General features: G+C 64.7%; 100 protein-coding genes (1 of these 100 only partly in view). 43 read left to right on the forward strand and 57 right to left on the reverse strand.

Going from position 1 to position 115,343, the window contains the following annotated elements; genetic code table 11:
- From P6U25_RS25755 to P6U25_RS25790, 8 genes are all read right to left on the reverse strand, one after another.
- Window positions 1–155: the beginning of a dihydrodipicolinate synthase family protein gene (locus tag P6U25_RS25755; protein ID WP_407147572.1), read on the reverse strand. Its footprint begins 1,039 nt before the window's first position; 155 of the gene's 1,194 nt are visible here — the first part of the coding sequence; the start codon lies at window positions 153–155; the stop codon falls past the left edge of the window.
- Between the two features lie 15 nt (window positions 156–170).
- Complete coding sequence (locus P6U25_RS25760; protein ID WP_407147573.1) at window positions 171–1,322, reverse strand: Gfo/Idh/MocA family protein; 1,152 nt, start codon at window positions 1,320–1,322, stop codon at window positions 171–173.
- Window positions 1,319–2,722: a hypothetical protein gene (locus P6U25_RS25765; protein ID WP_407147574.1), complete on the reverse strand. Its 1,404-nt coding sequence runs from the start codon at window positions 2,720–2,722 to the stop codon at window positions 1,319–1,321. Before P6U25_RS25765 ends, P6U25_RS25760 begins: the two co-directional genes overlap by 4 nt.
- A gap of 220 nt (window positions 2,723–2,942) precedes the next feature.
- Window positions 2,943–3,791 (reverse strand): ABC transporter ATP-binding protein, encoded by an 849-nt coding sequence (locus P6U25_RS25770; protein WP_407147575.1) that lies wholly within the window; start codon window positions 3,789–3,791, stop codon window positions 2,943–2,945.
- A 151-nt stretch (window positions 3,792–3,942) separates the two neighbouring features.
- Window positions 3,943–4,941: an ABC transporter substrate-binding protein gene (locus tag P6U25_RS25775; RefSeq protein WP_407152610.1), complete on the reverse strand. Its 999-nt coding sequence runs from the start codon at window positions 4,939–4,941 to the stop codon at window positions 3,943–3,945.
- 124 nt (window positions 4,942–5,065) lie between these two features.
- On the reverse strand, window positions 5,066–5,875 hold the full coding sequence (locus tag P6U25_RS25780) for an ABC transporter permease (protein ID WP_407147576.1): 810 nt from the start codon (window positions 5,873–5,875) through the stop codon (window positions 5,066–5,068).
- A gap of 298 nt (window positions 5,876–6,173) precedes the next feature.
- Entirely contained in the window at window positions 6,174–6,878 is a 705-nt protein-coding gene (locus P6U25_RS25785; RefSeq protein ID WP_407147577.1) for a TetR/AcrR family transcriptional regulator, read from the reverse strand.
- A 382-nt stretch (window positions 6,879–7,260) separates the two neighbouring features.
- A complete protein-coding gene (locus P6U25_RS25790; RefSeq protein WP_407147578.1) occupies window positions 7,261–8,103 on the reverse strand; it encodes a VOC family protein in 843 nt (280 codons plus the stop codon).
- 233 nt (window positions 8,104–8,336) lie between these two features.
- Here P6U25_RS25790 and P6U25_RS25795 point away from each other — a divergent pair, with 233 nt between their 5' ends.
- Both P6U25_RS25795 and rbsK read left to right on the forward strand, forming a co-directional pair.
- A complete protein-coding gene (locus P6U25_RS25795) occupies window positions 8,337–9,230 on the forward strand; it encodes a sugar kinase (RefSeq protein ID WP_407147579.1) in 894 nt (297 codons plus the stop codon).
- A gap of 21 nt (window positions 9,231–9,251) precedes the next feature.
- Entirely contained in the window at window positions 9,252–10,166 is a 915-nt protein-coding gene (rbsK, locus tag P6U25_RS25800) for a ribokinase (protein ID WP_407147580.1), read from the forward strand.
- Window positions 10,167–10,255: 89 nt separating this feature from the next.
- On the opposite strand, the gene P6U25_RS25805 is transcribed toward rbsK, so the two are convergent.
- Entirely contained in the window at window positions 10,256–11,476 is a 1,221-nt protein-coding gene (locus P6U25_RS25805; protein WP_407147581.1) for an NAD(P)/FAD-dependent oxidoreductase, read from the reverse strand.
- Window positions 11,477–11,728: 252 nt separating this feature from the next.
- On the opposite strand from P6U25_RS25805, the gene P6U25_RS25810 reads away from it, so the two are divergent.
- Entirely contained in the window at window positions 11,729–12,526 is a 798-nt protein-coding gene (locus tag P6U25_RS25810; protein ID WP_407152611.1) for an enoyl-CoA hydratase/isomerase family protein, read from the forward strand.
- A gap of 8 nt (window positions 12,527–12,534) precedes the next feature.
- On the opposite strand, the gene P6U25_RS25815 is transcribed toward P6U25_RS25810, so the two are convergent.
- Window positions 12,535–14,238: an IlvD/Edd family dehydratase gene (locus P6U25_RS25815; protein WP_407147582.1), complete on the reverse strand. Its 1,704-nt coding sequence runs from the start codon at window positions 14,236–14,238 to the stop codon at window positions 12,535–12,537.
- Between P6U25_RS25815 and P6U25_RS25820 the strand changes: the two genes are divergently transcribed.
- Complete coding sequence (locus tag P6U25_RS25820; RefSeq protein WP_407147583.1) at window positions 14,237–14,947, forward strand: invasion associated locus B family protein; 711 nt, start codon at window positions 14,237–14,239, stop codon at window positions 14,945–14,947. The two genes, P6U25_RS25815 and P6U25_RS25820, sit on opposite strands and share 2 nt — an antisense overlap.
- Here P6U25_RS25820 and P6U25_RS25825 read toward each other — a convergent pair whose 3' ends face one another.
- Window positions 14,948–15,769 carry an NAD-dependent epimerase/dehydratase family protein gene (locus P6U25_RS25825; protein WP_407147584.1) on the reverse strand — a complete coding sequence of 274 codons (822 nt, stop codon included), beginning with the start codon at window positions 15,767–15,769 and terminating at the stop codon, window positions 14,948–14,950. It lies immediately after the preceding gene.
- A 113-nt stretch (window positions 15,770–15,882) separates the two neighbouring features.
- On the opposite strand from P6U25_RS25825, the gene P6U25_RS25830 reads away from it, so the two are divergent.
- On the forward strand, window positions 15,883–16,845 hold the full coding sequence (locus P6U25_RS25830) for an SMP-30/gluconolactonase/LRE family protein (RefSeq protein ID WP_407147585.1): 963 nt from the start codon (window positions 15,883–15,885) through the stop codon (window positions 16,843–16,845).
- 117 nt (window positions 16,846–16,962) lie between these two features.
- On the opposite strand, the gene P6U25_RS25835 is transcribed toward P6U25_RS25830, so the two are convergent.
- Together P6U25_RS25835 and P6U25_RS25840 are read right to left on the reverse strand one after the other, a co-directional pair.
- Window positions 16,963–18,393 carry an aldehyde dehydrogenase family protein gene (locus P6U25_RS25835; RefSeq protein ID WP_407147586.1) on the reverse strand — a complete coding sequence of 477 codons (1,431 nt, stop codon included), beginning with the start codon at window positions 18,391–18,393 and terminating at the stop codon, window positions 16,963–16,965.
- A gap of 179 nt (window positions 18,394–18,572) precedes the next feature.
- On the reverse strand, window positions 18,573–20,939 hold the full coding sequence (locus P6U25_RS25840) for a transketolase (protein WP_407147587.1): 2,367 nt from the start codon (window positions 20,937–20,939) through the stop codon (window positions 18,573–18,575).
- Window positions 20,940–21,070: 131 nt separating this feature from the next.
- Here P6U25_RS25840 and P6U25_RS25845 point away from each other — a divergent pair, with 131 nt between their 5' ends.
- Together P6U25_RS25845 and P6U25_RS25850 are read left to right on the forward strand one after the other, a co-directional pair.
- On the forward strand, window positions 21,071–21,532 hold the full coding sequence (locus P6U25_RS25845) for an Lrp/AsnC family transcriptional regulator (protein WP_016841346.1): 462 nt from the start codon (window positions 21,071–21,073) through the stop codon (window positions 21,530–21,532).
- 1,283 nt (window positions 21,533–22,815) lie between these two features.
- Complete coding sequence (locus tag P6U25_RS25850) at window positions 22,816–24,474, forward strand: Spy/CpxP family protein refolding chaperone (RefSeq protein ID WP_407147588.1); 1,659 nt, start codon at window positions 22,816–22,818, stop codon at window positions 24,472–24,474.
- Between the two features lie 18 nt (window positions 24,475–24,492).
- Here the strand turns inward: P6U25_RS25850 and P6U25_RS25855 are convergent, their stop codons facing one another.
- Window positions 24,493–25,395 carry a LysR family transcriptional regulator gene (locus P6U25_RS25855; RefSeq protein ID WP_407147589.1) on the reverse strand — a complete coding sequence of 301 codons (903 nt, stop codon included), beginning with the start codon at window positions 25,393–25,395 and terminating at the stop codon, window positions 24,493–24,495.
- A gap of 327 nt (window positions 25,396–25,722) precedes the next feature.
- On the opposite strand from P6U25_RS25855, the gene P6U25_RS25860 reads away from it, so the two are divergent.
- Complete coding sequence (locus P6U25_RS25860) at window positions 25,723–26,505, forward strand: carboxymuconolactone decarboxylase family protein (RefSeq protein WP_407147590.1); 783 nt, start codon at window positions 25,723–25,725, stop codon at window positions 26,503–26,505.
- A 119-nt stretch (window positions 26,506–26,624) separates the two neighbouring features.
- On the forward strand, window positions 26,625–27,020 hold the full coding sequence (locus P6U25_RS25865) for a cupin domain-containing protein (RefSeq protein WP_407147591.1): 396 nt from the start codon (window positions 26,625–26,627) through the stop codon (window positions 27,018–27,020).
- A gap of 111 nt (window positions 27,021–27,131) precedes the next feature.
- On the opposite strand, the gene P6U25_RS25870 is transcribed toward P6U25_RS25865, so the two are convergent.
- Complete coding sequence (locus P6U25_RS25870) at window positions 27,132–28,304, reverse strand: fumarylacetoacetate hydrolase family protein (protein ID WP_407147592.1); 1,173 nt, start codon at window positions 28,302–28,304, stop codon at window positions 27,132–27,134.
- Window positions 28,305–28,627: 323 nt separating this feature from the next.
- Between P6U25_RS25870 and P6U25_RS25875 the strand changes: the two genes are divergently transcribed.
- Window positions 28,628–29,506 carry a transporter substrate-binding domain-containing protein gene (locus tag P6U25_RS25875; protein WP_407147593.1) on the forward strand — a complete coding sequence of 293 codons (879 nt, stop codon included), beginning with the start codon at window positions 28,628–28,630 and terminating at the stop codon, window positions 29,504–29,506.
- Between the two features lie 77 nt (window positions 29,507–29,583).
- Here the strand turns inward: P6U25_RS25875 and P6U25_RS25880 are convergent, their stop codons facing one another.
- The 12 genes from P6U25_RS25880 to P6U25_RS25935 all read right to left on the reverse strand — a co-directional run bounded on the left by P6U25_RS25880 (window position 29,584) and on the right by P6U25_RS25935 (window position 41,851).
- Window positions 29,584–30,252: an amino acid ABC transporter permease gene (locus tag P6U25_RS25880; protein ID WP_407147594.1), complete on the reverse strand. Its 669-nt coding sequence runs from the start codon at window positions 30,250–30,252 to the stop codon at window positions 29,584–29,586.
- A 76-nt stretch (window positions 30,253–30,328) separates the two neighbouring features.
- Entirely contained in the window at window positions 30,329–31,588 is a 1,260-nt protein-coding gene (locus tag P6U25_RS25885) for an NAD(P)/FAD-dependent oxidoreductase (protein WP_407147595.1), read from the reverse strand.
- 4 nt (window positions 31,589–31,592) lie between these two features.
- Window positions 31,593–32,351 (reverse strand): SDR family NAD(P)-dependent oxidoreductase, encoded by a 759-nt coding sequence (locus tag P6U25_RS25890; protein WP_407147596.1) that lies wholly within the window; start codon window positions 32,349–32,351, stop codon window positions 31,593–31,595.
- Between the two features lie 80 nt (window positions 32,352–32,431).
- Complete coding sequence (locus P6U25_RS25895) at window positions 32,432–33,514, reverse strand: zinc-binding dehydrogenase (RefSeq protein ID WP_407147597.1); 1,083 nt, start codon at window positions 33,512–33,514, stop codon at window positions 32,432–32,434.
- Between the two features lie 220 nt (window positions 33,515–33,734).
- Window positions 33,735–34,679: a DMT family transporter gene (locus P6U25_RS25900; RefSeq protein WP_407152612.1), complete on the reverse strand. Its 945-nt coding sequence runs from the start codon at window positions 34,677–34,679 to the stop codon at window positions 33,735–33,737.
- A 253-nt stretch (window positions 34,680–34,932) separates the two neighbouring features.
- Window positions 34,933–35,772 carry an aldo/keto reductase gene (locus P6U25_RS25905; RefSeq protein WP_407147598.1) on the reverse strand — a complete coding sequence of 280 codons (840 nt, stop codon included), beginning with the start codon at window positions 35,770–35,772 and terminating at the stop codon, window positions 34,933–34,935.
- Between the two features lie 263 nt (window positions 35,773–36,035).
- A complete protein-coding gene (locus tag P6U25_RS25910) occupies window positions 36,036–36,935 on the reverse strand; it encodes an SMP-30/gluconolactonase/LRE family protein (protein WP_407147599.1) in 900 nt (299 codons plus the stop codon).
- Between the two features lie 116 nt (window positions 36,936–37,051).
- Entirely contained in the window at window positions 37,052–37,477 is a 426-nt protein-coding gene (locus P6U25_RS25915) for a globin family protein (RefSeq protein WP_407147600.1), read from the reverse strand.
- 56 nt (window positions 37,478–37,533) lie between these two features.
- Window positions 37,534–38,328, reverse strand: a complete 795-nt coding sequence (locus tag P6U25_RS25920; RefSeq protein WP_407147601.1) for an ABC transporter ATP-binding protein — start codon at window positions 38,326–38,328, stop codon at window positions 37,534–37,536.
- Between the two features lie 11 nt (window positions 38,329–38,339).
- Window positions 38,340–39,242 (reverse strand): nitrate ABC transporter permease, encoded by a 903-nt coding sequence (gene ntrB, locus P6U25_RS25925; RefSeq protein WP_407147602.1) that lies wholly within the window; start codon window positions 39,240–39,242, stop codon window positions 38,340–38,342.
- 54 nt (window positions 39,243–39,296) lie between these two features.
- A complete protein-coding gene (locus P6U25_RS25930; RefSeq protein WP_407147603.1) occupies window positions 39,297–40,613 on the reverse strand; it encodes a CmpA/NrtA family ABC transporter substrate-binding protein in 1,317 nt (438 codons plus the stop codon).
- A gap of 323 nt (window positions 40,614–40,936) precedes the next feature.
- Window positions 40,937–41,851: an intradiol ring-cleavage dioxygenase gene (locus P6U25_RS25935; RefSeq protein WP_407147604.1), complete on the reverse strand. Its 915-nt coding sequence runs from the start codon at window positions 41,849–41,851 to the stop codon at window positions 40,937–40,939.
- Window positions 41,852–41,995: 144 nt separating this feature from the next.
- On the opposite strand from P6U25_RS25935, the gene P6U25_RS25940 reads away from it, so the two are divergent.
- Complete coding sequence (locus P6U25_RS25940) at window positions 41,996–43,270, forward strand: serine hydrolase domain-containing protein (RefSeq protein ID WP_407147605.1); 1,275 nt, start codon at window positions 41,996–41,998, stop codon at window positions 43,268–43,270.
- Between the two features lie 239 nt (window positions 43,271–43,509).
- Window positions 43,510–44,829 carry a dicarboxylate/amino acid:cation symporter gene (locus P6U25_RS25945; protein WP_407147606.1) on the forward strand — a complete coding sequence of 440 codons (1,320 nt, stop codon included), beginning with the start codon at window positions 43,510–43,512 and terminating at the stop codon, window positions 44,827–44,829.
- Window positions 44,830–44,878: 49 nt separating this feature from the next.
- Here the strand turns inward: P6U25_RS25945 and P6U25_RS25950 are convergent, their stop codons facing one another.
- Window positions 44,879–45,136, reverse strand: a complete 258-nt coding sequence (locus P6U25_RS25950; RefSeq protein ID WP_407147607.1) for a hypothetical protein — start codon at window positions 45,134–45,136, stop codon at window positions 44,879–44,881.
- A 620-nt stretch (window positions 45,137–45,756) separates the two neighbouring features.
- Here P6U25_RS25950 and P6U25_RS25955 point away from each other — a divergent pair.
- The 3 genes from P6U25_RS25955 to P6U25_RS25965 all read left to right on the forward strand — a co-directional run bounded on the left by P6U25_RS25955 (window position 45,757) and on the right by P6U25_RS25965 (window position 46,994).
- Window positions 45,757–46,152 (forward strand): helix-turn-helix domain-containing protein, encoded by a 396-nt coding sequence (locus P6U25_RS25955; RefSeq protein ID WP_094194089.1) that lies wholly within the window; start codon window positions 45,757–45,759, stop codon window positions 46,150–46,152.
- 202 nt (window positions 46,153–46,354) lie between these two features.
- Window positions 46,355–46,636: a hypothetical protein gene (locus P6U25_RS25960; RefSeq protein ID WP_407147608.1), complete on the forward strand. Its 282-nt coding sequence runs from the start codon at window positions 46,355–46,357 to the stop codon at window positions 46,634–46,636.
- 31 nt (window positions 46,637–46,667) lie between these two features.
- Entirely contained in the window at window positions 46,668–46,994 is a 327-nt protein-coding gene (locus tag P6U25_RS25965; protein WP_407147609.1) for a hypothetical protein, read from the forward strand.
- A gap of 95 nt (window positions 46,995–47,089) precedes the next feature.
- Here the strand turns inward: P6U25_RS25965 and P6U25_RS25970 are convergent, their stop codons facing one another.
- The 8 genes from P6U25_RS25970 to P6U25_RS26005 all read right to left on the reverse strand — a co-directional run bounded on the left by P6U25_RS25970 (window position 47,090) and on the right by P6U25_RS26005 (window position 56,105).
- Window positions 47,090–48,172: an isocitrate/isopropylmalate dehydrogenase family protein gene (locus tag P6U25_RS25970; protein ID WP_407147610.1), complete on the reverse strand. Its 1,083-nt coding sequence runs from the start codon at window positions 48,170–48,172 to the stop codon at window positions 47,090–47,092.
- 105 nt (window positions 48,173–48,277) lie between these two features.
- Entirely contained in the window at window positions 48,278–49,348 is a 1,071-nt protein-coding gene (locus P6U25_RS25975; protein ID WP_407147611.1) for an alcohol dehydrogenase, read from the reverse strand.
- Between the two features lie 130 nt (window positions 49,349–49,478).
- The gene (locus tag P6U25_RS25980; protein WP_407147612.1) at window positions 49,479–50,447 is read right to left on the reverse strand and encodes an ABC transporter ATP-binding protein; all 969 of its coding nucleotides are present in this window, start codon (window positions 50,445–50,447) and stop codon (window positions 49,479–49,481) included.
- Window positions 50,444–51,430 carry an ABC transporter ATP-binding protein gene (locus P6U25_RS25985; protein WP_407147613.1) on the reverse strand — a complete coding sequence of 329 codons (987 nt, stop codon included), beginning with the start codon at window positions 51,428–51,430 and terminating at the stop codon, window positions 50,444–50,446. The genes P6U25_RS25980 and P6U25_RS25985 overlap by 4 nt, the downstream gene beginning before the upstream one ends.
- Window positions 51,427–52,299 carry an ABC transporter permease gene (locus tag P6U25_RS25990; protein WP_407147614.1) on the reverse strand — a complete coding sequence of 291 codons (873 nt, stop codon included), beginning with the start codon at window positions 52,297–52,299 and terminating at the stop codon, window positions 51,427–51,429. Before P6U25_RS25990 ends, P6U25_RS25985 begins: the two co-directional genes overlap by 4 nt.
- Window positions 52,286–53,236: an ABC transporter permease gene (locus P6U25_RS25995; protein ID WP_407147615.1), complete on the reverse strand. Its 951-nt coding sequence runs from the start codon at window positions 53,234–53,236 to the stop codon at window positions 52,286–52,288. Before P6U25_RS25995 ends, P6U25_RS25990 begins: the two co-directional genes overlap by 14 nt.
- Before the next feature lie 6 nt (window positions 53,237–53,242).
- Complete coding sequence (locus tag P6U25_RS26000; RefSeq protein ID WP_407147616.1) at window positions 53,243–54,784, reverse strand: ABC transporter substrate-binding protein; 1,542 nt, start codon at window positions 54,782–54,784, stop codon at window positions 53,243–53,245.
- Window positions 54,785–54,899: 115 nt separating this feature from the next.
- Window positions 54,900–56,105 carry a CaiB/BaiF CoA transferase family protein gene (locus P6U25_RS26005; protein ID WP_407147617.1) on the reverse strand — a complete coding sequence of 402 codons (1,206 nt, stop codon included), beginning with the start codon at window positions 56,103–56,105 and terminating at the stop codon, window positions 54,900–54,902.
- 267 nt (window positions 56,106–56,372) lie between these two features.
- On the opposite strand from P6U25_RS26005, the gene glgA reads away from it, so the two are divergent.
- Together glgA and P6U25_RS26015 are read left to right on the forward strand one after the other, a co-directional pair.
- Window positions 56,373–57,773: a glycogen synthase GlgA gene (gene glgA, locus P6U25_RS26010; RefSeq protein ID WP_407152613.1), complete on the forward strand. Its 1,401-nt coding sequence runs from the start codon at window positions 56,373–56,375 to the stop codon at window positions 57,771–57,773.
- Window positions 57,774–58,021: 248 nt separating this feature from the next.
- Window positions 58,022–58,771, forward strand: coding sequence for a hypothetical protein (locus tag P6U25_RS26015; protein WP_407147618.1), 750 nt, complete (start codon window positions 58,022–58,024; stop codon window positions 58,769–58,771).
- 63 nt (window positions 58,772–58,834) lie between these two features.
- On the opposite strand, the gene P6U25_RS26020 is transcribed toward P6U25_RS26015, so the two are convergent.
- The 4 genes from P6U25_RS26020 to P6U25_RS26035 form a co-directional block, all read right to left on the reverse strand.
- Window positions 58,835–60,067 carry an MFS transporter gene (locus P6U25_RS26020; protein WP_407152614.1) on the reverse strand — a complete coding sequence of 411 codons (1,233 nt, stop codon included), beginning with the start codon at window positions 60,065–60,067 and terminating at the stop codon, window positions 58,835–58,837.
- A 94-nt stretch (window positions 60,068–60,161) separates the two neighbouring features.
- Window positions 60,162–60,665: a PRC-barrel domain-containing protein gene (locus P6U25_RS26025; RefSeq protein WP_407147619.1), complete on the reverse strand. Its 504-nt coding sequence runs from the start codon at window positions 60,663–60,665 to the stop codon at window positions 60,162–60,164.
- 53 nt (window positions 60,666–60,718) lie between these two features.
- Window positions 60,719–62,920, reverse strand: a complete 2,202-nt coding sequence (locus P6U25_RS26030) for a glycogen debranching N-terminal domain-containing protein (RefSeq protein WP_407147620.1) — start codon at window positions 62,918–62,920, stop codon at window positions 60,719–60,721.
- A 68-nt stretch (window positions 62,921–62,988) separates the two neighbouring features.
- The gene (locus P6U25_RS26035; RefSeq protein WP_407147621.1) at window positions 62,989–64,752 is read right to left on the reverse strand and encodes an ABC transporter ATP-binding protein; all 1,764 of its coding nucleotides are present in this window, start codon (window positions 64,750–64,752) and stop codon (window positions 62,989–62,991) included.
- Between the two features lie 314 nt (window positions 64,753–65,066).
- Between P6U25_RS26035 and P6U25_RS26040 the strand changes: the two genes are divergently transcribed.
- Window positions 65,067–66,134, forward strand: a complete 1,068-nt coding sequence (locus P6U25_RS26040) for a glycosyltransferase family 4 protein (protein WP_407147622.1) — start codon at window positions 65,067–65,069, stop codon at window positions 66,132–66,134.
- An 87-nt stretch (window positions 66,135–66,221) separates the two neighbouring features.
- Here P6U25_RS26040 and P6U25_RS26045 read toward each other — a convergent pair whose 3' ends face one another.
- Entirely contained in the window at window positions 66,222–68,159 is a 1,938-nt protein-coding gene (locus P6U25_RS26045; RefSeq protein ID WP_407147623.1) for an alkyl/aryl-sulfatase, read from the reverse strand.
- Window positions 68,160–68,208: 49 nt separating this feature from the next.
- On the reverse strand, window positions 68,209–70,029 hold the full coding sequence (locus tag P6U25_RS26050; protein WP_407147624.1) for a flavin-containing monooxygenase: 1,821 nt from the start codon (window positions 70,027–70,029) through the stop codon (window positions 68,209–68,211).
- 122 nt (window positions 70,030–70,151) lie between these two features.
- Between P6U25_RS26050 and P6U25_RS26055 the strand changes: the two genes are divergently transcribed.
- Window positions 70,152–70,940, forward strand: coding sequence for an IclR family transcriptional regulator (locus P6U25_RS26055; RefSeq protein WP_407147625.1), 789 nt, complete (start codon window positions 70,152–70,154; stop codon window positions 70,938–70,940).
- A 65-nt stretch (window positions 70,941–71,005) separates the two neighbouring features.
- The gene (gene oxlT, locus P6U25_RS26060) at window positions 71,006–72,316 is read left to right on the forward strand and encodes an oxalate/formate MFS antiporter (RefSeq protein ID WP_407152615.1); all 1,311 of its coding nucleotides are present in this window, start codon (window positions 71,006–71,008) and stop codon (window positions 72,314–72,316) included.
- 6 nt (window positions 72,317–72,322) lie between these two features.
- Here the strand turns inward: oxlT and P6U25_RS26065 are convergent, their stop codons facing one another.
- Window positions 72,323–73,327, reverse strand: a complete 1,005-nt coding sequence (locus P6U25_RS26065) for an ABC transporter substrate-binding protein (RefSeq protein ID WP_407147626.1) — start codon at window positions 73,325–73,327, stop codon at window positions 72,323–72,325.
- Window positions 73,328–73,427: 100 nt separating this feature from the next.
- Here P6U25_RS26065 and P6U25_RS26070 point away from each other — a divergent pair, with 100 nt between their 5' ends.
- From P6U25_RS26070 to P6U25_RS26095, 6 genes are all read left to right on the forward strand, one after another.
- Window positions 73,428–74,075: a TetR/AcrR family transcriptional regulator gene (locus P6U25_RS26070; protein ID WP_407147627.1), complete on the forward strand. Its 648-nt coding sequence runs from the start codon at window positions 73,428–73,430 to the stop codon at window positions 74,073–74,075.
- Window positions 74,076–74,514: 439 nt separating this feature from the next.
- On the forward strand, window positions 74,515–75,285 hold the full coding sequence (locus tag P6U25_RS26075; protein ID WP_407147628.1) for an ABC transporter permease: 771 nt from the start codon (window positions 74,515–74,517) through the stop codon (window positions 75,283–75,285).
- Between the two features lie 15 nt (window positions 75,286–75,300).
- Entirely contained in the window at window positions 75,301–76,338 is a 1,038-nt protein-coding gene (locus P6U25_RS26080) for an NAD-dependent epimerase/dehydratase family protein (protein WP_407147629.1), read from the forward strand.
- Window positions 76,325–77,152 carry a GNAT family N-acetyltransferase gene (locus P6U25_RS26085; RefSeq protein WP_407147630.1) on the forward strand — a complete coding sequence of 276 codons (828 nt, stop codon included), beginning with the start codon at window positions 76,325–76,327 and terminating at the stop codon, window positions 77,150–77,152. The genes P6U25_RS26080 and P6U25_RS26085 overlap by 14 nt, the downstream gene beginning before the upstream one ends.
- 8 nt (window positions 77,153–77,160) lie before the next feature.
- Complete coding sequence (locus P6U25_RS26090) at window positions 77,161–78,216, forward strand: dihydrodipicolinate synthase family protein (RefSeq protein ID WP_407147631.1); 1,056 nt, start codon at window positions 77,161–77,163, stop codon at window positions 78,214–78,216.
- Complete coding sequence (locus P6U25_RS26095; protein WP_407147632.1) at window positions 78,204–78,989, forward strand: ABC transporter ATP-binding protein; 786 nt, start codon at window positions 78,204–78,206, stop codon at window positions 78,987–78,989. Before P6U25_RS26090 ends, P6U25_RS26095 begins: the two co-directional genes overlap by 13 nt.
- A 33-nt stretch (window positions 78,990–79,022) precedes the next feature.
- On the opposite strand, the gene P6U25_RS26100 is transcribed toward P6U25_RS26095, so the two are convergent.
- The 4 genes from P6U25_RS26100 to P6U25_RS26115 form a co-directional block, all read right to left on the reverse strand.
- A complete protein-coding gene (locus P6U25_RS26100; protein ID WP_407147633.1) occupies window positions 79,023–80,141 on the reverse strand; it encodes an ABC transporter ATP-binding protein in 1,119 nt (372 codons plus the stop codon).
- Window positions 80,142–80,144: 3 nt separating this feature from the next.
- On the reverse strand, window positions 80,145–81,170 hold the full coding sequence (locus P6U25_RS26105; protein ID WP_407147634.1) for an ABC transporter substrate-binding protein: 1,026 nt from the start codon (window positions 81,168–81,170) through the stop codon (window positions 80,145–80,147).
- A gap of 24 nt (window positions 81,171–81,194) precedes the next feature.
- Entirely contained in the window at window positions 81,195–82,883 is a 1,689-nt protein-coding gene (locus tag P6U25_RS26110; RefSeq protein WP_407147635.1) for an ABC transporter permease, read from the reverse strand.
- Window positions 82,884–83,155: 272 nt separating this feature from the next.
- Complete coding sequence (locus P6U25_RS26115; RefSeq protein WP_407147636.1) at window positions 83,156–83,518, reverse strand: darcynin family protein; 363 nt, start codon at window positions 83,516–83,518, stop codon at window positions 83,156–83,158.
- Window positions 83,519–83,595: 77 nt separating this feature from the next.
- Between P6U25_RS26115 and P6U25_RS26120 the strand changes: the two genes are divergently transcribed.
- The 9 genes from P6U25_RS26120 to soxA all read left to right on the forward strand — a co-directional run bounded on the left by P6U25_RS26120 (window position 83,596) and on the right by soxA (window position 91,914).
- Window positions 83,596–84,219 (forward strand): TetR/AcrR family transcriptional regulator, encoded by a 624-nt coding sequence (locus P6U25_RS26120; protein ID WP_407147637.1) that lies wholly within the window; start codon window positions 83,596–83,598, stop codon window positions 84,217–84,219.
- Window positions 84,220–84,316: 97 nt separating this feature from the next.
- On the forward strand, window positions 84,317–85,717 hold the full coding sequence (locus P6U25_RS26125; protein WP_407147638.1) for an MFS transporter: 1,401 nt from the start codon (window positions 84,317–84,319) through the stop codon (window positions 85,715–85,717).
- Window positions 85,718–85,870: 153 nt separating this feature from the next.
- Window positions 85,871–86,320 (forward strand): (2Fe-2S)-binding protein, encoded by a 450-nt coding sequence (locus P6U25_RS26130; RefSeq protein ID WP_407147639.1) that lies wholly within the window; start codon window positions 85,871–85,873, stop codon window positions 86,318–86,320.
- 10 nt (window positions 86,321–86,330) lie between these two features.
- Complete coding sequence (locus P6U25_RS26135; RefSeq protein ID WP_407147640.1) at window positions 86,331–88,532, forward strand: molybdopterin cofactor-binding domain-containing protein; 2,202 nt, start codon at window positions 86,331–86,333, stop codon at window positions 88,530–88,532.
- Window positions 88,533–88,586: 54 nt separating this feature from the next.
- Window positions 88,587–89,858, forward strand: a complete 1,272-nt coding sequence (locus P6U25_RS26140) for an FCSD flavin-binding domain-containing protein (RefSeq protein ID WP_407147641.1) — start codon at window positions 88,587–88,589, stop codon at window positions 89,856–89,858.
- 13 nt (window positions 89,859–89,871) lie between these two features.
- Complete coding sequence (soxX, locus tag P6U25_RS26145) at window positions 89,872–90,300, forward strand: sulfur oxidation c-type cytochrome SoxX (protein WP_407152616.1); 429 nt, start codon at window positions 89,872–89,874, stop codon at window positions 90,298–90,300.
- A 44-nt stretch (window positions 90,301–90,344) separates the two neighbouring features.
- Complete coding sequence (locus P6U25_RS26150; protein WP_407147642.1) at window positions 90,345–90,824, forward strand: SoxY-related AACIE arm protein; 480 nt, start codon at window positions 90,345–90,347, stop codon at window positions 90,822–90,824.
- On the forward strand, window positions 90,824–91,144 hold the full coding sequence (gene soxZ / locus P6U25_RS26155) for a thiosulfate oxidation carrier complex protein SoxZ (protein ID WP_407147643.1): 321 nt from the start codon (window positions 90,824–90,826) through the stop codon (window positions 91,142–91,144). Before P6U25_RS26150 ends, soxZ begins: the two co-directional genes overlap by 1 nt.
- Window positions 91,141–91,914: a sulfur oxidation c-type cytochrome SoxA gene (gene soxA, locus P6U25_RS26160; RefSeq protein WP_407147644.1), complete on the forward strand. Its 774-nt coding sequence runs from the start codon at window positions 91,141–91,143 to the stop codon at window positions 91,912–91,914. The genes soxZ and soxA overlap by 4 nt, the downstream gene beginning before the upstream one ends.
- Window positions 91,915–92,069: 155 nt before the next feature.
- On the opposite strand, the gene P6U25_RS26165 is transcribed toward soxA, so the two are convergent.
- Window positions 92,070–92,843, reverse strand: a complete 774-nt coding sequence (locus P6U25_RS26165; protein WP_407147645.1) for a ferredoxin--NADP reductase — start codon at window positions 92,841–92,843, stop codon at window positions 92,070–92,072.
- Between the two features lie 165 nt (window positions 92,844–93,008).
- Between P6U25_RS26165 and P6U25_RS26170 the strand changes: the two genes are divergently transcribed.
- From P6U25_RS26170 to P6U25_RS26180, 3 genes are all read left to right on the forward strand, one after another.
- Window positions 93,009–94,205: an amidohydrolase family protein gene (locus P6U25_RS26170; RefSeq protein WP_407147646.1), complete on the forward strand. Its 1,197-nt coding sequence runs from the start codon at window positions 93,009–93,011 to the stop codon at window positions 94,203–94,205.
- A gap of 247 nt (window positions 94,206–94,452) precedes the next feature.
- Window positions 94,453–95,853: a selenium-binding protein SBP56-related protein gene (locus P6U25_RS26175; RefSeq protein ID WP_407147647.1), complete on the forward strand. Its 1,401-nt coding sequence runs from the start codon at window positions 94,453–94,455 to the stop codon at window positions 95,851–95,853.
- Window positions 95,854–95,855: 2 nt separating this feature from the next.
- Window positions 95,856–96,524, forward strand: coding sequence for a hypothetical protein (locus tag P6U25_RS26180; RefSeq protein WP_407147648.1), 669 nt, complete (start codon window positions 95,856–95,858; stop codon window positions 96,522–96,524).
- A gap of 20 nt (window positions 96,525–96,544) precedes the next feature.
- Here P6U25_RS26180 and P6U25_RS26185 read toward each other — a convergent pair whose 3' ends face one another.
- From P6U25_RS26185 to P6U25_RS26220, 8 genes are all read right to left on the reverse strand, one after another.
- Window positions 96,545–97,000, reverse strand: a complete 456-nt coding sequence (locus P6U25_RS26185) for a MarR family winged helix-turn-helix transcriptional regulator (RefSeq protein ID WP_407147649.1) — start codon at window positions 96,998–97,000, stop codon at window positions 96,545–96,547.
- Window positions 97,001–97,016: 16 nt separating this feature from the next.
- Window positions 97,017–97,721 carry an ABC transporter ATP-binding protein gene (locus tag P6U25_RS26190; RefSeq protein ID WP_407147650.1) on the reverse strand — a complete coding sequence of 235 codons (705 nt, stop codon included), beginning with the start codon at window positions 97,719–97,721 and terminating at the stop codon, window positions 97,017–97,019.
- Window positions 97,718–98,509: an ABC transporter ATP-binding protein gene (locus P6U25_RS26195; RefSeq protein ID WP_407147651.1), complete on the reverse strand. Its 792-nt coding sequence runs from the start codon at window positions 98,507–98,509 to the stop codon at window positions 97,718–97,720. The genes P6U25_RS26190 and P6U25_RS26195 overlap by 4 nt, the downstream gene beginning before the upstream one ends.
- Window positions 98,506–100,395 carry an ABC transporter permease gene (locus P6U25_RS26200; protein WP_407147652.1) on the reverse strand — a complete coding sequence of 630 codons (1,890 nt, stop codon included), beginning with the start codon at window positions 100,393–100,395 and terminating at the stop codon, window positions 98,506–98,508. Before P6U25_RS26200 ends, P6U25_RS26195 begins: the two co-directional genes overlap by 4 nt.
- A gap of 182 nt (window positions 100,396–100,577) precedes the next feature.
- Complete coding sequence (locus tag P6U25_RS26205) at window positions 100,578–101,792, reverse strand: ABC transporter substrate-binding protein (protein WP_407147653.1); 1,215 nt, start codon at window positions 101,790–101,792, stop codon at window positions 100,578–100,580.
- A gap of 28 nt (window positions 101,793–101,820) precedes the next feature.
- Complete coding sequence (locus tag P6U25_RS26210; RefSeq protein ID WP_407147654.1) at window positions 101,821–102,405, reverse strand: amino acid synthesis family protein; 585 nt, start codon at window positions 102,403–102,405, stop codon at window positions 101,821–101,823.
- A 20-nt stretch (window positions 102,406–102,425) separates the two neighbouring features.
- Window positions 102,426–103,334 (reverse strand): UPF0280 family protein, encoded by a 909-nt coding sequence (locus P6U25_RS26215; protein WP_407147655.1) that lies wholly within the window; start codon window positions 103,332–103,334, stop codon window positions 102,426–102,428.
- Entirely contained in the window at window positions 103,331–104,779 is a 1,449-nt protein-coding gene (locus P6U25_RS26220) for a 6-hydroxynicotinate reductase (RefSeq protein ID WP_407147656.1), read from the reverse strand. The genes P6U25_RS26215 and P6U25_RS26220 overlap by 4 nt, the downstream gene beginning before the upstream one ends.
- Window positions 104,780–105,072: 293 nt before the next feature.
- Between P6U25_RS26220 and P6U25_RS26225 the strand changes: the two genes are divergently transcribed.
- The 5 genes from P6U25_RS26225 (at window position 105,073) to P6U25_RS26245 (ending at window position 112,575) form a co-directional block, all read left to right on the forward strand.
- The gene (locus P6U25_RS26225; RefSeq protein WP_407147657.1) at window positions 105,073–105,540 is read left to right on the forward strand and encodes a (2Fe-2S)-binding protein; all 468 of its coding nucleotides are present in this window, start codon (window positions 105,073–105,075) and stop codon (window positions 105,538–105,540) included.
- A complete protein-coding gene (locus P6U25_RS26230; protein WP_407147658.1) occupies window positions 105,540–109,082 on the forward strand; it encodes a molybdopterin cofactor-binding domain-containing protein in 3,543 nt (1,180 codons plus the stop codon). Before P6U25_RS26225 ends, P6U25_RS26230 begins: the two co-directional genes overlap by 1 nt.
- A 61-nt stretch (window positions 109,083–109,143) precedes the next feature.
- Window positions 109,144–110,448, forward strand: coding sequence for a nicotinate phosphoribosyltransferase (gene pncB / locus P6U25_RS26235; protein WP_407147659.1), 1,305 nt, complete (start codon window positions 109,144–109,146; stop codon window positions 110,446–110,448).
- A gap of 48 nt (window positions 110,449–110,496) precedes the next feature.
- The gene (locus P6U25_RS26240) at window positions 110,497–111,792 is read left to right on the forward strand and encodes an O-acetylhomoserine aminocarboxypropyltransferase (protein WP_407147660.1); all 1,296 of its coding nucleotides are present in this window, start codon (window positions 110,497–110,499) and stop codon (window positions 111,790–111,792) included.
- A 3-nt stretch (window positions 111,793–111,795) separates the two neighbouring features.
- A complete protein-coding gene (locus tag P6U25_RS26245; RefSeq protein ID WP_407147661.1) occupies window positions 111,796–112,575 on the forward strand; it encodes an alpha/beta fold hydrolase in 780 nt (259 codons plus the stop codon).
- 679 nt (window positions 112,576–113,254) lie between these two features.
- On the opposite strand, the gene P6U25_RS26250 is transcribed toward P6U25_RS26245, so the two are convergent.
- Entirely contained in the window at window positions 113,255–115,237 is a 1,983-nt protein-coding gene (locus P6U25_RS26250) for a tetratricopeptide repeat protein (protein WP_407147662.1), read from the reverse strand.
- Window positions 115,238–115,343: the final 106 nt, after the last annotated feature.

Genomic DNA, 115,343 nt, shown 5'->3' on the forward strand with positions numbered 1-115,343 from the left:
ACCACATGCGCAGCCGAGAACGCCACGCGGTTGAGCGTGCCCTCGAGCCTTGCCGGAAAGTTCCGGGATGTTGCGAGGCGATAGGTCTCGAGGCCGCCATCGGCGGTCGGCAGCTTCAGCGACAGGGATGATTTCGGCAGGACCTGCTTACTCATGACGAAGTCCTCATCTCAGACCACGATCGGCGCGACGTCGATCCAGCGCCGCTCCTTCCAGCTCTTCAGCGCGCACTCGGCGAGCTGCACGCCCTTGGCGCCTTCGAGCAGCGTATACTTGTAGGGCGCATCCTCGCAGACATGGCGGATGAACATCTCCCACTGCTCCTTGAAGCCGTTGTCGTAGACGACGTTCTCAGGCAGCTTCTGCCAGTCGGCGTAGAAGTCGTGCAGCCGCTTCTCGTCCGGGTTCCACACCGGCCGCGGCGTCGCCTGGCGCGCCTGGATCATGCAGTCGGTCAGGCCCGCAACTGCCGAGCCGTGGGTGCCGTCGACCTGGAAGGTGACGAGGTCGTCGCGATAGACGCGCGTTACCCAGCTCATGTTGATATGCGCGATCACGCCGCCCTTCAGCCTGAAGGTGGCGTAGGCGGAATCATCCGCGGTCGCCTGGTACTTCCTGCCCTTCTCATCGTAGCGCTCGGGGATGTCCGTGGTCCCGATGCAGACCACGCTCTCGACCTCGCCGAACAGATTGTCGAGCACGTAGCGCCAGTGGCAGACCATGTCCAAAATGATGCCGCCGCCGTCCTCGGCACGATAGTTCCACGACGGCCGCTGCGCGTCCTGCCAGCCGCCCTCGAACACCCAGTAGCCGAACTCGCCGCGCACCGAGAGCATACGGCCGAAGAAGCCGGAGTCGCGCAGGAAGGCGAGCTTCTTCAGGCCGGGCAGGAACAGCTTGTCCTGCACGGTGCCGTGCTTGAGGCCCTTGGCGTTGGCAAGCTTCACGACCTCGACCGCCTCTTCCAGCGTGGTCGCGATCGGCTTTTCGCAATAGACGTGCTTGCCGGCGTTGATCGCCTTGGTCAGCAGCGACGGCCGCGCCTGCGTGGTCGCGGCGTCGAAGAACACGGTGTCACCCTTGTCGGCCAGCGCGCGGTCGAGATCGGTGGTGGAGCGCTCGATGTTGAAGCGCTTCGCCAATGCGGCCACTTTCTCCGCGTCGCGGCCGACCAGGATCGGATCGGGCATGATGCGGTCGCCGTTCGCGAGCAGCACGCCGCCCTGGTCGCGGATCGCGACGATCGAGCGGATCAGGTGCTGGTTGAGCCCCATTCGGCCGGTGACGCCATTCATGATCAGGCCGAGGCGTTTGGTCGTCATAGTGCTTGCTCCTGCGAAACGCGTGGGGTTGGCCGCTTGAGCGGCTGCATGGTGGACCAGTCCGGATGAACGGAGCTGGCAAAGCCCTGGGTGGTCAGCGATCCCGTCAGGAGATCACCGTCGTGGATCGCGAGGCGCGCCTTGCCGCCGTCGCGGGTGTAGAGATCGGGATGTGCCGCGAGGAAGGCCTCCGCCTCCGCGGCTGGCGTCTCGGCAAAGCCGTCGACATAATGGTGCCCGTTGCGCTCGGCATGGCTGACGCCGATCAGCGCGCCGAGCGCGAGATCCTGCTGCACGGCGAGCCCGGCCTGGCAGGTGAGGTCCTCGCCGCTGATGAAATGTGGAGCGCCATCCGCGCTCCAGGCCGCCGCGCGCGTCGCGTTGATGATCGCCTTGTAGATCCCCTTGCAGGATTTCGAAGAGATGCCGCGATAGCCGAGCGCGCGCGCCGCCGGGAACGCGTCATAGGAGTCGTCGGCCTCGTCGATGATGAAGCTGCGCGCGGCGAGAGCGCCGAGCGGCGAGGCTTTGGTGATGTCGCGCGGCATCGGCTGCTCGATATAGAGCAGGTTCGCGGTGATCGGTGCCAGCGCTGCATCGCGCTCGAGCCGGTCGACCAGCGCGTTCAGCGCGGCGAGATCGGCATATTGCTCATTGGCGTCGAGCGTGACCTTGGTGGCGTAAGGCAGCCGGGCGAGCTCCCTGCCGATCCGCGCCAGGCGCGCCGCGTCATGCGCGGGATCGCCGTTCAGCTTGAGCTTGAAGTAGCGCGCGCCGGCGTTTTCCTTGGGGTCAGCGACACCGCCCTCGCCTTCGATTGGGTCATCCATCCCGACCGTATGCCTGACCGCGACGTGATCGAGCCGTCGGCGACTCGCAAGGAAGCGCGCAATCGCGGCATCATCGAGATCGGACGTCAGCCGGGCATCGATGCCGGCGATGTTGGCGGCTATGCCGTCGAAGACGCTGAGCCCGGCGGCGCGCAACAGCGCATCCAGGATCGCCTTGTCGATCTCGGCCGGCCCATAGGCTGCGGCAAGCGGCGGGATATCCTCCTTCGTGCACGCCGCCATCTGCGCGCCAATGCATCTGGCATGCAGGCCGAAGGCGGTGTCGAAGTCCTCCCGCGAAAGATACAGCTCGCGCGCGATCAGCAGCGAGCGGCGGAGCGCGTCCACCGTCTCGTTGGGCGTCAAATGTGGCCGCTTGTCGAACCATTTCGGCGCCATCATCTCGGCGCTGGCGCCGGTCGCGCGCCCCTTGCCCTCCACCTCGATCTCGACCCGCACGAACATCTGCGGCGCCGCATTGATCGTGACCGCGCCAAAGCGGAACGGCCGGGCGAAGGCGACCGGACGTTCGAAGAAGGCGATATCGCGCACAGCGAGGCGAAGCGGCATCACAATGTATCGTGGAGCGTTGCAAACAGGGGTCGCGGCACGCTGGTCGCCTCTCCCTCGCCCCGCTCTTGCGGGGAGAGGGTTGGGGTGAGAGGCGTCTCCACAGAGGCGGACTCGCGGATAGCCCCCCTCACCCGGAATTTGCGCGTCGCGCAAATTCCGACCTCTCCCCGCAAGCGGGGCGAGGTGATCGGAAAGCTCCTCGCGATACGTATGCCCATCAATCCAGCGAACCCTGCGTGAAGAAATGCTTCCGGATCTGCTGCACCAGCTCGGTGAAGACCGGATCGGACATCGAATCCAGCGAGCGCGGGCGCGGCAGCGGCACGTCGTAGATCGCGGCGATCGCGCCGGGTCGCTCGGTCATCACGAGCACGCGGTCGGCGAGGAACACCGCTTCCGGAATCGAGTGCGTGATCAACAACACCGTCTTGCCGGTCTCGCGCTGGATCCGCATCAATTCGACATTCATGCGCTCGCGCGTCATGGCGTCGAGCGCGCCGAACGGCTCGTCCATCAGCATGATCTTGGGATCGTGCACCAGCGCCCGGCAGATCGAGGCGCGCTGCTGCATGCCGCCAGAGAGCTGCCAGGGCAGCTTCTTCTCGAAACCCTCGAGCCCGACTAGCTTCAGCAGCTCCTTGGCGCGGTCGAGATATTTCCCGCGTGGTAGCTGCTTCATGTCGATCGGCAGCATCACGTTGGAGAGGATGTTGCGCCAAGGCAGGAGCAACGCGTTCTGGAACACGATGCCGACATTGCCGTGCGGCTTGGTGACGAGCTCGCCGTCGACCAGCACCTCGCCGGTCGTGGGCGGCAAGAGCCCCGAGATCATCTTGAGCAGCGTGGACTTGCCGCAGCCGGACGGCCCGACCACGACGAAGAACTCGCCGTCATTGATGGTGAAGTCGAGCGGCCGCAGCGACGGCACGTCGCCGTCGCGCGACCGGTAGGTCTTCGAGACGCCGGAGAGCGTGATCCCCGGCTTGGCGCCGGCCGCGCGGTCCGACACCAGGCGCAGATGCGCGGCGGGTTGGCTGAGATCGATACGTTTGGTCGCAGGATTCATCGCGTCTCTCTCCACCCGTCGTCCCTGCGAAAGCAGGGACCCATACGCCGCGCCCTCTCGTTCGGACACGGGGACAGAGACCTTCCGCAACAATCAGGGCCGGTGGTTATGGGTCCCTGCTTTCGCAGGGACGACAGCCGATATCGATCGCTCACGAGTCACCCTTCGGCAGATAATCATTGGTGTAGAACGCCTTCGGATTGGCCTTGGCCTTGGCGTCGAGACCGCCATACTCGACCATCAGATTGACCGACTCCGTCATGTTCTGGTCGGTGACCTGGAACGGCCGCTTGGTCTTGGTCTCCGGCGTGCGGTAGAGCGGGATCGTCAGCTCGAAGCCCTGCGTCAGCGTGTCGATCTTGCCGCCCTTTGGATTGGCGTCGAGGATCGATTGCGCGGCGGCCTTCGGGTCTTTCTCGGCGGCTTCCACCGCCTTCGTGGTCGCCGACATGAAGCGACGGACGAGATCGGGATTGGCCTTCACATAGGAGGTGTTGGCGATGATACCCGATGACACCATGTTGATGCCGTAGTCGGCGAACTTGATCGGATAGACGTCCTTGCCGGTGGCATCCTTGATCTTCATCGACTGGTCCATGACGTAACCGAGCAGCAGGTCGGCCTGGCCGTTGATCACGGCGTTGAGCTTGGTCTGGCCGTCGCCGGCCACGGTGTGGAAATCGCTTTCCTTCAGGCCGGTCTTCTTCAGGAACAGCGGCCAGATCTGCGTCATCGAATCCGCCGGCGTGATCGCGACCGTCTTGCCCTTGATGTTCTCGGGCTTGCGGATGTTCTTGTCGGCGAGGCTCATCGCGGACATCGGGCTGGTTTGCAGCAGCACGCCGGTGGCGATGACGGGCGCACCCTTCACCGCCGCACGCATCATGGTGGGAATGTCGACATAACCGAAATCCGCCGTCTTGGCGGCCACCGCCTGCGTGGTCGCGGCCGAGCCGCGGCCTTCCTGGATCTCCAGATCGATGCCCTCGGCGGCATAGATGCCCTTGGCCTTGCCGTAATAGAACGGCGCGTGCTCGCCATAGACGTACCAGTTCAGCATCAGCACGACCTTGTCGGCGGCGGATGCCGGCGTGATTGCAAGCGCGGTCCACGCCAGCACGGCAATCACAGCAGTAATCGATCGCATCAGATACTCCTCCCGTTGTTCTTGCCGTCATTGCGAGCGAAGCGATCCATGGCTCACCGAATGGAGATATGGATTGCTTCGTCGCTACCGCTCCTCGCAATGGCGCCGTTGTTCTTCTACGAAAATCCTACGAAGCGAAGATGATGTCGTCGCGCTGGCTGACGTGCCAGGGGATCACCAGGCGCTCGATGCGGTCGACGATCCAGAACAGGATCACGCCGAGCAGCGCCAGGATCACCAGCGCCGCGAACATCGTCGGCAGGTCGAACGTGCCGATCGAGCGCTGCATCACATAACCGATGCCGGAATTGGAGCCGACGAATTCGCCGACGACGGCGCCGACCACGGCAAGCGTCACCGATACTTTCAAGCCGGAGAAGATCGCGGGCATCGCATGCGGCAGGTTGACGGTGCGGAACACCTGGAAGCGGCTGCCCTGCATCGCGCGCGCCAGATCGACCATGTCGGGATCGACCGACTTGAAGCCCTGCACCGCCGAGACCACCACCGGGAAGAAACCGAGCAGGAATGCCGAGATCACCTTGGGAATGATGCCGAAGCCGAACCACACCACGAACAGCGGCGCGATCGCAATCTTCGGCACCGACTGCGAGAACACTAGCAGCGGATAGACGTAGCTCTCCACCGTCTTCGAGCCTGCGATCAGCATCGCGACGGGAATGCCGAACAGCGCCGAAAGCAGGAAGCCGCAGATGGTCGCATAGGTGGTCGGCCAGGACTGCTGCAAAAGCTCCGGCCAGTCGCTCCAGAGCACCGCGACGACGTCGCCGGGTGACGGGATCTGATAGGCCGGGATTTGGAAGAGGCGGATCGAGAGATCCCACGCCGCCACGATGACGACCAGGAATAGCAACGGGCGCACCCACGCCGCATTCAGCACCTTCGACACGCCTGAAGGGCTCTTCGCCTCCGCCACGCCACGCTCCCTCGCATCGCCTATTGTTCGGCCGGAAATTAACCCGTTGGATAAATACTGTCCAGCCCCCGGCGCGCACCGAAATCCCGCTACTTTCGTCAGGTGCAAATTTTACCGTCGACAATCCGTAGCCGTGATGAAGCGCAGTGAAGCCCGGGCTACGCCGTCATTGCGAGCGAACCGAAGCAATCCATCTCACCGCAAGTCGAGAGATGGATCGCTTCGTCGCTTCAGCGCAAAATTGCTTTGCAATTTTGTTGCGAACTCCCCGCAATGACGGCTGCGGTGGAGCCCGGCCTCACATCGCCTGATGTACCGGCTGCAGCGCAGGCATGTTCGCCTTGCCGAACGCGGCCGTGGACTTGCCGGTCAGCGCCGCCAGCACCAGCGCGATCATGTGCTCGAGACGCTCGTCACGCGCCTCCTTCCTCAGCAAGTCGCGGCCGAAGATCACGCTGAGCGTCGCGCTGTTGGAGAGATAGAAAAACGCCAGTCCGGCGATCGAGATATAGAGCTGCACCGGATCGACCGCGACGCGAAAGTCGCCGCTCTCCACCCCGCGCGTCACCACGGTGCGGATCATCTCGACGAACGGCGAATGCATCGACTTGACCTTGGTCGAGCGCTTCAGATGCCTGGCCTTCGACAGGTTTTCCGTGTTCAGCAGCGCCAGGAACTCCGGATTCCGCAGAAAATAGTTCCAGGTGAAATCGATCAGCCGCGCGATCGCCTCGGGCGGATCGAGGTGCTCGAGATCAAGCGTGCGTTCCTCGGCGCGGATCTTCTCATAGGCGCCTTCCAGCACCTCGAGATAAAGATCCTCCTTGTTGCCGACGTGGTAGTACAGCATGCGCTTGTTGGCGCCGGCCATCTCCGCGATGCGGTCGACGCGTGCGCCGGCGAGGCCATGCGCGGCAAATTCCTGCTTCGCGGCCTCGAGAATGCGCAACCGCATTCCTTCGGGGTCGCGCTGCCATTTCAATATTCGCTTTGCCTTGGCCAAAATCGATCGCTCAGTGATGCTGAATGTATGAATGTAGCACGGCGCGCAAGGTTTGAGAATGAATGTTGTGATGATCGTGGGTGAAAGTCCAAGCAGGCCTGACGCCTAGCGCCCGCACATGCGGAGCAATGGATTGCTTCGTCGCTTCGCTGCTCGCGATGACGGCCGGAGACATCGAGCGAGGCTTATTCCCAGCGTCGTCCTGGCGAAAGCCAGGACCCATAACCACAAATGCTCATCGTTGTGCGATGCTGGAGCGACGAGTGCCATTCACAACAAAAGCCGCAGCGTATGGGTCCCGGCCTTCGCCGGGACGACGGCACGTGAACTGCGCGGGCTAGACCTGGACGATCGTGACGCGGCTCGACAAGGCCGCCCTTCCTCACTCCGCCTTCGACGGCTGCACCAGCAGCGTCGGCACGCCGCAGGTGCCACTGCGCACCGTCATCACCTTGGTGCCCGGCTTGCGGCCGGTGCGCACCTCGGAGACATCGACGCCGGCGGCAACCAGCCGCGCATGCGTGGCGTCGATGTCGGCGACGCGCCAGCAGATGCCGCGCAGCCGGTCGGGCGCATCGGCCTCGGCTTTGCCGGGTTTGTGCGTGACCTCGACGATCAGATCGCCGCAGCGGAAGAACATCAGCCGGCCCCAGTCCGGATGCGAGCGGTCGAGCGCCATGTCGAGCCCGAGCCGGGCACCATACAGCGCGGCGGCGCGTTCCGGATCAGCGGTCGAGACCACCACATGGTCCATCGCAGTGATCGAGGCGGGCGTCGTGCGCACCGACAGCGGCCGCTCCTTCGCCCGCTCCAGGAAGAACATGCGCACGCCCCGCGTCGCATCGGTCGCCGCACGCGTGCGTCGCCACGACAGCACGGCGCCGCTGGTCTCGTCACGGCTTTCCACCTCGGCGATCGGCTCCGGCTTCAGCGCCATGCGGTCGAGCCGGCGCTGCATCTTGGCAATATCAACGGTGCGGAAACAGAGGCTCGCCAGCCCTTCGCCCTGTGTGGCGAGTGCGCTGCGGACATGCTGGGCCGCGGCGTCATCGCCGCGCGGTGCCATCAGTTCCAGCGTCGTGTTGTCGAGCGTGAATAGCACGCGATCCGCGCCGTCGCCGCTGTTGCGCCAGGCGGGCGCGCGGGCAAACAGCGTCTCATAGGCGGCGCTGGCAGCGGCGATGTCGCCGGTCAGGACGACGACGTGATCGAGACTGCTGATCATGGCCGCCGCCTCCCCGATTCTGCCGTCATTGTGTTCTCCTTACGCCGCAACCCGGAACCGTGGAGCGCGGCCGGCCGTTATGCCGAATGCCAAAACGGCCCTCAATCCGCGCACCCGCGTCATCTCTACCCGCAAACCAGGTAGGTTTGCGAATATTTTCAGCGATATCGGCCGACCAGCAATGCTAATCTGGAACACCGGCCGGGATCACAGCAAGCCACGACGGAAAGCGAATGCAGGCCCTCTTCATCGGACAGACCTATATCGACGTCACCTTCATCACCGACCACATGCCGACAGGCGACGAGAAGCACGTCGCCGACCGATATGCGGTGTCGTTCGGCGGCAATGCCGTGACCGCGGCATTCTGCTGCGCCAAGCTCGGCATTCAGCCGGACCTGATTGCCACCATGGCCAATGATTGGCTGGGGCGGATGTTCTGGGACATGGCCGACCGGTATGGCATCTCGTTCCACCCCCGCAAGGTCAACTCCTCGTCGCTCTCCTTCATCATGCCCAAGGACGGCAAGCGCGCGATCGTGCGCTGCCGCGACGACCAGCACATCCACCCGTTTCCGCTGCTCAACCTGAAGGGCTGCCGCGCGCTGCACATCGACGGCCATCAGCCAGACGCCGCGATCCACTATGCCAAGCTCTGCCGCGAGGACGGCATTTTGACCTCGCTCGACGGCGGCGGGTTGCGGACCAACACCCATGAGCTGCTGCAATTCATCGATATCGCGATCGTCGCCGAACGTCTGTGCGAGCAGATGGACAAGACGCCGGAGCAGATGCTCGACTATCTCAAGGGCCGCGGCTGCCGCGTCGGCGGCATCACCATGGGCGAGCGCGGCCTGCTCTGGTATGACGAGGCGGGCGTGACGCGCACCCTGCCGGCGCTGCCGATTTCGCGCACGCGCGTGATCGACACCAACGGCGCCGGCGACGTCTTCCACGGCGCCTACATCTATTCCTATCTCCTCGACCCGACCAAAGCCTGGCGCGAGCATTTTGAGTTCGCCCGCGCGGCGTCGACCTACAAGATCCAGAAGCTTGGCAACGAGGCGGGTTTGCCGACGCTCGCCGACATCGAGGCGGTCAGGCGGGAGTTTCGTGCCGCAGTCTGACGCGGCTGAATGGAGCGAGGCATGGGGCGCGTCTTTGTCGCCGGCAGCATCAATATGGACGTGGTGGCCACCACGGAGCGCCATCCGCGGATCGGTGAGACCGTAGCCGGTGACGCCGTGCTCTACTTCCCCGGCGGCAAGGGCGCCAACCAGGCCGTGGCGTCGGCCAAGCTTGGCGCACCGACCACGCTGGTCGGCCGGCTCGGAGCAGATGCATTCGGGCAGGAGCTGAGAGCCTTCCTCACTGCGCAAGGCGTCGACCTCGCCTTCGTCAAGGACACACCCGGCACCCATTCCGGCACCGCGATCATCACCGTCGCCAACGCCGACAACACCATCGTAGTGGTGCCCGGCGCCAATGCCAAAGTCGATGCTGACGACGTCGCAGCGCCTGCCCTCACCAAGGGTGACATCGCGGTCAGCCAGTTCGAGATCCCGCTGCCGGCGATCGCATCTTTCTTCGCACGCGCCCGCGCCGCCGGCGCCACCACGGTTCTCAATCCGGCGCCGGCAAAGAAGGCCGACGCCACCCTGCTCGACCTCGTCGATATCCTGATCCTCAACGAGACCGAGCTCGGCTTCCTCAGCGGCATGGAGCTGCGCGACAGCGACGCGCCCGGGCGCTTCGCCGAGGCGGCAAGAGCCCTGGCACCTGACAAGATCGTCTGCGTCACGCTCGGCAAACGCGGCGTGCTGGCGCTGGTTGAGCGCGAGCCGCTGCTGATTCCCGGCCGCGAGGTGAAGGCCGTCGACACCACAGGCGCCGGCGATTGCTTCGTCGGCGCGCTCGCCTCGCAGCTCGCCATCGGCAAGCCGCTGCGCGATGCGCTCGCCTATGCCAACATCGCCGCCTCGATCTGCGTGCAGCGGATGGGCGCCGCGCCGTCGATGCCGACGGCGAAAGAGGTGGAGAATGCGCTCTCTGCGAGCCGGTAGGGTGGGCGAAGGCGCGACAGCGCCGTGCCCACCATCAAGCACTGTACTCGTGAAGGTGGGCACGCAGTCGCTTTGTCCACCCTACCGGATCACGCCAAGGCGCTCTTCAGATCGAAGCTCATATCCCTCGCCTGCTCCGGCGTGATCGAGCGTCCTGCGCCGAGCAGCCGGCGGCCGAACATGTGATCGCCGGCGCGGTTGACCGATTCGATGCCGAGCAGCGTATCCCCGCGGTAGCAGAACGCGGAGAACTGCCCCTGCGCGCGGTCGCCGCGCACCACGACGCGGTCGTAGCCCGTGGTGAGACCGGCCATCTGCAGCTTGTCGGGGCCCTGGTCGCTCCAGAACCACGGCAGGCCGTCGTAGACCTCCTTCTTGCCGGTCAGCCGCGACGCCACGCAGCGCGCATGGTCGGTCGCGTTCTGCACCGACTCCAGCCGCAGCGATCCGCCGAAGCGCTTGCTGGTGTAGAGCGCGCAATCGCCGATCGCCGAGACGTTGGGGTCCGCGGTCGCCAGATATTCGTCGACGATGATGCCGGAGGCCACCGGCAGCCCGGCCTCCGCGGCGAGCTCGACATTCGGCAGCACACCGACGCCGACCACCACCAGATCGGCCGGAACGTGCGTGCCATTGCTCAGGCTGACGCCGGTGACCTTGGCACCATCGGCCTCGATGCCGGTCACCTGCACGCCGAGATGAATGCGAATTCCGGCAGCGGTGTGCCGGGACTGCGAGAACTCGGAGATCTCAGCAGTCACGGCCCGCGCCATCACCCGCGAGGCCAATTCGACCACGTCGACCTCGAGGCCCTTGCCGCGCGCGGTGGCGGCGAATTCAAGCCCGATGAAGCCGGCGCCGATGACAACGACTCGCATGCCGGGCGCGAGCAGATGGCGCAGCGCCTCGCTCTCGTCGAGCGTGCGCAGATATCGCACCCCATCGAGCTTGGCGTTCGGAATATCGAGCAGCCGGTTCCGCGCACCGGTGGCGAACACCAGATGGCCGTAGTCGAGCGAGTTGCCCGAGGTGAGCGTCACTTTGCGCGCATGACGGTCGATTGCATGGGCGCGATCGGTGATCAGCTCGATCCGGTTGTCCTGGTAGAACTTGTCGGGCCGGAACATCAGGCTGTCGGGCCCGCCGGTTCCCTTCAGATAAGCCTTCGACAGCGGCGGCCGCTGATACGGCAGGTGCCCCTCGTCGTTGAGCAGCACAATGCGCTCGGCGAAGCCGCCCTGGCGCAGCGACGCGGCGAGCTGGAAGCCGGCGTGCCCCGCGCCGACGACGATGACCGCACCCGTTGTCATCGGAACAACCCAGATACGCGCGAGCAGGAGTGACCCATGCCGTTTTCCTCTCCGTCGATGTTTAGCTTGCTTGCCCCGTCCCCACAGCGCTCGTGTCTGCGTACCGAAGGCGGCGCCATTTGGCCTCATGGCTCGCGCCGGCGCAAGGGGGGTCTCTGCCAAATCGGGGTGCCGAAACGCTCCCGGGCCGGATTGCCACCGGTCGCGCCAGGGCCTTAAATGGCTGGAAACGACGAGCCCAAGGTCCTTGATATGCCCGCCTCCGCCGCCACCCCCACCCCCGAACCCGCCCTGCTCCGAATTGACGGCGCCATCGCCACCATCACGCTGAACCGGCCGGCCGCGTTCAACGCGATCGACATGTCGATTGCGAAGAAGCTCGAGCAGCTCGGCGCGCAAGTCGAGGCCAACAAGGACGTCCGCGTGCTTGTGATCGAAGGCGAAGGCCGCGCCTTCTGCGCCGGCGGCGACTTGCAGACCATCGGCGCGGCGGCCGAGGCCAACACGATCGCGCCCGTCGTCGGCGAGATGCTTCAGCACTATCACGCTTTCATCACCATGCTGCGGCGGATGCCCAAGCTGGTGCTCGCGAGCGTGCATGGCTCGGCGGCCGGCGCCGGCCTGTCGCTCGCCTTCGTCGCCGACCTCTGCATCGCTGCCGAGGATGCCCGTTTCACGCCGGCCTACGCCAAGATCGGCGTCTCGCCGGATGGCGGCGGCACCGCGGGCCTTGCCGCCAGCGTCGGCCCGCGGCGTGCGTTGCAGATATTCCTCGCCGAGGACAGCTTTACCGCGCAGCAGGCCCAGCAGTGGGGGCTGGTCGCCAAGGTCGTGCCGGCCGTCGAACTCAAGGCGGCCACGCGGGAATTCGCACTACGGCTGGCGCAGAACGCGCCCGCCGGCCTCGCCGCTACCAAGGCGCTGATCCATCATGCGCCGACCACGTCGATCGAGGCACAGCTCGACGCCGAGCGCGACGCGATCATCGGCTGCATGAACACCGAGGAGTTCCGCGTCGCGGTGAAGAAGTTCACCAGCAAGTCGAAGTAAGGGGCCGGCTACCTGCCCTTGGCGCGCATGAAGTCGAAATCGCAGCCCTCGTCCGCTTGCAGGATCGTCTCGTTGAAGAGATGCGCATAGCCGCGCTTGGCCCAGCCCGGGGTCGTCGCAGGTGCCAGCGCGGCGCGACGCTTCTGCAATTCGGCTTCATCGACCAGAAGGTCGATGCTGCGCTTGGCGACATCGAGCCTGATCATATCGCCGCTCTTCACCAGTGCCAGCGGTCCGCCGACCGCCGACTCCGGCGTGATGTGCAGCACGATGGTGCCGAATGCAGTCCCGCTCATCCGCGCGTCGGAGATGCGGACCATGTCCTTGACGCCGGCCCGCGCGAGCTTCTTCGGAATCGGCAGGTAGCCCGCCTCCGGCATGCCCGGCGCGCCCTTGGGGCCGGCGTTGCGCAGCACCAGCACGTCGTCGGCCGTCACCTCCAGCGCAGGATCGTCGACCCGCAGCGTCATGTCCTCGACGGATTCGAACACCACGGCGCGTCCCGTATGCTGCAACAGCTTCGGGCTCGCCGCCGACTGCTTGATCACGGCGCCGCGCGGCGCAAGGTTGCCGTGCAGGATCGCCATCGCGCCCTCGGACTTGATCGGATTGGCCTTGGGACGGATCGCATCTTGGCCCGGCACCTCCTCCGCGCCGGCAACGACCTCGCGCAAGGTCTGGCCGGTGATGGTCCTGGCGTCGAGATCGATGAGATCGCCGAGCTGCCCCATCAGCTTCGGCACGCCGCCGGCGTGATGGAAATGCTCCATGTAGTGCTCGCCAGACGGCTTCAGGTCGACCAGCACCGGCACCTCGCGGCCGAGCTTGTCGAACGCCTCGAGATCGATCTTGTGGGGCGTCCGGTTGGCGATCGCGGTCAGATGAATGAGCCCGTTGGTCGAGCCGCCGATCGCTTGCATGACGATCTGGGCGTTGCGGAACGAGGCGGGGGTGAGTATCTCGCTCGGCTTCGGTCCCTTGGATTTCGCCATCGCCGCCGCGACGCGGCCGCTGGCTTCCGCGGACCGGAAGCGTTCGGCGTGCGGCGCCGGGATCGTCGCGCTCATCGGCAGCGACAGCCCGAGCGCCTCCGTGATGCAGGCCATGGTCGAGGCCGTGCCCATCACCATGCAGGTGCCGACCGACGGCGCGAGGCGGCCATTCACCGCCTCGATCTCGTGGTCGTCGATCTCGCCGGCGCGATACTTGGCCCACAGCCTGCGGCAATCGGTGCAGGCGCCGAGCACCTCGCCCTTGTGATGGCCGACCACCATCGGCCCGACCGGAATGACGACGGTCGGCAGATCGGCGCTGACCGCCGCCATAATCTGCGCCGGCAGCGTCTTGTCACAGCCGCCGATCACGACCACGGCATCCATCGGCTGCGCGCGGATCATCTCCTCAGTGTCCATCGCCATCAGGTTGCGCAGATACATCGAGGTCGGATGCGCGAAGCTTTCGGCGATCGAAATCGTCGGGAACACGAACGGCATCGCGCCCGACAGCATCACGCCGCGCTTCACCGCCTCGATGATCTGCGGAACATTGCCGTGGCACGGATTGTAGTCGCTGTACGTGTTGGTGATGCCGACGATCGGGCGATTGAGCGCGTCGTCCGAATAGCCCATCGCCTTGATGAAAGCCTTGCGCAGGAACAGCGAGAAACCGGCATCGCCATAGCTCGTCAGTCCCTTGCGAAGTCCGTCGGCCATGTTGCAGTTCCCGTGGTTGTTTGCCGCACTAAAGGAGTCGAGGGAATTGTTGTCAATACGCGATGAGCTAGTCCCGAGTTACGCCTCACGCGCCGTGATGGTCTCGCACGCATCGCCAACGAGAAAAAGCCGCATTGGCGGAATACGTGCCCCGCTGATGGCAGAGGAGACGGCAATGCGCCAATGGCTTTTCTTGCTTGGGTCGCTCGTCGCGTCTCTCGCATGTCCGGGACTTGGCAGAGCGGCCGATGCGCGCGCGACGCAGCTCGCCTATGAACCCTGGACCAAGGTTTGCCTGACTCAGGCGAGCTGCTTCGTCAGCGCCAGCGCCCGCGGCCAATGCTCGCCGTCGGGCGGCACCATCAGCGTCTCGCCGCAAAACAGCAAACGCGTGCTTCTGACCGCGAATGTCGCAACGCGGACCATGCTGGAAGGCGCGATCAGCCTCCGGATCGACCAGGATGATCCGATCCGGATCGCGAAGCCGCATTGCTACACCCTGGGCTGCGGCGGCACGTACGAAGCCGACGGCGAGCTGGTCACGCGGCTGAAGCATGCGCAAGCGGTGACGATGGAAGCAAAGAGCCTGACCGGCCAGACGATCAACCTCTCCTTTCCGCTCACCCACTTCGCCCAGGCCTTTGACGGGCCTGGAAACCCGCAAAGCGCAAAGCAGGCTCCCCCGCAGCTCCCGTCATGCGAGGACTGATTATTTCTTCCAGTCGATCACCCTTCCCTTGTCGCCGTCGAACTCCATGCTGCAGAACGAGCCGCCCTGGTAGAAGTCGCCGACCGGATCCGGCGGCAGCTTGGCCTGCTCGGCCATCGCGTGCTCGCGGAAATCCTCGGCGCGGCCGGTCGGACGATAGCCGAGATCGTAGGCACGGTGATTGTCCCACCACGCGCGCTCATTGTAGGAGGCGCCGTAGAAGATCTCGAAATGGATGTCGGGATGCTCGAGCCCGATGCGACAGAGCTGCACGAGATCGTCAGGCTTGAGCCAGATCGAGAGCCGACGGTGATCGAGCGGCTGCTCGCCGAAATTGCCGATCCGCAGGCAAGTGACCTTGAGCCCGTGCTTGTCGGCGTAGAGCGCACCGACCGCCTCGCCGAACACCTTGCTGACGCCGTAGCGGCTGTCCGGCCGCGCGGTGACGTCGGTACCGATGCGGTGGTGGCGCGGGTAGAAGCCGACGGCATGATTGGACGAGGCAAAGATCACGCGCTTGACGCCCCTCTTCCGCGCCGCCTCGAACAGATTGTAGCAGCCGATGATGTTGGATTGCAGGATCGAATCCCAGGGGCCCTCGACCGAATAGCCGCCGAAATGCAGGATGCCCTCGACGCCCTCGCAGATCGCCTCGACCTGCGCGAGATCGGCAAGGTCTGCGGCCTTAAACTGCTCGTTCTTGCCGAGATCGGCTGGCGGCTTGATGTCGCTCAACAGCAGGTCCGGATAGATCGGCGGCAGCAGCTTGCGCAGGCTGGTGCCGATTCCACCCGACGCGCCGGTCATCAATATGCGTGACATTCCGTCCCTCGTTCTTCGCGTTTGCCGCGACTGAATTGCGGTCGCAGGCCGACAATGATAGCAAACCAATCGCCCAAGGAAACACCGACAAAACACAACAACGAGAACAGCAAATGTCCGATGCTCATTCCGCCGGCTGGCGTCCGGCGACCTGCTATCCCGACCCGGCGATCCACGCGCTCGATCCGCGCTTCGAGAAGTACTGGCTGAAACTGTCCGCGGTGGAACGGCTCGCCACCGGGCTGCGCTGGGCCGAAGGTCCGGTATGGTTCGGCGACGGGCGCTATCTGCTGTGCAGCGACATTCCGAACCAGCGCATCATCAGGTGGGAGGAAGAGACCGGCGCGGTCAGCATCTTCCGAAAACCCTCGAACTTCGCCAACGGCAACACTCGCGACCGCCAGGGCCGGCTGATCACCTGCGAGCACGGCGGCCGCCGCGTGGTGCGCACCGAATATGACGGCTCGATCACGGTGCTGGTCGACTCCTATGGCGGCAAGCGGCTGAACTCGCCGAACGACGTCGTGGTGAAATCCGACGGCTCGATCTGGTTCACCGATCCGACCTTCGGCCTGCTCGGCAACTACGAAGGCTACAAGGCCGAGCCCGAGATCGACCCCAATGTCTACCGGCTCGATCCCGAGACCGGCAAAGCCACCATCGTCGCCGAGGGCGTGCTGGGACCGAACGGGCTGTGCTTCTCGCCGGATGAGAAGATTCTCTACGTCGTGGAATCCCGCGGTGTGCCGAACCGCAAGATCCTCGCCTATGACGTGTCGCCGGATGGCGCGACGATTTCCAACAAGCGCGTGTTCATCGATGCCGGCCCGGGCACGCCCGACGGCATGCGCTGCGACATCGACGGCAATCTCTGGTGCGGCTGGGGCATGGGCGATCCCGAGCTCGACGGCGTCGTCGTGTTCGCACCCGACGGCGTCATGATCGGTCGCATCGCGCTGCCGGAGCGCTGCGCCAATCTCTGCTTCGGTGGATTGAAGCGCAACCGCCTGTTCATGGCGGCGAGCCAGTCGATCTATGCACTCTATGTGAATACCCAAGGTGCGCTCGGCGGTTGATCGTTGTCGTCGTCTCGGCCTTCGCCGGGACGACGATGAAAACTCCTACCTTCAAAATGCCTGACGCCGGAGCGGTGATCCGCCCCGGCGCCGAAATCGCCTCTCTCGTGGGTCGGCTTACGCCGCGTTGTAGCCCGCGACGGCCTTGGCCTCGAGATACTCTTCCAGACCGTAGCGGCCCCACTCGCGGCCGTTGCCGGACTGCTTGTAACCGCCGAACGGCGCGGTGCGCTCGTTCGGCACGCCCTGCAGGTTGACGTTGCCGGCGCGGATCTGACGCCCGACGCGGCGCGCGCTCTCCACGGTATCGGCCGAGACGTAACCGGCGAGGCCATACGGTGTGTCGTTGGCGATCCTCACGGCGTCGGCTTCGTCCTTGGCGCCGATGATGGTCAGCACCGGCCCGAAGATCTCTTCGCGGGCGATCGTCATCTCATTGGTGACGTCGGCGAAGATGGTCGGGCGAACGTAGAAGCCCTTGTTGACGCCCTCGGGCAGGCCCGGACCTCCGGCGACGAGCGTTGCGCCCTCGTCGATGCCCTTCTGGATCAGCGCCTGGATCTTGTCCCACTGACCGCGGTTGACGACCGGACCGATCGTGGTGTCGGCCGCGCGCGGATCGCCGGCCTTGGTTTTGTCAGCAACGCCCTTCGCGATCGCGGCCACTTCCTTCATCTTGGAGAGCGGCACGATCATGCGCGACGGCGCGTTGCAGGATTGGCCCGAGTTGTTGAACATGTGCATCACGCCGCCGGTCACCGCCTTGGTCAGGTCGGCGCCTTCGAGGATGACGTTCGGCGACTTGCCGCCGAGCTCCTGGCTGACACGCTTCACGGTCGGCGCAGCGCGCTTGGCGACGTCGACGCCGGCGCGGGTTGAGCCGGTGAACGAGATCATGTCGATATCCGGGTGCTCGCTCATCGCGGCGCCAACCTCCGGGCCGAGGCCGTTGACGAGGTTGAACACGCCCTTCGGCACGCCGGCTTCATGGAGAATTTCGGCGAAGATCAGCGCCGAGGTCGGAGTGAATTCGGACGGCTTCAGGATCATGGTGCAGCCGGCGGCGAGCGCGGGCGCAACCTTGCAGGCGATCTGGTTGAGCGGCCAGTTCCAGGGCGTGATCATACCGACGACGCCGACCGGCTCGCGCACGATCACGGCCGTGCCCATGGTCTCCTCGAAATCGTACTTCTTGAGCACTTCGAGAGTGTTCATGAGATGGCCGAGGCCGGCACCGGCCTGCAGCTTTTCCGCCATCGGCAGCGGCGCGCCCATCTCGTCGGAGACGGCGGCACCGATCTCCTTCATGCGGCCCTTGTAGACCTCGACGATCTTGGTGAGCAGCGCGATGCGTTCCTCGCGGCTGGTCTTGGAATAGGTTTCGAACGCGCGCTTGGCGGCGGCGACCGCTTTGTCCAGATCGGCCTTCGAGCCGAGCGCAACCTCATACATCGCCTCTTCGGTCGCCGGATTGACGACCGGGGTGGACTTCTTGACGACCGGATCGACCCAGGCGCCATCGATGTAGAATTGCATGCGATTGACCATCGGAAACCTCTTGTACGGGGCGTATGGAAAGGGAACGGAAGCGTTCGGCAGGCATCCTTGCACGAAAGCCGGGCGAATTGAACCCGCCATATGCGGGACGCGGCTCGTGCGCGCACCGCGGATATAAGATCGTCGCCGCGCGCGTGGCAAGCCTCGCCGCCCGTCCCTCGCCTTCGCCGTCACACCGCCATCTTGCGATGCCGCACCGGGGCGCCGACGGAGAGGCTTTCGGCGGCGTCGATGATCGCGTTGGCGTCGATGCCGTAGTGGCGATAGAGGTCGCCGATCGTCCCGGTCTGGCCGAAATGCTCGACGCCGAGCGCTTCAACCCGATGACCGCGTACACTTCCGAGCCAGCCGAGCGAGGCCGGATGGCCGTCGATCACGGTCACGATGCCGCAGTCGCGGCCAAGCGGCGCGAGCAACCGCTCGATATGACTCAAATGCTGTACGCCGCGCCGGTCGCGGCGCAAATTCCGCGCCGCGGACCAACCGGCATAGAGGCGATCGGCGGAGGTGACCGCCAGGAGGCCAACATCGCGATGGCTTTCGCCGATCAGGCCCACCGCCTCGATCGCCTCGGGCGCGACGGTCCCGGTATAGACCACCACCAGATCGCAATTCGGGCCCGGCTTGCGCAGCCAGTAGGCGCCGTCGGTGATGTCGCGCCGCAGGTCCGGCGTCATGATCCGCTGTGGCTGCTCGATCGTGCGCGTCGAGAGCCGCAAGTAAACCGATCCGCCATCCGCGCCCTCGCGCTGCATGTGCTGGAAGCCGAAAGCCATGATCACGGCAAGTTCATCGACGAAGGCCGGGTCGAACGAGGCGAGCCCGTCCTGCGCGATCCCAATCAGCGGCGTCTTGATCGACTGGTGCGCGCCGCCCTCCGGCGCCAGCGACACGCCCGACGGCGTCGCGGCCACCATGAAGCGGGCATCCTGATAGCAGGCATAGTTCAGCGCATCGAGGCCGCGCTCGATGAAGGGATCGTAGAGCGTGCCGACCGGCAGCAGCCGCACGCCATTGATCTGGTGCGACAGCCCGAGCGCGGAGAGCATAATGAACAGGTTCATCTCGGCGATGCCGAGCTCGATGTGCTGTCCCTTCGGCGAGTATTCCCAGGTGTAGGCGGACGGGATCTTCTCCTGCCGGAACAGGTCGTGGTTCTCCAGCTTCGCGAACAGGCCGCGGCGGTTGACCCAGGCGCCGAGATTGGTCGACACCGTGACGTCGGGCGATGCCGTGACGATGCGCGAGGCCAGCGCGCTGTCGCCGCGCGCGAGCTCATGCAGCACAAGGCCGAAGCCCTGCTGCGTCGACATCTGCGCCGAGGCTTTGAAGGCGAGTTGCTCGGGCACGTCGATCTCAGGCGCCGACAGGCGACGACGTCCCTCGCGGTTGAACGGCGCCTCCGCCAGGAAGGCTTCGAGCTTGGCGGGATCTTGCGACAGGCCCTCGAACTTGTCCCATTCATGGCCGACACGGATGTTCTGCGCGGTGCGCCACTTCTCCATCTGCGCCACCGTCATCAGGCCGGCGTGGTTGTCCTTGTGGCCCTGCATCGGCAGGCCGACGCCCTTGATGGTGTAGGCGATGAAGCAGACCGGGCGATCATGATCGACAGCTTCGAACGCCTCGATCATGCTCGCCATGTCGTGGCCGCCGAGATTCGACATCAGTGCAAGCAACTCATCGTCGCTGCGGCGGTCGATCAGCGCCGTGACCTGCCCCTGGTCGCCGATATCGTCCTGCAAGTGTTTGCGGAAGGCGGCGCCGCCCTGGAAGCACAGCGCCGCGTACATCTGGTTCGGACAATTGTCGATCCAGCGCCGCAAAGCCTCGCCGCCCGGTTCGGCAAACGCTTCCAGCATCAGCTTGCCGTACTTCACGATCACCACGTCCCAGCCGAAGTTGCGGAACATGGTCTCGAACTTGGCCCATAGCCCTTCGCGCACCACGGCGTCGAGCGATTGCCTGTTGTAGTCGACCACCCACCAGGTGTTGCGCAGGCCGTGCTTCCAGCCCTCGAGCAGCGCCTCGAAGATGTTGCCTTCGTCCATCTCGGCGTCGCCGACCAGCGCGATCATGCGGCCCTCGGGGCGATCCTCCATCCAGCCATGCGCCTTAACGTAGTCCTGCACCAGCGAGGCGAACAAGGTCTGCGCGACGCCGAGGCCCACAGAGCCGGTGGAGAAGTCGACGTCGTCCGCATCCTTGGTGCGCGACGGATAGGATTGCGCACCCTTGTAGCCGCGGAAATTCTCCAGCTTGTCACGGGTCTGATGCCCGAACAGATACTGGATCGCGTGGAAGACTGGACTCGCATGCGGCTTCACCGCGACGCGGTCCCGCGGGCGCAGCACCGAGAAATAAAGCGCCGACATGATGTTGGCGAGCGAGGCGGACGATGCCTGATGGCCGCCGACCTTCAAGCCATCGGAGTTCGGCCTGACATGGTTGGCGTGGTGGATCGTCCACGACGACAGCCACAGCACCTTGCGGGCCAAAGCGGACAGCATGTCGAGGCGTTCAGGCGCTATTCCCATGGCAAAGCTCCCAGGCGATATCGCCGATGTTACTGCCGGCCTGTGGCCCAAAAATCTCAATTCCGCGCGACAACACAGGAAGAATTGGGATAAATTCCCACGATCTGGCCTCAACCTGCGAGTTTGTCCTAATGCCTGCCCTCGATGCCATCGACCGTAAGATCCTGAGTCTGCTGCAAACCGACAGCCGCATGACCATGCAGGAGCTCGCCGACAAGGTCGGGCTGTCGGTGTCGCCCTGCCATCGCCGGGTCAAGCTGCTCGAGGAGCGCGGCGTGATCTCTCGCTACATCGCAACCGTCGACCAGAAATCGATCGGGCTGCATGTCTCTGTCTTCATCTCGATCAAGCTCGCCCGGCAGAAGGAGGAGGACCTCAACCGCTTCGCGCGCGCGATCTCCAAATGGGACGAGGTGCTCGAGTGCTATCTGATGACGGGCAACCGCGACTATCTGCTGCGCGTCGTCGCCGCCGACCTCTCCTCCTACGAGGCGTTCCTCAAGAACAAGCTGACCCGGCTCGACGGCATCGCCTCGATCGAGTCGAGTTTTGCCTTGAGCCAGGTGAAGTATTCGACCGCGCTGCCGGTGTAGGCGGACAGTGTTCGTTGCCTCGCATCGCCCCGCCAGACGGCGCGGTGTCATCACCCGCGCATGCGGGTGATCCAGTATTCCAGAGGCGCTGGTTGTTGAGCCGAGAGACCGCGGCGTACTGGGTCGCCCGGTTGAACCGGGCGATGACAGCCAGGATGAGGGCACGACTTCGTCCTCTCGCGACACAACTTGTCCGAGCTTTGCATCTCATCTCGCCCTCCGATCAGGTAGAGGGCGCAGGGAAAGCCGGGTGCCGATCGCACCCATGGGCCCGGTGCAATAAAAGTAGCACCGGGGGTAGGACCACAGGTGTAACCGGAGCAATCCCGGCTTTCCCTGCGCGATGGGTTACGGCTTATACGTGCTCGCCCCGGCGAGACTGGGCTTGGTTGTCACCGCTGTTGCAAGACGCAATTGCGTCTTGCAACAGGACACCTGCCACTAGGGCGTCAGGCCTGCACGACTTCGCCGTCCGCCGTATGCGCACTCGTCAGTTGCGCAAGCGGCGTCCACCGCATCCCGACCCAGCACTCGTGACGATCGCGAAGCGCCCCTCAGGCGGGTGAGACGGACGATTCATACACCGATTTTTGTTTCTTTAAAACAGAAATATTTTTGTTGCGAGGGCTTGCGCAGTCGGGCAACTCAGTGATTGGCCTCGATCGAGGCCTCGCCTGCCGCAGCCATTGTCACGGTGATGGAGCAGCCTCGACGCATCGCCTCAATCGGCGGAGATCGAGCGCCGATCGGCCTTGCCCCGCCAGCTCGCAGGCGCATAGAGAGGCTCGGGCTGCTGCGACGTTTGCGCTCGTGTCGACGGCTCCTCTCGCGCCACCGGCCGAGGCATCTCGAGCGATCCTTGAGCCGACAATGCCGACGCCGACCGTTCCACTGCGGTTGTCTGTTTCAGGCCGAACTGCCTTGGCATGGGACCCTCCGAATCAAGATCATTTCCTGCTTCGTCGATCGATTACAGCGCGAGCGGTTTGCAGCGCGAGGGGAAATGCTCTGTCCATTTCCCAAGCTCTTTATGAAGGAACCAGTCCAGATATTCCCGAAGCTGCTCTCGGGAATCTGCTCCTGGCCTCTCGCCGACGCGCCTGCGCTGAGATGCAGGCGGTCTCATCGCAAACTTCCCGATCATTAGCAGGACCGAATTCGGCATGAGCGGGGCATGCCCGCAAAGAGTTGCTGCGGTGCGTGGTCGCGGCGGGAACCGGGCGGCACCGTACAGTGTTGATGTCGGGTGCTATTGAGTGCCTAGACGCGAGGTAACGAACACCATGGCTGGAGCTGCTCGCAGACACGTGTGGTTGGCGCTCGTCGCAATTCTCGTAGCAGCGTCGGCGGCGCTGCTTGCGGATTCTGCCGAGGCAGCCCGTGGCGGCGGAGGTGGCGGAGGTCATGGTGGTGGCGGGGGCGGCGGATTTCACGGCGGGGGCGGCGGTGGCTTTCACGGTGGCGGTGGAGGTTTCCACGCTGGCGGAGGCGGCGGCTTCCGCGGCGGTGGTGGCTTCCACGCCGGTGGGCCCGGTGCCGGCGGTTTCCATGGCGGAGGCGTTCGCGGCGGCGGCTTTCACACCATTCATGCGGCGCCTCGTGCCGCTCCAGCGGCCGGCCGCGGCGGCGGCGCGCGGCAATTTCACGCCACCCGCAATCCCGCCATCACCCACAATCCTGCCGTCTCACACGGCGTAGCCGCGAGCCGCCACGCGCCATCGGCCGCCGTGATGCGGCGCAACGCCAGCGCTGTCGGCCGCACATTGTCCTCGCGTCGGATCACGGCCGCCATGCACACGCCGGGCGGCTTGCGCAACCCGATGGCGCGCGCCGCGATTACGACGGCCGCTGCGGGGGCCGCGTTTGGATATCGCGGCGGAGACTGGTGGTGGCGCCATCCACATGGCGGCTACGGCTGGGTCGGCCCGGTGTTCTGGCCCTACGCCTATTACGATCTCTACGACTACACCTGGTGGGGCTGGGGCTATGACCCGTATTTCTGGGACTACGGTTACGGCGATATCTATGCCGGCCTGTTCGGTCCCTATGATTACGATGCCTTGAGCGGCTATGCCGACTACCTGCCGAGCCGCGGCGGTTCACGGCAGCCGACCACGTCCAACCGTTCCGGCACGGCTACTCTTGCCGACATGTGCGGCAGCGACAGTCGTAACATCGCAGGCTTCCCGATCGACCAGTTCCGCAGCGCGATCGATCCCAACGCCGAGCAGAGCGCTGCGCTCGACGACCTCGCTGCCGCCTCGCAGCAGGCCTCCGAGATCATCCTCAATTCGTGCCCGAAGGACGTGCCGCTGACCGCGCCGAGTCGACTGGCTGCGATGCAACAGCGCCTTGAGGCCATGCGCAGCGCGGTGGAGACGCTGCGGCCGCCGCTCGACAAGTTCTATGGCCTGTTGAGCGACGACCAGAAGGCAAAGGTGACCGCGCTGGTGGCCGACCAACAGCGCGCCCGCCGTGGACGAGCACCGCGCGAAAGCACCGCTGATACCGCGACCTGCAACCCAGCGCAGCCCGCCGCCATCGAATGGCCTGGTGATCTCATCGAACGCAATGTGAAGCCGACCGACGCCCAGCGCGCCAGCCTCGACGCGCTGCGCGATGCCACGACGAAGGCCGAGGATATGCTGAAATCGTCCTGCCCGCCCACCGACGCGCGCACGCCGCCGGCGCGGCTTGCGGCCGTGGACGCAAGGCTCGATACGATGCTTCAAGCGATCGGGACGGTGCGTCCGGCGCTCGACAGCTTCTACAACTCGCTCAGCGACGAGCAGAAGGCCGCGTTCGACGCTGTTGGCCCCGAGCACAATGGCGGCGCAACGGCGATGGCCGCTGATACCGAGGAGCCACGGCGCAGCCATCATCGCCGCCACCGTCACGGGCCCAATATCGGCGGCATGATCTTCCGGATGATGGGCTTGTGAGGCTCGCGCTCGCTTGTCTCACACCTTCCCGCGGTATCGCAGCGCCTCGACCAGCAGCGAGAACGCGGGTGAGGCCTGCCGGCGGCTTGGATAATAGAGGTGATAGCCGGAGAACGGCGGGCACCAGTCGGCCAGCACGCGCACCAGCCGGCCGGCCGCAAGATGCGGCTTCGCCTGTCCTTCGGTCAGATAGGCAAGGCCAAGCCCGTTCAGCGCGGCGCTCAGCAGCGTGCCGGAGCCGTTGAACACGAGCTGGCCCTCGACGCGCACATTGAGCTCACGTCCGTTCTTCTCGAACTCCCACGCATAGAGCCGGCCGCCATGGGTCGGCAGGCGCAGGTTGAGGCAATTGTGCTCGGTCAGTTGCTGCGGCGTGCGCGGCTTCTTGCGCGCCGCGAAATAATCGGGCGAGCCGACCACCGCCATACGCAGGTCCGGACTGACCCGGACCGCGATCATGTCCTTGGCGACCAGCTCGCCCGGGCGGATCCCGGCGTCATATTGCTCGGCGACGATGTTGCTCAGCCCGTAATCGATCACGACCTCCACGTTGATGTCAGGATATTTCGGCAGGATCGCGCGCAACGCCGGCATCAGGATGGCCTCGGCCGCATACTCGGTCGAGGTTACGCGGATGGTGCCGGCCGGCTTCTCGCGCAGCGCGCTGAGCGCGGTGAGCTCGCCATCGATCTCATCGAACTTCGGCCCGATGGTGCGCAACAGCCGCTCGCCGGCCAACGTCGGCGCGACGCTGCGGGTGGTGCGGCTCAACAGCCTGACCCCGAGCCGCTCCTCCAGCGCCCGCACGATCTGGCTCAGCGCCGACTGCGACAGCCCGAGCTTCGCCGCGGCGCGCGTAAAGCTCCGCTCCCGCGCCACAGCAAGGAAGACAAGCAGGTCGCTCGCATTGTCCCGATCCATTGATTAGCAGGCCTCATGAATGCATGCAGTTTTCATCATCTAATCCGCAACGGGCGGACGCGCTAGCTTCAGCGCAACAGAGATTTCAGCCACACCCGCCATGTCCGTTACGACGTCAGATAGGCGAAACGCCGCACCGGCGCCTACACCGCATGCCTCGATCTTGCGCTCGGCGTCACCGCGCCGCTGCTCGGGTTGATCGCCGGAGCGGCCAGGCTCAACGCCGTGTTCCTTGCCAGCGCGCTGATCGTGCTGAGCGGGGCTTGCATCGCGCTCCGCCTGATGCGGCCGGCGGCATCGAACGCGCGAACCTGACGGGAGATGACCGTGAAACGGATAGCCGCCGCAATTGTTGCCACGTGCCTGATCGCCTCGCCCCCAGCGTTGGGGCAACAGCCACCACAAGGATCAAGAGCCATGCCCAATATCGACGACATCAGGGCCGTCGCGCCCGTGCTGGAGACATACCGCCAGAAAATCCTGCTCGGTGATCTCTGGAAGCGTCCCGGCCTGTCACCGCGCGACCGCAGCCTGGTCACGCTCGCGGCGCTGATCGCGCGCAACCAGACGATCGAGCTCGCCTTCTACCTCAATGGCGCGCTCGACAATGGCGTGACGCCGGCCGAGATCTCCGAGACCATCACCCATCTTGCCTTCTACACGGGATGGGCCAACGCGATGTCGGCGGTTGCCATCGCCAAGGACGTGTTTGGGGCGCGCAAGATCGGAGCCGATCAGCTTCCGCAGGCCTCGGGCCCGCGGCTTCCGCTCGACGAGGCAGCCGAGGCACAGCGTGCGACACGCGTTGCGCAGCAATCCGGCGACGTGGCGCCGGGCCTTGTGCAATACACCGCCGACGTCCTGTTCCGCGATCTCTGGCTGCGGCCTGGGCTCGCGCCGCGCGACCGCAGCCTCGTCACGGTCAGCGCGCTGGTCGCGACCGGACAGGTGGCGCAGATCACCTATCATCTCAACCGCGCCATGGATAACGGGCTGACCAAGGCCGAGGCCGGCGAGATGCTCGCCCAGCTCGCTTTCTACGCCGGGTGGCCGAATGCGTTCTCGGCGCTGCCGGTCGTCAAGGATGTCATCGCGCAGCGGCCGCGATGACCTCGCTGTCGAGACGCGGCCTGCTCGTAGGCACCGGCGGGACGCTTGCCGCGTTGATGTCGCTGCGGCCGGCCGGCGGCGCAGTGTCAATCCAGACAACGGACCACAGGAGCAACAGCATGCAGATCACCCGAATTGGATCGCAGCCGTCCCGCAAGGGACCGGATGATTATTTCAGCGGCACGGTCCGGGTCGACCCGCTGTTCCAGGCCCCGGAGCCGGCGCGCGTCGGCGGCGCCAGCGTGACGTTCGAACCCAGCGCGCGCACCGCCTGGCACACCCATCCGCTCGGCCAGACCCTGATCGTCACCGCCGGCTGCGGCTGGGTGCAGCGTGACGGCGGGCCGGTCGAGGAGGTCCGGCCCGGCGACATCGTCTGGTTTCCGCCGGGTGTCAAGCATTGGCACGGCGCGACGCCGACCACGGCGATGACACACATCGCGATCCAGGAGACGCTCGACGGCAAGAATGTCGACTGGCTGGAAAAGGTCAGCGACGCGCAGTATCGCAAGTGATCGGAAAGCGACGATTGTAGGGCGGCAAAGCGCAAGCGTGCCCACCATCGCGAGCCGAGCACTTGAAAGGTGGGCACGCTTGCGCTTTGCCCACCCTTGCGGATTGTGCGCTCAGATCACCTTGCGCTGCGCCAGGTTTTTCATCAGCGCGCCGACGCCGAACGTCCAGTGCTCGCATTCATCGCTGCCGCGCATGCGGTTGACGAGCTTGCCGAGCTGCGGCGCGGCGATGGTGACGATGTCGTCGCGCTTGTGGGTGAAGCCTTGACCCTTCGCATCGCGGTCCTTGACCGGCGCGAACATCGTGCCGAGGAATAGCGCAAAGCCGTCGGGATATTGATGCACGGCACCGATGGTCTGCGCGACGAGGTCGGTCGGGTCGCGGCTGATCTTGCTGATCGAGGAATGGCCCTCGAGCACGAAGCCGTCGGTCCCCTTCACGGTCAGGCCGACGTCCATCCTGCGCACGTCGTCCAGCGTGAAGGTCTGGTCAAACAGCCGCAGCAGCGGGCCGATCGCGCAGGAGGCGTTGTTGTCCTTGGCCTTCGACAACAGCAGCGCCGAGCGGCCTTCGAAATCGCGCAGATTGACGTCGTTGCCGAGCGCCGCGCCGGCGATCCGGCCGGTGCTGGAGACCACGAGCACGACCTCAGGCTCCGGATTGTTCCAGGTCGACTTTGGATGCAACCCGGCATCCATGCCGGTGCCGACCGACGACAGCGTCGGCGCCTTGGTGAACACCTCGGCGTCGGGACCGATGCCGACCTCGAGATACTGGCTCCAGGCGTTCTGCTCGATCAGCACCTGCTTGAGCTTCATCGCCTCCGCCGAGCCCGGCTTCAGCTTGGAGAGATCGTCGCCGACGAGGCGCACCACCTCCTTGCGGATCGCCTCCGCCGACGACGGATTGCCGCGCGCCCGCTCCTCGATCACGCGCTCCAGCATCGAGATCGCGAAGGTGACGCCGGCCGCCTTCAGCACCTGCAGGTCGACCGGCGCCAGCAGCCACGGCTTTTGCCGGTCGCGGCCGTCGGGCGGCGTGTTGGCGAGGATCGCCGCAAGGTCGCCGATCCGTTTGCCCCTGGTGACGCGCAAGGCGGTGGCGGGATCCTGTTCCTCGCACAGCGCGCTGACCGTCGGAAAGCGCGCGGTGACGTCGAACACGCCGTCTTCGCGGACCGCCACCACGGCCGGGCCGCCGGCCTGCGGCAGCCAAACCCGCCCGACCAGCGTGCCACGGGTGGCGTCCTCCGGCAGGACATCTGTTGGCGTGAGCGAAATCATCGGAATCTCCCTTTTGGTCTTGTTGCGGCTTCCTAGCACAGCCATGGCCGCGATGTGAGGGGCCGTCATCGCGACGCACCTGGCGGAGACTCCTCCTCACCGGATCGCATCTGCGCTGCGATGTAGCCGGAGCTTCGCTTCGGCGTTCGAAAGCGACGGCCGCTATAGGCGGCCTAGGCCTCTCCCTGCAAGCGGGGCGAGGCAAGAGGCCAAGACATAGGCAATCACGCCCTCACCTCGCCTACTAATGGCGCAGGGCGGCACTATTGCTGCAACCATGGGCCGACGCTAGGCTCCCCCCGATTTGGTGCAGGGAGGCCCACGTGACTCAATCCGACGACATGAAGATTTCGGAAGACCGCCGCGATGCGCTGCGCTATGCGCTCGGGATCGGCAGCGGCGCGGCGCTCGCGGCCGCGATGGCAACCCCGGCTTCGGCTGAGGCGCAAGCCGACAACACGCTCGACCGGATCAGGGCCAACAAGGTGCTGCGCATTGCCGTGCTGCCGGGCGAATTGCCCTACTTCAACAAGGATCTCGCCACCGGCACCTGGTCCGGCTTCTCGATCGAGATGGCGAACGATCTGGCCAAGCTGCTCGACGTCAAACTGGAATATGTCGAATCGACCTACGGCAACTCGATCCTCGATCTGCAAGCCAACAAGATCGACCTCGGCTTCGCGCTCAATCCGACCCCGCAGCGCGCGCTGGTGGTCGATTTCACCCATCTGGTGTTTCCGCATCCGTTCGGCGCGATGCTGAAGAAGGGCATGGAGGCCAAGACCTGGGCCGACATCAACAAGCCCGAAGTCAAGATCGCCGTCGACGTCGGCTCGGCCAACGAGGCGGTGGCGCGGCGCTTTGCCCCCAACGCCACCATCAAGTCGCTGAAGTCGCGCGACGAGGTGATGCTGGAAATGTCGTCCGGCCGCGTCGATTGCGTCGTCAACGCGCTTGTGCTCGGCCTGACCGCGATCGCCAAGAACCCGAACCTCGGCACCTACAAGATCCTGCAATCGCCCTCGGTGACGATCGCGAGCGGCACCGCGGTGCGCCGCGAGGCCGACAAGCGCTGGCGCGATTTCCTGTCGGTGTGGATCGATTACAACCGCGGCATCGGCCAGATGCGCGAATGGTTCGTCAAGGGTCTCGGCCTCGCCGGCGTCAAGCCGGAAGACGTGCCGGTGGAGTTGAATATTTGAGGGCGGCCGAATTTCGCACGCATTAAGCCGCGTTCTCCGCGACACCTCTCCCCCGCTTGCGCGAGGGAGAGCAGCGCTCACACCTTGTCGTAGGTCAGCCCGCGCTCGAGATGCCGCGCGACCAGCGTCGAGGGAAACAGGATCGCGAAATAGATCAGCGCCACGATCGTGTAGACCTCGAGCGGCCGATAGGTGTCGGCATTGATCAGGGTCGCGTTGTAGACGAGATCTGGCACCGCGATGATCGAGACCAGCGACGTGTTCTTCAGTTGCGTCACCGACTGGTTGACATAGGGCGCCATCATCGGCTTCAGCGCCTGCGGCAGGATGACGAGCCGCATCAGCGGCCAGCCGCGGAAGCCGAGCGCCTTGGCGGCATCCCACTGCCCGACTGGAACGCTTTCGATGCTGCCGCGCACAATCTCGGCGTAGAACGCGCCGCCATAGAGCGAGAGCACGCTCATCGCCGCGACATGCGCCGGGATGTTGACGCCGATCACGACCGGAAAGGCGTAGTAGAACCAGATGATCTGCACCAGCAGCGGCGTGCAGCGGAACGTTTCGATATAGGCGATCAGGAACCAGTCGATCACCGGAATCCGCCGCAGGCGCAGCATGCCGACGATCAGCCCGATCAGCGTACCCAGGATGATGGTGCCGATCGTGTAGGCCATGGTCCAGCCAAGCCCGAGCCAGAACAGATGGCTGTACTTGGCAAGGACGCCGAAATCCCAAACGTAGTTCATCCTGCCCCTCGATTGCCGGGAGTCCCGCGCCCGTCGATCATCCGATGCTCCAGCATTGCAGGCGAACCGGCGGGAGTCACGCGATATAGCGGCTCGGCGCGAAGGCCTGTGTATCGAACGGCGGCGCGCTGCCTGCGATCATCGCCGCGATCGCTGCGCCGGTGCCGGGACCCGTGGTGAAGCCGATGTGCTGGTTGCCGAAGGCGAGCCAGAGGCCGCGATGCCGCGGCGCCGGCCCGATCATCGGCAGGCTGTCCGGCAGCGTTGGCCGCGCGCCGCGCCAGCGCTCGCCGACGGCGTCGCCGAACTCGATCACGCTGCGCGCCAGCGGCACCACTGTGTCGAGCTGGGAGAAGTTCGATGGCGCGTCACGCGCCGTCAGCTCGACGCCGCAGGTGACTCGAATGCCCTGCTCCATCGGCGTCATCACGAAGCCGCCGTCCGCATCATGGATCGGGCGTAGCAATTTGCGTGCCGGGTTCAGCGCGAAATGCTGGTGATAGCCGCGCTCGAACGCCAGCGGCACGCGATAGCCGAGCGGCCGCAACAGCTCCGCCGACCAAGGCCCGAGCGCAACCACGACATGGCGCGCCGCGATCTCGCCGTCGGCGAGCAGCACGCGCCAGCCGTCGTCCTGCGGCACGATCTGCCGGATCTCGGATTGCCGGATCGCGCCGCCGCCGCCGGCCAGCATGCTCGCGTAGTCCTTGACCACCGCGCCCGGCGAATCGACCGACGCCGTCTGCGTGTGCAGCAGGCCGACGCTGTAGGCAGGGATAATGTTGGGCTCGAGCGCGGAGATCGCCTGGCGATCCAGCACCTCGCTCTTGATGCCGTATTCGGCGAGCGCCGTCTGCTCCGCTTTGGCGTTGGCGAGCCCATCGCCGCGCCAGGCCTTGAGCCAGCCGGTCTCGCGAATGCGATGCCCCGCGCCCGCCCGCGCGATCCAGTCGCGATGCAGCTTGAGCGACGTCGAGATCAGTCCATGTAGCGCGACCGCGCGCGGCTTGGTCTGCGACGGTGCGGCGCTGGCGAGAAAGCGCATCACCCAGCCGGCATTGGCGACGGCCCAGGGAAGATTCCAGCGCAGCGCCGGATGTTGGTTGCTCAGATATTTCGGCAGGCTCTTCCAGAGCGCGGGCGTGTTGAGCGGGAAGATCGAGCCAGATGAAAGAATGCCGGCGTTGCCGTAGGAGGTTTCGCTGCCGGGCTCACGGCGGTCGACGACGATGACCGACAGCCCGCGCTGTCGCGCCGCGAGGCCCGCGGAGACGCCGACCATGCCGGCGCCGAGCACGACGACATCAACCTGTTGTCCTGGGGCGCCCTCCGTCATGTCATCACGTCAGAGTCAGGCCGCCATCGACCGGCAGCAACGTGCCGGTGACGTGTCCTGCCTCCGGCGACAGCAGGAAGGCGACCACGGCAGCGACCTCGTCGGGTTGTCCCAGCCGCTGCATCGGATTGGCCTTCGCCACGCGCTCCCAGGCTGTGGGATCCAGCGCACCGACCAGGCCGCGATCCTTCTGCGTATAGCCAGGCACCACGGCGTTGGCGGTGGCGCCCGAGGCGGCGAGCTCGATCGCCAACGATTTCACCAGCACTTCGAGCGCGGCCTTGGCCGCGGCCGATCCGGGAAAGGTGCCGCCGGGCACGAAGCGATGCGCCCCGAAGCTCGAGACCGCGACGACGCGCCCCTGTGCGCTGCGTGCCAGATCCGGCAGTGCGGCGGCCGCTATTTCGTGGAAGGCCGCAGCCATCACCGCAAAGGCCCGCTCCAGCGATTCGCGCGGCAGGCTGGCAAAATCGCGACGGTCGGCAAAGCCGGCCGCGTGCACGATGGCATCGACCGGCCCGAATTCCGCGCGCACCGCATTGACGAGCTCGGCACCACTACCGGGCTTGGCGAGATCGCCGCTGCGGATGGCGACCTTTGCACCGGCGCGCCGGCACGCCTCCGCGACCGCATTCAGCCGTTCGCGCCCAGCCGCCTCTGAGCCCTGCCCATGCAGCATCAGGCATTGATCGAGCCCGGCTAGCCGCCGCGCGATCGCCGCACCAATGCCGGAGCCGCCGCCCGTGATGATTGAAACCCGCATGAACCGCTGCACTTTCGAAGACAGCGAACTATAGGTTCGGTGTCACGAAATGCAAACCAGCACGCGCATGGCCGGAAGGTCTAGCGCCAGGGCTCGACCAAAATCTTGGTGTGCGCTTCCGGGTTGGCGAGATCGGCGAAAGCCTGCGCCACGCCGTCGATACCGACGCGGCCGGTCACCAGCGATGCGGCATCGACCCGCCCTTCCGCGATCAGGCGCAGCGAATAGGCAAACTCCTCGGGCGTGTAGCCGAGCACGTACTGAACGTTGAGCTCCTTCAGGATGCCGAGCATCGGCTCGGAGCGATCGGTCTCCATGCAGACGCCGACCACCACGATGCGGGCATCGCGCGGCGCGCCCTCGAACACCTGCTGCAACACACCGGGCACGCCGACGCATTCGAAGATCAACGCCGGCTTAAGCGCTGGCAGCATAGCCTGCATGGGCGGCCGCGCGGCTTTCTCCTCCGGCGTCATCTGGGCGTGCTCGGCCCAGCTCGCATAGGGCTGGGTCTTGGCGGGGTCGATGACGACATCGGCGCCCATTTTTTCCGCAAGCCGGCGCCGCGCCGGCGAGTAGTCGGCGGCGACGATCGGACCGAGACCCCTGATCTTCAGCGCCGCGATCACCGCAAGCCCCACCGGCCCGCAGCCGATCACCAGCGGCACCTCGCCGCCGCGAATGTCGGCCTTCGCCACCGCATGCACGCCGACCGCAAGCGGTTCGGTGAGCGCGGCGTGTTCGGCCGCGAGTCCGTTCGGCACCTCAAGCAGCAGCGCCTCGCTGAGCAGCATCTGCTCGGCATAGCCGCCGATATTCTCGTTGGAATAGCCGACACCCCGCGGTCCCTCCGGCGTGAGCAGTGCCGGCACGGAGCACACTCTCGTCCCTGGCTTCAGCTTGCGCGTGCTGTTGGGTCCGTAATCCAGGATTTCGCAGCAGAACTCGTGGCCGAACACGACGTCGCGGGACAGGTCCATCGGCTGGCGGCCGGGAAAGAATTTCGTCAACTCCACCATTCGGTGGGCATGCTTGCGCGCGTGCAGATCGGAACCGCAGATGCCGCAGGCGAGCGTCTTGACCAGCACCTGGCCTGTGCCGGGCTTCGGCTCGGGCAAGGTGTCGACGACGATCTCGCCGTTCCTGAAGATGGCTGCGCGCATGGTTCCTCCCAACTGGATTCGCCTCACTTATAGAGCCGATCGATTCTGATTGAATCAGAACCGAAACTCCCGATTCTTGCGTTGAGGCGTTTCTTCAGTGTCGACCAGTCGCCGTTCCGGATCAAGTCAGCGACAGGCGTTTCGCTCCAGAACGCGACCGAGGATGACTGCGCACAGCGCCGTTGCCGGGATTGGCGCCCGGCAACACCATGGCCGCCAATCAGGCGTTCGGCGCCGGCTCACCGGCCACGGCGAGCAATTGCGAGCGACGAATTCGCTCGCGATGCGCGGTGTAGAGCCCTGAGGCGACGATGAAGGCGGCCCCGAGGATGGTCCAGCGGTCGGGCACTTCGCCAAAGATCAGGAAGCCGAGGATGCTGACCCACAGCAACTGCGTATAGGAGAACGGCGCGAGCACCGAGGCGTCGCCATAGCGGAACGCCAGCACCACGATCCATTGTCCCGCGGTAGACGCAATACCGATCAGGAGGCCGAACAGGACGTCGTGCCAGGTCGGCGTGACCCAGACGAACGGCACCAACGCGGAGACGATGGCAGCGCCCGTGATTGCCGAATAGGCCATGACGGTGACCGAGCGTTCGCTGCCGCTCATCATGCGCGTCATGATCAGCGTGACGGCCCAAGCCAGCGCAGAGACGATCGGGAAGAATGCCGCGGGATGGAACGCGCTGGTGCCGGGCCGCAGGATGACGAACACGCCGGCGAGCCCGACCGCGGTCGCGATCCAGCGGCGCAGGCCGACCTTCTCGCCGAGGAAAGCGATCGACAGCGCGGTGACGAACAGCGGCGAGACGAAGCTGGTGGCGGAGGCCTCTGCGATCGGCAGGAAGCCGAGCCCGGTGATAAAGATCAGCGAGGAACCGAGCAGTGCCGCGCCGCGCAGCACGTGCAGCCCGGGGCGCCGGCTCTGCATCGCGAACAGCGGCGTGCCCGGCAGCATCGCGGGCGTCATGATCAGCGCGAACACCAGAAAGCGGATCCAGGCGATCTCGATCGAAGGCAGCGTCGAGGACAGATACTTCGCGGTGACGTCGGAGGTTCCCAGAAACACCGTCGACAGCAGGATCAGCGCGATGCCCTTGAACGGCCGATCCGTGCGCGCAGGCGCTTTCGGTGCGACGGACTTCTTTTCAGGCAACGGCAAAAGGGCGCTGTCCAGCCTGGCGGCTGCGGCGGGGGGCGGCGTCACGGCAATCTCGGAGGCAAAATAAAACGAATCTGCTGACACTCACAAAACGCCAATTCCGCCGCAAGGACAATGGCCGAAAACGGGACTCGGATATGCGTCAGCGCGCGGCGGCCTGCCACAGGCGTTGCGCAGGCGCGATTGAAACAGTTTGTTAGGAATTGTGTGGAGCGCAGCGGCGCGAGTCTTCCTGAAACGCGCGCCGCCACGCTCACAGCATTGGCAGTGAACGCGGCTTCGACCCGCGTGGAAACGCCTTGTCGAGCGCCGCGACCTCGGCGCCGCTGAGCGTGAGGGTTCCCGCCGCGGCATTCTCCGCCGCGTGGTCCGCGCTCGACGCCTTCGGAATCGCGAGCACCGATGGATCGCGGATGAGAAAGCTCAGCGCGACCTGACGTGGAGTTGCCTTGTGCGCCTGCGCGATCGATTGCAGCACGGCGCCGCCCTTGCTCGACGGCGAGGGGAAATCGTCGTGACCGAACGGCGAGTAGGCCACGACGGCGACGCCATGCTGCGCGCACCACGGGATCACGGCATGCTCGATCGCGCGCTCCTGCAGATGGTAGAGCACCTGGTTGCAGGCGATCTTGCCCTCGCCGGCGACGTCGAGCAGCTCATCGAGATCGGCAGTGTCGAAATTGCTGACGCCCCAGGAGCGGATCTTGCCGGCCGCCATCAGATCGTCGAAGGCAGCAACGGTGTCGGCGAGCGGATAGGATCCGCGCCAGTGCAGCAGATAGCAGTCGAGCCGGTCAGTCTTCAGCCGCTTCAACGAGCGCTCGCAGGCGGTGATGGTGCCGCGCCGCGAGGCGTTGCTCGGCAGCACCTTGGACACCAGAAACAGCTCGTCGCGACGACCAGTGATGGCGTCCGCGATCACCAGCTCGGCATCGCCATACATTTCCGCGGTGTCGATATGCGTCATGCCGTCGTCAATGCCGCGCTTCAGCGCGGCGACGGCCGCCTTGCGGTTGCCGTGATCGAGGTACCAGGTGCCCTGCCCGATCACCGAAACCTGCGGGCCGCCTTCGCCGAATGCTTTTGTCTGCACGATCGCCTCGTTATGCGTAGTTCGTTGATGGCCCCGCGCACAACGATAGTGCAAGCGAGCGACAATGTCTCCACATCGCCGTCCCGGCCTAGTGCGCAATTGCGCACGGGGGGCCGGGATCCATACTCCGCAGCAGTCGTTTTGGCGGGACTCGTCATTCCCACCGTGCGCAACGACATTCGTGGTTATGGGTTCCGGCTTTCGCCGGGACGACGGCCGAGTGTGTTGCGCGGCCCGTGCGCTCCAGCGCCGGTGTGTGACGATCAGCCGAGCCCGCTGATGTCGGCCACAAGCACCGAGCCCGTCACTGATTCCGTGATGTAGAGCCGGTCGCGGTTGGCGCCGCCGATCGCGACATTGGTGCAGCTCTGCCCGGCGCAGGACTTGATGCGCGCGATGCACTCGCCGTTCGGTGCAAAGACAAAGACATGGCCGAGCGAGGCGTGCGCGACGAACAGCCGACCGGCTTTGTCCATCGTCATGCCGTCGGGCCCGCTCGGGCCGAACAGCGAGCAGAAGCGTCCGACCTTGGAGACGCTGCCATCCTTCATGAATGGTGCGCGCCACACCGCGTTGTCACGTGTCATGGCGACGAACAGCACCGCCTCGTGCGGATCGAGCACGAGGCCATTCGGGCTGATGCCGGTGTCGATCAGGCAGTCGAGCTGGCCGTTGCTCCGCAAGCGATAGACGCGGCCGGTCGGATCGTGCAGGCCGGTCTGGCCCTGATCGGTGAAATAGATGTCGCCGTTCGAGGCGATGTGCAGGTCGTTGCAGCCGCGGAACGATTCCGAGTTGCGCGACCGCAGCACCGGCGTGACCTTGCCCGCCTTGGCGTCGAGCTCCATCAAGCCGTGCCGGTAGTCGGCGATCAGGATGCTGCCGTTGGCGTCGATCTTCAGCCCGTTCGGCCAGCCATCATATTCCGCGACCTGCGACCAGGTCTTGTCCGGCGCAATGCGGAAGATGCGCCCGAACGGAATGTCGACGATATAAAGATTGCCCGACGCATCGAATGACGGCCCCTCGATGAAACAGTCGGTCATCGCACCCGGCCGATTGGCATCGGCCCATTCGGTCGCCACCTTGCGGCGGAATTCGGCTGGCACGGCGGTGAAGATCTCGGTCGGGATCAGCTTTGGCGGCGTTTCCAGGTACATCATTGTCGGGTTCACCCATTGGCGGAACGGGGTGGACCATAGAGGAGAAGGCGTGCGGCGTCGAATGCACCGGGGACATTCCGTCATTGACGACGGGACGTTGTCGTATACGCATTCCCCTATTCGGCCGCTTGCGCGCTGCCGTAGGCCTCCGAGATCATGTAGCCCGACAGCGTGCCGTAGGCGGCAGTCCAGGCGGCGGCCACGTCGGGTGTCCAGGCGTCGCCGAGACCCTTCTCCAGCGTCCACAGCAGCGCGGCGCCGACCACCGGATAATGTTCGGGCCTCGCGCCATAGCCGACATGGCGCTTGGCGAGCGCGCTTGCGGCGGGAAGCACCGAAGGCAGATTGCCCAGCCCGTTGACCACGACCGCGAGCGTCGCCATCAGCTTCCTGCGCTGCTCGGTCATGTCCGCGGGAAACATCGCCTTCACACCGGGCGCGACCTCGAACAGCCGGTCATAGAAGATCGCCGCCGCCTGCTCCGAGATCGGCGCCACCTTGGCAAAGGAGTCCTGCACGAGCTTGATCTGGTCGGGTGTCATGTGTGCCTCCATGCACGCTGCCTCCCTCGCCGCGCCATTGCGGCGAGGTGAAGGGGTTATGCCGCCTCGACGAAGCGATGGCGTTCGTAGAGAAATTCGAGCACGCGCTGCCGGCACTTCAGATAGCCGGGGTTGGCCGCGAGCTCGAGCCGCTTGCGCGGGCGCGCCAACGGCACGTCGAGCACCTCGCCGATCCCTGCACTCGGGCCGTTGGTCATCATGACGATACGATCCGAGAGCAGCACGGCTTCGTCGACGTCGTGGGTGATCATCAGGATGGTGTTACCGAGCTTCTGGTGCAGCGCCATCACCGTATCCTGCAGATGGGCGCGGGTCAGCGCGTCGAGCGCGCCGAATGGCTCGTCGAGCAGCAGCACCTTCGGCTCCATCGCGAGCGCACGCGCGATGCCGACGCGCTGCTTCATGCCGCCAGAGATCTCGCTCGGCCGCTTGTCTCTGGCATGCGCCATCTGCACCAGGTTGAGATTGTGCATCACCCAGGCGTCGCGCTCGGCCCTGCTCTTTGTTTTGGCGAACACCTTGTCGACGCCGAGCCTGACGTTCTCATAGACGGTCAGCCACGGCAGCAGGCTGTGGTTCTGGAACACCACGGCGCGGTCCGGCCCCGGCGAATTGACCTCGCGGTTCTCCAGCAGCACGCAGCCTTTTGTTGTGCCGGTGAGGCCGGCGACGATGTTGAGCAGGGTCGACTTGCCGCAGCCGGAGTGCCCGATGATCGAGACATATTCGCCCTTGTCGATGGTCAGATTTATGTCCTTCAGCACCTCCGTCGTGGCGCTGCCGCGGGCAAAGGTCTTGTCGATGTGATCGAGCTTCAGATAGGCCTGCATGACTTGCTCCCTCAGTTCGCAGCCGTGCCGCGGGTCACGATCTTGCCGAGCCCGGCGATCAGGCGATCGAGCACGAAGCCGATGATGCCGACGTAGAACAGCGCCAGGATGATTTCGCTGATGTGCGAGGAATTCCAGGCATCCCAGATGAAGAAGCCGATGCCGACGCCGCCGATCAGCATCTCAGCCGCGACGATCGCGAGCCACGACAGACCGATGCCGATGCGCAAACCGGTGAACATGTAGGGGGCGGCGGCCGGGATCATGACCTTGGTGAAGAACTCCAGCGGATTGAGCTGCACCACGGCGGCGACGTTGCGGTAATCCTGCGGAATGTTGCGGATGCCGACCGCGGTGTTGATGATGATCGGCCACACCGAGGTGATGAAGATCACGAAGATCGCCGAGGGCTGGCCGTCGCGGAACGCGGCAAGCGACAGCGGCAGCCAGGCGAGCGGCGGGATCGTGCGCAAGACCTGGAATAGAGGATCGAGCCCGCGCATCGCCCAGACCGACTGGCCGACCAGCGTGCCGAGCGCGATGCCCGCGACCGCGGCAAGCGAATAGCCGTAGGCGACGCGCTGCAGGCTGGCAGAGAGATGCCAGAACAATCCCTTGTCGATGCCGCCATTGTCGAAGAATGGATCAAGGATCAGCTCGCGAGTGTCCTTGAACACCTTCGAGGGCGGCGGCAGGCTCGACCCGGCGCGCCGGCAGATCAATTCCCAGATCACGAGCAGGAGCGCGATGACGATCGCCGGCGGCACCACGCGCACCGCGATCTCTTTTGCGATCCGGGCATGGGCCTCGGCACGCGGCGTTGCCTTGGGCGTCATCGTCACGACCGGCGCCGGCGCAGCAGCCGACGGGATCGCCACCGCTGACACATCGGTCTTCATGGCAGGCATAGACATCAAAGAAAAATCTCCGTGGTGACAGGCCGCGCAATCTGCAACCCGATGATCGGATCAGACGTCCAGACGCTTGATGGACAGCGACTTCAGGTAGGCGGCGGGATCGGCGGGATCGAACACCTTGCCGTCGAAGAAGGTCTCCTTGCCACGCGAGGTCGAGGCTGGAATCTCGGACGCGGGCACGCCGAGCTCCTTGGCGGCCTCCTTCCAGAGGTCCTCGCGGTTGACCTTGGCGATCAGCGCCTTGGTGTCGAAGCCGGGTTCATACTTGCCCCAGCGGATGTCTTCGGTGAGGAACCAGAGGTCGTGGCTCTGATAGGGATAGGACGCGTTGTCTTTCCAGAACCGCATCTGCTGCGGCGAGTTCTCGACCACGCGGCCGGTGCCGTAATCGAACTTGCCCTTCATGCGGTCGGTGATGTCCTCCACCGGACAATTGATCCACTGCCGCTTGGCACAGATGGCCGCGGTCTCGTCGCGGTTCTCCGCCTTCTCGCACCACTGCTGGGCCTCCATCACCGCCATCAGCAGTGCCTTCGCGGCCCTCGGGTTCTTGTCGACCCAGGCAGCGCGCAGGCCGAACGACTTCTCCGGATGCTTGTCCCAGAGCTCACCGGTGGTGAGCGCGGTGTAGCCGATCTCCTGATGGATGAGCTGCAGATTCCACGGCTCGCAGACGCAGAAGCAATCCATGGTGCCGACCTTCATGTTCGCTACCATCTGCGGCGGCGGCACCACAATGGTCTCGATGTCCTTGTCGGGATCGATGCCGCCGGCGGCAAGCCAGTAGCGGATCCAGAGATCGTGCGTGCCGCCCGGGAACGTCATCGCGGCCTTCACTGCCTTGCCGGACGCCTTCTTCCTCTCGAGCGCGGCCTTGAAGGGCGCGGCGTCGATGCCGACCTTGAGGTCGGCATATTCCTTCGCAACCGAGATGCACTGGCCGTTCAAATTGAGCCGCGCCAGGATGTACATCGGCGTCGGCTGGTTGTTCTGCGTCACCCTGCCGGCCGAGATCAGATACGGCATCGGGGTCAGGATATGCGCGCCGTCGATGCCGTTGCCTTCGGAGCCGAGCACGAGATTGTCGCGCGTCGTGCCCCACGAGGCCTGCTTCTGCACCTCGACATCGGGCATGCCGTATTTGGCGAAGATGCCCTTCTCCTTGGCGACGAACAGCGGCGAAGCATCGGTCAGCGCGATGAAGCCAAGTTTGGCGCCCTTCACTTCCGGACCTGCTCCTTGCGCGAACGCCCCGGCGGGGAAGTTGAGCTTCACTGCTGCGAGCAGCGCCGCGGTGCCGCTGGTCGCCTTGAGGAGCTGGCGACGGCTCAATCCGCGGCCTGAACGACGGTCGTTGCGCTTGGTCATGGGCAGTCTGGTCCTTCTGCGTCTGTGCTGAGGATGGCCGTCCGTCTGGTGTCGCCGCTGTCAGCGCATGAGGGCGCGTTCGGGGGTGGCCCCGGTGCGGCAGCACAATTCGGATCATTGGTCTCAAGGGACGGCGTCGATGGCGTCGGCAGCTCACTATTCAAGCCGCGTGCCAAATCGCTGCAGCGCAAAAACGCGATGGAACCGAAAGAGTTGCGAACCATGTCGCAGCGCGCGGTGGCGCGCGCTCAGCATTCAGAATTTGCGATTCGCTCAATTCTTGTGCGACGCGCAAGAATTGAGCAGGCAATGCGAGCGAGCGATCAGGCGTCCTCGGCAACCTTCGTCCCGAGCGGCGCGGGCGCCATTCCGCTGCCCGGCTTCACGCGGAATTCGTAAGTCATCAGGTGCCACGGACCGTCCGCTTTTTTGCCGTCAGGCATCACGGAATCGCTGCGCTGCTCGACCTTGGCGATCAGTTCGTCCTTCACGCCGAACACGACGTCGGAATCGATATACTTGTCGCCATCGATGAAGACGTGGGTAATCAGTGGCTCGTAGCCCTTCGCATTGACCAGGAAATGCACATGCGCCGGCCGCATCGGGTGGCGGTTGGTCTGCGTGATCATCTGCCCGACCGGGCCGTCGGTCGGGATCGGGTAGCTGCACGGCAGGATGGTGCGGAAATAGAAGCGGCCGTCGGCATCGGTGATGAAGCGCGCGCGTGACGACGGACCTTCAGTGGCATAGCTCGCCTTTTGTGAATCATAGAAGCCGTCGTCGTCAGCATGCCAGACGTCGACCGGCACCTTGGCCAGCGGCTTGCCGTTGAGGTCGGTGACGCGGCTCTGCACGAACATGCGCTCGCCGGGCAGGCTTGCGGAAATGTCGGTGCCATGCGGCGTCACCTTGTGCTCGCCGACATAGAACGGGCCGAGCACCGTGGTCTCGGTGGCGCCATCGCGATCGCGGTGGTTGACCGCGTCGACCAGCATCGACACGCCGAGCACATCAGAGAGCAGGATGAACTCCTGGCGGATATCGGTGCACTTCTGGCCGGTGCGAGTGAGGAAATCGATCGCGTAGTCCCATTCCTCGAAGGTGAGATCGGTCTTGCGCACATAGTCGTGCAGCGACTTCACCAGTTCCTGCAGCAGGAACTTGGCACGCGGACTGGGCGTCTGGTCGAAGCTGCGGATCACGGCGGCGGTGAGCTCGGTGTCGTTGAACTGGGTCATCTGGCGTTTCCCTGGCGGTCCCTTCGGGGCGCGATTGCGGCTGCCAGCGTACACCACCACCCCTGCGCGGGTAAGCGGCAGCCGATTGGTGCAGAGCACACTTTTCGGCTATCAAGACGCACTCGCCAGCCGGAGAAGAGCCCGATGTCAGCCCCTACCCTTGCCTCCCCTGAATCCGCGGGAATGTCGACCGCAGCGCTCAACCGCCTCGAGGCGCATCTGAAGAGCCGCTACATCGAGTCCGGCCGCTTTCCCGGGACACAGCTCCTGGTCCACCGCCGCGGCAAGCTCGTCCATTCCACCGTGCAGGGCTTTGCCGATCTCGAGCGCAAGGTGCCGGTGAAGGACGACACCATCTTCCGCATCTATTCGATGACCAAGCCGATTACGTCGGTCGCCTTCATGATGCTGGTCGAGGAAGGCCGCGTCGCGATCGATGAGCCGGTCGCCAAGTACATTCCCGAATGGAAGAACCTCGGCGTGTTCGCCGCCGGCACCGCGCCGGCCTTCCTCACCCGCCCGCCGTCGCGGCCGATGCTGATCGTTGATCTGTTGCGACACACTTCGGGCCTCACCTACGGTTTCCAGCAGCGCTCCAACGTGGATGCGGCCTACCGCGAAAAGAAGATCGGCGAGGTCGTCAAGGCCGGCACGCTCGACAGCATGATCGAGGACCTGGCCAAGATCCCGCTGGAGTTCTCGCCGGGCGAGGCCTGGAATTACTCTGTCGCCACCGACGTGCTCGGCTATCTCGTCGGCAAGATCTCGGGTCAGCCGTTCGAGCAATTCCTGAAAGAGCGCATCTTCAAGCCGCTCGGCATGAACGACACCGACTTCTTCGTGCCGTCAGACAAGGCGCACCGCCTGGCCGCCTGCTACTCCGCCGATCCGCAGGGCGGCTTCAATCCGCTCGCCGCCGAGCGCAAGGGCACGCTGACGCTGCAGGACGACCCGGCGACGAGCTCCTTCCTCTCGCCGCCTTCGCTGATCTCGGGCGGCGGCGGGTTGTGCTCGACCGCGGCCGACTACCTCACCTTCTGCCGGGCGCTGATCAACGGCGGCGAGCTCGGCGGTGTCCGCCTGCTGGGGCCGAAGACGCTGAAACTGATGACCTCGAACCATCTGCCCGGCGGCGTCGACCTGCCGGCGATGTCGCGCTCGCTGTTCAGCGAGGCAGCCTACAACGGCATCGGCTTCGGCCTCGGCTTCGCGGTGACGATGAACCCGGCCCAGACCTTGATTGCCGGCAGCCCCGGCGAATTCAACTGGGGCGGCGCGGCCACCACGTCGTTCTTCGTCGATCCGGCCGAAGAACTGATCACCATCTTCATGACGCAGGTGCTGCCGTCCAGCGCCTACCCGCTGCGGCGCGAGCTGCGCACGATGGTCTACGCGGCGATCACCGACAGCAATCTCTGAGACGACGCCATGCCGCGGCGCGCCGAGCGCCGCGGCACCCCGCAAGTCGGCTGCCCAGGGCAGATTTTCCCGCTCCGTTCCTGAACGGATGCCGTTCAATGACGGAACGGCTTGCGCGGCCTGCTGCGATGCGGTGGGCCGGTTTCGGGCAGGTCAAAGACGTCGGATCATGCGACATTCTGGCATGCAAGTTGCTAGGCTGAGCGAGGTTCGGGCCAGCCGAAATCGAGAGGAAAGACATGTCGACCATCGCAACCGCAGTCGCCGAGACACGCAAGCCGCTTTACACGTCGCTGTTCGTTCAGGTGCTGGCCGCGCTCGTGCTCGGCATCATCATCGGCATGGCCGCGCCAGATTTCGCGATCGGGCTGAAGATCTTCAGCGACGCCTTTCTGAAGCTGATCTCGATGATCGTGGCGCCGATCGTGTTCTGCGTGGTGGTGCACGGCATCGCGGGCGCCGGCGACCTGAAGAAGGTCGGACGAGTCGGCGTCAAGGCGCTGGTCTATTTCGAGGCGATGACGACGGTCGCGCTCGTGGTCGGACTGCTGCTCGCCTATCTGTTCGGCCCCGGCCACGGCATGAACATCGACACCTCCACGCTGGACGCCAAGGCACTCGGGAACTATGCCGGCAATGCCCAGAAGCTCAAGGGCGAAGGCATCGGCAGTTTCCTGCTCAACATCATCCCGACGACGTCCTTCGATGCGCTGTCGCGCAACGACGTGCTGCAGGTGCTGTTCTTTGCCATCATCTTCGGCGTCAGCCTGGCGCTGGTCGGCGGCGAGAAGGGCGAGAAGATCTCCTCCTTCATCGACGCGGTCTCGACCGTGCTGTTCCGCGCCATGGGCCTGATCGTGCGGTTCGCTCCGATCGGCGTGCTCGGCGCGGTCGCCTACACCGTCGGCAAATATGGCGTCGGCTCGCTGAAGCAGCTCATGTCGCTGGTCGCGCTGTTCTACGTTTCGGTCACGATCTTCGTGCTCGGCGTGCTCGGTGCCGTAATGGCGCTTGCCGGAGTGAGCATCTTCAAGTTCCTTGCCTACCTGCGCGAGGAGCTGATGATCGTGCTCGCAACCGCCTCCTCCGACGCGGTGCTGCCGCAGGCCATGCGCAAGCTGGAACGGCTCGGCATCAAGGATTCGGTGGTCGGCCTCGTGATCCCCACCGGCTACTCCTTCAACCTCGACGCCTTCTCGATCTATCTCACGCTGGCCGTCGTGTTCATCGCACAGGCGACCAACACGCCGCTGTCATTCGGCGACCTGCTGCTGGTGCTCGGCGTGTCACTGATCACCTCGAAGGGCGCACATGGCGTGCCGGGCTCCGCGATCGTCATCCTGGCGGCAACGCTGAACGCGGTGCCGAGCATTCCCGCGATCGGCCTCGTGCTGGTGCTTTCGGTCGACTGGTTCATCGGCATGGCGCGCGCGGTCGGCAACCTGATCGGCAACTGCGTGGCGACCGTGGTGGTGGCCGCCTGGGAGGGCGATCTGGACCGCGACAAGGCCCGGCGCGTGCTCGACGGCAGCGAGACGGTGGATGTCACCGCTGGCTAAAGCGCGGCATGGCGCGCTCGGCGCGGAGCCCGCCCCTGCCCATTGAGCACTACTTGACCAGCCTCAGGTAAGGAGGAAACCGCCGGGCGGTGGCGGGTTCCTGCAACTGTCCCTCCGACGCCACCATGTCACACAAGGCCTTCAGCTCGGCGTCCGTAACCTTGTGCAGTTCCATCCGAAGCTCAAGGATGGCAAGCGACAACAGTCGCGCGGTCTCCGCGTTTGCCCTGCCGACCAGAAATGCCTGACATTCTTCCAAGGTCGCTAGTAGCGCCAGCAACCGTTCTTCCGTGCTTGCGACCGGCATATTGTCCACTCCCGGAGCCCCGAGGTCGACCCAAGGTGCTCCCTCTTTCGCTTCATTGCCTCTCCGCAAGAATTGCCGGCTTGTGGTAGGCGTGCATCCGCTACGAATGATCGAGAACTTTTGGGCAATTGTCCAGCAACATTCCGAAAGCCTGACTTGCACTTACGTCAAACTTTTTGATGGACCGAGCTGTCCCGTGCAACTGCGCCGGCCTTCGTGATCCACCGCCGCACTAGCAGGGGTTGCATCCAATCTCCGGTGCCCGTACAATAGTTTGGCCCGTAGAAATACGGGCAAAGTGTCTGTGCCGCCCGGTAAGCATACGCAAAATCTGTGGCGATCAAACTCGCGCTAGTTGTGGTTCTGTCAATATTTTGCCAAATGTAGAGGGCGGGGTGTCGACAGACACCTTGGCGCAATCGACTTCAGGCGGTCGGGAGCGTCGGTACAAGGGTGCTTCCAACGCGCGAATGCGTTTGGATACCATCCCGCGGTCTTCTTGGATTTTCGTAGTTCTCACGATGAACTGACGATCCACACGAACTTTAACGCGGTACATCATGGACGAATCCCTGACCTATGCGGGCCAGGGTTTCCCGATTGAAGGACGGGTCACCAGAATGAACAGATCAGCAGCAAAGAAGATGAAGCAGCGCAGCGCCGGTAAACCGGACATCGAATTGGGCAAGCGGATCCGCCTGCGGCGTGTGGAGCAGAAGATTTCGCAGGCCGAACTCGGCGACAAGCTCGGCGTCAGCTTCCAGCAGGTCCAGAAGTACGAGAAGGGCGTCAATCGCGTCGGCGCTGCCCGCCTTCAGCAGATCGCATCCGCGCTCGACGTGCCTGTCACCTTCTTCTACGACGGTGACAACAAGGCCCGCGAAGTCGAGAGCCTCCTGTTCCTCGACAGCGCCTTCAGCCTCCGGTTGCTGCGCGCCTACAGCAAGATCAAGGACCAGACCGTCCAGCGCCAGCTTGTGTCGCTGATGGAATCGATCGCCGCCAACGAGGACTGAGCGGCACCCGATGTCAGATCGCGGCGCCGCGGACGCGATCGACCCGGCATGAGCGGATCGGCCGGCCATCGGCCGCCGCGACGTGTGATCCGCCGGCTGGGCTGGGCGACCATCGAAGCGCTGCCATCGTGGATGGCGGCGCTTTTTTCTGGAATGCGCTCGGCGCGGTCAAGATCAGCATGCCCAGTCCTATTCGGTCTGCATGCGCGACACCGACCAGCGCAGCCTGTTCAGCGACGACGATCCCTTCCATTCGCATGGCTGCTCGCGCGTCGACAACGCCGAGCATCTGCTGACCGCGCATCGCGCGCAGTATTCAGAGCCGCAAACACTCGTCTGCATCTCGCCATTCTGTCGCGCGGCCAATTGTCGCCCGCGACGCGAGGTGACCTTAGAACTCCGCATTTCCTGCGTTGAAGCAGCACTCGCAAAACCAAGTGCACTGGCTCGCCTTTTTGTCGCAGCAACCAAGCGGCCCGCATGACAGTTTTCAGGCTTCAACGAAGGAGATCTCAATGAATATCAAGCTTGCTGTTTTTGGATTGGCCGCTTTGGGAAGCGTGGCCCTGACCTCCGGCTCCGCCTCCGCGATGCCGAACGGGCTTCCGCAGGCCAGCCACATCGCAGGCCAAACATCCAATATCGATCAGGTGCGTCAGGTCTGCGATCGCTGGGGCCGTTGTTACTGGCGGCCGGGCGCATACGGCTACTACGGACCGCGCCATCACGGATGGCATCATCGCCCGCATTACCATCACCCCCACCATTACGCACCGCGCCATCATCGCGGACACGGCCACGGCGGGCACCATGGCGGACATCACGGCGGCCACCGCCGCTAGTCGTCAGCGAGGGGGCTTCGGCCCCCTCTTTTTTGTTCCGTCACCCCGAGGCTCGCTCCGCGAGCACCTCAGCATGACGGGTCAGTATCTCGCAGCTATAGCGCCGCCAGCACCGCGTTGGCGATATCGGCGGTGCCGTTGCGGCCGCCGAACTCGAACGGCTTGATGCCGCCGGCATAGACCTTGTCGACCGCACGTTCGATCCGCTCCCCGGCTTCCGCGGCACTTTCGAGACCATGCTTGTCGGCAAGCCAGTCCAGCATCATCGCCGCAGACAGGATCATCGCGGTCGGATTGGCCTTGCCCTGCCCCATGATGTCGGGCGCGGTGCCGTGGCACGGCTGGAAGACGGCGTAGCGATCGCCGATGTCGGCCGACGGCGCCATGCCCATGCCGCCGATCAGGCCGGCGGTGAGGTCGGAGAGGATGTCGCCGAACATGTTCTCGGTGACCATGACGTCGAAATCCCATGGGCGCTTCACCAGCATCGCTGCGGTGGCATCGATATAGAGGTGATCCGCCCTGACGTCGGGATGACGCTTCGCGGTCTCGTCGAAGATCTCGCGGAAGAACGCGAACGCCTTGAACACGTTCGCCTTGTCGACGCAGGTCAGCCCGCCGCCGACGCGACCGCGCGCCTTGCGGCGTTCGGCGAGCCGGAACGAGAACTCGAATAGCCGCTCCGAAGTCCGGCGGGTGATCACCATCGTCTCACGCGCCTCGCTGTCGGTGACGACGCCCTTGCCCATCGAGGCGAACAGACCTTCGGTGGATTCCCTGATCACGACGAGGTCGATCCCCTTTTGGTCGGCGCCGACGATCGAGCTCGCAACGCCCGGGATCAACCGCGCCGGGCGCACGCCGGCATAGAGGTCGAAGATCATGCGCAGTTCGATCTGCGGCGCGATCTCGGTATTGTCGGGATAACGCACCGACGGCAGGCCGCAAGCGCCCAGGAGGATGGCGTCGGCCTCCTCGCACAGCCGGATCGTGCTGTCCGGCATCGACTTGCCGGTTTCCTTGTAGTGGCCCGCGCCGGCCGGCGCTTCGGTGAAGCGGAATCTCAGATCGGTCGTCGCTTCGATCTTGCGCAAAACCTCGAGCGCGGGCGCCATTACCTCCGGGCCGATGCCGTCACCGCCGAGGACGGCGATATGAAATGCGTTGTTGGCGGACATGGGAATCTCCGAAAGGCAACCGTCATTCCGGGGCGATGCGCAGCATCGGAGCCGGAATCTCGAGATTCCGGGTTTGCTTCGCGCCCCGGAATGACCACACCTGAACTACGGCGTCAGCACCGCGCGGCCGACGAGCTGGCCCTTTTGCAGGTTGGTGAGCGCCTCGTTCGCCCTGGCGAGCGGCATCGGCGTGACCGGGATCGCCGGAATCTTCTTCTCGCGCACGAGATCAAGCAGTTCCTGCGTTTCGCGCAAATTGCCGACATAGCTGCCTTGGATGGTGACGGCCTTGATCGGGATCAGCGGCAGCGCCCAGGTCGCACCGCCGCCGAACAGGCCGACGATCACGAGCTTGCCGCCCTTGGTCAGGCAATCGAAGCCGAGCTGCGTGGTCTGGGCGTTGCCGACCAAATCGATCGCGGCGCGGATCGGCTGACCGGCCTTCTTCATCAATTGCTCCAGCGCATCCGGCGCCTTGCCGTCGACGGTGGCGAGCGCGCCGGCCGCCTCGGCCGCCTCGCGCTTCCTGGCATCGATATCGACCACGATCGCGCCCTTGCCGCCCATCGCCTTCAACAGCGACAACGCCATCAGGCCGAGGCCGCCGGCGCCGAAGATCACGATCGGGGTGTCGAGATCCTTCTCGACCTTCTTCAGCGCGCTGTAGGTGGTGACGCCGGAGCAGGCGTAAGGTGCCGCCGTGACCGGATCGAGCCCCTTGAGGTTGAGCAGATATTTCGGGTGCGGCACCGTCATGTGGTCGGCATAGCCGCCGTCGCAATAGACGCCGAGCGCGTTCGGCTTGATCGCGCACATGTTCTCGTCGCCGCCAAGGCAGGTCGGGCATTTGCCGCAGCCGAGCCACGGATAGGCCAGCGCGACATCGCCGATCTTGAGGCCGCCCTTGTCGGCGTCCTTGACGTCGGGCCCGAACGCCACGACCTCGCCTACGGTCTCGTGGCCCATCGTGCGCGGCAGCGACACCCCGCGATCTTTCAGCGACAGCGGCTTGCGACCGTGGCCGAGATCATAGCCGCCTTCCCAGATGTGCAGGTCGCTATGGCAGACGCCGGCTGCCTTGACCTTGATCAGCACCTGCGTGCCTTCCGGCTGCGGCGTCGGACGGTCGACCTCCTTCAAGGGCGCGTTGAAATCGACAACCTGAAAGCTCTTCATCACAGTTCTCCCGAGAGGCTTGTTCGTTGCGGCCGACCTTGCCACGCCGACGCGCCAAGGACAAACGTTCAAGGCCGCAATTTCGGGCGACCGCCATGCGCGTCGCTCGAACAATCGCGGCCGCCACGATCTAGATCAGCGGATGATGGCACGCGGCGAGTTGGCCGGGCGCCACCACGCGCAGTTCCGGCACCTCGCTGGCGCAGCGCGCATCGGCGCGCGGGCAACGGGTGCGGAAGCGGCAGCCCGACGGCGGCGCGATCGGCGATGGCGGCTCGCCGACCGGCACGCTCTGGGTCGGGCGGACATCCGGATCGGGCACCGGGATCGCCTCGATCAACAGTGAGGTATAAGGATGCGCCGGCCTTGCAAAGAGCTGCTCGGACGGACCGACCTCGCAAAGCCGGCCGAGATACATCACGGCGACGCGGTCGCTGATCGCCTTCACCACAGCGAGATCGTGCGCGATGAACAGCAGGGTCAGGCCGTAACGCGTCTTCATCTCCTCCAGCAGATTGAGAATCTGCGCCCGGATCGAGACGTCGAGCGCGGAGACCGGCTCGTCGCAGATGATGAATTCCGGATTGAGCACCAGCGCCCGCGCGATGCAGATGCGCTGGCATTGTCCGCCCGAGAATTCGTGCGGCAGGCGTCCGCTCACCAGCGCGGGATCGAGGCCGACCGCCGACAGCACGTCGGAGACGAGCTGCTTGCGCTTGCCGGGATCCTTGACGCCCGAGATCAGCAACGGCTCGGCGACGATATCGCCGATCCGCCGCCGTGGATTGAGCGAGGCGATCGGATCCTGGAAGATGAGCTGCACGCGCCGGCGCATCTTGCGCAAGCGCTCGCCCTGCATGGTGGAGAGATCCTGGCCGTCGAACAGCACCTTGCCGGAGACGGCCTGACGCAATTGCAAGACGGCGCGGCCGAGCGTGGATTTGCCGCAGCCGGATTCGCCGACCAGGCCCAGCGTCTCGCCGCGGGCGATCTCGAGGCTGACGTCTGATACCGCGTGGATGGTCTTGCCGCCCACGGAATATTCGACGACGAGATTTTCGACCTTCAGCAGCGGATCAGGTGAGGCGTGTTGCATCATGCGCTGGCACCCGCTGTGATCGGATGGAAGCAGGCATAGAGATGCTCCGGCGTCTCCGCCGTGCTGAGCGGCGGCTTCTCCGTGCTGCAGCGGCCGGCGGCATAGCGGCAGCGCGGCGAGAACGCGCATCCCTTCGGCGGCCGGGTCTGATCCGGTGGGCGGCCCGAGATCGCCGGCAGCGGCGTATGCGGCGCGGCGTCGAGCTTTGGCAGCGCGGCGAGCAGCGCCTCGGTGTAGGGCATTCGCATCTGCTTGAACAACGACGGCGTCGGCGCCCGCTCGACCACGCGCCCGGCATACATCACCGCGACCTCGTCGGTGCGGCCGGCGACCACGCCGAGATCGTGGGTGATGATGATCATCGCCATGTGGCGGCGCTGCTGCTCGCGCGCCAGCAAATCGAGGATCTGCGCCTGGATGGTGACGTCGAGCGCGGTGGTCGGCTCATCGGCGATCAGGAGTTGGGGCTCGCAGGACAGCGCCACCGCGATCGCCACGCGCTGGCGCATGCCGCCGGAGAGCTGGTGCGGATATTGCGCCAGGCGCTGCTCGGGCGCGGGAATGCCGACCGCTGCCAATAGCTCGATGCTGCGTTGCCTTGCCTGGGCGAGCCCCAGTTCGAGATGCTCCTGAATGGTCTCGATCAACTGGGTGCCGATGGTCAGCACCGGATTGAGCGAGGTCATCGGGTCCTGGAACACGACCGCGAGCGATCGGCCGCGCAGCTTACGCAATTTTTCCGGCGACAGTTTCAGGAGATCCTGCCCGCCGAACATCACCCGTCCCGACAGCTTCGCCTTCTTCGGCAGGAGCTGCAGGATGGTGCGCGAGAGCATGGTCTTGCCGCAACCGGACTCGCCGACGATGCCGAGCGTCTTGCCGGCGCCGACGGCAAGATCGACGTGATCCACCGCCCGCAGATTGCCGCGCGGCGTCGGCAGGTCGACCACCGCATCCTCGACCGACAGCAGGACGCCGCTCACAGCGCACCCTGCCGTGGGTCGGTCAGCGCACGTATGGTGTCGCCGATCAGGTTGAACGAGAGCACGGTGAGGAACATCGCGATCGCAGGGATGAAGGCGAGCCGTGGCGCCACGTCGAGGCTTTCACGCCCCTCCCCGATCATGCTGCCCCAGCTTGAGATCGGCGGCGGCACCCCGAGGCCGAGGAACGACAGCGATCCCTCGACCACGATGGTGACGGCGACGCCGAGCAGGAAGAAGGCGAGCAACGGCAGCAGCACATTGGGCAGCAATTCGCGCAGCAGGATGCGGGCATGCGTGGCGCCGAGCGCCTGCGCCGCAATGACGAATTCGCGCCGCGCCAGCGACAGCGTCGCGGCCCGCGCCACCCGCATGAAGGCGGGAATGCCGAGCACGCCGAGGATGCAGGTCAGATTGAAGATCGACTGGCCGAGATAGGCGGTCACCGCGAGTGCCAGGATCAGCGGCGGGAACGCCAGCAGCACGTCCATGCTGCCGACCACGACGGATTCGAAACGGCCGCGGAAATAGCCGGCGAGCATCCCGAGCGCGCCGCCGATGGTGACGCCGATCACGGGCGCGCAGAGCCCGACGATCAGCGAGATGCGTGCGCCGTAGATCAGCCGCGACAGCTCGTCGCGGCCGAGGCCGTCGGTGCCGAGCCAATGCTCCGCTGAGATCGGCGCCCGCCGCTCCAGCATGTCCATGTCGGTCGGGCTCGGGAGCGGCAGCAGGTCGGCTAAGATCGCGACCGCAAACACCAGCACCATCCAGCCGATTGCGACCCAGAACAGCAGGCCGAACCGGCTGCGGCGCCGAGCCGGCGTCGCATGGGCCTCGTCCTCGAGGCTCAGCTCAAGCGTGGCCATGGCGGATCCTCGGGTCGAGAACGGCGTACAGCATGTCGACGATGAAGTTCATGATCACGAAGCCCGCGGCAACCAGCAGCACGACGCCCTGCAGGATGATGAGATCGCGGGTATAGATCGCGCCGACCAGAAGGCGGCCGATTCCCGGCAAGGCGAAGATCGTCTCGACGATGACGGCGCCGCCGATCAGCCGGCCGATATTGATGCCGGTGATGGTGACGAGCGTCAGCGACGAGGGCTTCAGGGCGTGCACGAACAGGATGCGCGACGGCTTCAGACCCTTCGCCTTGGCGAGCGCGATGTAATCCTCCTGGAGCGCGGCGATCATGTCGGAGCGCAGCACGCGCATGATGCCCGGCCATTCCGCAAGCCCGAGGGTCAGCGCAGGCAGGATCATGAAGCGCAGATTGGCGACCGGATCCTCTGTCAGCGGCACATAGCCGGTCGCCGGCAGCAGGCGCAGTTCGACCGCGAACAGATAGATCAGGAGGATCGCGGACAGGAAGGTCGGCACCGACAGCATGCCGAAGGCCGAGCCGGTCATGAAACGATCGAACGCGCTGCCGGCCTTGGCCGCGCAGGCAATCGCGAGCGGCACACCGATCACAAGCCCGATCAGCTCGGCCAGGATCATCAGCTCGAACGAGACAGGGACGCGCTCGCTGACGGCCTGCAACACGGTCTGCCCGGTGCGGAAGGATCGCCCGAAATCACCCTGCAGGATGTGCCAGAGCCAGCCGAGATAGCGCAGCCAGATCGGCTGATCGAGCCCCATGTCGTGGCGCAGGGCCGCGACATTTTCGGGTGTCGCCTGGTCGCCGAGGATCACGTAGGCGAGATCGCCCGGCAACAGTGAGGCGATCACGAAGGTCAGCACCGAGACGGCGATCAGCACCGGTAACAGGTACAGGAGCCTGCGCGCGACGAAGAACAGCATGAAACGCTATTCCTTCCAGGCGTCGGATACGTCGAGCACCCCGTTGAACATCTTCGGCACGCCCTTCACCTTCGCGCTGGAGATCGCGTAATAGGTGTTCTGGAAGGTCCAGAACCAGATCGCCTCCTTGTTGATTAGACGGCTGATCGCGCAATAGTCCTCGGTGCGCTTGGCAACGTCGGCGGTGGTTCGCGCATGCTCCAGCAGCCGGTCGAGCTCCGGATTGGAATAGTTCGCCAGTGCCACCGGGCTGCCGGTGTGGAAATTGGCGTACATCTGCGGATCGGGATCGGCGAGATCGACGATGCGCCACGGCGTGAGCTGGAACTGGCGCATGAAGGCACGCGGCGGAATGGTGGCCTGATCGACTTGCTCGATCTCCATATTGGCGCCGATCCGCTTCCAGAATTGCTGCAACACCTGACCGCCGGTGCGGCCGCGCGGCGTCGCCGTGACCAGCATCTTGAACTCGACCGGCTTGCCGTAGTCCTTGATCAACGCCTTGGCCTTTTCGACATCGTAAGGCAGCGCGCCGTCATCCTTGCACTTGACCCAGGATCCATCGCCATAGGGATTGGTGGCCGGTCGCGCCAAGCCGTTGGTGATCGCCTGCGACATCTTCTTGCGGTCGAGCGCCATCACCAGCGCCTGCCGCACGCGCACGTCGTCGAACGGCGGAACCTTGGTGTTGAAGGCGGCGACAGCAGCCCCCGAGCCTTGGTAGGTGTGCACAGTCAGAGTCGGGTCCTTCTGCGCCTTGATGATGTTGTCGGCGTCAGCCTCGTCGTCCCAGATGATGTCGGCCTCGCCGGACTGCAGCGAGGCGAAGCGCGACTGCGCATCCGGCAGCGGCTTCAAGATGATGCGGTCGAGATAGGGCCTGCCCTTGTCCCAATAGTCCGGGTTCTTCTCCAGCACCATGCGGTCGCCCGCGGTCCAGGATTTCAGGATGTAGGGGCCGGTGCCGACCGGATTGCGGTTGTAGTCGTCGCCCTTGGACTTCCATGCGGTCGGCGACTGCATGACGTTGTTGGAGCTTTGAATGGTCTGCGTTGCCGGGAAGTTCACCGCAGGATCAGTGAAATTGTAGCGCACCGTCAGGTCGTCGACTGCATCCACGCTCTTGATGTTGGTGATATAGAACGCGCAGCGGCACTTGTTGGCGGGATCCTTCTGGCGGTCGAAGTTCTCCTTCACCGCCTGCGCATTGAACGGCGTGCCGTCATGGAATTTGACGCCGGGCCGCAGCTTGATGGTCCAGGTCTTGAAGTCCTCCGAGTGCTCCCACGACAGCGCGAGCTTCGGCTTCACCTCGCCCTTGTCGTCGAGCGTGGTCAGCGTGTCGAAGATCGCGGCCGCCGCGGTGTTGGCCGAGGTGTCGTAGACGCCGACCTTGAGCGGATCGAAGCCCGGAATGTCGAGTTCTTGGCCGACGGTGAGCGTGCCGCCCTGCTTCTGCGCGCTAGCGGGCGCGACGAATGCGGCCGAAGCGAATCCCGCCACGAGAAATAAACGCGCAAGCGCGTGCGCGCGGTTGACCGGCCTCATATGCTCCCTCCCAAGGTGCAACGTCCGGTGTTCCGGATCGTCGTGTTATAGGGGGCAACATTGGCCGGAATCGCCGCGCGCGGCAAGACCGTAACAAGGATGAAAAAGCCGCAGGTTAACTCAGCTCGGCTTTCGGCGGTTGTGCAGCAAAGCCGGCGATCTCGTCCTCGCAGAGGCCGATCTCCTTCAGGTACGACAGCGTGTGCTCGCCGAGCGTCGACATGCGCTTTGCCGCCGCGACCGTCGCCCCCGACATGCGGAACGGCAGATTGAGCACCTTGAACGTGCCGCCGCCGTCCTCGACCTCGGCAAGCCCGCCGCGATGCGCGAGTTGCGGATCGGCGAGCGCTTCGCGCACGGTGCGATAGGCCGACGACGGCACGCCATATTCATTGAGCGCGGCAAGACAATCCTGCGTGCTGATGGAGCGTGACCACGCCTCGACGCCCTCCATCAGGCTCGCCCAGTTCGCCCGGCGATCGGAATATTTGGCGAAGCGCGGATCGGACACCCATTCGGGGCGGCCGATCACCTGCATCAGGTTCTGGAACGTCTTTTCGCTGGCGATCGCCACCATGACGTAGCCATCAGTGGTTTCGATCGGTCCGAACATCGGCCGCTGCGTTTGCTTCACCTCGAACTGGGACCATTGCAACTCATTCAAGGTCAGGCTCAGCATCGATTCCAGCATCGAGACGTCGATGTGCTGCCCCTTGCCGCTTGCACTGCGCTGATAGAGCGCGGCAGAGATCGCCCCGAAGGCATAGACGCCGGTCAACACGTCGGCGTGATAGATGCCGCAATAATCCGGCCGGCTGCGGCCCGGCTGATAGGCGAGATGAGCCATCTCATAGCCCGAGGCGGCATGGATCACCGGCGCGTAGGCCGGCAATTCCGCCGACGGACCGGTCTGGCCGTAGCCCGAGATCGAGCAATAGATCAGCTTCGGGTTGATCTCGCGCACCGAGGTGTAGTCGAGCTTCAGCCGCCGCATCACGCCGGGACGAAAATTCTCGAGCAAGATATCGGCGGTCGCGATCAGCCGGCGCACCGCCTCGACGCCTTCAGGTGACTTCAGGTCGAGCACAAGGCTCCTCTTGCCGATATTGAGCTGGCCGAAGGCGGTCGAGCAGTTGTTCCTGACTGGCGGGCGGGTGCGCATCGTCTCGCCTTCGGCAGGCTCGATCTTGATCACCTCGGCGCCCATGTCGGCCAGCATCCGCGTGCAATGAGGTCCGGCGATCGTGGTCGAAAAATCGAGCACGCGAACGCCGTCAAAGCTCCGTGTCAAATTCCCCTCATCGTTGCCGGCTATTATCATTCCCAAGGCTTCCTCTGTCGCACGGTGCATCATTGTTCGGTGCCGCGCGACCCTAAGGCATGAACCGGAAAACTGGAAACCGGTTTTCCGAAAAGATCAGCCGAAACAAGCGAAGTGAGCCGTGCGGACAGGAACGCGTCTCGTCCAGATCGGGACCGTGGGTCGTGTTGCACTTTACTCAACGGCAAACTGGACCCAATCTTGCATAGTCCCTGTCACGGGCTGGAACGAGGGCGCTTGTTGAAGGTCTTGTTCGTCACGACGGAGATGGACGATTTCGTCCGTGTGGGCGGGCTCGCCGCCGTGTCCGCTGCACTTCCCCGGGCGCTTCGCGCGTGGAGCGACGTCAGGATCATGCTTCCCGGCTACCGGGACGTGGTCGAGCAGTTCACTCACATTGAAATCGTTGGCCAATGTGCTGCGCTCGCCGAGATGCCGGCCTGCACGCTGGGGCGCGCGTCGACCAAGGACGGGCTGCCGGTCTATGTGCTGTTGTGCCCGCAACTCTACGACCGGCCGGGCAACCCTTACGGCGACGAATCCGGCCGCGACTGGCCCGACAACGACATCCGCTTCGCTCGCTTCGCCTCCGCCGCGGCCGAACTTGCAGTGGGCATGCTGGACAAGAACTGGGCAGCGGACCTCGTGCACGCCAACGACTGGCAAGCGGCGCTCACGCCGGCCTATCTCGCCTGGCGCGAGGCGCGGATTCCCTCGATCCTGACCATCCACAATCTCGCCTATCAGGGCCTGTTTCCGAAGGACTCGCTGCGGCGGATCGGCGCACCGGAGAGCTCCTTCCACATCGACGGGCTGGAATTCTACGACAAGCTGTCTTTCCTGAAGGGAGGCCTCGTCTACGCCTCGCACCTGACCACCGTCAGCGCGACCTATGCGAAGGAGATCACGACCGCGGAGCTCGGTTGCGGGCTCGAGGGCCTGTTGCGGATCCGCTCCGATACCGATCAGCTTACCGGCATCCTGAACGGCATCGACGAGAGCTGGGACCCGCGCCATTGCGCGCAGCTCGCAAAACCCTTCGGCGCCGGTGACTGGAAGGGCAAGCAGGCCAATGCCGATTATGTCCGCAGGCAGTTCGGGCTTGCGGTCTCGCGCGGACCGATCTTCGGCCTTGTCGCCCGCCTGGTGCATCAGAAGGGCGTCGACCTCGTGCTCTCGGCCGCCGACGAGATCGTCGCCGCGGGCGGGCAGATCCTCGTCACCGGCAGCGGCGAGCCCGCTATCGAGGAGGCGCTGGTGGCCGCACACCGGCGCCGCCCCGACGCGATCGGCGTCGTGATCGGCTTCAGCGACGCGCAGGCGCGGCGGATTTTTGCCGGCAGCGATTTCACCCTAATGCCGTCGCGCTTCGAGCCCTGCGGCCTCAGCCAGATGTATGCGCAGCGCTTCGGCTCGCTGCCGATCGGTCACCAGACCGGCGGGCTCGCCGAGACCATTGCCGACGGCGAGACCGGGTTCCTGTTCCCGCAGCCCTCGACGGAGTCCTTCCTCGGCGGCGTCAAGCGCGCCTTCGACGCCTTCCGCGCCAAGGATCGGCTCAACATCATGCGTCGCAGCGCGATGGCCAAGTCCTATAGCTGGAACCTGTCGGCCGCTTGCTACGGCGCCCTCTACAAGAAGCTGGTGATGCCGCGGGCAGCCGCGTGACGTGCCATCCCGACGATTTCAGCCCGTTTTTCTCCGCGGCACGCGTGACGAAGCGTCAGCACGTTACCAGCCAAAATACTGATGCAAATGCGGCCGACCGCTGCGCCGCAACATAGTGGAACAGAGTGCCTGTCGGCGCAGAGAGAGACACACGGCCAATTGTTGCCGCCGCCTGACAGACATGTGATACCGTCGGGTTATTGGGGATCACCAGTTTTCCTTGTCCTGCGATCCAAAGGGGGCACCCGATGAACGTCCTTGTCAAAACCTCACCGATGAGCCTCGCGGATGAGCTGACCGCGCACGCCGTGGCGAGCATCGAGGCGGCCGATTATTCCGCGGCACCCTTCCCCCACATCGTGTTTCGCAATTTTTTTCCCGCCGATTTCTACCGGGACCTGACCAAGAGCATCCCCACCGAGGGCTATGATCCGATCACCGGCACGGGAACGCGGATGGCGCTGCGCCTTTACGGCGACAATGTCGACAAGATCGATGCAGGACTGCGTCCGCTCTGGGCTGCCGCGTCGACCATGTTGGCCTCGAAGCCGGTCGAGCAGGCGATCCGCGCCAAGCTGCACGACGGGCTCGAAATCCGTGCCCGCGGCGACAAGCTGCCGGGCGTCGAGGACGTCAAGCTGGTGGCAAAGCCGGTGCTCTATGTCGACAGGGACGGCTACCAGATCAAGCCGCATCCGGACACGCGCAAGAAGGTCGTGACGATGCAGCTTTATTGTCCCACGGACGCCAGCATGGAGGCGCTCGGGACGACGCTCTATCAGGCTTCCCTCAAGGGACTGTTTCACGTCAACTCCTACTGCCTCGAGCCGGTGAAGACCATTCCCTTCCTGCCCAACCTCGGATACGCGTTTGTGGTCCTGAAGGCCTATCATTCGCTGTCAAAGATGAGCTGGCATGGCCGCCCACTGATCAAGACCGATCGCCAGCGGATCTCCATTCTCAACACGTTCTACATGAACGAGACCGTCGGGTTCTGAGCCGGGCTATCGGTTCGGCTGCGCAGAAGTCCGTTTTCCGGAAATACAGGCGCGCGCGGGCGGTCACTCGGTTCGGCGCGTCTCTGGCATGACCAGCCAGATCAGGAGAAGCCCAAGCATCGCGACCCCGGCGAGGCCCATGAAGGCGACGCTGCTGCCGAGCTTGTCACTGACGTAGCCGGCCATCACCGTGCTGAGCGATGCGCCGATGCCGACGGCGGTGCCGACAATGCCCTGCGCCAGATTGAAATGGCCGGTGCCGTACGCGACATCGGCGACCACGAGCGGCACCATCACGCTGAAAACGGCGGCGGTGATGCCGTCGAGCACCTGCACCACCACCAATAGGTATGGATCGCGCACGGTCGCGAACAGCAGGCCGCGGATCGCGAGCGCGCTGAACGCGATCAGCAGGAGCGGCCGCCGACCCCATTCCTGTGCCTTGCGTCCGACCGACGGTGAGGACAACGCCACGATCGCCTGAGGCACGATGATGCATGCCGCGATCAGGACGGTCGCCCATTGGCTCGATCGCGCCGTAACCACGCCCGCCATCAGCGGCAGCATCGCCGCGTTGGCGAGCTGGAACAGCATCATGCCGCCGGCAAAGATCAGGAGCGGTCGCTGCCGCACCAGGCGCCAGACGCTGGTCGCCTTCTTGTCCGGGACTTCGCGTTTCACCGCGCCATGGGCCTGGGCGATGTCGATCTCGCGTTCGCGGATCCGTGACAACGACAGCAGCGTCGGAATCGCAAGGAAGAACGTAACCAGGAACACCGAGCGGCTCGACAGCAGATAGCCGCAGGCGCCCATCAGCGCCGCAGCCGAGCCGTTGCCGAGCGAGGCGAAACGCGCATTGCGGCCGAGCCGCTCTCCGATCGCGCGCGGTCCGACCAGGCCGAGGCTGATGGCGGCGATCGCAGGACCAAGCACGCAGCTTGCCAGCGCATGGAACGTCGCGGCGACCGTCACCACGGGCAAGATGGGCCAGAGCGCGTAGGCCAACGCGCTCATGCCGATGGTCGCAACCGCAAACCCCGCGACGATCCGTTCCGAACGCGCCGCATCGACGATCGCTCCACCCGGCATCTGGCCCAGCAGGCCGATGATGCCGCCGATCGAGAGCACGAAGCCGATCTCGACCTGGGTCCACTTTTGCGTCGTGAGATACACCGCAATGAACGGACCGAAGCCGGTCTGCACGTCAGCCAGGAAGAAGATGAACCAGTCTAGGCCGCGCTGGCTCTCGCGCGAAGGCGTACGCGACGGCTCCGGCCTGGGCGGATCCGGAACCAGAGGCACAAAATCGGTGCTGCCGGCTGATCGCTTGCCACGATCGTCGTCAACCGTCTCGAAGGAAGAATTCGGACGTGCGACCAGCTTCGTTCCCCTAATGCTCGTAATCCCACGGTTGGAGGCTTCCGGCCGCACCCAGCACGATCAGTGGCGTATCTTCCTTGTATTCGGGCGCCGCACTGACTTGCTGCTTCGTTAGGTCAAGCGTGATGCTGTCGCTTTTGTTGCTGACGCCGGCAAAACGCAGCGCCTTCCAGTCGACCACGATCTTGCGGCTGCCGACGCCGAGGAACCCGCCGAAGTCGATCACGGCCGCGCGCACATTGCCGTCGCGGTCGACGATGACATCGACAATGCGGCCCATATCCTCATTGGCCGCGCTGCGGACGTCGCGTCCGAGAATGCCGTGCGCATCGCGGGCCCCGATCACGGTCACCGATGGAGGCGGCGACGGTTCCTTGGCCTGCTCCTTCGGGTTCGTCTGGGCGGCCGGTGGCGGCGGCGAAGGTGATGGTGATGGTGAATCGTCGGTGGCGCGGACGCTGGCGCAGGTGACCAGCGTCACCGCGACAAGCGAGATGATGATCCTCGAACGCATGACATTCTCCCACGATCTTCCTAACTGCACGCAAGGCGGCGGTGCGACGACGCTCAATGCGTCAGCACGATCGAAACCTGGATCTGTCCGCGCGTGCGCAGCACCTCGAGCGATACCTCGCCATCATGGCGGCGCAATCTCAAATCGACGCTGGACGCTCCGAGCCGGAGGTCGCGCACCACCACCTCATTGAGGAAATCCGGCAGACGCGGATCGCGCAGGCGAATTTCGCCGCGTGCCGTGTCGAATTCAAGCCCGAGTGCCGCTTCCAGCAGGGTGAACGGTGTCGCGCTCGCCCAGGCCTGAGGTGCGCAGGCGACCGGATAGAGCACCGGGCCGCGCCGGAGCTCGCGGCGGAAGCCGCAGAACAGTTCCGGCAACCGCCGCAGTTCCATGTAGCTCGCGGCGTCGAACAGCCCCTTGAACAGATGCGCCACCGAATGCTTCAGGCCGTAGCGCGCGAAGCCGAGCGCGATCAGCGCGTTGTCGTGCGGCCAGATCGAGCCGTCGTGATAGGACATCGGATTGTAGCGCGCCTCGCCGACTGCGACGGTCCGGATGCCCCAGCCCGAGAAGAACTTCTGGCTCATCAGGTCGGCGGCGACCCGTCGCGCGCGATCCTCGCGCACGATGCCGGAAAACAGGAGCTGGCCGGCATTGGACGTGCGCACCCTGCACTGCTCCTTGGCGCCGTCGAGCGCCACGGCATAGGTGCCGAGCTCCTCGCACCAGAAGGCCTCCTCGAAGCGCTTGCGCAGCCGCTCGGCCTCGGCCTCGAGCCTGGCCGCCTTCTCGGGCATGCCAAGCCGGCGTGCCGCATTCGCGGCGAGCCGCTTGCCGGCAAACACATAGCCCTGCACTTCCGACAGCGCGATGTATCCCTCGGCGAGCTTGCCGTCGGCGTGGAAGATGGCGTCGTAGGAATCCTTCCAACCTTGATTCTGCAGGCCCTGCTCGGTGGCACGTTGATATTCGATGAAGCCGTCATGGTCCGGATCGCCCGGTCCGTCGATCCATCGCAACCCGGCCTCGATCGCCGGCCACAATTCGCGCAGCGTCGCCTCGTCGCCGGTGCGCTCGAGATAGAGCCCCGCGAGCAGCACGAACAGCGGCGTCGAGTCCACGCTGCCGTAATATTGCGCGAACGGCACCTCGCGCAGCGCCGCCATCTCGCCGCCGCGCATCTCGTGCAGGATCTTGCCCGGCGCGGCATCCGCCAGCGGATCAACCGCCTTTGCTTGGAACACGGCGAGCCGCTTCAGCACGCCCTGCGCAATCCGCGGGTCGATCCACAGCATCTGCAGCGCGGTGATCAGGCCGTCGCGGCCAAACGTCGTCGAGTACCAGGGGATGCCGGCATAGGGATAACGGCCCTGCGGCGTCTCCGTCATCAGCATGTTGAGGTCGGCCATCGCCTGGCACAGCACCTCGTTGAAGATGTTGTTGGAGGTCTCGACGCTGGCCGCGCCGCCGGACAAATTTCGCATCTCGCGGCGGTGCGCCAGCAAGCCGCGGAAGAACGGCACCGGCTTCTGCATGACCGGCTTGTTGCAGGACACGGCGACGAACAACGAGGTGACCTGACTGGGCGCAAGATCGAAATGATATGTCGCCGCGTTTACTGACAGCCGCGTCGGCCGCGGATCGAAATGCAGCGCCGTGACCCGCGACTGCTCATCGAGACCACGATATTCGAGCGCGACATCGGTCGGCCCCAATAGCTTGCTCGAGCCCGTGCCGCGCCGCGCCCGGCGCTCGCCGCGCACCTCGAACAGGTCGGCGAAGTCGTTGTCGAACAGCAATGTGAGATCGAAGCTCGCGGGACGGTCGCCGTGGTTCTGCAACCCGATGCGCTGATAGGCGGTGCCGCGCCACAGGAAGATCGAGCGCACGATATGCAGCGTGTCCTTCTGCAGGGTCAGGCGATCGTTGCGATAGACGTCCGAATTGGTGAGGTCGACCGTCAACGCCGAATTGTCATCACGCAGATTGGACCCGAGCAGCAGCGGCTGCACGTCCTCGAGCACCATTTCCAGCCGCGCGAGATAGCGCGTATCGGCGTTGAACAGACCGTCTGGCCCGCCTGCCGAGGCGCCGATATCGCCATGGCTGTCAAGCACGATGAAGGTGTCGTCGTGCTTGAGCGAGCGCCGCGGCCGCGCCGCGGGCCCGGTCATCGGAATGTAGAACGGCGATTCGGCGACCCGCTCGACGATGCGGGCAGTGATCATTTGCGTAACGACGTCGGTTGCCATCTGAACCTCGGGCGACCCTTATTGCTGCAACGACGCACCGGAACGCAACAACGCTCGATGACGCGCGGTCAGGCCGCGCTGGTGGATAGGCGGCCCATCTCACGTGCGACCAGGTCGCGATAAGGACCCCTGCCCTTCACGAGGATGTCGGGCGGGCCGTCCTCGACGATCCGGCCACCCTGCAGCACGACCACGCGGTCGAAGCTGCGCAGCGTCGCGAGTCGGTGCGCAATCGCCACTACCGTACGCCCGCGCATCAGCCGCGACAACGCCTCGCGGATCGCCTCCTCGGATTCCGCGTCGAGCGCGGCGGTCGCCTCGTCGAGCAGCAGGATCGGCGCGTCCTTCAGGAAGGCCCGCGCGATCGCAATCCGCTGGCGCTGACCTCCGGAGACCTTGATGCCGCGGTCGCCGACGATAGTGTCCATGCCTTCCGGCAAGGTTTCGATGAAGTCGCAGCGCGCCGCGATTGCTGCCCGCAGCACCTCATCATCGGTCGCATCAGGACGACCGTAGCGGATATTCTCCATGATCGAACGATGGAACAGCGAGATGTCCTGCGGCACCACGGAGATCGCCGCGCGCAGGCTCTGCTGAGTGACGCGGGAAATGTCCTGGCCGTCGACCGTGATGCTGCCATGATCGACATCGTAGAAGCGCTGTAGCAGCGTGAACAGCGTGGACTTGCCGCCGCCGGACTGGCCGACCAGGCCGACCCTCTGACCAGGCTGGATGCGCAGGCTGAAGCGCTCGAACACCTGCAAGCCGCCGGGATAGCCGAACGAGACATTGTTGAACGCGATTGCCGCGCCGCTCTTCACCAGCGGCTCGGCCTCCGGATGGTCCTTCAGTTCGTGCGGCTGCAACAAGGTCGCGAGGGCCTCCGTCAGGCGTGCCAGATGTTGGGTGGCGTCGACCAGCGCCACTGCAAGATCGCGCGTCGCGCTGAGGATCGAGATGCCGAGCGTGCAGACCAGCACGACGTCCCCGGTGGTCGCCGCGCCTTGTTGCCAGAGATTGATGGCCCAGGCGAGCATCGCGACCGTCAGCACGACGGTCACGGCCGCGTGGGTGAGGCGCAGTTTCTCCAGGTAGCGAAGTGAACGGCCGCGCGCGATGAGTTCCCGGCTCACGGTCGCATCGAACCGATCGTGCTCGTAGCGCAGACCGCAGAATGCCCGCACCAATGGCAGGTTGTTGATGACGTCGACCATCTCGCCGTCGACTGCCGCAGCCTTGTTGGCATAGTCGTCATGCAGCGGCTTGCCGGCGGCCGCCATTCGGAACATCGCCACCACCATGGTTCCCGATATCACGACCAGGACGGCGGACATTGTCGCGCTGACGGTTCCAATCAGCGCGATCGCCGAAAAGGTCGCGATGCAGGGCGGCAACACGTTCCAGACGAACATGTTTTCGACCGTGAACACTGCGTTCGACGTCGCCGTGATCCGGCTGGTCAACATGCCCGGCAGCCGGTCCGAGAAATAGCTCGGGGCGTGGCCGGTGAGATGGCGGAACATGTCGCGGCGCAGATCGCCGGTCACGCTGACAAAGGTGAAACTTGCTGTCCAACTTGCAATTCGCCACAGGAAATTGTCGGCCGCGATCAGCGACATGAGCAGAGCGAATGCCAGCCATACGCCACCTGCGTAGGACGGTCCGGCGGATAGAGCGTCGACCAGACTCTTCACGCCGTATTGCGTGCCCACGGAGCAGGCAACCGCCGCGACCACGGCCGACAAAATTACAACATGCGACGTCAGCCGCTGGCGCAGATAGCGCAACACAAATGGAAAGGGACGGTGCGCATATCCTGAGAGATGGTCCATGACGTCCTGCAAAGCTGTTGAGGTGAACGAGAAATTTTTAATCGAAGCTCTCGTGCACGATGACGTGAAGGGCGGCGTTCGGATTCCTTGATGCAGCCATCACTGCGCAACAATTTTGCAACTCTGGCGTCGGCAAAAACGTGTTGGAGCGAGATGGCATCAGCAAGACCACAGTGTGAAGGAAGAAAGAACCGCCAGAACTTCCACATCTAAGGAACCTCGCACGTGCGAGAACGTTCCCGTCTTCGGCATGCCGGTGCCATCAGAGGGCTGAGGGTCTTGTTCATCCACATTACACACAAGGAGACGGAGAGATGCGCATCGCGCAGGTGGCCCCGCTGACGGAGGCTGTTCCCCCCAAGCTGTACGGCGGGACCGAACGGGTCGTGCACTGGTTGACTGAAGAACTCGTGGCTCTGGGCCATGACGTCACCCTGTTCGCCAGCGGCGATTCCAGGACGTCAGCGAAGCTCGATGCGACCTGGCCCAAGGCGTTGCGTCTCGACGGCTCCGTGCGCGATCCCAATGCGCTGCACATGGTGATGCTGGAGCGCGTCCGGCAGAAATGCGATGAGGACGAGTTCGATTTCCTGCACTTTCACCTCGACTATTACCCGTGGTCGCTGTTCTCGCGGGAGCCGACACCGTTCGTCACCACGTTGCATGGACGGCTCGATCTTCCCGAGCATCAGCCCGTCTTCAACACATTTCCGAAAATTCCAGTCATCTCGATCTCCAACGCGCAACGGCGGCCGGTACCGCAGGCGCATTGGGTGCGGACGATTCATCACGGGCTGCCGGAGGACCTGCTGACCCCCCAACCGACCAGCCCGTCCTATCTGGCGGTGCTCGGACGCATCGCGCCGGAAAAGGGCATCGACCGTGCCATCAAGATCGCGACTCGCTGCGGCATTCCGCTAAAAATCGCGGCAAAGGTCGACCGCGCCGACCAGGAATATTACGACGAGCTGATCAAGCCGCTGATCAAGGAGAATCCGCTGGTCGAGTTCATCGGCGAGATCAGCGACCGGGAGAAACCGGATTTCCTCAGCGGCGCGATCGGGCTTTTGGTTCCGATCGACTGGCCGGAGCCGTTCGGCCTCGTGATGATCGAGGCGATGGCCTGCGGCGCGCCGGTGATCGCCTATAACCGCGGCTCTGTGCCAGAAATCATCGAGGACGGCGTCACCGGCTTCATCGTCGAGGACGAGATCAGTGCCATTTCGTCCGTCGGCCGTCTCGGCACACTCGACCGCACTGCGATCCGCAAGCAATTCGAGACCCGCTTCACCGCGCGCCGCATGGCATTGGACTATCTCGCCGCCTATCGCGGCCTGATGGAAGCCAAGCCACGCTTCCAGTTGGTCGCGAGCGCCGAGTAATGGTTACGGCGGCCGATCGAATGATCCGGCGGGTCAGCACATCCGTGCCGACCTGTCGGATCGTTCGATTGCCGTGTCGCTGCGTGTTCACGTCACCACGATCCGTTTCGGCTCGACGATCTCGAACATCCGCGGAAATTCGTCCATCAGCGCCATCAGCTCGGCGAGCCGCGCCGCGTCGCCCACGACCTTGATCTTGCCGGCGGCGACCGCGTCGGGGAACGTGGTCAGCTTGGCGATGACCTCGTCGAGCGTGCTCCGCGCCAGCGTAAAGCCGGCATGGGCATCGGATGCCTGCGCACCTCTTACATAGGTCAGTGCCGAATTTTCCAGATTGAGGACGAAGGTCTCAGCGGTATCGCTGAAGCTCCAGTTCAGCACGATGCGCTTGCCTTCCGCCTTGGGACCGTTGAGGCGAACACCGAGCACGTCGAACATCTGCTCCGTGCGAAGCGCAGCCAGCGTCTCGCGCGGCGTCGACGAGCGCGGCGGCGTCTTCGGCATGCCCTGCCGCAGCTCCTGGGCGCCGAACAGGTAAGCATTGCGCCAGGTCGAGCTTTCCGCGGCGTAACCGAGTTGCTCGAAAGTGTCGGCGAGCAGCGCGCGGGCGGCCGCATTGTCGGGCTCGGCGAACACGAGATGGCTGACAGCCTGGGCCACGAAGCGGAATTCGCCCTTGGCAAAATCCGCCGCGGCGCGTTTCAGGATCGCGTCCGCGCCGCCCATATACTCGACATATTTCTTGCCCGATGCGACTGGCGGCAGCGGATCGAGGTTGACCGGATTGGCATCGTACCAGCCGAGATACTTCTGATAGATCGCCTTCACATTATGCCTGATGTGGCCGTAATAGCCGCGGCCGTGCCAGGCGCCTTCGAGGCTCTGCGGCAGGCGGATGGTCTCGGCGATCTCGGCGGCGTTGAGCCCGTGATTCATCAGGCGGATGGTCTGGTCGTGGGCATATTTGTAGAGGTCGCGCTGCTCGCGGATCATGGAGTCGATCCGCTCCCGCCCCCACACCGGCCAGTGATGCTGGCCGCACATCGCCTCCGCCTTGCCGCCCCACATCTGCAGCGCCTCACCGAGATATTTCGACCAGGCCAGCGCGTCGCGGACATCGGCGCCGCGGAACGGCAGCAGATTGTGGAAATTATGCGTGCAGTTCTCGGCGAGGTTTAGCAGCTTGTAGCGCGGGATGAAGAAATGCATCTCCGCCGGCGCCTCGCTGTTCGGCGCCATCTGAAACTCGAACTCCACACCGTCGATGACGCGCTTGTCGCCTGTCGCGATGATGAGGTCGGTCGGCCGCAACAGCGCCACCGCGCCCGCTGCCATCGTCTTGCCGAGGCCGCAATCGACGTGCCCGTGCACGCCCTTGGCGAGGAACGGTCCGAACTGGTATTGCGCGCGGCGCAGCATCGCCGGTCCCGCGATGATGTTCTCGGAGACCGCGTGCTCCATAAAGAAGTTCGGCGCGATGATCGGCACGCCGGCCGCCTGCATTGCGTCACCGAGCACGCCGCGCGCGCCGCCCCAATGGTCGGTATGGGTATGGGTGAAGATGACGGCCACAACCGGCCGCTTGCCGCGATGCTTGAAGTAGAGCTCCATCGCAGCGCGAGCGCCCTCGATCGAGGTCAGCGTGTCGACCACGATCACGCCGGTGTCGCCCTCGATCAGCGTCATGTTGGCGATGTCGAGCCCGCGCACCTGGTAGACACCGGGCACCACCTCGAACAGGCCGTGATGCATGTTGAGCCGTGATTGCCGCCACAGGCTGGGATCGACGGTCGGCGGCGCGGCCTCCTCGGAGAGGAAGCCATAGGGCTCAAGACTCCACACCACCCGGCCTTGAGCGTTGACAATCTTCGCGCTCTCGATGGTGCCGAGGAAGCCGCACGCGGCGTCGTCAAAATCGCGCGTGTCCGAGAACGGCAACGCCTTCAGCGTCGCCTGATGCTGCGCGACGACGGATGCGGATGCGGCCTTGGGCCCTTGTTCGGACATTTCGCCGGCGGTTGCCATGGTTGTTCACTCCCTCACACAACGGATATCAAACGCTGATCGCCTCGCTTTAGCGAAACTGCACACCTTCAAACCGGCCACTGCGGCGCCATTCGTCGATATATTTGAAGTAGGCTGAGGCGCCGGCGGGATGGCCGACGTTGAGGCGGGCGGCGGGCCCCGGCTCGCGGCCCTCGTTGTTGTAATAGCCGGGCGTGCAATCGGGTCCGCCGATCATCCGGCCGACGCCGGTCAACAGCAGTTCGACCCAGCGATCCTCGGCCTCCTTGCTGACCTCGATCGCCTCGAAGCCATTGTCCTGCGCATGACGGACCATGAGCGCGATGGTCCGCGCCGTGTCCGTCAGATTGTGCGGCACGTTGGAAATCAGGTTCGCGCCCTGCGTCGGCTGCACGAAGAACACATTGGGGAAGCCGTGCACGTGAATGCCGTGCTTGGTGCGCATGCCCTGCCCCCAATAGTCCGACAGCTTGACGCTGCCGCGGCCGGTCAGATCGAACCCGGCGCGGCGCTTGTACTCGGTGCCGACCTCGAAGCCGGAGGCGTAGATGATGCAGTCGAGCTCATATTCCTTGCCGGCGACGACGATGCCGCGCTCGGTGATCCCTTCGACGCCCTTGCCGTCGGTATCAATCAGATGCGTACCCGTCGTGTTGAACGCCTGAAGATAGGCGTCGTGGAAACAGGGTCGCTTGCAGAGCTGGCCATACCAGGCCTTGAGGTTCTTGGCGGTGTCGCGATCGCGGACGATGGCATCGACCCGGTTGCGGATCTCCTCCATCTTTTCGAAGTCGGACTCTTCGAACGCGGCCCGCATGTTCTCCACGGTCCGTTGCTCGCGCGGCAGCAGCACGATCTTGGCGCGGATCCGCTTGGACAAATCGGTCCAACCGTCCTGCACCAGATCCTCTTCCGCCGAGCCGCCGGCCTGGTTGGCGGTGAAATTCTCCAGCCAGCGCTGCTGCCAGCCCGGCGTCGCGATGCCTGCGAACCACTCGGGGTCGATCGGCGCATTGCCGCGCACGTCGACCGACGACGGCGTGCGCTGGAACACATAGAGCTCCTTGCAGGCGCGGGCGAGATGCGGCACGCACTGCACGGACGTCGCGCCGGTGCCGATGATGCCGACGCGCTTGTCGGCGAGCTTGTGCATCGCAGCGCCGCCAGGATCACCGCCGGTGTAGCCGTAATCCCAGCGGCTGGTGTGGAACGAGTGGCCCTTGAAGGTCTCGATGCCGGGAATCCCGGGCAGCTTCGGCACGTGCAGCGGACCGGTGCCGATGCCGACATATTGCGCGGTAAAGGCGTCGCCGCGGTTGGTGCGGATGGTCCAGCGCGATTGTGCCTCGTCCCAATCGAGGCTCACGACCTCGGTGTGAAACAGCGCGTTCCCGTAGAGGCCGAAATGCCGGCCGATGCGCTGGCAGTGCGCGAGGATCTCGGGCGCATGCGCGTATTTTTCCGACGGCATGTGGCCGGTCTCTTCCAGGAGCGGCATGTAAACCATCGAGGCCGTATCGCACTGCGCGCCGGGATAGCGGTTCCAGTACCAGGTGCCGCCGAAATCGCCGCCCTTCTCGACGATGCGGACGTCCTTGACGCCGGCCTCGGTCAGCCGCGCCGCGGTGGCAAGCCCGGCAAAGCCGCCGCCGATGAAGGCGAAGGTGACATGATCGGTCTTCGCCGCGCGCTCAGTGACCGGCGTATAGGGATCATCGAGATAATGCGCGAGCTGTCCCTTGATCTGCAGGTACTGGTCGTTGCCGTCGGGACGCAGCCGCTTGTTGCGCTCCTCCCGATACTTCTGGCGCAGCCGCTCCTTGTCGACTCCGGAAGGCTTTGCATCCCGGGCTTGCTCGATCGTCGTCATCGGAAGGCGCCTCGCTCCAGTGGTTATTTATCGTTATTCGCCGACATAAGCTGATATTGGAACGATTGGCAAATCTATTTCGATATATTGACAATAATTGCCATTTAAGACCATTATTCTGCATGATAGCACCTTCTCCGGCCCAAGCTCAGACGGATCCCTCTTTTGCGACCACCCTGGCGCACGGGCTCGACGTACTGGCGGCCTTCCGCAATCACCCCGGCTCGCTGTCGAATGCCGAGCTCGCGCTGCATACCGGCCTGTCGCGGCCGACCGTGTCGCGGCTGACCTATACGCTGGAGCAGCTCGGCTATCTCAGGCGCGACGCCAAGGGCCGCTTCGTGCCCGGGCTCGGCGTGCTCGCCGCCGCCTATCCTGTACTGTCATCACTGAAAGTGCGTCAGCTCGCGCGCCCGCTGATGCGCGACTTCGCAGCGTACGCCGGCGGCACCGTGTCGCTCGCGATGCCGTTCGGGCTCGACTTCATCTATGTCGAGACCCTGCGCACCACGGATGCGGCGCCGCACGTTCCCGACGTCGGCTTTGTCTCTTCGCTGGCGCCGACCGCGGTCGGACGCGCGCTGCTGTCGTTGTTCACCGGGGATGAGCTCGACGCCTATGTGGCGCGCGTGAAGGCTGATCGGCCCGACGACCTCGACTATGTCCGCAAGCGGACCCTGCCCGACACCGAATTGTGCCGGGAGCGCGGCTTCGCGGTCTCGCTCGGCGAGTGGCGGCGCGAAATCTTCGGCGTCGCCGCACCGCTCTATCGCACGCCGACCGGCGAATGCCTGTCGGTCAATTGCGGCGTTCCCTCATTCCGCTTCAGCCCGGAGCAGATCGAGCGCGAATGCGGCCCGCGCATCCTCGGGCTCGCGCGCAGCATCCGCGCGCTGGTCACGGAGGGGTAGACCGCGCATCGGCGGAACCTGCACAAACTTCCGCGCGTTAGTTTGCGGGGCGAGGAGTGACCTCGATGACCGCAACCCCACAAACCGATCAGCCCGTCGAGCGGGCGTCCGAAGCGACCCGTTGGGGCCAGCTCATAATCGGCATCATCTGCATGGTGATGATCGCCAACCTCCAATATGGCTGGACACTCTTCACGATTCCCATCAGCCAGAAATTTGGTTGGAGCCTGGCCTCGATCCAGGTGGCGTTCACGCTGTTCGTGCTCTTTGAAACCTGGCTGGTGCCCGCCGAGGGCTACCTCGTCGATCGCTTCGGGCCGCGGATCGTCGTCTTCGCGGGCGGGTGGCTCACCGGGCTCGCCTGGGTTCTCAACTCCTTCGCAAGCTCGCTTTCGATGTTGTACATCGCCCAGATCATCGGCGGGCTCGGGGCGGGAGCCGTTTACGGCACCTGCATCGGAAACGCGCTGAAGTGGTTTCCGGACCGCCGCGGGCTCGCGGCCGGATTGACCGCCGCCGGCTTCGGCATCGGCTCGGCGCTTACGATCATTCCCATTCAACGGATGATTTCAACGCATGGCTACCAGAATACGTTCTTGACCTTCGGCATCGGCCAGGGCGTCATTGTGATAGTGCTGTCGTTATTGCTTTTTGCGCCGCTGCGTGGACAGGCCCCGGAAGCCTCGACGCTTGTGCAGCAAGGCCGCCTCCAATATCAACCGTTGCAGGTGCTCAGAGAGCCGACCTTCTGGGTCATGTATCTGATGTTCATGCTGATGGCGGCGGGCGGATTGATGGCGACGGCGCAACTCAAGCCCATCGCCAAGGACTTTCATCTCGACACCACGCCGGTCACGTTGATCGGCATCACCCTGCCGGCGTTGACGTTTGCATTGACGATCGATCGCGTCCTCAACGGACTGACGCGGCCGTTCTTCGGCTGGGTCTCCGACTTTCTCGGTCGGGAGAACACCATGTTCATTGCCTTCACGTTGGAGGGCATCGGCATATGGGCGCTGTACGTGTATGGGCAAAACCCGCTGGGATTTGTGCTCCTGAGCGGGGTCGTCTTCTTCGCCTGGGGTGAGATCTACAGCCTCTTTCCCGCCGCCTGCACGGATTGCTTTGGCGTCAAGTACGCCACGACCAATGCGGGCCTGCTGTACACAGCGAAGGGAACGGCGTCACTGCTTGTCCCGCTCGCCAACGTGCTGGTGGTGGCGACTGGCGGCTGGAAGAGCGCCTTTATCATCGCCTCGCTCTTCAACATCATTGCCGCGCTGATGGCCATCTTTGTTCTCAAGCCGATGCGGCACAAGCTGGTGACGCGCGCAGGCGAAGAGCAAGCGTGGGTTGCCGGAACGCAGCCGACCTGACAGAGGTCACTTCTTCACCTTGCTCGCATCCATCTTGATGCTGCTGTCGAGCATTCTGGTCGTGAATGCGGTGTCGACATCGAACGGCTTCTCCATGCCGAGATAGGTCTGGACCAGCTCGTAGTCCTTCTTCATCCGCTCGCCGTCGATCCAGCCGAGCGCCCTGGTCGTAGTGAACTCGTCGGTCATCAGATACTTGATGCGCTCCCACTGCCGCTCCTGGTTCTCCTTGTCGAGACCGGAGGCCTGCTCGAGCAGCGCCTTCAGACACGGCGCGACGTCGGCGACGCAGGCGGCATAGGCCTTCTGGGTGATCCGCACGAAGTCTTCGACCAGCTTCGGGTGCTTGGCCATATAGGCGCCGTTGACGACGAGCGAATTGCCGTAAGGGTTGAGGCCGATATCTTTCCAGTTGAGGTAGCCGAGGTCCTTACCGAACTCGATCACCTTCAGGTCGTGCTCGTTGTAGAAGTCGCTGATGATATCGACGGTGTGGCTCTTGAGCGCCGCGATCTTGGCGGTCGGACCGACATTTACAAACGTCACGGAATCGGGAGCGATGCCAGCGGCCTTGGCGAAGGCCGGCCACATCACACGCGAGGCGTCGCCGGGCGGGTTGCCGATCTTGTGGCCGGGAAAATCCTTCGGCCCGTTCACGCCGTAGCTCTTCAGCCAGTAGAAGGTCTGGCCGGTATTGGCGTAGATGCTCATCAGCGCAACGACATCGGCGCCCTTGCCCTTGGCGACCAGCATGGTCGCAAGGTCGGCGATGCCGAATGGCGAGCCGCCCGAACCGACCTTCAGCGCCGAGACGCCGGAGCCCTTGCCGACCTCGATGGTGAGATCGATGCCGGCCTTCTCGTACCAGCCCTGCGCCTTGGCATAGTAGAACGGCGAATGGTCGGCGGTCGGTGTCCAGTTCAGGATCAGGTTGACGGCCTCGCCCGCCACGGACGGCGCCGCCGGCATCGCGAACGCGATCGCCAAAGCTGCCGCTCTCAACCCTCTCATCGCATCCTCCTCTGGCCACAAGGCCGGCCTTGTCGCCGCACGTCCCTGACGCTACCAATGCAACAGAGGACGAGACGAGTTGTCAACTGTTTGGTTGGAAATGCTCAAGAGACGATCGGACGACATCAAGCCGCAGCGCCGCGACCCCGTCGCCACGAAGAAGAAGCTCTTGACCGCCGCGCGGCGGGAATTTGCGGAGAATGGGCTCGCCGGCGCAAGGGTCGACGAGATCGCGGCACGCGCCGGCGTCAACAAGCAGCTCGTCTATCACTATTTCGGCGACAAGGACGCGCTCTACCTCGCCGTGCTGGAATGGGTCTATGAGGAGATCCGCGAGCAGGAGCGCAAGCTCAATCTCGAAGGCCTGCCGCCGGATGCGGCGATCAAGACGCTGATCGAGGCCTCATTCGACCATCTCGCCGCGCATCCCGACTTCATCGTGCTGTTGAACGACGAGAACCGCGGTGGCGCGCGCCATGTCCGCGGCTCCAGCAGGCTCGAGGCAATGCATTCGCCGCTGGTCAGCAGCGTCTCGAAGATCCTGGCTGAGGGCGTCCGTGCCGGCATCTTCCGCAAGGGCGTCAACCCCGTGCATCTCTACATCTCGATCGCGGGCTTGAGCTATTTCTTCTTCTCCAACACGCCGACGCTGTCGGCGATCTTCGGCAAGGACCTCTCCAGCCCGGCCGAGAGGCGCGCCCGGCGGAAGCATGTGGTCGATCTCGTGATGCAGTCGCTGCGGCCGTAGCGGGTCGCAGGGTGCTGTGGGTGCAGCGCGAGGTAAGCGCACTCCTCAGGCTTCCCTCCCCCTTCATGTCCGCCGAAGCCTTGGCGAAGGCGAAGCAATCCATGCTCCCGCACGTGCGGAGCAATGGATTGCTTCGTCGCTATCGCTCCTCGCAATGACGGTTTGAGACATTGAGCGAGAACTCCCGTCAGCGTCGTCCCGGCGAAGGCCGGGACCCATCACCCCGAATACTCATTGTTGCGCGACGCTGGGGCCACCTTCCCGCTTCCAATCGAATCCGGTGGTTATGGGTCCCGGCCTTCGCCGGGACGACGGGGGTGGATGTGGAGCCGTCCCAGCGCTCACCTCTAATCAACCAGATGGTTGAAAGCTGCCGCAGACCGCGATAGGTTGCCCCGGCGCCCCCGGGGATCAGGCGGAACGACAGGGAGTAAATCAGGTGTTCAACGGCAGAGGACGGTCGGCGCGGTCATTTGCGATCATCCTGATCGCGCACCTGGCCGTGATCGTGCTCTGGCAGATCGTGGTCGACGCCTTCCACATCCCGACATTCATCCTGCCCTCGCCGCTGGAAACCATCGCGACGCTTGGCGCCGCCAAATATGCCTGGCTGCAAAATCTGCTGGTGACCGCGGCCGAGATCCTCGGCGGCTTCTGCCTCGGAGCCTTGGTCGGCGTCGCGCTCGCCGTCGTCTTCACCTGGTCGCCGCTGGTCAGCCTGGTGCTGCTGCCGCTGTTCGTGACCATGAACATGATCCCGAAGGTCGCGCTGGGGCCGCTCGTCATCGTCTGGTTCAGCTACGGCATCGTGCCCAACATGCTGATTGCGTTCTCGATCTGCTTCTTCCCGATCCTGCTGACCACCGCGCGCGGACTGAGCGAGGTCGAGCCTGATCTGCTCGATCTGGTGAAATCGCTGCGCGGCTCACGCTGGACGATCTTCCGCAAGATCCAGTTGCCGGGCTCGCTGCCTTATGTGTTCTCCGGCATGAAGGTCGGCGCCATCCTAGCGGTGGCCGGCGCGATCGTCGGCGAGTTCATCGCCTCCGAGCGCGGGCTCGGATACCTGATGATCCAGGTGCAGTCCTCGCTCGACACGCCCGCGATGGTGATGGCCGTGGTGCTGCTCACCCTGCTCGGCGTGGCCCTTTACGGCCTGGTGCTCGGCCTCGAACGGCTGTTCGTGGTCCGCGACGTCAGGCTGCAATAACAACAGGAACGACCCATGCTGCTCACCCGCGACACCCTGCCCGATACAATCCCCGACATCGCCGCGCTCGACGAGCTGTTGTGCCGACCGAGCCAGGCGCTGATCGACGATCTCTGCAAAGTCGACGGCGACATCATGATCCTGGGTGTCGCCGGCAAGATGGGGCCGACGCTGGCGGGCCTCGCCAAGCAGGCTCTGCCCGATCGCCGCGTGATCGGCGTCGCGCGCTTCAGCGATCCCGAGGTGAAGCACTGGCTGCAGGCCCGCGGCATCGAGACCATCAATTGCGATCTGCTGGACGAGGTCGCGATCAAGGCGCTGCCGAAGAGCCCGAACATCATCTTCATGGCCGGCCGCAAGTTCGGCGCGGAGGGCGATCTCTCACTGACTTGGGCGATGAACGCGCATGTTCCGGCGCTGGTCGCGCAGGCCTTCGCCGGCTCGCGGATCGTCGCGTTCTCGACCGGCTGCGTCTATCCCTTCGTTCCGGTCGAGGGCAAGGGCGCGGGCGAGGACGTGGCACCGAACCCGCCCGGCGAGTATGCGCAGTCCTGCGTCGGACGAGAGCGCATGTTCGAGTATTTCTCCCGCAAGTTCTCCACGCCGGGCCGCCTGTTCCGCCTCAACTACGCGATCGACATGCGTTACGGCGTGCTGCACGATATCGCCAGCAAGGTGTATCTGGGCCAGCCGATCGACGTCAGCCTCGGCCACGTCAATTTCATCTGGCAGGGCGATGCGGCGGCACAGGCGCTGCGCTGTCTCGCGCATTGCGACACGCCGACCTCGCCGATCAATGTCAGCGGCCACGAGATCCTCGCGGTGCGCGACCTCGCCGCCAAGTTCGGCCAGCGTTTTGGCCGCGCGCCGGTGATTGTCGGCAAGGAGGAACCGACCGCCTGGCTGACCAACACATCGCGGGCCGTGAAACTGTTCGGCCTGCCAATCGTCGATACTGACCAGCTCGTCGCATGGACCGCCGACTGGGTGGCGCGGTCGATGCCGAGCCTCGGCAAGCCCACCAAATATGAGGTGCGCGATGGCCGGTACTGACGACCTCGCAATCGTCGAGCTCGGCGTCGGTGATGCGCCGGCCGGCCTCGCGCTATCGACGGAAGCGCAGTGGAACCAGAACGAGGCCGACTGGCAATTTTTCCTGAGCCACGGCATCGTGTTCGGCGTGCGCGACAGGGACAATCTGATCGCGACCGCGGCGCTATTGCCCTACACGGATGGCAATGCCTGGATCAGCATGGTGCTGGTCACCGCGAGCTGGCAGCGCCGCGGCATCGCAACGCGGCTGGTGGATGCCTGCCTTGAGGCAGCGCGAAAGCGGAACCTGACGGCATGGCTCGACGCCACGCCGGCAGGTGCTGCGGTCTATGGTCCCCTTGGCTTCACCCCGACGCTTGAGCTGCGCCGGCTTCGCCTGACCAATGCGACGAGAGGACGTGAAGGCGGGCAAGCGTCACTGAGCGGACGGGCCGACGATCTGGTGAGGCGCGACCGGAGCGCGTACGGCTTTGAACGCAAAATGTTGCTGGAGGAGTTTTGCGGGCGCTCCGGCTCGCGCCTCACGTCGAACGGCAACGCGATCGCGCTGGTCCGCGACGGCCGCGTCGCCCGCCATGTCGGGCCGCTGTTTGCCGACGATGCAGCGAGCGCCATTGCGCTGGTCTCAGCCATCGCGGAATCCGAGACGCGGCCGCTGATCATCGACGTCGTGCATACGCAAGCCGATTTCCTGAAGGGGCTCGTCGCCTCGGGCTGGACCGTCGAACGCTCGTTCCAGCGGATGCGCTTCGGCCCCCGGACCGCGCCGGGTACCGAGCAGCCCTTCGCCGTCGCCGGACCGGAATTTGGATAGGACACGCCATGCATCATAGCGACATCAACCCAGAGATCCGCAAGCTGATCGCCGACGGCACGGTGGTGCCCGCGCATCCGCTCGCGCTCGATTCCCAGCGCCGGCTCGACGTCAGGCATCAGCGCGCGCTGACGCGCTATTACATCGACGCCGGCGCGGGCGGGCTCGCCGTCGGCGTTCACACCACGCAGTTCGCAATCCGCGATGTCGGCCTCTACAAGCCGGTGCTGGAGCTTGCCGCCGAGACCGCTGCGGCCTGGAGCAAGCGGCTGCTGGCGATGGTTGCTGGACTCGCCGGCCCCACAAGTCAGGCCGTTGCGGAAGCGCAGGTCGCGCGCAGCGTCGGTTATCACGCCGGCCTGCTCAGCCTCGCCGCGATGAAATCCGCCTCCGAGGACGAGATCATCGCGCATTGCGAGGCGGTCGCGACGGAGATCCCGCTGGTCGGCTTCTACCTGCAACCGGCAGTCGGCGGCGTGATCCTCAGCGCCGATTTCTGGCGGCGCTTTGCCACGATCGACAACGTTATCGCGATCAAGATCGCGCCGTTCAACCGCTACCGCACCCTCGACGTGCTGCGTGGCGTCGCTGCCGCAGGCGCACTCGACCGCGTCGCGCTCTACACCGGCAACGATGACCATATTCTGCTCGACCTGACGCTGCCGTTTGACTTGCGCGACAACGGCGTCACCACGCGCGTCTACTTTAAGGGCGGCCTGCTTGGCCACTGGTCGGTGTGGACCGCGAGCGCCATCAGGCAGTTCGAGGCCTGCAAGGCGGCCCGCCACAAGGAGACCGTGCCGGCGGACCTGCTCGCGCTCGATGCCCGGGTCACCGATTGCAACAGCGCCTTCTTCGACGTCGCCAACAATTTCCATGGCTGCATCGCCGGCTGCCACGAGATCCTGCGGCGCCAAGGGCTGATGCAGGGCATCTGGTGCCTCGATCCGGCCGAAGGCCTGAGCCCGGGCCAGATGGCCGAGATCGACCGGGTCTGCCGCGAGCATGCCGATCTGTCCGACGATGCGTTCGTCGCCGCCAACCTGGAGAAATGGCTGGCATGACGGCGGAGCCCTTCATCAGCCTGCGCAACGTCCGCAAACTCTACCGGTCGAAGGGCAGCGAATTCCTCGCGGTCTCCGACGTCACCATGGACGTGCAGCAGGGCGAGCTGGTGTCGCTGGTCGGCCCCTCCGGTTGCGGCAAGACCACCGTGCTGAAGATCCTGGCCGGCCTGCACGCCGCCGACGGCGGTACCGTCAGAATCGGCAACGCCACGACACCGTTCGACCCGGCGCGCGACATCGGCATGGTGTTCCAGCAGGCGCTGCTGTTGAAGTGGCGCACCATCCTCGACAATGTGCTGCTGCCGGCGGAGATCGTGGGCTTGCCGATCAAGGCGGCGCGCGAGCGGGCGCGCGATCTGCTCAAGATGGTCGGGCTTGCCGGCTACGAGGACAAATATCCCCAGCAGCTCTCCGGCGGCATGCAGCAGCGCACCGCGATCGCGCGCGCCTTCGTCCACGATCCGAAGCTGATCCTGATGGACGAGCCATTCGGCGCGCTCGATGCGCTGACCCGCGAGCAGATGAATCTGGAGATGCTGCGGATCTGGCGCGAGAGCGGCAAGACCGTCATCTTCGTCACGCACAGCATCCAGGAAGCCGTGTTCCTGGCCTCGCATTGCGCCGTGCTGACGGCGGGACCAGCGCGGATGTCCGAGTATTTTCCGATCGACCTGCCCCTGCCGCGCGATTTGCCGATCAAGACCACAGATGCCTTCGGCGCTTATGCGCGGCGGATCTATGCGAGCCTGGGGTTAGGCGCGCATAGCTAGGATGTCGCCGGACCGCCGATCGTCGGGCCACCGCTAGTCGTAAGATGACGTCGCGCCGCTGTCGCGATAGGCCCACAGGCATTCACGCGGCAGCGAGACCGGGGCCTCGACGCCGACCTGATGCCGCGCGGCGGTGCCGAGCTCGACCGCCTCCAGCCGCTTGCCGAACAGCTCGATGCTGTAGGCGGTCTGGGTGCCCTGATAGCGGCGGTCGAGCACCTTGGCTGCGAACGTGTTGGCGCCGTTGGCACGGCCGATCGCGATGTTCTCCGGCCGCAGCGCCACGCGCACCTTGTCGTCCGGTCCGAGCGCATGAAGCAGCGCCACCTCGCCCTGCCGGCCGTCGCCGAAATCAACCACGCCATAATTGCCGTTGCACGTGACGAGCCGGCCCGCGAGCTCGTTGGTGGCACCGGTGAAGTTGGCGACGAACAGGTCGGCCGGGCGGTTGTAGATGGCATCGGGCTTATCCATCTGCAACAGCCTGCCGTCACGCATCACCCCGATGCGGTCGCCGAGCACGACCGCCTCGGCCTGGTCGTGAGTGACGTAGAGCGCGGTCATACCGGTCTGCTTGAGGATGACGCGCAGGTCATCGCGCAGCCGCAGCCGCAGCTTGGCGTCGAGATTCGACAGCGGCTCGTCGAGCAACAGCAATTGCGGCCGGTAGACGATGCTGCGCGCCAGCGCAACGCGCTGCATCTGTCCGCCCGACAGCGCGACCACCGGGCGGTCGGCATATTCGGACAGGCCGACCAGCGTGAGCGTCTCCTCGACCATGCGGTTCGCCTCGGCGCGGCCGATGCGCCGGTGCTTCAGCGGATAGACCACGTTCTGCCGCACCGTCATGTGCGGCCACACCGCATAGGACTGGAACACCATGCCGAGGTCGCGCGATCGCGGCGGCACCAGGACGCCGCGCGCCGGCGACGACACCACGCGCCCGGATATGCTGATCTCGCCACCGGTCGGATGCTCGAGCCCGGCGACGCAGCGCAGGGTCGTGGTCTTGCCGCAGCCGGACGGGCCGAGCAGCACCACGATCTCGCCGGCCGGCACCGTGAAGCTGACGCCGTCGATGGCCGGGCGGCCGACCGCGAACTGCTTCCTGAGTTCGGTGACCTCGAGCGTCGCCGTCATCGCTGCACCCATCGCCTATTGCCGATACCCGAACGTCTTGTCCCAGTCCGCGACCCACGCCGCGTGCAGCTTCACGTACTGGTCGAAGTTCGGATACCAGAGCTTCACCACCTTGGGATCGAACCCTTCGGGGAACGCCGGCGGCTCCTTCAACGAGGTGAGGTTGCCGAGCTCCTTGATCATGAAGGTCTGCCCCTCCTTGGAGAGGCACCAGTTCAGGAACAGCTTCGCCGCATTCGGATGCTCCGCCGTCTTCGGGATGCCGGTGGCGTAGGGATTGACCGGCGCGCCCTCGGGCGGGAAGAAGATCTCGATCGGGGCGCCGTCCTTCTTCTTCTGGTAGATCACGTTGTAGAGCAGCGGCGCTATCGCAATCTCGCCGCGCACCAGTGCATCGGCCGTCGGCGCGCCGGAGGGATAGAGCACCGGATGCGTGGCGGCCTGCTTGGCCCAGTAATCCTCGCCGAGCACCTGGCGCTCGAACATGATCCGCGTCCAGGTCGTGCCGCCGGACTGTGCGAACACCTGCCCGATCAACTTGTCATATTGCGGCTTGGTGAGGTCCATCCACGACTTCGGCGGATCCTTCACCAGCTCGGTGTTGTAGGCGATCGACCAGGCGATGGTCGCGCGTGGCCAGAGCTTTGGCGAGATCAGCGCGTCCTTGCTGTAGTCGGCCGCATTCGGCGGCGCATAGTCCTGGAACAGGTCTTCGAGCGGCTGCATCAGCGCGCGGTCGGAGTGATCGACCACATCGGCGATCAGCTTGCCGGCGGCGGCCTCGGTCTTCACGCGCGTGATGAGCTGGCCGCCCGGCGCGCGCACCATCTCGATCTGGATCTCGGGGAAGCGCTTGTTGAACGCCTTGATCACCTGCTGCTCGATCTCGGCGAAATTCGCGGTGTAGTAGACGAGCTTGCCCTCGGCCTTCGCGGCCTTGATCAGTTCGGGCGAGCCGACCTCCTCGGCTCGCGCCACGGGCGGCAGCGCCAGCGCCGCGACGCTGGCCAAAGCCATTGTGGTGAAGGTTCGTCTATCCATCGCCAATCCTCCCCTCGTTTGTTGTTATCCGGTCCGCGTCACGTTGCGCTGCGCGGCGCCGCGCGACAGCCAGTTGGCGCCGCCGATCAGGACGCCGAGCAGCACCGTCTGCACCAGGCTGAAGGCCGCGGTCTTTCCGATATTGCCGCCCTCGTAATAGTCGAGCAGCAACACCGACATCACCATGGTGTTGCTGGTGTAGAGGAACAGCGACGAGCCGAGCTCACGGATCGCCAGCACGAACAGCAATGTCATCGCGGCCAGCACGCCGGGCCGCGCCAGCGGCAGCACGATCGTGCCGATGGTGCCGAGCATGCCCCGGCCGCAGACCCAGGCGGCCTCCTCGAGCTCGCGATGGATCTGCATGAACGAGGTCGACAGCGCCTTCACGGTATCGGGCATGAAGCGTGCGATGAAGGCGAGCGCGAGAATCCAGATCGTGCCGTAGAGTCCGCCGGGCACGCCGATCCAGGCCCAGAGATAGGCGACACCGACCACGAGGCCAGGGATCGCGACCGGCAGCGTCGAGATCAGGTCGATCGCGCGCCGTCCGGACACCTGCGTGCGATGGATGGTGTAGCCGATCGCAAACGCCAGCGCGCCGCCGGCGACCGCCGTGATGATGCCGACCTCGACGGCATTGTAGATCGATTTCATCGTCAGCGGATTGTCGAAAATGCTCTGGAAATGCATCAGCGAATATTGCCGCATGTCGAACAGGCTCGCGACATCGCGGATGAACATGAACTTGCGGAAGGCAGCCACGATCAGCGCCAGCGACGGCAGCACCACGACGATGAGGAGATAGGCGACGCCGAGCGCAAAGGTGAGCCAGCGCCATGGCCCGAGATCGAGGCTGCGCGGCCGAAACGCCTTGCCCGCGACGGTGGTGTAGCTGCGCCCGCTCAGCACTTTCTGCTGGAGATAGACCAGGAGCCCCGTCACCACCATCAGCAGGATCGCGACCGCGGCGGCGGTATTGTAGAGCGGCGGCGACCAGTTGGTGAGCTTGAAGATGTAGGTCGTGAGCACGTTGAGGTTGCTCGGCGCGCCCAACACCGCGGGGATGCCGTAGATTCCAAGCATCACGATGAAGGACAGCAGCATGCCGGACACGATCGCCGGCATGATCAGCGGGAACGTCACCGTGAACAGGGTCGCGAACGCGCTGGCACCGGAGATTTCCGCGGCCTCCTCCAGGCTCGGATCCATGTTGCGCAGCGCGGACGAGGTGAACATGTAGACATAGGGCGCGTAGTAGATGCCGAACACGAACACCAGGCCCCACATCGAATAGAAATCGACCCGCAGGTCCGATCCCATCCACTTGAACACCGTGTTGATCAGCCCGGTCTTCGGCGAGCCGAGAATGGCCCAGGCGACACCCGCCACCAGCGGCGGCGCGAACAGCGGCAGGATGCTGGCCGCGGCGATGAAGGCCTTGAACGGTGTATTGGTGCGAACGACGATCCAGGAAAACAACAGCCCGATCGCGACGGCAATGGCCGTGCCGCCACCACAGGCGATCAGCGTATTGAGCAACGCCTCCCCGACATTCGGGTTGGCGAGCACGGTGAGGAAGTTGGTGACCGACAGGTGGCTGAGGCTGAGACGGATGCCGTCCACCACCGGATTGGTGTCGGTCAGCGCGCCGAGCAGCAGCATCAGGACGGGATAGAGGACCAGGAAAGTCAGCAGCGCCAGCAGCGCCATGACCCAGACTCCGGAGAACGCGCGGCGACGAGCGCCCTCACTGGCGCCACGCGTGACTTCGCTGCGCCGGTCCGCCTGTCCGTGCAATGCGCTTCCCCTCTGCAGCCGCATTCTGGTCGCGCGGCGAGCTTGTATGCCAAGGGTAGTCGATCGCTCCGATGACGCAAGTTATCCGAAAGTCGCCTGCGCGCGATCCAGTGACGCACCCGCGAACACAGGAGGCGCGGGCGCGACGCGCCGGCCCGGAACCGTCCGGGCCGGCTCGCGCCATCCTAGGTCAGATAGTTGCCTTCGAGCGCCGGGAGGATGTCGAGCACTTCGAAATAATGATCCCAGAACGGCGTCTCACGAAGGTGGTCGCAAAACCACGCCCAGGCCGAGAGATCACGGGTTTCGCAGATCATCACATCGGTCGCCCGGGTCGAGAAGGCCTCCGGCTCGAACCAGCGGATTCTCAGCTCGGGACGTCGCCGGAGCAGCGGGATGATCTCCTTGTCCAGGAACGCGCGGCGCTGCTCGGTTTTGAGGTCGAGCCAATGACGCGTGGTCTTGACCATGACAAAGATGTGAAACGTGTGGGGATCATCCTCGTGTTCGGGAAGCACGGGGGACGTTGTCGATTGCAGTGTCACCATTGATTGGTTCTCCTTTCACCTCCATAATGTGAGTAAATGCTCATATTCCGCAACTCGCGTTTCCGGAGCGCAGTCTCATGCCGGTGAAACGGCACACGAAGGCCCGAAAACAGCCACTTCAGCAGCGCTCGCGGGAAACCGTTGCGGTGATCCTGGAAGCGGCGGCTCGCGTTTTGGAGGAACGCGGGCTCGAGGGTTACAATACCAATGCGGTGGCGGAGCGCGGCGGGATCAGCGTCGGTTCGGTCTACCAGTACTTCCCGAACAAGGACGCGCTGACGCTGGCCTTGATCGCCAAGTTCGAGACCTCGCTGCTGGAAAAGATGCGCGAGGCGATCGCGGCGGCCGAGGGCAAGAGCCTGGTGGCGTCACTGAACCTGCTCGTTCGCGCTCAGCTCGAGGTGCATGCCGAGCGGGCAAACCTCAACCGCATCCTGGAGACCGAGGAGGATCGCCTGCGCCCCAAATCGGCCGATTTGTCGGCAACGAGCGAATTGCGAAAGCTGATCGGCAAGTTGCTGGCCAGACATCGCCGCGAGATCCGCAGTCCCATCGACGACGATGCCGTCGAAGACCTGATCGTGATCTCCCGCGCCCTGGTGGATCATGCGCTCCAGAAGGATTTGTCACGCCCCGCGGCGACCCGCCGGGTCCTGCGCGCCATCGAGGGATATTTGCACGGGCCTTGTCGGAGCGCGTGATGCCTCCAAGGCCGCATCGCATACGCCTCATGCAGCCGTGCGGCTGTGGAATGCGGCGCCGGCGTAGTACACGGCGACCCTCGGAGACATCAAAGGCATGCTCGAAAAGACCCCGACGGCCGGCGCACCCTCGGCGCCCAAGACCGATGGATTGCCCTGGGAGCGCCGCCGCTGGGCGGTGGCCGCGATCTTCACGGCGCTGGCAATGGCCTCGCTCGATACCGCAATTGCCAACATCGCGCTGCCGGCGATCGCCAACGATCTTCATGTCAGCCCCGCCGAGGTCGTCTGGGTGGTCAATGTCTACCAGATCGTCCTGGTCGCGACGCTATTGCCGCTCGGCGCACTCGGCGAAATCGTCGGCCACCAGCGTATCTATCTCGGCGGCCTTCTGCTGTTCACGGCAGCGTCACTCGGTTGCGCGCTGGCCTGGTCGCTGCCCAGCCTTCTGGTCGCGCGAACCCTGCAGGGGCTCGGTGCCAGCGGCCTGATGAGCGTGAATACCGCGCTGGTGCGCTTCGTGTACCCGAGCCGGATGCACGGCCGCGGCTTCGGCCACAATGCGCTCGTCGTCGCCACCGCCTTCACGCTCGGACCGACCATCGCCTCCGGCATCCTCGCGCTCGGGCCCTGGCCCTGGCTGTTCGCGGTCAACATTCCGTTCGGCCTGATCGCGGTCGTGATCGGCCTGAAGACGCTGCCGCCGACACCGCGCGCCACTCACGCCTTCGACTTCCTCGGTGCGGCGCTCGCCAGCGCTTGTCTCGGCCTGTTCATCACGGGAATCGGAAGTGCGGCACACAAGGCGGCGCCGTCACTGGTGATCGCCGAACTCGTGGGCGCCCTGGTGTTCGGCTGGATCCTCACCCGGCGGCATGCCGAGCATCCCGCGCCGATGCTGCCGATCGATTTATTCCGCCGGCCCGTTTTTGCGCTGTCCGCCCTCACCGCGATCTGCTCATTTGCTGTGCAGGGGCTCGGCTTCGTGTCCTTGCCGTTCTATTTCGAGGACGTCTTGCACCGGTCCCAGGTCGAAACCGGCTTCTTCATGACGCCCTGGCCGCTGGTCGTCGCCGTGATGGCACCGATCGGCGGACGGCTCTCCGACCGCTACCCGGCCGGCATTCTCGGCGGCATCGGCCTGCTGCTGCTCGGCGTCGGCATGGCGCTGCTGGCAAGCCTGCCGGCTGAGCCCAGCATCGCCAATATCGTCTGGCGCATGATGATCTGCGGCCTCGGTTTCGGCTTCTTCCAGACGCCCAACATGAAGGCGATCATGTCGAGCGCGCCGCCGCACCGCAGCGGCAGTGCCAGCAGCATCGTCGCGACCGCGCGGCTGATCGGGCAGACCACGGGCGCGGCCCTCGCCGCATTGTGCTTTGCGATAGCCGATCGCGAGGGCGCGACGCTCGCGCTCGCATTGGGCGCGGGCTTTGCGGCGATCGGCAGCGTCATGAGCTTCCTGCGGCTGGCTGTCGCTTCACCGAAAAAAGCATGACTGCCATGTGGCTTCGATGGGTGCGGCTGAACACCGCGCCAGCGACGATCTTCCCGCGTCGCAAACGCATTTTCTTGATTTGAACGGTTCCAGTTTCAAGGCCAACATCGCGGCGAAGTTCAATCGGTGGATTGGACCAATCAGGGGAACGCGATGGCAAACCTCAAAATAAACGGCAAGGCAATCAACGTAGATGTCGAGGACGACACGCCGCTGCTCTGGGCTATCAGAGAAAACGTCGGGCTGACGGGGACCAAATACGGTTGCGGCATCGCGCAATGCGGCGCCTGCACCGTGCATATCGATGGCGTCGCGATGCGCTCCTGCGGCGTCACGGTCAGCGAAGCCGCAGGCAAGGAGATCATCACCATCGAGGGCCTCGGCCCCAACGGCGCGCTGCATAAGGTGCAGCAGGCCTGGATCGCCAATGATGTGCCGCAATGCGGCTATTGCCAGAGCGGCATGATCATGGCGGTGGCGGCACTGTTGAAGGAGAACCCCAAGCCGACCGACCAGGACATCGACGACGCCATCACCAACATCTGTCGCTGTGGCACCTTCCAGCAGGTGCGCGAGGCGATCCATGCTGCCGCAAGCGCGTGAGGAGGCAGCCATGAATCAGCACGTCATGCCAAAACTCAACACGCCAAAGCTCAATCGCCGCGCCTTCGTGATCGGCTCGGCCACAGCCGGCGCCGGCCTCGCCTTTGGCCTCGACCTTCCCTTCGGCGGTCCTTCGGTGGTGCGTGCCGCTGACGGCTCGCCCGAGGTCAATGCCTGGGTCGTGATCCGGCCCGACGACACGGTGGTGATCCGCATTGCCCGCTCCGAGATGGGCCAGGGCACGCTGACCGGCCTCGCCCAGCTCGTCGCCGAAGAGCTCGACTGCGACTGGTCGAAGGTCACGACCGAATATCCGACGCCCGGCCAGAGCGTTGCACGCAAGCGTGCCTGGGGCGACTTCTCCACCGGCGGCAGCCGCGGCATCCGCTCCTCGCAGGACTACGTGCGCAAAGGCGGCGCGACAGCACGCATGATGCTGATCCAGGCGGCGGCCAATGACTGGAAGGTCCCGGCCTCGGAGTGCAAGGCGTCCAACAGCGTCATCACGCATGCGCCCACGGGCAAGACCACGACCTACGGTAAGGTCGCGGAAGCGGCCGCCAAGCTCGAGCCGCCGGCCGACGTCAAGCTGAAGGATCCGAAGGACTGGACCATCGCGGGCAAGCGCCTGAAGCGGCTCGACACCGTCGACAAGACCACCGGCGCGATGGTCTACGGCGTCGATGTCAAGCTGCCGGGCATGTTGAACGCCGCGATCAAGGATTGCCCGGTGTTCGGCGGCAAGGTGAAGAGCTTCGACCAAGCCAAGATCGCCAACATGAAGGGCGTCAAGAAGGTGGTGCAAGTTGGCGACAGCGCGGTCGCCGTCGTTGCCGACACCTGGTGGCACGCCAAGACCGCGCTCGACGCACTTCCGATCGTGTGGGACGAGGGCGACAACGCCAAGGTCTCCAGCGAATCGATCGCGAAGTGGCTTGCCGAAGGGCTGGATGACGCCCAACCCGCCTATGTCGGCAACAAGAACGGCGACGCCAAGGCAGCGATCGCAGGCGCCGCCAAGAAGATCGAGGCGGTCTACAGCTACCCCTATCAGAACCACGCCACGATGGAGCCGATGAACGCCACCGCGCTCTACACATCAGACAAGTGCGAGGTGTGGTGCGGCACCCAGAATGGCGAGGCGGCCTTCGCGGCAGTGCTGGAGGTATCGGGCCTGCCGGCCGAGAAATGCGACGTGCATAAAATGATGCTCGGCGGCGGCTTCGGCCGGCGCGGCATGACCGACTATGTCCGCCAGGCGGTCGCGATCGCCAAGCAGATGCCAGGCACGCCGGTCAAGCTGTTATGGTCGCGCGAAGAGGACATGCAGCACGGCAAGTATCACCCGGTGACGCAATGCAAGCTGACCGGGGCGTTCGATGCCAACAACAATCTAGTCGCGCTGCATTACCGTCTCTCGGGCCAATCGATCCTGTTCTCGGTGCGGCCGGAAGCGTTGCAGAACGGCATGGATCCCGCCGCGTTCCAAGGCGTCGCGCAAGCCGGCGAAGCGGCGATCGGCTATTCGGTGCCCAACCTGCTGATTGAGCACTCGATGCGCAACCCGCATGTCCCGCCCGGCTTCTGGCGCGGGGTCAACGTCAATCACAACGCGATCTACATGGAGTGCTTCATGGACGAGCTGGCCCAGGCCGCAGGCCAGGACCCGCTCGAATTCCGTCGCAAGTTGATGGGCAAGCACCCCAAGCATCTCGCCGTGCTCAACGCCGTGGCCGAGAAGATCGGCTGGGGCACACCGGCGCCGCAGGGCGTGTACCGCGGCATCGCGCAGGTGATGGGCTATGGCAGCTATGTCGCCGGCGCCGCCGAGATCTCGGTGACCGACGGCAGCAAAATCAAGGTGCATCGCATCGTCGCCTCCACCGATCCCGGCTACATCGTCAACCCGGCGCAGGTGGAGCGGCAGATCGCCGGCTCCTTCGTTTACGGCCTGAGCGCGCTGTTCTATGGCGGTTGCACCGTCAAGGATGGCCGCATCGAGCAGACCAATTTCGACACCTACAACTCGATGCGCATCAACGAAATGCCCAAGGTCGAAGCGGTGATGGTGCCGAGCGGCGGGTTCTGGGGTGGCGTCGGCGAGCCGACCATCGGCGTTGCGGCGCCCGCGGTGCTGAACGCCTACTTCGCGGCGACGGGAAAGCGGATCCGCACATTCCCGCTCCGCGACCAGAACATCACCTTCGCCTGAACCGATAACACGCGGCGGCCCGAGCGGCCGCCGCGTCTTCTTCCGGATTGTCACATGGCCGTCACGCGCCGTCCGACGCGCAGGGATGTCGTCCGCGGCGCCGCTGCCGCAGCAGCGGCGGCGCTGGCATGCCCGTCATTCGCGCAAGGAGCGCCGCGCGTTGCCGTGGTCGGCGGCGGCTTTGGCGGCGCGGCCTGCGCGCGGGCGCTGCGGCGGCTTGACGCTCAAATTCAGGTCACGCTGATCGAGCCGAACCGAACGTTCACCGCCTGCCCGCTCAGCAACGAGGTGATCGTTGGATTGCGCGAACTCCCCTTGCAGCAATTCACCTACGACAAGATCGCGGCCGAGGGCATTGCGGTTGCGCCGCAGGCCGCCACAAAGATCGACGCGCAGGCACGCAGCATCGGTCTCGCTGACGGCACCTCACTGTCCTACGACCGGCTTGTGCTCGCCCCCGGCATCGACATGCGCTTCGACGCCCTGCCCGGCTATGACGAGGCGGCATCGGCCAAGATGCCGCACGCCTGGAAGGCCGGCGAACAGACCTTGCTGCTGCGCAGGCAGCTCGAAGCCATGGACGATGGCGGTCTCGTGGTGATCGCCGTTCCGGCTGCGCCGCTGCGCTGCCCGCCCGCGCCTTACGAGCGCGCCAGCCTGATTGCCCATTATCTGAAAGCGCGGAAGCCGCGCGCGAAGATCCTGGTGCTCGATGCCAAGGACAATTATTCGCAGCAGAAGCTGTTCGAGAGTGCCTGGAAAACGCTCTACCCCGACATGATCGAGCGGATCTCGCTGTCGCAGGGCGGGCGCGTGACCTCGGTCAATCCGGCAACCAACGAGATCGTCACCGACTTCGGAAACTACACCGCAGCCGTTGCCAACGTGATCCCGCCGCAGCGGGCCGGACGCATCGCCGCGATCGCCGGCACCGCCGACCGCACCGGCTGGTGCCCGATCGATCCGGTCACCTTCGCCTCGAAACTCGTGCCCAATATCCACGTCATCGGCGACGCCTGCATCGCCGGCGCGATTCCGAAATCGGCATCGGCGGCGGCCGCGCAAGGCAAGGCCTGCGCGGCTGCTATCGTCAATGCGTTCGCCGGCGGGCCTGTTGAGACGCCGCGCCTCGATGGCGCCTGCTACAACATCGTGGCACCTGGCTACGGATTTTCGCTGAAGGGCATCTATCAGCCGAAGGACGACCAATATGCCGAGACTGACGTGACGACGAGCCCGCTCGATGCGCCGCCTGACGTCCGCCAGCGTGAGGCCGAACAGGCCGCAGACTGGTTCAAGACGCTCACGGGGGACACCTTTGGCTAGGTTCGCGTTCACAGTGCTGTGCGCGGCGATCCTGTTCGCGGTCCCGGGCCGGTCCGAGGCGCAGGCGCTGCGTCCGTATACGATCGTCGGCGACGCCATTCCGGGGCCGTTGACGGGAACCAAAGGCGACGCCGCGCGCGGCCGCGCACTGGTCGTTGACCGCTCCAACACTTGCATCCTCTGTCATAGCGGCCCATTTCCCGAGCAGGCGTTTCAAGGCGACCTCGCGCCGAACCTTGCCGGCAGCGGCAGCCGCTGGTCGGAGGGACAGTTGCGGTTGCGATTGGTGGACGCCTCGCGCCTCAATGCGGCGACGATCATGCCGTCCTACTATCGCGTAGACGGTCTTGCGCGCGTCGGCGTCTCATGGCGCGGCAAGCCGATCCTGTCGGCGGAGCAGATCGAGGACATCGTCGCCTTTCTGGTGACGCTGCGGAACTAGCGCATGATCCGATAAGAATCATGCGCAAACAAAGGACAAGCCAGATGCCGGATTCGGACCAGACCACGCGCCGCACATTCCTGGGCCTCGCGGGCAGTGTCGCGATGCTGGGAGCGGTTCCGGTCGTGACCGTACGCCCGGCCGAGGCGACGCCCGCCATGCTGGCGACTGCGATCCGCAACGTCGTCGGCGAAGCCGATGTACGGACCGGCAAGGTCAAGCTCGAGATTCCGCCGCTGGTCGAGAACGGCAATACGGTGCCGATGACGGTCAGCGTTGCAAGCCCGATGGCGCCGAACGACTATGTGAAAAGCATCCACGTGTTCAACGAGAAGAACCCGCAGCCGAACATCGGCAATTTCTATCTCGGGCCGCGCGCCGGGCGCGCCCAGGTATCGACCCGCATCCGCCTCGCCGACAGCCAGAAGGTCACCGCAATCGCGCGCCTCTCTGACGACACCTTCTGGTCGGCGACATCGGATGTCGTGGTGACGCTCGCGGCCTGCACCGAGGAGGCGATCTGATGCCGTCCGCCCTGATCAATGTGCCGAAGAAGGCCAAGCGCGGCGACGTGATCGAGATCAAGACGCTGATGTCGCACATCATGGAAACCGGCTATCGTCATACCGCGTCCGGCGCGGCGGTGCCGCGCGACATCATCACGAGCTTCACCTGCCGCTACAACGGCGCGGAGATTTTCCGCGCCGACTTCTTTCCGGCGATTGCCGCCAATCCGTTCGTCACCTTCTTCACGACCGCGACCGAGAGCGGCAAGCTCGAATTCGAGTGGATCGGCGACAAGGGATTTTCGGAGACCGCATCGGCTTCGATCACGGTCGAATGAGGATTGTCGGCTGCATCGCAGTTCTGCTGGCGATCGCGGGCACCGCGCTCGCCACCGAGATTCCGCAGTCCGAGCGCCGGTCCGGCTATGACTTCATGGGACCGGACAGCAAGGCGATGCAGGACGAGGACACCGACAATCCCGGCATGCTCTGGGTGCTGGATGGCGAAGCGCTGTGGAAGCGCAAGGCCGACACCGCGAACAAGGCCTGCGCCGACTGCCACAATGATGCACGCGTCAGCATGAAGGGTGTTGCAGCCCACTATCCGGCCTACGAGAAGACGCTCGGAAAACCGATCGATCTGGAACAGCGGATCAATCTCTGCCGCAGCAATCACCAGCAGGCGGTGCCACTTGCCTATGAAAGTCACGAGTTGCTCGCGCTCACGGCCTATGTCGCGGAGCAGTCACGTGACATGCCGATCGAAGCCGGCGACGATCCGGAGCTCGCGCCCTTCATCGAACAGGGACACGCGCTGTTCATGCAGCGACAAGGTCAGCTCAATCTCGGCTGCGCCAATTGTCACAACGACAATTGGGACAAGAAGCTCGCCGGTGCGCCGATCACGCAGGGGCAGCCGACCGGCTATCCGCTCTACCGGCTGGAATGGCAATCACTGGGCTCACTGCAGCGACGGCTGCGCGCCTGCATCACCGGCATCCGCGCGCAGGCGTATGACTACGGGTCGCCCGAGCTGGTCGAGCTGGAGCTGTATCTGATGACCCGGGCACGCGGGATGAAGATGGAAACGCCGGCAGTCAGGCCGTGACCGTAACCCTCATGGTGAGGAGCGCAAAGCGCGTCTCGGACCATGAGGCCCCGCTCGGGCCTCGCCCTTCGAGACGCTTGCTACGCAAGCTCCTCAGGGTGAGGAGATGGGTCGTGCGCGCCGCTCCATCCCCGTCATTGCGAGCGAGACTACAATCAGCGCTCGGCGAACGCCTTCTCGACCACGAACTGCGCGGGCTCTCCGTGATTGCCCTCGACGAAGCCGCGGCCGCCCAGCAGCGTGCGGGTGTCGGCGACCAGCGCCGGCGAGCCGCAGATCATGACACGGTCGTGGGCGGGATCGAGCGCCGGCAGGCCGATGTCGGTGAACAGCTTGCCCGACGTGATGAGGTCGGTGATACGGCCGCGATTGCGGAAGGGATCGCGCGTCACGGTCGGATAGTAGATCAACTGCTCGCGCACGAGCTCGCCGATCAGTTCGTCGTTGGGCAGCCTCTCGGTGATCATCTCGCCATAGGCGAGTTCCTTGACACGGCGGCAGCCGTGCAGCAGCACGACCTTCTCGAACCGGTCGTAGGTCTCGGGATCCTTGATCACGCTGAGGAACGGAGCGAGGCCCGTGCCGGTGCCGACCAGATAGAGGTTGCGGCCGTCCTCGAGGTTGTCGATCACCAGCGTGCCGGTGGCCTTGCGGCTGACGATGATCTCGTCGCCTTGCTTCAGGTGCTGGAGGCGCGAGGTCAGCGGACCGTCCGGCACCTTGATCGAGAAGAATTCGAGCGTGTCCTCGTAGTTCGCGCTGGCGACGCTGTAGGCCCGCAGCAGCGGCTTCTCGCCGACCTTGAGCCCGATCATGGTGAACTCGCCGTTGCGGAAGCGGAACGAGGGATTGCGGGTGGTGGTGAAGGAGAACAGCGTGTCGGTCCAGTGGTGAACGCTGAGGACGCTTTCCTGGTTGAAATTGCTCATCGCACCAATCCCTGATGTGTGCTGGCGGGTAAGGACTTGAACCCCGTTGACCGGCCGGATCGTTTGTATACGATCATTCGTATACAAATGAATAATCCGGCTTGATCCGAAAGTCAAGCCGGGCTCAAATTCGCAAGCGATTTCAACAACAGAAGGAAACCACCCATGGCCCATGACGCGCCCCAGGCCACCGGCCCCAGCAAGCTGGTGATCCGCAATATCGGGCTGTTGCTGTCGGGGGCCCTGGAGAAGCCGATCCTCGATGCCGACACCGTCGTCGCCGAGAACGGTAAGATCTCAGCGATCGGCCGTCTCAAGGAGGTCGATACCGAAGGCGCCACCACGATCGTCGATGCCAACGGGACGACGGTGGCGCCCGGCCTGATCGACAGCCATGTGCACCCGGTGGCCGGCGACTGGACGCCGCGGCAGAACCAGATCAATTGGATCGACAGCTATCTGCACGGCGGCGTCACCACCATGATCTCCGCCGGCGAGGTCCACATGCCCGGCCGTCCCCGCGACGTGGTCGGGCTGAAAGCGATGGCGGTGTTCGCGCAGCGCGCGTTCTGGACGCTGCGGCCCGGCGGCGTGAAGGTGCATGCCGGCGCGCCCGTGATCGAATGCGAGATGGTGGAAGACGATTTCAAGGAAATGGCCGCCGCCGGCGTCAAGCTGCTCGGCGAGGTCGGGCTCGGCGGCGTCAAGGACGGCCCGACCGCGCGGAAGATGGTCGGCTGGGCGCGCAAATACGGCATCCAGAGCACGATCCATACCGGCGGCCCCTCGATTCCCGGCTCCGGTCTGATCGACAAGGACGTGGTGCTGGAGGCCGACACCGACGTGGTCGGCCATATCAATGGCGGCCACACCGCCCTGCCCGACGACCAGATCCGCTGCATCTGCGAGGGCTGCAAGCGGGGGCTCGAGCTGGTTCACAACGGCAATGAGCGCTCGGCGCTGTTCACGCTGCGCACCGCGCGCGAGATGGGCGACTTGCATCGCGTCATCCTCGGCACCGACGCCCCGGCCGGCTCCGGCGTGCAACCGCTCGGCATCCTGCGCATGGTCTCGCTGTTGTCCTCGCTCGGCGAGCTGCCCGCCGAACTCGCCTTCTGTCTCGCGACCGGTAACACCGCACGCATGCGCGAGCTCGATTGCGGCCTGATCGAGGTTGGCCGCGCGGCGGACTTCGTCCTGATGGACAAGGCGCAGCATTCGCCGGGCAAGACCATCCTGGAGAGCGTGCAGCTCGGCGATCTCCCCGGCATCGGCATGACCATCATCGACGGCATCGTTCGCACCCAGCGCAGCCGCAACACGCCGCCGGCGGGCAAAGTGCCGGAGATCGTGGCGAAGTAGTCAGCCCCGACATCAGTCATTCCGGGGCGCGCGGGCCTCGTCGCGCCCCCGGCATGACGCGATCCACGCAACTGACGACGTTCGCCGCGACCGAAGCCTGCTTTCTCCGGACAGTGTTGAGGTGTATCGTGACCGCCAACGAACCTAGCCGGCGGAACTCGCAAGAGGCATTTGACGATCCGGATGAGTTCTTGCTGCATGCCGCCGTGCCGTGTTGGTCCACACCAGGCAACCAAGAGGCAGCACGATGACGATGAGACCAGATCCCACGTTTCACGCATCGCCGAAGCTTGCGATGGAAGCTCCGGCCGAGAACTTCGCCTACACCCTGCTGCTCAGCCCGGACTTCTCAAAGCCCGACGCGCTCGCCGTCATCGACGTCAAGCCGGGTTCGCCGACCTACAGCAAGATCGTCCACACCGTGACGATGCCCAACAAGGGCGACGAGTTTCACCATTTCGGCTGGAATGCCTGCTCGTCGGCCCTGTCGCCGCTGGCAGGGCACGCGTTCATTGAGCGCCGCTATCTTGTCATTCCGGGCCTCCGATCCTCCCGGATCTACATCGTCGACACCAAGCCGGATCCGACGCAGGCCAGGATCCACAAGATCATCGAGCCCGAGGAGGTCTTCAAGAAAACCGGCTATTCGCGGCCGCACACGATTCACTGCGGACCGGAAGGAATCTACGTCAGCACGCTCGGTGGCGGCGGCACGGATGGCACCGAAGGGCCGCCCGGCATCTTCATCATGGACTGCGAGACGTTCGATGTGCTCGGACGCTGGGAGATCGATCGCGGCCCGCAGACCAAGCATTACGACTTCTGGTGGAATCTGCCGCGCGATTACATGGTGAGCAGCGAGTGGGCCTTGCCGCCGCAATTCGAGAACGGAATCGTGCCCGAGGATCTGCTGTCGAACAAATACGGCCATCGGCTGCACTTCTGGGATCTGCGGGCGCGGCGCAATGTCCAGACCATCGACCTCGGCGCCAATCATCAAATGGCGCTGGAGGTGCGTCCCGCCCACGATCCGGTTCGCGAATACGGCTTCGTCGGCGTCGTGGTCGATACCACCAACCTCGAGGGTTCGATCTGGACCTGGTGGCGCGACGGCGGCAAGTTTCACATCGAGAAGACGGTGACGATCCCGCCCGAGCCCGCGCCGAAGGACCAGTTGCCGCCGCTCCTGCAAGGCTTTGGCGCCGTGCCACCGCTGGTCACCGATATCGATCTGTCGATGGATGACAAATTCCTCTACGTCTCCTGCTGGGCCACCGGCGAGATGCGCCAATACGATGTCAGCGATCCTCGCAAGCCGAAGCTGGCCGGATCGGTCCGCATCGGCGGCATCGCCCGCCGTGCGCCGCACCCGAACGGGCAGGTCTTCGCAGGTGGTCCGCAAATGGTCGAGATCAGCCGCGACGGCAAGCGGGTGTACTGGACCAATTCGCTCTACTCGACCTGGGACGACCAGTTCTATCCGCAAGGCATTCCCGGCGCCGAGGTGATGGCGAATGTGAGCCCGGGCGGCGGGCTTGAACTGGCCAAGGACTACTGGGTCAGCTTCCCCGACGGCTATCGGGCGCACCAGATCCGGCTCGACGGCGGCGACTGTTCGACCGACTCGTTCTGCTATCCGTCGGCTTGAATGTGAACGCAGCCGACTGGACGCCGGCCTGGCTGTGGCTGGCAGTCATCGCGAGCGGCCTGTACCACGGAATCAATCCCGGCATGGGCTGGCCGCTCGCGGTTTCGGCTGGATTGATGCAAAGGAGCTCGCGCGCGCTGGTAGCCGCGCTCGGGCCGCTCGCGATCGGTCACCTGCTCGCGATCCTGGTCGTGCTCCTGCCATTCGCGCTGCTGGTCGCACTTGCCGAATGGCAACGCGCGATCCGGGTCGGCGCCAGCCTTGTTGTCATCGCCTTCGGCATCTATCGGCTCGTCGACCGCCGCCATCCGAAGGCTTTGACCCGGATACCACCGACGCAACTGGGGCTTTGGTCCTTCACGGTGGCCATTGCCCACGGTGCAGCGCTGATGCTGGTGCCGATCTATCTCGGGCTCTGCCAGGACACCGATCTCACACAAGGCCACGAGGCCGCCGGCGCCCTGATCAATGCCAACATCACGATGGCCGTGCTGGTGTCGATCGTCCACGCTGGCGCGATGATCGTGGCCGGCGGATGTCTGGCATGGCTGGTGTACCGCTATCTGGGCCTCACATTCGTATCCCGTAGCTGGTTCAATCTGGATACCGTTTGGGCCCTCAGTCTGATCCTGGTGGGAGCTGTCGCACTGGCGTTTGGCATCGCAGATTAGCCTGCCTGCCAACCCGCCCGTCAGCGCAACTTGCTGAGCAACGCGATCAGCGTGTCGCGCTCCCTGGCGTCGAGCGGGGCCAGCGTCTCCTTGGAGATCGCGAGTGCATTGGGGATCGCCTTCTCGGCCAATTGCTGGCCGCTGCGCGTCAGGCTGACGAGCAGGCGCCGGCCGTCGTCCGGATCAGGCGAGGTCTCGGTCAGGCCGCGCGCGGTGAGCCGGTCGATCACGCCCTTGATGGTCGCAACATCCATCGACGTCAGCCGCCCGAGCTGGTTCTGCGAGCACGGCCCGACTTCCGACAGCTTCGACAGCGCCGCCCACTGCGTCGGCGTCAGGGTGATGCCGATGTCACGGGCGAAGATCATGGCATGGCGCTGCGACACCTGGCGCAGAATGAAGCCTATCTGGTCGTCCAGCACGTAGGCCGGCTTGGCCGCCTTGACGCTCCGTTTTTGGACACTGGTCCTGGCCATCGTCCCGCTCCGCCCCTTACAGCGACAAATGCGCGTCGCGGACATCCGGACGCGCGTCGAGTTCGGCCATGGTGCCGCCGAAGCAGATCCGGCCGCGCTCGATGATATAAGCCCGATCCGAGATCAGCCGAGCGAAATGCAAGTTCTGCTCGGAGACGACGATACTGACGCCCTCCTGCTTCATTGCGAGGATGGCATCGACCATCTGCTCGACGATCTTCGGCGACAGCCCTTCCGATGGCTCATCGAGCAGCACCAGCGACGGGTTACCCATCAAGGTGCGCGCGATCGTCAACATCTGCTGCTCGCCGCCACTCATGCGTCCGCCAGGACGCCCGCGCATCTCACCGAGATTGGGGAACAGCTTGAACAGCTTGTCGCGATCCCATTGCGGTGCGCCCGCCCGCTTGGGCTGGCGGCCGACCTCGAGATTTTCCTCCACCGTCAGGTCGGTGAAGATGCGCCGCTCTTCCGGGACATAGCCGAGGCCGCCGCGCACGATCGCATGCGTCGGCTCGCGCGAGACATCCTTGCCCTCGAACACGATTTGGCCGGTCCGATTCTCGACCAGGCCAACGATGGACCGAAACGTGGTCGACTTGCCGGCGCCGTTGCGGCCGAGCAGCGCGACCACCTCGCCCTCGCCGACCTCGAGCGAAATGTCGAACAGGATGTGCGCCGGGCCGTAGAAGCTGTTGAGATCCTTCACCGCGAGCTTCATGCCGATGCCCCTTCGCGATGCCGCGCGTCGTAGACCAGGCCCTCGCCGAGATAAATCGCCCGGACCTGGGCATTGCCGCGGACCTCTTGCGGCGAACCTTCGGCGATCAGGCTGCCGCGGTTGAGCACCAGAATGCGGTCGGCATGCTCGAACACCACGTCCATGTCATGCTCGGTGAAGAGCACACCGATCGACTGCTCGCGCGCGATCCGCGCCGTCAGCCGCATCAGCTCGATCCGCTCGCGCGGCGCCATCCCGGCGGTCGGCTCGTCCATCAAGAGCAGCTTCGGCTGGTTGGCGAGCGCGATCGCAAGCTCCAGCCGCTTGAGGTCGCCATAGGCGAGTTCGCCGCACGGCCGCTCCGCATAGGCGCCCATGCCGACCAGGTCGAGCAATCGCCCGGCCTCGTCGCGCGCGTGGTTTGCGGTCGAGCCCCAGAGATTGAACAAGTGCCGGCCATACGACACCAGCGCGACCTGCACGTTCTCCCGCACTGTCATGGTCGGGAACGTCGCCGTGATCTGGAAGGTGCGCCCGACGCCCATCCGCCAGATCACCCGCGGCTTCTTGCCCGTCGTCTCCTGTCCGAGCACGCGGATGCGGCCGGTATCAGGGACGTTCTGGCCGTTGAGCATGTCGAAGCAGGTGCTCTTGCCCGCACCGTTCGGTCCGATCAGCGCCAGGATCTCGCCGGAGCGCAGCTCGAACGAGACCCCTCGCACGGCGTGCACGCCGCCGTAGGATTTGGTCAGCCCCTCGACCGACAGCAATGTGGGGACCATGCTCATTCGGCAGTCTCGATGCGCGAGGTGAGAAGGGATGACGCCGACGACGAGGACTTGCGGCGGCGATGCATGAACGCCTCCAGCGTGCCGACGATGCCCTTCGGGAAGGCCACGACGATCAGCACCACGAAGGCGCCGAGCACGAGCTTGGATAGATCGGTCTGGCTGACCAGCCAGATGTTCAAGGACTTGTAGACGATCGCACCGATCACCGCGCCCGACACTGTCTCGACGCCGCCGAGCAGCACCATGACGAGCGCATCGACCGAGAGCGAGATACCCATGTTGTCCGGGAAGACGCTGCCCTTGAGATAGGCGAACAGCGCGCCGGCAAGCCCGGCTACCGTGCCCGCGACCACGAAGGCGGTCCACTGGATGCGCTTGCCGTTGATGCCGATCGCCTCGCTGCGCAGCGGCGAATCGCGCGTGGCGCGCAGCGCGAAGCCGAATGGCGAGAACACCATGATGCGGAGGACCACGACCGCGAGCGCGGCGATGCCGAGCGACAGCCAGTAGAAATGCGACGGGCTCGCCGCCCACTTCTCCGGCCAGACGCCGAGGATGCCGTTGTCGCCGCCGGTGACCGAGACCCACTGGAACGCGATCGACCAGACGATCTGTGCGAACGCCAGCGTCAGCATCGCGAAATAGACGCCCGAGAGCTGAACTGCGAAGAAGCCGAACACGGCCGCGCCAACCAGCCCCAGCAGCGGCCCAAGCAGCAGGCACGCGATCATCGGCAAGCCAGCCATCTTGGCGAGCAGCGCCACGCCGTAGGCGCCGAGGCCGAAATAAGCCGCATGACCAAACGAGGCCAGCCCCCCGACCGCCATCAGGAAATGCAGACTGACCGCGAAGATCACGAAGATCGCGATCTCCGAGCCGACGGTGAGTGCGTAGTTGCCCGCAAAGAACGGCAACGCGGCGGCGATGACCAGCGCCGCGACCGCGGCGAACCGTTCGTTCGCCGTCAGCGGCCGCCACGGATTGACCGATAGCCCCGGCGTGCGCCGCGCCGGCGCTTCCGGCTTGCCGAACAGCCCCCACGGACGCACGATCAGCACCACCGCCATCACCAGGAACACCAGGATGATAGAGATCTTCGGAAAGATCAGGATGCCGAATGCGTTGAGCTCCGACACCAGCACGGCGGCGACGAAGGCGCCGGTGATGCTGCCGAGACCGCCGATCACGACCACGACGAAGACTTCGACAATGACGCGCAGATCCATCGCGTGATTCACGGCGTCGCGCGGAATCTGCAACGCGCCACCGAGCGCTGCGAGGAAGACGCCGAGCGCGAACACGCTGGTGAACAGCCATTTCTGATTGACGCCGAGCGCCGCGACCATGTCGCGGTCCTGCGTCGCCGCGCGCACCAGGATGCCCCAGCGGGTGCGCTGGAACATGAGCCAGAGCGCGCCGAGCACGACCGGCCCGAGCACGATCAGGAACAGGTCATAGCTCGGAACGTTCTGGCCGAAGAAATCGATCGCCCCTCTGAAGCCCGGCGCACGGCGGCCGACCAGGTCATCCGGCCCCCAGACCAGCACCACGAGATCTTCGACCATCAGCGTCAGCCCGAAGGTCGCGAGCAGTTGGAACAGCTCGGGCGAGTGATAGATCCGCCGCAGTAGCAGCATTTCCACCAGCACGCCGATCGCCGCGACAATCAGTGCCGCGGTGACGATGCCGCCCCAGAAGCCGAGCGCGCCATCGAGGCGCTCGGTCAGCGTGAAGGCGACATAGGCGCCGAGCATGTAGAACGCGCCATGCGCGAAATTCACGATCCGCGTCACGCCGAAGATGATCGACAGGCCCGAAGCGACCAGGAACAGCGACGCCGCGCTGGCAAGACCGGTCAGGAACTGGACGACGTAGAAGGCCATGGGCGGTCCGCGTTGGAGAACACAAGCGTCACTTTTTCCTTACCTCGCCCCGCTTGCGGGGAGAGGTCGGATCGCGAAGCGATCCGGGTGAGGGGGACTCTCCGCAGGCTCACTCGTGGAGATAACCCCTCACCCCGACCCTCTCCCCGCAAGAGCGGGGCGAGGGAGTAGAAGCAGTCGCCTCAATCCTTCGGCCGCATCTTCTCGATCTCGGCATCGCTTGGCAGATAGTCCGAGCCCTTGCGATAGGCGGTATCGACCATGATGCCCTTGCCGTCCTTCAGCGCGGTCTTTCCGGTGAAGGCGCCGAGCGTGGACTGGTGATCGACCTTGCGGAAGGTGATCTCGCCGAACGGCGACGACACCGAGATCCCCTCGGCTGCCGCGATCAGCTTTTCCGGATCGGTCGAGCCCGCCTTGGCGAGGATTGCCGCCGCCGACTTGATGGTCTCGTAGCCGACGATCGAGCCAAGCCGCGGATAATCGTTGTACTTGGCCTGATAGGCCTTCAGGAACGCCTCATGCTCGGGCGTCTTGATCGAGTACCAGGGATAGCCGGTGACGATCCAGCCCTGCGGCGTCTCGTCCTTCAAGGGATCGAGATATTCCGGCTCGCCGGTCAGGAAACTCACCACTTCGCGGCCCTTGAACAGGCCGCGGGTATTGCCCTCGCGCACGAGTTTCACGAGATCGGCGCCGAAGGTGACGTTGAGGATCGCTTCCGGATTGGCGGCAGCGACCGCCTGCACCACGGGACCGGCGTCGATCTTGCCCTGCGGCGGCCATTGCTCGTCGACCCACTGGATATCGGGCCGCTTCGCGGACATCAGCTTCTTGAACACCGAAACCGCCGACTGGCCATATTCATAGTTCGGCGCGATCGTCGCCCAGCGCTTGGCCGGCAGCTTCGCCGCCTCCTCCACCAGCATCGCGGCCTGCATGTAATTGGAGGGACGCAGGCGGAAGGTGTAGCGATTGCCCTTCGACCAGGTGATGGCGTCGGTCAAAGGTTCGGCGGCAAGGAAGAACACCTTCTTCTGATTGGCGAAGTCGCTGACCGCAAGCCCGATATTGGACAGGAAGGTGCCCGTGAGCATCGCGACGTTCTCGCTCGAGACCAGCTCGTTCGCCGCGGTCTGCGCGTCGGCCGGCTTGCCGTTGTCATCCTTGGAAATGACGACAAGCTTCTTGCCGTTGATGCCGCCGGCGGCGTTGATCTCTTCCACCGCGAGCTGCCAGCCCTTGCGGTAGGGCTCGGTGAACGCCGGCAGCAGCGAGTAGCTGTTGATCTCGCCGATCTTGATCTCGCTCTGCGCCATGGCCTGCGATGTCATGGCGCTGCTCGCCATGGTCGCGACCGCGATCGCCAATCCCGCGCTTACGAAATACCCACGCATCCCATCCTCCAGTTTTTCTTCAAAGAGATTATCGCAATCCGTCTTCGCCCTTGATCTCGCCAACCGTCAGCCCGCCGACGCGCGGCAGCGGCCGCCCGCTATCGGTCACCGCAACCGCGACCATGATCTCGTTGGCGCGCGGTGCGTCGTTGATCTGCACCTCCATGCCGTCGAAATGGCTGCGCACGAAGGCTGCGTCCTTGTGCCCGAGCGGAATATCCAGCGTCGTGCCCGGGCCGGAGCGCTTCTTCGACGAGGGTATCAGCGCCGCGCCCTTGGAGAGCACTTTGCGCACCGGCGCGCCCATCTTCGGATGCAAGATCGCGGCCGCATGCTCCAGCTCGCCATTTTCACCAACGGCGGCGGCCTTGCCGTAGCTATGCGCTTTGGCGCCGTCGATGCCGAGCGCAGCCACCGCCCGCTTGGCGAGCAATTCGCCGAGTTCCTCGCCAATCGCGATCAGCGGCGACAGATCCTCGACATAGCGGCCGGCAAAGGGGTTCTCGATCACGGCAATCGCGGCGGCCCGCCGGGTCGGCGGTGCGACGGTCTTACCCATCTCCAGATGGGTTTCCTCGACCACGGTGACGATCTTGCGAATGACGGCGCTCATCGTGTCAGCCTCGCTCCCGGTCATGCCAACAGCATGTTTGCTGGCGTTGTTTGTTGAAACGCGTGCGATGCCGGCGCCTCGTCCCCAGTTGCACCGACCAACCGTGTTGCGCCCAGTAGACGCAATGCCGCGCCCTCGATCAATCCCGACATCAGGAGGTCTTGCGCCTGCCTGACGCCTGTTTCCAGCGCCTGCGCGACCTCGGCCTCCGACAATTGCCCGACGCCGCGGGTCACGAGCCGCGCACCCAGATCGCTGTCCGGCTGCAGTTCATTGGCAGGAACACGGACGATCGCGGGATGGCCAGTGAGATCGACGGCATTGGCAATGATGGTCGCAGCAGCGTCCGCCTGCGACGCCGTTCGCGCCAACACCGTGACGGCGTCAGCAATGCCGAGCGAGAAGCTGCGGCCGTGGCGCCCGCTGGTCGCGATGCCGCGCACCGGCATGTCGGCTTCGATGACCATGGTGCGCATCACACCATGGCAGTCCGGCCGGTCCATCAAGCCGACAGCGAACTGTTCGCGACCGGTGAGATGCAGCGCGATGTCGCCGCCATTGTTGACATAGGCCCGGTCGAGCGGCGCCGCCCGCAGCATCGCACCTAGGATTTCCTCGGCGACGGAGCCGGCCACCGCCGCCATCGGCGTGATGAAGCAGTCGGCGGCAAACGGCGCGACCGCCGCATGCATGCGCCGCGCGACGATTCCATTTAGCGCACAATGCCGGGGATCGGCGGCGCTGCGCAGCGAGGCGAGCTCCGCGCAGAGTTCATCAAGCAATCCGGTGAAACGCTGTGCCGCCGCCTGATAGGCGGTGCGGACGTTGGCATCCCCACCCTTCGCCTCGATGATCAGATCAATGGGACCGTCCTGCAAATGCAGCCGCTTGCCGTCAGGAAGAAGCGCGACTTGCGGGAGCCGGGTCATGCGCGCCGCCCGGGAAGATAGGGCATCGGCCGAACTTCGGCGCTGTCCCGCAGCGACGACAACGGCCGGACATAATCCATGTGGCCGCCGAGCGCCGCATAGTCGGACAGCTTCATCGTGAACTCGATCGGCGCCACCAGCGCCGGCGTCGGCACATAGCCGAACGCGCCTGCCGGCATCTGCGTGACGTCGACCATGAAGGTGATGCCGCCGCCCGGCCAGACATACACCGGCGCGCCGCCGCTGGTCACCCGCGTCAGCGCGTCCTTCACCGAGCGTGTCAGCCGCACCGGATTGTCGGTGACGCCGGCGCGCAGTGATCCGCCCGCACCGCCCATGAACAGCACGGTGCACAGCGCCGGCTCGCAATTCTCCTGGATGCGCTCGACTGAAAATCTGAGGTCAACAGGCATCTCGGTCTCGACCGGTTTCAGCGCGTCGTCGAGCACATAGTACGAGGCGTGCTCACCGGTGGTCGAGACCATCAGCATAGTCAGCCCAGGCCGCGCCTCCTTCGGATTGAAGGGACCGAGGATTGACAACGGATCGGAGATATTAGTGCCGCCCCACCCCGTGCCGGGCTCGGCGACCTGGAAATAGCGACCCGGCGTCGAGCGCCGTCCTTTCATCTTGATGCCGGTGTCGGCGATATCGAGCAGCTTGCCGGCTTGGTGCTCGCTGAGCACGCCGGTGATGTGGTCGTCGACCACGACGACCTCATCGACCTTGCCGTGCCACTGCTTGGCGAACATGCCGATCGTCGCCGAGCCGCAGCCGACCCGCATCCGCTCTTCCGCCACACCGTTGACGATCGGCGGCTTGCCGGCCTGCACGACGACCGTGGCGCCGCCGTCAATCGTCAGCTCCACCGCCTTGCAGTTGGAGAGGTCCATCAGCGTGTCGCAGGTGACACGCCCCTCCTTCTTCGAGCCGCCGGTCAGATGATGCACGCCGCCGAGCGACAGCATCTGCGAGCCGTATTCGCTGGTCGTGACGTGGCCGACCGCCTCGCCGTCCGCGCGGACAACAGCGGTTTCGGGGCCGAGATAGCGGTCGGTGTCGATTTTCACCTTGACGCCGCAATACGAGAAAATGCCCTCGGTCACCACGGTGACCATGTCGACGCCATCGACCTCCGACGACACGATGAACGGCGCCGGCTTGTAGTCCGGATAGGTGGTTCCGGCGCCGATCGCGGTGACGAACAGGTCGGGCTGGTGGACGATCTTGCCATCCCAGTCGCCGCTCACCTGGAACGGCACCAGCTTGCCGCCGTGCGACACGGTGCGCTCCAGCACAACATGCGGATCGACGCGAACCAACGTTCCATCTTGATTGGCATAGCGGTCGCAAGCCCCGGCCGCACCCGGCTTGATGTAGCACATCACCGGGCAGGCATCGCAGCGGATCTTGTCGCCGGCAATGACCGTCATTGTGTCAGCCATCGTGACCAAGCCTGGACTTGCGGCGGCGGTCGATCATACTGCGCTTCCCTCCGCCTGCCTATATCGTTCGTATACGAATGATCCTGCGCGTGAGCTCGAGAGCTGTCAAGCGGACTTTGCAGGCAAAAGCTGCGACTGCCGAATAATAGCTCATTTGCTGCGCGCCCTGTTCATAAAGCGGGCACACACTGCAGCGCGGCATGCCGCCGCTTGCACGTTTGTACACAAACGTTATCCTCATCGGCGATTTGACGCTGACATTGCAGCGCAAACGCGAGGGGAGAACCAAGGCAATGCGCCTGACCGTGAACGGCAGGAACCATGATGTCGACGCCGCTCCCGACACCGCGTTGCTTTACGTGCTGCGCAATGATCTCGAACTGAACGGACCGAAATACGGCTGCGGGCTCGGCGAGTGCGGCGCCTGCGCGGTGCTGATCGATGGCGTCGCGGCGCGCGCCTGCGTGATTCCGATCGAAGGCTGCACGGGACGCAGCATCGTCACCCTCGAAGGCCTCGGCACGCGCGAGCATCCCGATCCCGTGCAGGAAGCCTTCATCCGCGAGCAGGCTGCGCAATGCGGCTACTGCCTCAACGGCATGATCATCACCACCAAGGCGCTGCTCGCGCGCAATCCATCTCCCGCCGAGCACCAGGTGCTGGAAGCGCTGCGTTACAATCTCTGCCGCTGCGGCGCGCATATCGAGATTGTCAGAGCCGCGATGCGCGCCGCCGGACATCCGCTCGAGGCACGCGATTGATGACAGCGTTGAGCGCATCAGAGCAACGCCCGCGCGGCTCGCTGTCGGTCGTTCGACCCTTGACACAGGGCGCGGACGGCGCATTCGAGACGTTCATCACGATCACCGCCGACGGCGCGGTGAACGCCTACAACGGCCACGTCGATCTCGGCACCGGCATCCGCACCGCGCTGGGCCAGATCGTCGCCGAAGAGCTCGACGTGTCCTTCGCCCGCGTCGTCGTCGTGCTCGGCGACACCGCCGTGGTTCCGAACCAGGGCGCGACAATCGCAAGCGAGACGATCCAGATCACCGCCATTCCCTTGCGCAAGGCCGCAGCTCAAGCGCGGCACTTCCTGGTCGCGCGCGCCGCGGAGCGACTGGAATTGCCCGTCGACGATCTCTCGATCGAAGACGGCCTGATCCGCGGCAAGGACAATCGCAGTGTCAGTTATGGCGAACTGATTGCCAACGAGACCATCCGGCTTGAACTGGCTGACGACGTTCCCCTCAAGGCGGTGAATTCCTATTCCATCGTCGGCAAGTCGGTGCCGCGCGTCGATCTGCCTGCGAAAGCCACCGGCGAGGCGGTCTACGTCCATGACGTCCGCCTGCCCGGCATGCTGCACGGGCGCGTCGTCCGCCCGCCCTATGCCGGTGTCGATGCCGGCCCCTTCGTCGGCACCAGCCTGAGCGCCGTCGACGAGTCCTCCGTGCGGCACATTCCGGGCGTCGTCGCTCTAGTGCGGATCGGCGATTTCGTCGGTGTGGTCGCGGAGCGCGAGGAGAACGCAGTCAAGGCGGCGGCCCAACTCAAAGTGACCTGGAAGCCGGGTCCGGCGCTGACCGATCTCGGCGAGGTCGAGAAAGCATTGCGTGCCAATCCCTCGACGCCGCGCCAGTTGATCGACAAAGGCGACGTCGACGCCGCGATCAAGGCGGCTGCGAAACCGATGCAGCGAACCTATGTCTGGCCGTACCAGATGCACGGCTCGATCGGCCCGTCCTGCGCGGTCGCCGACTACAGCGATGGCACAATCCGCGTCTGGTCCGGCACGCAGAACCCGCACATCCTGCGTGGCGACCTTGCCCTTCTGCTCGATCGGCCCGAGAGCGAGATCGACGTGATCCGGATGGAGGCCGCCGGCTGCTACGGCCGCAACTGCGCCGATGATGTTTCTGCCGATGCGCTGTTGCTGTCGCGCGCGGTCGGCCGCCCGGTCCGCGTTCAGCTCAGCCGTGAGCAGGAGCTCGCGTGGGAGCCGAAGGGCGCCGCGCAACTGATGGACGTCAACGGCGGGCTCAACGCCGACGGCAGCGTCGCCGGTTACGATTTTGCCACGCGCTATCCCTCGAACGGAGCCCCGACGCTGGCGCTGCTGCTGACCGGGCGGATCGCGCCTGAGGCGGTCGTGTTCGAGATGGGCGACCGGACCGCAATCCCGCCCTACGACTACGACAATATGCGCGTGGTCGTGAACGACATGCCGCCGATCGTGCGCGCGTCCTGGCTCCGCGGCGTCTCGGCGCTGCCGAACACATTTGCCCATGAGTCCTATATCGACGAGCTCGCCGCCGAAGCCGAAGTCGATCCGATCGAGTACCGGCTGCGCTATCTGAAGGACGAGCGCGCGATCGATCTCGTCAATGCGGTCGCCGAGCGCGCCGGCTGGACGCCGCGCCCGGTGCGCAAGGAGCGGGAGGCCGAAGGCGACATCGTGCGCGGCCGCGGCTTTGCCTATGCGCTGTACGTGCATAGCAAGTTTCCCGGCTATGGCGCGGCATGGTCGGCGTGGATCGCCGACGTGGCCGTCAACAAGGCGACCGGCGATGTCAGCGTAACGCGCGTCGTCGCCGGTCAGGACTCCGGATTAATGATCAATCCGGACGGCGTGCGGCACCAGATCGAAGGCAACGTCATCCAGTCGACCAGCCGCGCGCTGATGGAGGAGGTGTCCTTCGAGCGCGGCGCGGTGACCGCGCGGGAATGGGGCGCCTACCCGATCATCAAATTCCCCGACGTGCCTGAGATCGACGTGCTGACGCTGCCGCGGCAGGACCAGCCGCCGCTCGGCGTCGGCGAGTCCGCGTCCGTGCCGAGCGCCGCCGCGATCGCAAATGCAATCTATGACGCGACCGGCGTGCGCTTTCGCGAATTGCCGTTCACGCCGGAACGCATTCTGAAGGGATTGCGCGGCGAGCAGCGCGAAGCTCCCGCTTCCCTTCCTTCGCCCAAGCCCGCTCCGCCCGAGCGATGGCGAAATCCATTCATCAAGCGGGTTGGCCTGCTGGCCGGCGTTGCGGCCGCCTGCGCCGCGGCCATCGGCGTCGGCGCGGCCATGCTGCCGTGGCGCGCGATTGCGCCGATCGCCCGGCCCGACGCATCAGTCTATTCGGCCGCGACGATCGCGCGCGGCAAGGAGCTCGCGGCGCTCGGCGCCTGCGCAGTCTGCCACACCTCTGATGGCGGAGTTCTGAACGCAGGCGGACGTCCGCTGGAGACGCCGTTCGGCACGATCTACGCCACCAACATCACGCCCGATGTCGACACCGGCATCGGCGACTGGTCCTATCCCGCCTTCGAGCGCGCCATGCGCGAGGGCATCCATCGCGGCGGGCGACACCTCTATCCGGCCTTTCCCTACACGCATTTCGCCAGAGCTGATGATGCCGACCTGCAGGCGCTCTACGCCTATCTGATGGCGCAGGCGCCCGTGCGAGCCGAGACACCGAAGAACGCATTGGCGTTTCCATTCAACCTGCGCCCACTGCTTGCCGGATGGAACGCGCTGTTCCATCAGGCAAGTCCCTTCCGGCCCGATCCCGCAAAATCCGAGGCATGGAATCGCGGCGCCTATCTGATCGAGGGTCTGGGCCATTGCAGCGCCTGCCACTCGCCGCGCAATGCGCTCGGCGCGGAGCGGCAGGGCGCCTATCTCGCCGGCGGCTTTGCCGAGGGCTGGGAGGCGCCGGCGCTGACCTCGCTGTCGAAGGCGCCGATCCCGTGGAGCGAGGACGAGCTGTACGCCTATCTGCGCACCGGCGAGTCCCGCCTCCACGGCGTCGCTGCAGGGCCGATGGCGCCGGTCGTGAAGGAGCTCGCCGCGCTACCCGATCAGGACATCCGCGCGATGGCGGTCTATCTCGCCTCGTTTAACGAGACCGCTATCGATCGGCATGCTCACGAGGCGCTGGCCGCGCGGCTCGAAGCCGCCACCGCCGTGACCACGGCCGGCTCGACGGGCGGGCGGATCTATCAGGGCGCCTGCGCGGTCTGCCACGAGGTCGGCGGACCGCCGCTGTTCGGCAGCCGGCCGTCGCTGGCGCTGAACAGCAATCTGCACAGCGACACGCCCGACAACTTGATCCAGGTGATCCTGCACGGCATCGCCAAGCCGGCGGTTACCGATCTCGGCTATATGCCGGCCTTCAAGGACAGCATGACCGACCGCCAGGTCGCCGAGCTCGTCTCCTTCCTGAGGCGGCAATTCGCCCCCGACCGGCCGGAATGGACGGATATTGCCCAAACGGTCGGCCGTATCCGCCAGAACATAGCGCGCTGAGCTGCCATGTTCCGGCCGAAACCCACTGGGCGGGCGGCCTGCGGCACGGTAAAGTTCCGGTATGACGGTCACAGATATTGCAACCCGGACCTACAACCACGGCTGGCGGCTCGATCCGATCGTGCGCAGCCTGCTCGACACCGATTTCTATAAGCTGTTGATGCAGCGAATGATCCGGGAATGCTACCCGGACACCCGTACGACCTTTTCGGTGATCAACCGCTCGACCCATATCAAGCTCGCCGAGGTCATCGACGAGGGCGAATTGCGCGCCCAGCTCGACCACGCCCGCTCCATCCGCTTCTCCAAAAAGGAGCTGATCTGGCTCGCCGGTAACACGTTCTACGGCAAGACCCAGATGTTCTCGCCCGATTTCATCAACTGGCTCTCGACCTTCCGCCTGCCCGAATACGAGCTGAGGAAGGTCGACGGCCAGTATGAGCTGCATTTCCACGGGCCGTGGACCCACACCACGATGTGGGAGATTCCGGCGCTCGCGATCCTCAATGAGCTGCGCTCCCGCGCGGCGACCAAGGTCTATGGCCGCTTCGCGCTGGATGTGCTCTACGCCCGCGCCAAGGCCAAGCTGTGGACCAAGGTCGAGCGGCTGCGCAAGCTCGACGGGCTGCGCCTGTCCGATTTCGGCACGCGCCGCCGCCACGGCTTCCTCTGGCAGCGCTGGTGCGTCGAGGCGGTGAAGGAAGGCCTCGGTCCGTGCTTCACCGGAACCTCGAACGTCCTGCTGGCGATGGACAACGACCTCGAGGCGATCGGCACCAACGCGCACGAGCTGCCGATGGTGGCCGCCGCACTCGCCAATTCCGACGAGGAGCTACGCTGGGCGCCTTATCGCGTTCTCGACCAGTGGCGTCACACCTACGGCGGCAACCTCCTGGTCGCCCTGCCCGACGCGTTCGGCACCAAGCCGTTCCTGCGCGATGCGCCGGAATGGGTGGCGGACTGGACCGGCTTTCGTCCCGACAGCGCGCCGGCGATCACGGCGGGCGAAGAGATCATCAAGTGGTGGAAGCAGAAGGGCCGCGATCCGAAGGAGAAGCTTTTGGTGTTCTCCGACGCGATGGATGTCGGCTCGATCGAGGAGACGTTCCACCACTTCAAGGGACGCGTCCGCATCAGTTTCGGCTGGGGCACCAACCTCACCAATGATTTCGTCGGCTGCGCGCCCGACGGCTCCGCCGAGCTCGACCCGATCTCGATCGTCTGCAAGGTGACGTCGGTCGACGGCCGGCCCGCCGTAAAACTCTCCGACAATCCGGAGAAGGCGACCGGCATCCCCTCCGAGGTCGAGCGCTATTTGCGCGTGTTCGGCAATGCCGGCCGTGTTCGCACCGCAGTTCACGTCTAAACCGACGCGAACGCTTCTTCCATCGACTGACCCGACGACGAGTTTCGCATGCCCGCACCCAAGCCGCCTGCCTTCGAAACCCTGAGCCTGCATGCCGGCCAGCGGCCCGATCCCGCGACCGGCTCGCGCGCGGTTCCAATCTATCAAACCACGTCCTACGTGTTCCAGGATGCCGATCACGCCGCCGCACTGTTCAACCTGGAGCGCGCCGGCCACATCTATACGCGCATCTCCAACCCGACCACCGCCGTCCTGGAAGAGCGCATCGCCGCGCTCGAATGCGGCGTCGGCGCGATCTGTACCGCGAGCGGGATGGCCGCGATGCATCTTGCGATCGCGACGCTGCTCAACGCCGGCGACCACATCGTCGCCTCCGCCTCGCTCTATGGCGGCACCATCAACCTGCTCGCGCACACGCTGCCGCGGTTCGGCATCACCACCACCTTCGTGAAGCCACGCGCGCTCGACGACTTCCGTGCCGCGATCAGACCGAATACGCGGCTCGTGATCGGCGAGACCATCGGCAATCCCGGCCTCGAGGTGCTCGATATCCCCGCGGTGGCACAAATCGCGCGTGATGCGAAGATCCCGCTGCTGATCGACAACACGTTCGCGACGCCCTATCTGAGCCGGCCGATCGAGCTCGGTGCCGACATCAGCATGAACTCGGCAACCAAGTGGATGGGCGGCCACGGCATCGCGATCGGCGGCGTCATCGTCGATGGCGGCCGCTTTGATTGGCGCGCGTCCGGCAAGTTCCCGCAGCTCACCGAGCCCTATGCTGGCTATCACGGCATCGTCTTCGACGAGCAGTTCGGCAAGGCTGCCTTCATCATGCGCGCCCGCACCGAGGGCCTGCGCGACTTCGGCGCCTGCCTGTCGCCGACCAACGCCTTCCAGCTCCTGCAGGGCATCGAGACGCTCGGTGTCCGCATGGACCGCCACATGAGCAACACCCACGCCGTGCTCGACGCCCTCGCCGCCAACAAGGCGGTCGACTGGGTGCTGCATCCGGCGTTGGAGACCCATCCGGATCATGCGCTGGCCAGGAAGCTGCTGCCGCGCGGGGCCGGCTCGATCGTCAGCTTCGGCATCAAGGGCGGCCGCGCCGCCGGCAAGAAGTTCATCGAGTCGCTGAAGCTGATCAGCCATCTCGCCAATGTCGGCGACGCCAAGACGCTGGTGATCCATCCCGCCAGCACCACGCATCAGCAGATGGACGCCGAGCAGCTCAAGGCCGCCGGCATCGGCGAGGAACTGGTGCGGCTGTCGGTCGGCATCGAAACCGCACAAGACATCATCGACGATCTCGGCCAGGCGCTGCGCGCCTCGCAAAGGACTTAGGCCATGCAGCTTTCCGTCAACGGCTCCGACACCTTCATCGCCACCGGCGGCAAGCCGTTCGATCCGCAGCTCGCCGCGGTGGTGATGATCCATGGCGCGGGCTTCGATTCCTCGACTTGGGCGCTGCACAGCCGCTGGTTTGCCCACCACGGCTTCTCCGTGCTGGCGCCCGACCTGCCGGGCCATGGCCGCTCGTCAGGCAAGCCGCTACCGACCATCGCCGAGATGGCCGACTGGACCGCGGCGCTGATCGCGGCGGCCGGTGCGCCGAAGGCTCGGCTGATCGGCCATTCCATGGGCTCGCTGATCGCCCTCGAGACCTCCGCACGGCACCCCGACAAGGTGTCAGGCCTCGCGCTGATCGGCACCGCCGCCACCATGACGGTCGGCCCCGATCTCCTGAAGGCCGCCGAGGCCAACGATCCCGCCGCGATCGACATGGTGTCGATCTGGGGCCTCGGCTTCAAGGCCGAGCTCGGCGGCAGCCTCGCGCCGGGCTTATGGATGCACCAGGGCGCGCAGAGGGTGCTGCAGGAGGCGAGGCCCGGTGTGCTGTACAACGACCTCAACGCCTGCAACGCCTACCAGAACGCGCTCGCCGCCGCGGCCGCGGTCAAGGTGCCCGCGACCTTCATCCTCGGCGAGCGCGACATGATGACCCCCGCCAAGGCCGGCAAGGCGCTCGCCGCCGCGACGCCGAACGCCCGCACGGTGGTGCTGCGAGGTGCCGGTCACATGATGATGGTCGAGCAGCCCGACGAGCTGCTGGCGGCGCTGCGGTAACCGCACTCACCTCTCACCCCTCGTCCTGAGGAGCGCGGAACGCGCGTCTCGAAGGATGAGGCCACAGTCAGGGCCTCATGGTTCGAGACGCCGCGGAGCCTGTCATCGGGCCGCGCTTCGCGCGGACCCGTTGGCGGCTCCTCACCATGAGGGTCTGATGTCAGCGCGCCCCTCACTGTTTCGCGGGCTTGCGCTCGGGCGGTTGCGGTGGCCCGGACGACGTCTGCGACGGATAGGACGTCTGCCTCCGCGAAGGTGAGCACCCCCAAATATCGAAAACAACCCCATGCAAAGTAGCAGGGCGGCCGCCGGCACTCGGACAAGCAACTTGACGTGTCGGGCAACTCAGCGATATCTTCTATTATTCCGAAATTCTGCACCCCAGCGCCTACGCGTACGCGTCCGTCGCGATTGCGGCCGAAAATTCTCATGCCATTGCAAGGGCGACTTGGCGGGTAAGCACTCGATCGGTACCAATGGCGGGTCGTGTTCAGGTGGACCGGGTCCGGAGGACGTGGAGATAATCGACTACCACGAGCCAGGGCATGTACTCATAAATCGAGGCGGCTCGGATCACGCGCGTTGGATGTCTGCTATGGCCTTGACAGGAGCGCGAAAGCGGACATTGCCGTAAGTCCGAGAGGGGCCATGATGCGACAAACACGGCCCTGGCGCCATTTCAAGCATGCATCAAAATGTGATCCGGTAGCAGGCCTGCCTGATATCTGTCGTACATTGATCGATACGCGGCTTCTATGTGATTTGCGTAGGACTCAGTATCAAACAGAGGCGCTGTAGCTCGACCACTCGCAAGCTTAGCCCTGATGCTCGCCAGCCTATGAGGATTTGTGGCTAGTTGGATCGCAAGTGATTCGTACTCTTCCGACGTTCGAGTGATGAGTTCCGGTAAGCCGACTGCAATCAATAAGCTCGCAGCAACTCGGCCCGCAAATGTCTTTCCATGCTGGGTCAGCACGGGCAAACCAGCCCAAAGCGCATCACTCGCCGTTGTGTGCGCATTGTATGGCAGCGTATCTAGAAAGAGATCCGCAAGGCGGTGTCGCGCAAGATGTTCCGCGGGCTTCATACGGCTTGCGAATACCAATCTGGTCGGCTCTACCCCCCGTGCCTCCGCTTCCTTCCGAAGATTCTGCATGGCTGTTTGATTGTCGGCCAACAACCAGAGCACGCTTCCTTCCACGGCTTTCAGGATGCGCATCCAGCGCGCAAACGTTGCGGGCAAAATCTTGAAGCCGTTATTAAAGCAGCAAAAGACAAATTGCTCTTCAGGAAGACCAAAATCGCTCCTTGCAATAGCGCTGCTGGCAATTTGCCGCATGCGATCGTTCGGTTGATAGCTATTCGGAAGAACAATCAGCTTCTCCGAGTAAGCCGCGTGATCGGCCGCAGACAGAATGCTTGCATCGCCGACGATGTAGTCAATGTAGGGAGCTGCCATAGTCCCGGGATAGCCCAAATAGTTCACCTGTATCGGGGCCGGACGATGTGCAAGAATGTTTGTGCGCGCGCCTTTGGTGAATCCATTCAGATCGACAAGTATGTCAATCTCCGCGTCCGCGATGATGCGCGCAACATCGGCGTCAGTACGATCTTCACACGATACAAAGTGATTGAATGCACTTACTATCCGAGCGCGCACCTTCGAGCTATCGTCCGGGCCGAGGGAATAGGCAAATAGCTCGAATCGTGTCTTGTCATGCGACTCGAATAGTTCTGAAATGAGGTGTGCGGTAGCATGTTCGCGGAAATCCGTTGAGACATAAGCTAGACGAATCTTTTCGTGGTGAAGGGGGCCGCCGCGCGCCATCGGCTTAGATGCGCTTGGGTGCCGTTTTGTCGTCCACGCTCGGGCGCAACTGAGATGGTCTTCCGGAGAGTCCGTGAGTGAGAGCAATGCGAACGGGCCACAAACTGGCTTGCCCGACCGGATCGACGCCGTCAGCCGATTGAGGTCCACTTCTAAGGCGTTCCAATCGCAAAGACGCATTTTCGTATGGAGCCGCGCACCTTCGACGTCGCTCAAGTGGGGATTGATTGAAAACGCACCATCATAGGCATGGAAGGCTTCGTCATACCGATTGAGGTCGTAAAAGCTGTTCCCTAGGCCAAACAAGGCTTCTGCTAGGCGAGGGTTTATCGATAGCGCCTTCTGGTAAGCAACAACGGCATCCAAGGAACGCTTCAGCATTACAAGCGTGTTGCCCAGATTTGTATAAGCCTCCGCGTAAGCACGGTTCAGCGATATCGCTTTATCGAAATCCCTTAACGCAGCGTGGTGCTCGCCAAGGTCGTTATATGTGGCTCCTCTGTTGTTCCAGGTCGCGGCAACGTTTGGATTGAGAGCGAGGGCCTTGGTGAACTTTTCCAGCGCTTGTCTGGGACTGTTCAGGTGCTTCAAGATAATTCCGTAGTTGTAAAACGAGACGTCGGAACTCGGATTTATCGATGTTGCCCTCTCGATGTACGGCTGCGCTTCAGCAAAGCGCCCGGTGGCCATCATAGTGACAGTTATCAGATTGAGAGCCGCAGCATTCGATGGATCGGCCTTAATGACGCGCTTGAATAAGCGCTCCGCCGTAGTCAAATCCTTGTTGTTGAAAGCGGCAAGCCCATCCCTAAGAACTTTAGCAGCATCGGCCATTAGACACGACCCATGGTAGAGTGCTCCGATGACTACCTACATGTGTGGGACCGAGCCGTCCAGCGTCGAGATGACGAAGGATCTCACAATGAAGTGGGTCATCAAG

Source organism: Bradyrhizobium sp. ORS 86 (assembly GCF_045571475.1).
In the GTDB taxonomy this organism is placed as follows: domain Bacteria; phylum Pseudomonadota; class Alphaproteobacteria; order Rhizobiales; family Xanthobacteraceae; genus Bradyrhizobium.

Excerpts from the sequence above, each read along its gene's own strand:
- P6U25_RS25760 (WP_407147573.1), bottom strand. The coding sequence starts at position 1,322 with ATGACGACCAAACGCCTCGGCCTGATCATGAATGGCGTCACCGGCCGA.
- P6U25_RS25765 (WP_407147574.1), bottom strand. The coding sequence starts at position 2,722 with ATGCCGCTTCGCCTCGCTGTGCGCGATATCGCCTTCTTCGAACGTCCG.
- P6U25_RS25770 (WP_407147575.1), bottom strand. The coding sequence starts at position 3,791 with ATGAATCCTGCGACCAAACGTATCGATCTCAGCCAACCCGCCGCGCAT.
- P6U25_RS25790 (WP_407147578.1), bottom strand. The coding sequence starts at position 8,103 with ATGATCAGCAGTCTCGATCACGTCGTCGTCCTGACCGGCGACATCGCC.
- P6U25_RS25795 (WP_407147579.1), top strand. The coding sequence starts at position 8,337 with ATGCAGGCCCTCTTCATCGGACAGACCTATATCGACGTCACCTTCATC.
- rbsK (WP_407147580.1), top strand. The coding sequence starts at position 9,252 with ATGGGGCGCGTCTTTGTCGCCGGCAGCATCAATATGGACGTGGTGGCC.
- P6U25_RS25805 (WP_407147581.1), bottom strand. The coding sequence starts at position 11,476 with ATGACAACGGGTGCGGTCATCGTCGTCGGCGCGGGGCACGCCGGCTTC.
- P6U25_RS25810 (WP_407152611.1), top strand. The coding sequence starts at position 11,729 with ATGCCCGCCTCCGCCGCCACCCCCACCCCCGAACCCGCCCTGCTCCGA.
- P6U25_RS25820 (WP_407147583.1), top strand. The coding sequence starts at position 14,237 with ATGTTGCAGTTCCCGTGGTTGTTTGCCGCACTAAAGGAGTCGAGGGAA.
- P6U25_RS25815 (WP_407147582.1), bottom strand. The coding sequence starts at position 14,238 with ATGGCCGACGGACTTCGCAAGGGACTGACGAGCTATGGCGATGCCGGT.
- P6U25_RS25825 (WP_407147584.1), bottom strand. The coding sequence starts at position 15,769 with ATGTCACGCATATTGATGACCGGCGCGTCGGGTGGAATCGGCACCAGC.
- P6U25_RS25830 (WP_407147585.1), top strand. The coding sequence starts at position 15,883 with ATGTCCGATGCTCATTCCGCCGGCTGGCGTCCGGCGACCTGCTATCCC.
- P6U25_RS25835 (WP_407147586.1), bottom strand. The coding sequence starts at position 18,393 with ATGGTCAATCGCATGCAATTCTACATCGATGGCGCCTGGGTCGATCCG.
- P6U25_RS25840 (WP_407147587.1), bottom strand. The coding sequence starts at position 20,939 with ATGGGAATAGCGCCTGAACGCCTCGACATGCTGTCCGCTTTGGCCCGC.
- P6U25_RS25845 (WP_016841346.1), top strand. The coding sequence starts at position 21,071 with ATGCCTGCCCTCGATGCCATCGACCGTAAGATCCTGAGTCTGCTGCAA.
- P6U25_RS25850 (WP_407147588.1), top strand. The coding sequence starts at position 22,816 with ATGGCTGGAGCTGCTCGCAGACACGTGTGGTTGGCGCTCGTCGCAATT.
- P6U25_RS25855 (WP_407147589.1), bottom strand. The coding sequence starts at position 25,395 with ATGGATCGGGACAATGCGAGCGACCTGCTTGTCTTCCTTGCTGTGGCG.
- P6U25_RS25865 (WP_407147591.1), top strand. The coding sequence starts at position 26,625 with ATGCAGATCACCCGAATTGGATCGCAGCCGTCCCGCAAGGGACCGGAT.
- P6U25_RS25870 (WP_407147592.1), bottom strand. The coding sequence starts at position 28,304 with ATGATTTCGCTCACGCCAACAGATGTCCTGCCGGAGGACGCCACCCGT.
- P6U25_RS25880 (WP_407147594.1), bottom strand. The coding sequence starts at position 30,252 with ATGAACTACGTTTGGGATTTCGGCGTCCTTGCCAAGTACAGCCATCTG.
- P6U25_RS25885 (WP_407147595.1), bottom strand. The coding sequence starts at position 31,588 with ATGACGGAGGGCGCCCCAGGACAACAGGTTGATGTCGTCGTGCTCGGC.
- P6U25_RS25890 (WP_407147596.1), bottom strand. The coding sequence starts at position 32,351 with ATGCGGGTTTCAATCATCACGGGCGGCGGCTCCGGCATTGGTGCGGCG.
- P6U25_RS25895 (WP_407147597.1), bottom strand. The coding sequence starts at position 33,514 with ATGCGCGCAGCCATCTTCAGGAACGGCGAGATCGTCGTCGACACCTTG.
- P6U25_RS25910 (WP_407147599.1), bottom strand. The coding sequence starts at position 36,935 with ATGATGTACCTGGAAACGCCGCCAAAGCTGATCCCGACCGAGATCTTC.
- P6U25_RS25915 (WP_407147600.1), bottom strand. The coding sequence starts at position 37,477 with ATGACACCCGACCAGATCAAGCTCGTGCAGGACTCCTTTGCCAAGGTG.
- P6U25_RS25920 (WP_407147601.1), bottom strand. The coding sequence starts at position 38,328 with ATGCAGGCCTATCTGAAGCTCGATCACATCGACAAGACCTTTGCCCGC.
- ntrB (WP_407147602.1), bottom strand. The coding sequence starts at position 39,242 with ATGTCTATGCCTGCCATGAAGACCGATGTGTCAGCGGTGGCGATCCCG.
- P6U25_RS25930 (WP_407147603.1), bottom strand. The coding sequence starts at position 40,613 with ATGACCAAGCGCAACGACCGTCGTTCAGGCCGCGGATTGAGCCGTCGC.
- P6U25_RS25935 (WP_407147604.1), bottom strand. The coding sequence starts at position 41,851 with ATGACCCAGTTCAACGACACCGAGCTCACCGCCGCCGTGATCCGCAGC.
- P6U25_RS25940 (WP_407147605.1), top strand. The coding sequence starts at position 41,996 with ATGTCAGCCCCTACCCTTGCCTCCCCTGAATCCGCGGGAATGTCGACC.
- P6U25_RS25945 (WP_407147606.1), top strand. The coding sequence starts at position 43,510 with ATGTCGACCATCGCAACCGCAGTCGCCGAGACACGCAAGCCGCTTTAC.
- P6U25_RS25950 (WP_407147607.1), bottom strand. The coding sequence starts at position 45,136 with ATGCCGGTCGCAAGCACGGAAGAACGGTTGCTGGCGCTACTAGCGACC.
- P6U25_RS25955 (WP_094194089.1), top strand. The coding sequence starts at position 45,757 with ATGAACAGATCAGCAGCAAAGAAGATGAAGCAGCGCAGCGCCGGTAAA.
- P6U25_RS25960 (WP_407147608.1), top strand. The coding sequence starts at position 46,355 with ATGCGCGACACCGACCAGCGCAGCCTGTTCAGCGACGACGATCCCTTC.
- P6U25_RS25965 (WP_407147609.1), top strand. The coding sequence starts at position 46,668 with ATGAATATCAAGCTTGCTGTTTTTGGATTGGCCGCTTTGGGAAGCGTG.
- P6U25_RS25970 (WP_407147610.1), bottom strand. The coding sequence starts at position 48,172 with ATGTCCGCCAACAACGCATTTCATATCGCCGTCCTCGGCGGTGACGGC.
- P6U25_RS25975 (WP_407147611.1), bottom strand. The coding sequence starts at position 49,348 with ATGAAGAGCTTTCAGGTTGTCGATTTCAACGCGCCCTTGAAGGAGGTC.
- P6U25_RS25980 (WP_407147612.1), bottom strand. The coding sequence starts at position 50,447 with ATGATGCAACACGCCTCACCTGATCCGCTGCTGAAGGTCGAAAATCTC.
- P6U25_RS25990 (WP_407147614.1), bottom strand. The coding sequence starts at position 52,299 with ATGGCCACGCTTGAGCTGAGCCTCGAGGACGAGGCCCATGCGACGCCG.
- P6U25_RS25995 (WP_407147615.1), bottom strand. The coding sequence starts at position 53,236 with ATGCTGTTCTTCGTCGCGCGCAGGCTCCTGTACCTGTTACCGGTGCTG.
- P6U25_RS26000 (WP_407147616.1), bottom strand. The coding sequence starts at position 54,784 with ATGAGGCCGGTCAACCGCGCGCACGCGCTTGCGCGTTTATTTCTCGTG.
- P6U25_RS26005 (WP_407147617.1), bottom strand. The coding sequence starts at position 56,105 with ATGATAATAGCCGGCAACGATGAGGGGAATTTGACACGGAGCTTTGAC.
- glgA (WP_407152613.1), top strand. The coding sequence starts at position 56,373 with ATGGACGATTTCGTCCGTGTGGGCGGGCTCGCCGCCGTGTCCGCTGCA.
- P6U25_RS26015 (WP_407147618.1), top strand. The coding sequence starts at position 58,022 with ATGAACGTCCTTGTCAAAACCTCACCGATGAGCCTCGCGGATGAGCTG.
- P6U25_RS26025 (WP_407147619.1), bottom strand. The coding sequence starts at position 60,665 with ATGCGTTCGAGGATCATCATCTCGCTTGTCGCGGTGACGCTGGTCACC.
- P6U25_RS26030 (WP_407147620.1), bottom strand. The coding sequence starts at position 62,920 with ATGGCAACCGACGTCGTTACGCAAATGATCACTGCCCGCATCGTCGAG.
- P6U25_RS26035 (WP_407147621.1), bottom strand. The coding sequence starts at position 64,752 with ATGGACCATCTCTCAGGATATGCGCACCGTCCCTTTCCATTTGTGTTG.
- P6U25_RS26040 (WP_407147622.1), top strand. The coding sequence starts at position 65,067 with ATGCGCATCGCGCAGGTGGCCCCGCTGACGGAGGCTGTTCCCCCCAAG.
- P6U25_RS26045 (WP_407147623.1), bottom strand. The coding sequence starts at position 68,159 with ATGGCAACCGCCGGCGAAATGTCCGAACAAGGGCCCAAGGCCGCATCC.
- P6U25_RS26050 (WP_407147624.1), bottom strand. The coding sequence starts at position 70,029 with ATGACGACGATCGAGCAAGCCCGGGATGCAAAGCCTTCCGGAGTCGAC.
- P6U25_RS26055 (WP_407147625.1), top strand. The coding sequence starts at position 70,152 with ATGATAGCACCTTCTCCGGCCCAAGCTCAGACGGATCCCTCTTTTGCG.
- oxlT (WP_407152615.1), top strand. The coding sequence starts at position 71,006 with ATGACCGCAACCCCACAAACCGATCAGCCCGTCGAGCGGGCGTCCGAA.
- P6U25_RS26065 (WP_407147626.1), bottom strand. The coding sequence starts at position 73,327 with ATGAGAGGGTTGAGAGCGGCAGCTTTGGCGATCGCGTTCGCGATGCCG.
- P6U25_RS26070 (WP_407147627.1), top strand. The coding sequence starts at position 73,428 with ATGCTCAAGAGACGATCGGACGACATCAAGCCGCAGCGCCGCGACCCC.
- P6U25_RS26080 (WP_407147629.1), top strand. The coding sequence starts at position 75,301 with ATGCTGCTCACCCGCGACACCCTGCCCGATACAATCCCCGACATCGCC.
- P6U25_RS26085 (WP_407147630.1), top strand. The coding sequence starts at position 76,325 with ATGGCCGGTACTGACGACCTCGCAATCGTCGAGCTCGGCGTCGGTGAT.
- P6U25_RS26090 (WP_407147631.1), top strand. The coding sequence starts at position 77,161 with ATGCATCATAGCGACATCAACCCAGAGATCCGCAAGCTGATCGCCGAC.
- P6U25_RS26095 (WP_407147632.1), top strand. The coding sequence starts at position 78,204 with ATGGCTGGCATGACGGCGGAGCCCTTCATCAGCCTGCGCAACGTCCGC.
- P6U25_RS26100 (WP_407147633.1), bottom strand. The coding sequence starts at position 80,141 with ATGGGTGCAGCGATGACGGCGACGCTCGAGGTCACCGAACTCAGGAAG.
- P6U25_RS26105 (WP_407147634.1), bottom strand. The coding sequence starts at position 81,170 with ATGGATAGACGAACCTTCACCACAATGGCTTTGGCCAGCGTCGCGGCG.
- P6U25_RS26110 (WP_407147635.1), bottom strand. The coding sequence starts at position 82,883 with ATGGCGCTGCTGGCGCTGCTGACTTTCCTGGTCCTCTATCCCGTCCTG.
- P6U25_RS26115 (WP_407147636.1), bottom strand. The coding sequence starts at position 83,518 with ATGGTGACACTGCAATCGACAACGTCCCCCGTGCTTCCCGAACACGAG.
- P6U25_RS26120 (WP_407147637.1), top strand. The coding sequence starts at position 83,596 with ATGCCGGTGAAACGGCACACGAAGGCCCGAAAACAGCCACTTCAGCAG.
- P6U25_RS26125 (WP_407147638.1), top strand. The coding sequence starts at position 84,317 with ATGCTCGAAAAGACCCCGACGGCCGGCGCACCCTCGGCGCCCAAGACC.
- P6U25_RS26130 (WP_407147639.1), top strand. The coding sequence starts at position 85,871 with ATGGCAAACCTCAAAATAAACGGCAAGGCAATCAACGTAGATGTCGAG.
- P6U25_RS26135 (WP_407147640.1), top strand. The coding sequence starts at position 86,331 with ATGAATCAGCACGTCATGCCAAAACTCAACACGCCAAAGCTCAATCGC.
- P6U25_RS26140 (WP_407147641.1), top strand. The coding sequence starts at position 88,587 with ATGGCCGTCACGCGCCGTCCGACGCGCAGGGATGTCGTCCGCGGCGCC.
- P6U25_RS26150 (WP_407147642.1), top strand. The coding sequence starts at position 90,345 with ATGCCGGATTCGGACCAGACCACGCGCCGCACATTCCTGGGCCTCGCG.
- soxZ (WP_407147643.1), top strand. The coding sequence starts at position 90,824 with ATGCCGTCCGCCCTGATCAATGTGCCGAAGAAGGCCAAGCGCGGCGAC.
- soxA (WP_407147644.1), top strand. The coding sequence starts at position 91,141 with ATGAGGATTGTCGGCTGCATCGCAGTTCTGCTGGCGATCGCGGGCACC.
- P6U25_RS26165 (WP_407147645.1), bottom strand. The coding sequence starts at position 92,843 with ATGAGCAATTTCAACCAGGAAAGCGTCCTCAGCGTTCACCACTGGACC.
- P6U25_RS26170 (WP_407147646.1), top strand. The coding sequence starts at position 93,009 with ATGGCCCATGACGCGCCCCAGGCCACCGGCCCCAGCAAGCTGGTGATC.
- P6U25_RS26175 (WP_407147647.1), top strand. The coding sequence starts at position 94,453 with ATGACGATGAGACCAGATCCCACGTTTCACGCATCGCCGAAGCTTGCG.
- P6U25_RS26185 (WP_407147649.1), bottom strand. The coding sequence starts at position 97,000 with ATGGCCAGGACCAGTGTCCAAAAACGGAGCGTCAAGGCGGCCAAGCCG.
- P6U25_RS26190 (WP_407147650.1), bottom strand. The coding sequence starts at position 97,721 with ATGAAGCTCGCGGTGAAGGATCTCAACAGCTTCTACGGCCCGGCGCAC.
- P6U25_RS26195 (WP_407147651.1), bottom strand. The coding sequence starts at position 98,509 with ATGAGCATGGTCCCCACATTGCTGTCGGTCGAGGGGCTGACCAAATCC.
- P6U25_RS26200 (WP_407147652.1), bottom strand. The coding sequence starts at position 100,395 with ATGGCCTTCTACGTCGTCCAGTTCCTGACCGGTCTTGCCAGCGCGGCG.
- P6U25_RS26205 (WP_407147653.1), bottom strand. The coding sequence starts at position 101,792 with ATGCGTGGGTATTTCGTAAGCGCGGGATTGGCGATCGCGGTCGCGACC.
- P6U25_RS26210 (WP_407147654.1), bottom strand. The coding sequence starts at position 102,405 with ATGAGCGCCGTCATTCGCAAGATCGTCACCGTGGTCGAGGAAACCCAT.
- P6U25_RS26215 (WP_407147655.1), bottom strand. The coding sequence starts at position 103,334 with ATGACCCGGCTCCCGCAAGTCGCGCTTCTTCCTGACGGCAAGCGGCTG.
- P6U25_RS26220 (WP_407147656.1), bottom strand. The coding sequence starts at position 104,779 with ATGGCTGACACAATGACGGTCATTGCCGGCGACAAGATCCGCTGCGAT.
- P6U25_RS26225 (WP_407147657.1), top strand. The coding sequence starts at position 105,073 with ATGCGCCTGACCGTGAACGGCAGGAACCATGATGTCGACGCCGCTCCC.
- P6U25_RS26230 (WP_407147658.1), top strand. The coding sequence starts at position 105,540 with ATGACAGCGTTGAGCGCATCAGAGCAACGCCCGCGCGGCTCGCTGTCG.
- pncB (WP_407147659.1), top strand. The coding sequence starts at position 109,144 with ATGACGGTCACAGATATTGCAACCCGGACCTACAACCACGGCTGGCGG.
- P6U25_RS26240 (WP_407147660.1), top strand. The coding sequence starts at position 110,497 with ATGCCCGCACCCAAGCCGCCTGCCTTCGAAACCCTGAGCCTGCATGCC.
- P6U25_RS26245 (WP_407147661.1), top strand. The coding sequence starts at position 111,796 with ATGCAGCTTTCCGTCAACGGCTCCGACACCTTCATCGCCACCGGCGGC.
- P6U25_RS26250 (WP_407147662.1), bottom strand. The coding sequence starts at position 115,237 with ATGGCCGATGCTGCTAAAGTTCTTAGGGATGGGCTTGCCGCTTTCAAC.